The 83,740-nt window shown below is 68.0% G+C and carries 78 protein-coding genes and 1 tRNA gene; 44 read left to right on the top strand and 35 right to left on the bottom strand.

Annotation, left to right across the window (positions count from 1 at the left end):
* Positions 1-144: 144 nt before the first annotated feature.
* Positions 145-1,164, bottom strand: a complete 1,020-nt coding sequence (locus tag ACFVWR_RS10965) for a LacI family DNA-binding transcriptional regulator (protein ID WP_387211283.1) — start codon at positions 1,162-1,164, stop codon at positions 145-147.
* 166 nt (positions 1,165-1,330) lie between these two features.
* Here ACFVWR_RS10965 and ACFVWR_RS10960 point away from each other — a divergent pair, with 166 nt between their 5' ends.
* Positions 1,331-2,296 carry a siderophore-interacting protein gene (locus tag ACFVWR_RS10960; protein WP_387211268.1) on the top strand — a complete coding sequence of 322 codons (966 nt, stop codon included), beginning with the start codon at positions 1,331-1,333 and terminating at the stop codon, positions 2,294-2,296.
* Positions 2,297-2,314: 18 nt separating this feature from the next.
* Here the strand turns inward: ACFVWR_RS10960 and lepB are convergent, their stop codons facing one another.
* On the bottom strand, positions 2,315-3,046 hold the full coding sequence (lepB, locus tag ACFVWR_RS10955; RefSeq protein WP_387211265.1) for a signal peptidase I: 732 nt from the start codon (positions 3,044-3,046) through the stop codon (positions 2,315-2,317).
* Between the two features lie 129 nt (positions 3,047-3,175).
* On the opposite strand from lepB, the gene ACFVWR_RS10950 reads away from it, so the two are divergent.
* Both ACFVWR_RS10950 and ACFVWR_RS10945 read left to right on the top strand, forming a co-directional pair.
* Positions 3,176-4,618, top strand: coding sequence for a M23 family metallopeptidase (locus ACFVWR_RS10950; RefSeq protein WP_387211262.1), 1,443 nt, complete (start codon positions 3,176-3,178; stop codon positions 4,616-4,618).
* Between the two features lie 46 nt (positions 4,619-4,664).
* Positions 4,665-6,005 (top strand): hypothetical protein, encoded by a 1,341-nt coding sequence (locus ACFVWR_RS10945; RefSeq protein ID WP_387211259.1) that lies wholly within the window; start codon positions 4,665-4,667, stop codon positions 6,003-6,005.
* A 39-nt stretch (positions 6,006-6,044) separates the two neighbouring features.
* Here ACFVWR_RS10945 and ACFVWR_RS10940 read toward each other — a convergent pair whose 3' ends face one another.
* From ACFVWR_RS10940 to paaA, 7 genes are all read right to left on the bottom strand, one after another.
* Positions 6,045-7,433, bottom strand: a complete 1,389-nt coding sequence (locus ACFVWR_RS10940; RefSeq protein ID WP_387211256.1) for an LLM class flavin-dependent oxidoreductase — start codon at positions 7,431-7,433, stop codon at positions 6,045-6,047.
* A 162-nt stretch (positions 7,434-7,595) separates the two neighbouring features.
* On the bottom strand, positions 7,596-8,366 hold the full coding sequence (locus ACFVWR_RS10935) for an enoyl-CoA hydratase/isomerase family protein (protein ID WP_387211253.1): 771 nt from the start codon (positions 8,364-8,366) through the stop codon (positions 7,596-7,598).
* A 13-nt stretch (positions 8,367-8,379) separates the two neighbouring features.
* Positions 8,380-9,468, bottom strand: a complete 1,089-nt coding sequence (gene paaE, locus ACFVWR_RS10930; RefSeq protein ID WP_387211250.1) for a 1,2-phenylacetyl-CoA epoxidase subunit PaaE — start codon at positions 9,466-9,468, stop codon at positions 8,380-8,382.
* The gene (gene paaD, locus ACFVWR_RS10925; protein WP_387211280.1) at positions 9,468-9,911 is read right to left on the bottom strand and encodes a 1,2-phenylacetyl-CoA epoxidase subunit PaaD; all 444 of its coding nucleotides are present in this window, start codon (positions 9,909-9,911) and stop codon (positions 9,468-9,470) included. The genes paaE and paaD overlap by 1 nt, the downstream gene beginning before the upstream one ends.
* A 68-nt stretch (positions 9,912-9,979) precedes the next feature.
* Complete coding sequence (paaC, locus tag ACFVWR_RS10920; RefSeq protein ID WP_387211247.1) at positions 9,980-10,810, bottom strand: 1,2-phenylacetyl-CoA epoxidase subunit PaaC; 831 nt, start codon at positions 10,808-10,810, stop codon at positions 9,980-9,982.
* The gene (gene paaB / locus ACFVWR_RS10915) at positions 10,807-11,121 is read right to left on the bottom strand and encodes a 1,2-phenylacetyl-CoA epoxidase subunit PaaB (protein WP_387211244.1); all 315 of its coding nucleotides are present in this window, start codon (positions 11,119-11,121) and stop codon (positions 10,807-10,809) included. The genes paaC and paaB overlap by 4 nt, the downstream gene beginning before the upstream one ends.
* Positions 11,121-12,143 (bottom strand): 1,2-phenylacetyl-CoA epoxidase subunit PaaA, encoded by a 1,023-nt coding sequence (gene paaA, locus ACFVWR_RS10910; protein WP_387211241.1) that lies wholly within the window; start codon positions 12,141-12,143, stop codon positions 11,121-11,123. Before paaA ends, paaB begins: the two co-directional genes overlap by 1 nt.
* A gap of 103 nt (positions 12,144-12,246) precedes the next feature.
* On the opposite strand from paaA, the gene ACFVWR_RS10905 reads away from it, so the two are divergent.
* On the top strand, positions 12,247-12,858 hold the full coding sequence (locus ACFVWR_RS10905; RefSeq protein WP_387211238.1) for a TetR/AcrR family transcriptional regulator: 612 nt from the start codon (positions 12,247-12,249) through the stop codon (positions 12,856-12,858).
* Positions 12,859-12,895: 37 nt separating this feature from the next.
* Here the strand turns inward: ACFVWR_RS10905 and paaZ are convergent, their stop codons facing one another.
* Positions 12,896-14,956 carry a phenylacetic acid degradation bifunctional protein PaaZ gene (paaZ, locus tag ACFVWR_RS10900; RefSeq protein ID WP_387211235.1) on the bottom strand — a complete coding sequence of 687 codons (2,061 nt, stop codon included), beginning with the start codon at positions 14,954-14,956 and terminating at the stop codon, positions 12,896-12,898.
* A gap of 54 nt (positions 14,957-15,010) precedes the next feature.
* Between paaZ and ACFVWR_RS10895 the strand changes: the two genes are divergently transcribed.
* On the top strand, positions 15,011-15,412 hold the full coding sequence (locus tag ACFVWR_RS10895; protein WP_387211232.1) for a PaaI family thioesterase: 402 nt from the start codon (positions 15,011-15,013) through the stop codon (positions 15,410-15,412).
* Here the strand turns inward: ACFVWR_RS10895 and ACFVWR_RS10890 are convergent.
* From ACFVWR_RS10890 to ACFVWR_RS10875, 4 genes are all read right to left on the bottom strand, one after another.
* A complete protein-coding gene (locus ACFVWR_RS10890) occupies positions 15,390-16,301 on the bottom strand; it encodes a 3-hydroxyacyl-CoA dehydrogenase family protein (RefSeq protein WP_387211229.1) in 912 nt (303 codons plus the stop codon). The genes ACFVWR_RS10895 and ACFVWR_RS10890 overlap by 23 nt on opposite strands.
* Complete coding sequence (locus ACFVWR_RS10885) at positions 16,298-17,035, bottom strand: enoyl-CoA hydratase/isomerase family protein (RefSeq protein WP_387211277.1); 738 nt, start codon at positions 17,033-17,035, stop codon at positions 16,298-16,300. Before ACFVWR_RS10885 ends, ACFVWR_RS10890 begins: the two co-directional genes overlap by 4 nt.
* Positions 17,035-18,219 carry a thiolase family protein gene (locus ACFVWR_RS10880; protein ID WP_387211226.1) on the bottom strand — a complete coding sequence of 395 codons (1,185 nt, stop codon included), beginning with the start codon at positions 18,217-18,219 and terminating at the stop codon, positions 17,035-17,037. Before ACFVWR_RS10880 ends, ACFVWR_RS10885 begins: the two co-directional genes overlap by 1 nt.
* Before the next feature lie 187 nt (positions 18,220-18,406).
* Positions 18,407-18,835: an Lrp/AsnC family transcriptional regulator gene (locus ACFVWR_RS10875; RefSeq protein WP_387211274.1), complete on the bottom strand. Its 429-nt coding sequence runs from the start codon at positions 18,833-18,835 to the stop codon at positions 18,407-18,409.
* A 128-nt stretch (positions 18,836-18,963) separates the two neighbouring features.
* On the opposite strand from ACFVWR_RS10875, the gene pdhA reads away from it, so the two are divergent.
* From pdhA to ACFVWR_RS10850, 5 genes are read left to right on the top strand one after another with little or no spacing between them, the layout of a single operon-like run.
* Positions 18,964-20,070, top strand: a complete 1,107-nt coding sequence (pdhA, locus tag ACFVWR_RS10870; protein ID WP_387211223.1) for a pyruvate dehydrogenase (acetyl-transferring) E1 component subunit alpha — start codon at positions 18,964-18,966, stop codon at positions 20,068-20,070.
* Complete coding sequence (locus tag ACFVWR_RS10865; RefSeq protein ID WP_387211220.1) at positions 20,067-21,170, top strand: alpha-ketoacid dehydrogenase subunit beta; 1,104 nt, start codon at positions 20,067-20,069, stop codon at positions 21,168-21,170. Before pdhA ends, ACFVWR_RS10865 begins: the two co-directional genes overlap by 4 nt.
* Positions 21,167-22,474 (top strand): dihydrolipoamide acetyltransferase family protein, encoded by a 1,308-nt coding sequence (locus ACFVWR_RS10860; protein ID WP_387211217.1) that lies wholly within the window; start codon positions 21,167-21,169, stop codon positions 22,472-22,474. The genes ACFVWR_RS10865 and ACFVWR_RS10860 overlap by 4 nt, the downstream gene beginning before the upstream one ends.
* 16 nt (positions 22,475-22,490) lie before the next feature.
* Positions 22,491-22,616, top strand: coding sequence for a hypothetical protein (locus tag ACFVWR_RS10855; protein ID WP_387211214.1), 126 nt, complete (start codon positions 22,491-22,493; stop codon positions 22,614-22,616).
* A 37-nt stretch (positions 22,617-22,653) separates the two neighbouring features.
* Positions 22,654-23,625, top strand: a complete 972-nt coding sequence (locus ACFVWR_RS10850) for a DMT family transporter (RefSeq protein WP_387211211.1) — start codon at positions 22,654-22,656, stop codon at positions 23,623-23,625.
* A gap of 24 nt (positions 23,626-23,649) precedes the next feature.
* Here ACFVWR_RS10850 and ACFVWR_RS10845 read toward each other — a convergent pair whose 3' ends face one another.
* Both ACFVWR_RS10845 and msrB read right to left on the bottom strand, forming a co-directional pair.
* On the bottom strand, positions 23,650-24,201 hold the full coding sequence (locus ACFVWR_RS10845) for a nitroreductase family protein (RefSeq protein WP_387211208.1): 552 nt from the start codon (positions 24,199-24,201) through the stop codon (positions 23,650-23,652).
* Between the two features lies 1 nt (position 24,202).
* The gene (gene msrB, locus ACFVWR_RS10840) at positions 24,203-24,604 is read right to left on the bottom strand and encodes a peptide-methionine (R)-S-oxide reductase MsrB (RefSeq protein WP_387211205.1); all 402 of its coding nucleotides are present in this window, start codon (positions 24,602-24,604) and stop codon (positions 24,203-24,205) included.
* A gap of 181 nt (positions 24,605-24,785) precedes the next feature.
* Here msrB and ACFVWR_RS10835 point away from each other — a divergent pair, with 181 nt between their 5' ends.
* The 10 genes from ACFVWR_RS10835 to ACFVWR_RS10790 all read left to right on the top strand — a co-directional run bounded on the left by ACFVWR_RS10835 (position 24,786) and on the right by ACFVWR_RS10790 (position 32,082).
* Positions 24,786-25,079 (top strand): DUF3263 domain-containing protein, encoded by a 294-nt coding sequence (locus ACFVWR_RS10835; RefSeq protein WP_387211202.1) that lies wholly within the window; start codon positions 24,786-24,788, stop codon positions 25,077-25,079.
* Positions 25,080-25,095: 16 nt separating this feature from the next.
* A complete protein-coding gene (locus ACFVWR_RS10830) occupies positions 25,096-25,638 on the top strand; it encodes a LytR C-terminal domain-containing protein (protein ID WP_387211199.1) in 543 nt (180 codons plus the stop codon).
* A gap of 189 nt (positions 25,639-25,827) precedes the next feature.
* Positions 25,828-26,031, top strand: coding sequence for a cold-shock protein (locus tag ACFVWR_RS10825; protein ID WP_387211196.1), 204 nt, complete (start codon positions 25,828-25,830; stop codon positions 26,029-26,031).
* 199 nt (positions 26,032-26,230) lie between these two features.
* Complete coding sequence (gene groL, locus ACFVWR_RS10820; RefSeq protein WP_387211193.1) at positions 26,231-27,850, top strand: chaperonin GroEL; 1,620 nt, start codon at positions 26,231-26,233, stop codon at positions 27,848-27,850.
* A gap of 182 nt (positions 27,851-28,032) precedes the next feature.
* On the top strand, positions 28,033-28,326 hold the full coding sequence (locus ACFVWR_RS10815) for a WXG100 family type VII secretion target (RefSeq protein ID WP_387211190.1): 294 nt from the start codon (positions 28,033-28,035) through the stop codon (positions 28,324-28,326).
* Between the two features lie 95 nt (positions 28,327-28,421).
* Positions 28,422-28,877 (top strand): hypothetical protein, encoded by a 456-nt coding sequence (locus ACFVWR_RS10810; protein ID WP_387211188.1) that lies wholly within the window; start codon positions 28,422-28,424, stop codon positions 28,875-28,877.
* 290 nt (positions 28,878-29,167) lie between these two features.
* Positions 29,168-30,226, top strand: a complete 1,059-nt coding sequence (locus tag ACFVWR_RS10805; protein ID WP_387211185.1) for a putative T7SS-secreted protein — start codon at positions 29,168-29,170, stop codon at positions 30,224-30,226.
* Between the two features lie 103 nt (positions 30,227-30,329).
* On the top strand, positions 30,330-30,512 hold the full coding sequence (locus tag ACFVWR_RS10800; protein WP_387211182.1) for a hypothetical protein: 183 nt from the start codon (positions 30,330-30,332) through the stop codon (positions 30,510-30,512).
* Complete coding sequence (locus tag ACFVWR_RS10795) at positions 30,513-30,848, top strand: hypothetical protein (RefSeq protein ID WP_387211179.1); 336 nt, start codon at positions 30,513-30,515, stop codon at positions 30,846-30,848.
* Between the two features lie 637 nt (positions 30,849-31,485).
* Positions 31,486-32,082, top strand: a complete 597-nt coding sequence (locus ACFVWR_RS10790; RefSeq protein WP_387211176.1) for an alpha/beta hydrolase — start codon at positions 31,486-31,488, stop codon at positions 32,080-32,082.
* A gap of 187 nt (positions 32,083-32,269) precedes the next feature.
* On the opposite strand, the gene ACFVWR_RS10785 is transcribed toward ACFVWR_RS10790, so the two are convergent.
* Together ACFVWR_RS10785 and ACFVWR_RS10780 are read right to left on the bottom strand one after the other, a co-directional pair.
* Positions 32,270-33,988 (bottom strand): sensor histidine kinase, encoded by a 1,719-nt coding sequence (locus tag ACFVWR_RS10785; RefSeq protein ID WP_387211173.1) that lies wholly within the window; start codon positions 33,986-33,988, stop codon positions 32,270-32,272.
* A 43-nt stretch (positions 33,989-34,031) separates the two neighbouring features.
* Entirely contained in the window at positions 34,032-34,724 is a 693-nt protein-coding gene (locus ACFVWR_RS10780; protein WP_055895214.1) for a response regulator transcription factor, read from the bottom strand.
* Positions 34,725-34,867: 143 nt separating this feature from the next.
* On the opposite strand from ACFVWR_RS10780, the gene ACFVWR_RS10775 reads away from it, so the two are divergent.
* The 4 genes from ACFVWR_RS10775 to ACFVWR_RS10760 are packed head-to-tail and all read left to right on the top strand — an operon-like array spanning position 34,868 to position 38,688.
* The gene (locus ACFVWR_RS10775) at positions 34,868-36,103 is read left to right on the top strand and encodes an NAD(P)/FAD-dependent oxidoreductase (RefSeq protein WP_387211170.1); all 1,236 of its coding nucleotides are present in this window, start codon (positions 34,868-34,870) and stop codon (positions 36,101-36,103) included.
* 8 nt (positions 36,104-36,111) lie between these two features.
* On the top strand, positions 36,112-37,017 hold the full coding sequence (folP, locus tag ACFVWR_RS10770; RefSeq protein ID WP_387211167.1) for a dihydropteroate synthase: 906 nt from the start codon (positions 36,112-36,114) through the stop codon (positions 37,015-37,017).
* Positions 37,010-37,765 carry a pyrimidine reductase family protein gene (locus ACFVWR_RS10765; protein ID WP_387211164.1) on the top strand — a complete coding sequence of 252 codons (756 nt, stop codon included), beginning with the start codon at positions 37,010-37,012 and terminating at the stop codon, positions 37,763-37,765. Before folP ends, ACFVWR_RS10765 begins: the two co-directional genes overlap by 8 nt.
* Before the next feature lie 5 nt (positions 37,766-37,770).
* Positions 37,771-38,688 carry an aminoglycoside phosphotransferase family protein gene (locus ACFVWR_RS10760; RefSeq protein ID WP_387211161.1) on the top strand — a complete coding sequence of 306 codons (918 nt, stop codon included), beginning with the start codon at positions 37,771-37,773 and terminating at the stop codon, positions 38,686-38,688.
* 9 nt (positions 38,689-38,697) lie between these two features.
* On the opposite strand, the gene ACFVWR_RS10755 is transcribed toward ACFVWR_RS10760, so the two are convergent.
* From ACFVWR_RS10755 to ACFVWR_RS10745, 3 genes are all read right to left on the bottom strand, one after another.
* Entirely contained in the window at positions 38,698-40,341 is a 1,644-nt protein-coding gene (locus ACFVWR_RS10755; RefSeq protein WP_387211158.1) for a DNA repair helicase XPB, read from the bottom strand.
* 81 nt (positions 40,342-40,422) lie between these two features.
* Positions 40,423-42,321 (bottom strand): helicase-associated domain-containing protein, encoded by a 1,899-nt coding sequence (locus ACFVWR_RS10750; RefSeq protein ID WP_387211154.1) that lies wholly within the window; start codon positions 42,319-42,321, stop codon positions 40,423-40,425.
* 33 nt (positions 42,322-42,354) lie between these two features.
* Complete coding sequence (locus tag ACFVWR_RS10745; protein ID WP_387211151.1) at positions 42,355-42,660, bottom strand: hypothetical protein; 306 nt, start codon at positions 42,658-42,660, stop codon at positions 42,355-42,357.
* A 55-nt stretch (positions 42,661-42,715) separates the two neighbouring features.
* On the opposite strand from ACFVWR_RS10745, the gene ACFVWR_RS10740 reads away from it, so the two are divergent.
* The gene (locus tag ACFVWR_RS10740) at positions 42,716-43,096 is read left to right on the top strand and encodes a cold-shock protein (protein ID WP_387211148.1); all 381 of its coding nucleotides are present in this window, start codon (positions 42,716-42,718) and stop codon (positions 43,094-43,096) included.
* Entirely contained in the window at positions 43,089-44,072 is a 984-nt protein-coding gene (locus ACFVWR_RS10735; protein ID WP_387211145.1) for a DUF3027 domain-containing protein, read from the top strand. The genes ACFVWR_RS10740 and ACFVWR_RS10735 overlap by 8 nt, the downstream gene beginning before the upstream one ends.
* Here the strand turns inward: ACFVWR_RS10735 and ACFVWR_RS10730 are convergent.
* Complete coding sequence (locus ACFVWR_RS10730) at positions 44,028-44,261, bottom strand: DUF2530 domain-containing protein (RefSeq protein ID WP_387211142.1); 234 nt, start codon at positions 44,259-44,261, stop codon at positions 44,028-44,030. The genes ACFVWR_RS10735 and ACFVWR_RS10730 overlap by 45 nt on opposite strands.
* 11 nt (positions 44,262-44,272) lie before the next feature.
* Positions 44,273-45,388 (bottom strand): phosphoserine transaminase, encoded by a 1,116-nt coding sequence (serC, locus tag ACFVWR_RS10725; protein WP_387211138.1) that lies wholly within the window; start codon positions 45,386-45,388, stop codon positions 44,273-44,275.
* Between the two features lie 118 nt (positions 45,389-45,506).
* Between serC and ACFVWR_RS10720 the strand changes: the two genes are divergently transcribed.
* The 5 genes from ACFVWR_RS10720 to ACFVWR_RS10700 all read left to right on the top strand — a co-directional run bounded on the left by ACFVWR_RS10720 (position 45,507) and on the right by ACFVWR_RS10700 (position 51,149).
* Positions 45,507-46,199: a metal-dependent transcriptional regulator gene (locus ACFVWR_RS10720; protein WP_387211135.1), complete on the top strand. Its 693-nt coding sequence runs from the start codon at positions 45,507-45,509 to the stop codon at positions 46,197-46,199.
* 331 nt (positions 46,200-46,530) lie between these two features.
* Positions 46,531-47,322: a C40 family peptidase gene (locus ACFVWR_RS10715; protein WP_387211132.1), complete on the top strand. Its 792-nt coding sequence runs from the start codon at positions 46,531-46,533 to the stop codon at positions 47,320-47,322.
* A gap of 369 nt (positions 47,323-47,691) precedes the next feature.
* The gene (locus ACFVWR_RS10710; protein ID WP_387211129.1) at positions 47,692-48,189 is read left to right on the top strand and encodes an HNH endonuclease; all 498 of its coding nucleotides are present in this window, start codon (positions 47,692-47,694) and stop codon (positions 48,187-48,189) included.
* Positions 48,190-48,228: 39 nt separating this feature from the next.
* Positions 48,229-48,300, top strand: a tRNA-Arg gene (locus ACFVWR_RS10705).
* A 1,391-nt stretch (positions 48,301-49,691) separates the two neighbouring features.
* Complete coding sequence (locus tag ACFVWR_RS10700; RefSeq protein WP_387211126.1) at positions 49,692-51,149, top strand: ATP-binding protein; 1,458 nt, start codon at positions 49,692-49,694, stop codon at positions 51,147-51,149.
* A gap of 974 nt (positions 51,150-52,123) precedes the next feature.
* Here ACFVWR_RS10700 and ACFVWR_RS10695 read toward each other — a convergent pair.
* The 5 genes from ACFVWR_RS10695 to dinB all read right to left on the bottom strand — a co-directional run bounded on the left by ACFVWR_RS10695 (position 52,124) and on the right by dinB (position 58,223).
* Positions 52,124-53,563: a restriction endonuclease gene (locus ACFVWR_RS10695; protein WP_387211123.1), complete on the bottom strand. Its 1,440-nt coding sequence runs from the start codon at positions 53,561-53,563 to the stop codon at positions 52,124-52,126.
* Positions 53,564-54,643: a DNA cytosine methyltransferase gene (locus tag ACFVWR_RS10690; RefSeq protein WP_387211120.1), complete on the bottom strand. Its 1,080-nt coding sequence runs from the start codon at positions 54,641-54,643 to the stop codon at positions 53,564-53,566.
* Positions 54,643-55,764 carry a DNA cytosine methyltransferase gene (locus ACFVWR_RS10685; RefSeq protein ID WP_387211117.1) on the bottom strand — a complete coding sequence of 374 codons (1,122 nt, stop codon included), beginning with the start codon at positions 55,762-55,764 and terminating at the stop codon, positions 54,643-54,645. The genes ACFVWR_RS10690 and ACFVWR_RS10685 overlap by 1 nt, the downstream gene beginning before the upstream one ends.
* Positions 55,765-56,538: 774 nt before the next feature.
* A complete protein-coding gene (gene arfB / locus ACFVWR_RS10680; RefSeq protein WP_387211114.1) occupies positions 56,539-56,976 on the bottom strand; it encodes an alternative ribosome rescue aminoacyl-tRNA hydrolase ArfB in 438 nt (145 codons plus the stop codon).
* 50 nt (positions 56,977-57,026) lie between these two features.
* On the bottom strand, positions 57,027-58,223 hold the full coding sequence (gene dinB / locus ACFVWR_RS10675) for a DNA polymerase IV (RefSeq protein WP_387211271.1): 1,197 nt from the start codon (positions 58,221-58,223) through the stop codon (positions 57,027-57,029).
* 160 nt (positions 58,224-58,383) lie between these two features.
* On the opposite strand from dinB, the gene ACFVWR_RS10670 reads away from it, so the two are divergent.
* Both ACFVWR_RS10670 and ACFVWR_RS10665 read left to right on the top strand, forming a co-directional pair.
* Positions 58,384-58,986, top strand: coding sequence for a dihydrofolate reductase family protein (locus ACFVWR_RS10670; protein WP_387211112.1), 603 nt, complete (start codon positions 58,384-58,386; stop codon positions 58,984-58,986).
* Between the two features lie 13 nt (positions 58,987-58,999).
* Positions 59,000-59,461, top strand: a complete 462-nt coding sequence (locus ACFVWR_RS10665; protein WP_387211109.1) for a pyridoxamine 5'-phosphate oxidase family protein — start codon at positions 59,000-59,002, stop codon at positions 59,459-59,461.
* 62 nt (positions 59,462-59,523) lie between these two features.
* On the opposite strand, the gene ACFVWR_RS10660 is transcribed toward ACFVWR_RS10665, so the two are convergent.
* Positions 59,524-60,072: a DUF4352 domain-containing protein gene (locus ACFVWR_RS10660; RefSeq protein WP_387211106.1), complete on the bottom strand. Its 549-nt coding sequence runs from the start codon at positions 60,070-60,072 to the stop codon at positions 59,524-59,526.
* Positions 60,073-60,243: 171 nt separating this feature from the next.
* Here ACFVWR_RS10660 and ACFVWR_RS10655 point away from each other — a divergent pair, with 171 nt between their 5' ends.
* Positions 60,244-61,548 carry a sensor histidine kinase gene (locus tag ACFVWR_RS10655; protein ID WP_387211103.1) on the top strand — a complete coding sequence of 435 codons (1,305 nt, stop codon included), beginning with the start codon at positions 60,244-60,246 and terminating at the stop codon, positions 61,546-61,548.
* Positions 61,549-61,586: 38 nt separating this feature from the next.
* Entirely contained in the window at positions 61,587-62,240 is a 654-nt protein-coding gene (locus ACFVWR_RS10650) for a response regulator (protein ID WP_387211100.1), read from the top strand.
* Between the two features lie 24 nt (positions 62,241-62,264).
* Here the strand turns inward: ACFVWR_RS10650 and ACFVWR_RS10645 are convergent, their stop codons facing one another.
* The 4 genes from ACFVWR_RS10645 to ACFVWR_RS10630 all read right to left on the bottom strand — a co-directional run bounded on the left by ACFVWR_RS10645 (position 62,265) and on the right by ACFVWR_RS10630 (position 66,242).
* Positions 62,265-63,176, bottom strand: coding sequence for a DUF4352 domain-containing protein (locus ACFVWR_RS10645; RefSeq protein ID WP_387211097.1), 912 nt, complete (start codon positions 63,174-63,176; stop codon positions 62,265-62,267).
* Positions 63,177-63,238: 62 nt separating this feature from the next.
* Positions 63,239-63,898: a DUF4190 domain-containing protein gene (locus ACFVWR_RS10640; protein ID WP_387211093.1), complete on the bottom strand. Its 660-nt coding sequence runs from the start codon at positions 63,896-63,898 to the stop codon at positions 63,239-63,241.
* A gap of 130 nt (positions 63,899-64,028) precedes the next feature.
* Positions 64,029-65,078: an LCP family protein gene (locus tag ACFVWR_RS10635; RefSeq protein ID WP_387211090.1), complete on the bottom strand. Its 1,050-nt coding sequence runs from the start codon at positions 65,076-65,078 to the stop codon at positions 64,029-64,031.
* A 225-nt stretch (positions 65,079-65,303) separates the two neighbouring features.
* Entirely contained in the window at positions 65,304-66,242 is a 939-nt protein-coding gene (locus ACFVWR_RS10630; RefSeq protein WP_387211087.1) for an Lrp/AsnC family transcriptional regulator, read from the bottom strand.
* A 199-nt stretch (positions 66,243-66,441) separates the two neighbouring features.
* On the opposite strand from ACFVWR_RS10630, the gene ACFVWR_RS10625 reads away from it, so the two are divergent.
* From ACFVWR_RS10625 to ACFVWR_RS10600, 6 genes are read left to right on the top strand one after another with little or no spacing between them, the layout of a single operon-like run.
* A complete protein-coding gene (locus ACFVWR_RS10625; protein ID WP_387211084.1) occupies positions 66,442-67,788 on the top strand; it encodes an MFS transporter in 1,347 nt (448 codons plus the stop codon).
* Positions 67,789-67,791: 3 nt separating this feature from the next.
* A complete protein-coding gene (locus ACFVWR_RS10620) occupies positions 67,792-69,465 on the top strand; it encodes an amidohydrolase (protein WP_387211081.1) in 1,674 nt (557 codons plus the stop codon).
* Position 69,466: 1 nt separating this feature from the next.
* On the top strand, positions 69,467-71,107 hold the full coding sequence (locus ACFVWR_RS10615; protein ID WP_387211078.1) for a thiamine pyrophosphate-binding protein: 1,641 nt from the start codon (positions 69,467-69,469) through the stop codon (positions 71,105-71,107).
* Positions 71,104-72,093, top strand: a complete 990-nt coding sequence (gene speB, locus ACFVWR_RS10610) for an agmatinase (protein ID WP_387211075.1) — start codon at positions 71,104-71,106, stop codon at positions 72,091-72,093. The genes ACFVWR_RS10615 and speB overlap by 4 nt, the downstream gene beginning before the upstream one ends.
* Complete coding sequence (locus tag ACFVWR_RS10605) at positions 72,090-73,130, top strand: C-terminal binding protein (RefSeq protein ID WP_387211072.1); 1,041 nt, start codon at positions 72,090-72,092, stop codon at positions 73,128-73,130. Before speB ends, ACFVWR_RS10605 begins: the two co-directional genes overlap by 4 nt.
* 32 nt (positions 73,131-73,162) lie before the next feature.
* On the top strand, positions 73,163-74,527 hold the full coding sequence (locus tag ACFVWR_RS10600) for an NAD-dependent succinate-semialdehyde dehydrogenase (protein ID WP_387211069.1): 1,365 nt from the start codon (positions 73,163-73,165) through the stop codon (positions 74,525-74,527).
* A gap of 49 nt (positions 74,528-74,576) precedes the next feature.
* Here the strand turns inward: ACFVWR_RS10600 and ACFVWR_RS10595 are convergent, their stop codons facing one another.
* Positions 74,577-76,184, bottom strand: coding sequence for a hypothetical protein (locus ACFVWR_RS10595; RefSeq protein WP_387211066.1), 1,608 nt, complete (start codon positions 76,182-76,184; stop codon positions 74,577-74,579).
* Between the two features lie 16 nt (positions 76,185-76,200).
* Positions 76,201-78,933: a hypothetical protein gene (locus tag ACFVWR_RS10590; protein WP_387211063.1), complete on the bottom strand. Its 2,733-nt coding sequence runs from the start codon at positions 78,931-78,933 to the stop codon at positions 76,201-76,203.
* Between the two features lie 294 nt (positions 78,934-79,227).
* On the opposite strand from ACFVWR_RS10590, the gene ACFVWR_RS10585 reads away from it, so the two are divergent.
* From ACFVWR_RS10585 to ACFVWR_RS10575, 3 genes are all read left to right on the top strand, one after another.
* Positions 79,228-80,709 carry an FAD-dependent monooxygenase gene (locus ACFVWR_RS10585; RefSeq protein ID WP_387211060.1) on the top strand — a complete coding sequence of 494 codons (1,482 nt, stop codon included), beginning with the start codon at positions 79,228-79,230 and terminating at the stop codon, positions 80,707-80,709.
* Positions 80,706-81,047 carry a YciI family protein gene (locus ACFVWR_RS10580; RefSeq protein ID WP_387211057.1) on the top strand — a complete coding sequence of 114 codons (342 nt, stop codon included), beginning with the start codon at positions 80,706-80,708 and terminating at the stop codon, positions 81,045-81,047. The genes ACFVWR_RS10585 and ACFVWR_RS10580 overlap by 4 nt, the downstream gene beginning before the upstream one ends.
* Positions 81,048-81,169: 122 nt before the next feature.
* Positions 81,170-83,680, top strand: coding sequence for a lysozyme (locus ACFVWR_RS10575; RefSeq protein WP_387211054.1), 2,511 nt, complete (start codon positions 81,170-81,172; stop codon positions 83,678-83,680).
* Positions 83,681-83,740: the final 60 nt, after the last annotated feature.

The following is an 83,740-nucleotide window of genomic DNA, read 5'->3' as shown; positions in this document are numbered from 1 at the left end:
GCGGTCGAGTGTGCCTGGCGCACCGGCCACTCTCGACCGCAACGGCCACGCTCGGCGCGACGAGCAACAGTCGGGCGTGGCGGCGGCGGAAGCGCTTCTCCGACGGCCCGAGCCGCGTCGCGGCCGGACCGCGCGCGCCGCCCGTCAGTCCCTGCGGGCCGGCCCGCTCGACTCGCGCACGATCAGCCGAGGGCTGACCACGGCGCTCCGCCTCGCAGGAGACGGCGAATGCTCGATCGCGGCGAGCAGCCGGGCCACGCAGTTGCGTCCGAGCTCCGCGAAGTCCTGACGCACCGTCGTGAGGGGAGGGGCGAAGTATGCGGCCTCCGGGATGTCGTCGAAGCCCACGACGCTCACACTCTCGGGCGCTCCACGGCCGGCGAGCCGAAGGGTGTGCAGCACCCCGAGCGTCATCTGGTCGTTCGACGAGAACACGGCGGTGATCGCCGGGTCTGCGAGGAGCTCCGGGGCGATAGCGGCACCGGATGCGCTCGTCCAGTCGCCGGCCCGGGAGACGGTCGCGCGCATCCCGAGCGCGTCCGCTTCGGCGAGGAACCCGTCGCGTCGCGCGTTCGCCTCGGCCCAGTCCGCCGGGCCCGCCAGGTGCGCGACGACGCGATGGCCGAGCTCGGCGAGGTGCCGCACGGCCATCCGTGCCCCCTCCGCTTGGTCGACGAACACGCCATCGCCCTCGACCTCCGAGCCGTGCAGGGTCACCGAGGGCACCGCGAGCGCGACCTGACGCATCGCCTCGAGCGTGCGCTCCTGCGGGGCGACCACGACGATCCCTTCGACCGCCTGCGCCATCAGATGGTCGAGGGCGGCGTCGATCTCTCCGAGGCTCGGGGATGCGGTGCGCGCGATGGCTACGAAGTAGCCGGCGTCGCGCGCGGCGTTCTCGACGGCGTCGATGCTGCTCGCCGGCCCGTACAGCGCCGACGACGATGAGGATGCGAGGATGCCGATCGTGTGCGACCTGGCCGTCGATAGCATCCGGGCCGCACGGTTGGGCCGGAACTGCAGCTCGTCCATCGCGGCGAGCACGCGCTCCTTCGTGCTCTCCCGGATGCTCGGATGGCCGTTGACGACCCGGGACACCGTCTGCCGCGAGACGCCGGCCAGCGCAGCGACCTCTCGAACCCCGGGCGCTCGCTCCGGCCTCATGCTCTCCACCGTCTCACCCTAGAGCCCGTCGGGGCCGCCGGATGTTGCGACGAATTCTCGGAGCCGCCTCGAAGCAGGTCAGTGTAGCCTTACCTAAGTCGACCGGGCCCGCGTGGCCGTCCGGCCGGCCGTCACCTCGCCCGACACCCGCACGAAAGGTGCCCCCGTGAGCCTCCTCGCGTCGCCCATCGTCAAGACCGCCCGCCCGGCCTACCGCCCGTACCGGGCGCGGGTCTCCCGGCTCACGGCGCTGACGCCGCACTTCACGAGGGTCACGTTCGAGTCGCCCGACTTCCATGTGTTCGGCACCGACCGGCTCGACCAGCGCATCAAGATCCTGTTCCCCCTCGACGACGGAACGCTCCCCGCCCTCGGCGCGGAAGACGAAGCCTCGATCGACGCCGGTGACTGGTATCTGCAGTGGCGCGCGCTGCCCGACGACCAGCGGTGCCCGTTCCGCACCTACACCGTTCGGGCCGTCGACCCGGGCGCCCGGCAGGTCGACGTCGACTTCGTCTCGCACGGCGACGGCGGCCCCGCGGCGCGCTGGCTGCTCGGCGCCGGCGTCGGCGACGAGGTCATCATCGTCGGACCGGACGAGCGCAGCATCGACTCCGCGCAGGGCATCGACTGGCGCCCGGGCGCGGCCGGCGACCTGCTGCTGGTCGGTGACGAGACCGCGACGCCGGCCATCGCATCCATCCTCGAGTCGCTTCCCGTCGACCGCCGGGTGCACGCCTTCATCGAGGTGCCGAGCGACGGCGACAGGTTCGAGCTCGACGTTCCCGCGCACTTCGACATCACCTGGCTCGACCGCTCCAGCAGCGATCGTGGCGGCGACCACGGCTGCGAGCTCGTGCCGGCGATCGAACGCTGGATCGCCGAGCATCCGTCGATCGTCGAAGCGGCCGCGGCCGGTCGCACCCAGAGCCTCGACGACGTCGACATCGACCGGGAGATCCTGTGGGAGACGCCCGAGTTGACGTCGAGCGGTTTCTACGCCTGGATCGCGGGAGAATCGGCGACGGTGAAGACCATCCGTCGTCTGCTCGTCACGCACAACGGTGTCGACCGCGGTCGCGTCGCGTTCATGGGCTACTGGCGGCTCGGGCAGGCGGAGAAGCAGGCCTGACCGACGCCTCGGCGGCCGTCAGCCTTTGGCGGCGTCCACCCCGGCGAACGTCTCCGGATAGTCGCTCAGCCACGACCAGTGGGCGGCCGGCCAGCTCAGCACGAACGCCCGCCCGACGATGTCGTCGAGCGGCACGAACCCCTTGCCGGGATCGTCGGTGTGGTAGCGCGAATCGGCGGAGTTGTAGCGGTTGTCGCCCATCACCCACGCCTTGCCGGCGGGAACGGTCACCGAGAACTCCTTCTGCGACACCGCTTCGACCCCGGCGGGCAGCACCACGTACGGCTCTTTGAGCGGAACGCCGTTCACGCTCATCTGACCGAGGGCGTTGCAGCAGGTGACCTTGTCGCCGGGCAGGCCGATCAGGCGCTTCACGAGGTGCTGTTCGCTGTCGGAGGCGTTGAGGCCGACGAAGTCGAGCACGCTCCCCACCGCTGCCGAGGCCGGGTTCGTGGGCGTGTGCTGCAGCGGCGGCAGCCAGCCACCGGGATCTTTGAAGACGACGACGTCGCCGCGCTGCAGCGGGAAGACGTTGGGCTGAAGTTCGTTCACGATGATCCGGTCGTTGATCTGCAGCGTGTTCTCCATCGACCCGGACGGGATGTAGAACGACCGCGCGACGAACGTCTTGATGAGGAACGAGACCAGAATCGCGACCACCAGAATCACGAGAACATCGCGCAGCATCGTCTTCCAGGTGGATTTGCGCCGGGTGCGACGCGGCCTGGCGGTGTCAGCGGTCTCGGTCACAGAGGTTCACGGTACCGGTCGCAGGCTGTGAGCCGCATCCGACTCGGCCGTCTCGCGGGTGGTTTCTCTTGTTTCGCGAAGGGCTGAGTGGGAGCATCAGATCACGGGTCCCTCGGCGAGGGTCGGGGGATGCGCGAGATCATGCAGAGCGCGCTGGAACGCACGGGAGTGGATGCACGACGCGGAAAGCCGCGCCGCGCTCTTCACGGCCGTGTTCTTCACCTGTGCGCGGTCATCGCGGTGACGACGGGCTTCACTCTCGGAGGGCAGCAGGCGGCGTTCGCCGACCAGGGACAATCGACCTCGACGCCCACTCCCGACCCGCAGATGACGCAGGCTCCCCCCGGCAGCCCGTCGCCGACGCCCACGTCTCCGGCACCGGAGCCGACGGAGACCCCGACGCCGGAACCGACGGAGTCGCCGACGCCCACGCCCACTCCCACCCCCGATCCGACCGGCACCCCGACCCCGACTCCGACACCCACGCCATCCACGACTCCGACGCCCGAGCCCACCAAGACCCCGGTTCCTCCCGCCACGACTCCCACCGACCAGGTGCCGCTCGTTCCCGACCCCGTGCTGTCGAACGGCACGACGCTCGACCCCGGTCTCGCCGTCGAGGCCGCGCAGCTCGCGAGCCGTCTGGCGGAGGCGCAGCAGGCTCTCGTCACTGCGACGGAGGCGGCCCGCGGCGTGCAGCACGACAAGGAGCAGGCGCAGGCGGTGGCCGACCAACTCGCCGAGCAGGCGGCGGCCGCCAAAGCCAAGGCGGAGGCGTCGGCTGCGTTCGCGACCGCGCTGGTGCGCTCGCAGGGCTCCCGTTCGCTGACGGCCGGGCCGCTCGCATCCACGCTCTCCACTCCCGGCGACCTCCTGAGGAAGCTCTCAGCCGTCGACCGGTTCGAGCGCGCCACTGCATCCCGCAGCGCCGCGATGGCGCAGGCAGAGGCGGATGCCGGACGCGCGGTGAAGCTCGGCGATCGGGCGGGCACCGCGAGTGCTGCGGCGGAGTCGATCGACGTCGACGCCTCCGATCAGGCCGTCGCCGACGCCCGATCGCAGGTCGACGCGGCCTCGAGCGCGCTGGCCCAGGTGCCGACCCTGCAGGCGGCGAGCGGGGGATGGACGACCCTGCTGAGCACGCCGGCGACGGCATCCGGATGGGCGCTGCCCGTCGCAGGGACGCTCACCGACGTCTTCGGGCCCCGTCCGTCGCGACCGGCCGGCACCGCGCTGTTCCACCCCGGCGACGACATCGGCGCGAGCTGCGGCACCACCATCGACGCGGCCGGCGCGGGCACCGTCGTCGCGGCAGGGCCGAACGGCTCGTACGGCAACTTCGTGCTCATCGACCACGGCGGCGGCGTGCAGACGGCCTACGGGCACATCGTCGACGGGGGCATCGGTGTGACCGTCGGTCAGGTCGTCGCCGCGGGACAGCCGATCGCGCGCGTGGGGAGCACAGGCGCATCCACCGGCTGCCACCTGCACTTCGAGGTGCGCGTCGGCGGCCTCCAGATCGACCCGCAACCGTTCATGGCGGCCCGCGGTGTAGTACTCGGAACGCGTTGACGCAACGCCCCCGGAGATTTCCCAGGCAGAGGCGTACGGTGCAGACATGACCGAACTCACTGAGCTCGTCGGGTCATGGATGCGACTCCAGCGCTGGTACTCGACGAAGAGCGTCGAACCGCGCCTGCGCCAACTCGCCTCGTTCGAAGCCGAACAAGCCGCCGACGGAGCCCGAATCGTCACGCACTTCTTCGCCGACGACGCGCCGCGATCACCTCGGGTGTATCAGGTGCCCGTGGTCGCGCGTCAGCAGAAGGACGGCGACGCCACCGCGCTGATCGGCGAGGCCGGCGGCCGCTATCTGTACGACGGCCCGGCCGACGAGGCCTACGTGTCGTCCTTGCTCGCGATGGTGGCATCGGGGGAGCGACTCACCGGAGCCACGGTCGCCGCGCGAGGTCACCGCATCGGTGCACCACTCACGCTGCGGTCATCCCGGCGCCTCACTGGGGAGCAGTCGAACACGTCAATCGTCGGCGAGCTGGACGACGGCCGGCTCGTGCTCATCAAGGTGTTCCGCGTGGTGCAAGACGGCGCGAATCCGGATGTGTCGACGCTCGCCGCGCTGACCGAGGGCGGCTCCGAGCGCACCCCGGCCCTGCACGGCTGGATCTCCGCCTCGTGGCCCGCCGCCGACGGGCTGAGCACCGCCTCGGGCGAGCTGGCCCTCGTGCAGAACTTCCTGACTGGGGCCGAAGACGGCTGGGAGCTGGCGGTCAGTGCCGCCGAACGCGGCGAAGACTTCACCGAGCGCGCGTTCGCGCTCGGCTCGGGCACCGCCGAACTGCACGTGCAGCTCGCTCGCGTGCTGCCGACCAAGGTCGCGACGCGCGATGACGTGGCGCAGGCTCTCGACGGCATGTACCAGCGGTTGACGATTGCAAGCACGGAGGTGCCGATCATCGCCGAGTCGCGCGCGTCGATCGCGGCCGTGTACGAGGTGGCGGCCGAATCCGATCAGCCGCTGTTGCAGCGCATCCACGGCGACCTGCACCTGGGGCAGGTGCTGCACTCGGCCGAACGCGGCTGGCAGTTCATCGACTTCGAGGGCGAGCCGCTCAGGCCGCTCGCCGAACGCGCGATCCCCGACGCACCGCTGCGCGACGTCGCGGGCATGCTGCGGTCGTTCGACTACGTGGCCGGCTCGCTTGCCAGGCGTGACCCGGCGGTCGACGCCGCGCCGTGGGCCGAGCGTGCGCGGCAGGCATACCTCGACGGGTATACGTCGGTCGCCCGCTCTGTGTGCGCCGAACATGCCGCGCTGCTCGACGCGTTCGAGCTCGACAAGGCTGTGTACGAGGTCACCTACGAGTCACGGCATCGGCCCGCGTGGCTGCCGATCCCGCTGGCCGCCGTCGACCGGTTGCTCGCCGCCCACGTCTCCTGAGGCGGGTCGCCTCCGCCCGGCTTCAGCGGGTGGCGTGGTTCAGCGGGTGGCCGCCTCGGCTGCGCTGATCCGGTACCGGGCTCCGCGGTGGTCGGCCGGCAGGCGGTCGCCCGCGCCGTGCAGCTTGTGGCGCAGGCTGCCGGGCACGTACTCCTCCGGGTAGGCGCCGCGCTTGCGCAGCTCGGGGATGACGAACTCCACGATGTCTTCGAATGTGCCCGGGGTGATCGCGTAGGCGAGGTTGAACCCGTCGACGTCGGTCTCCTCGACCCACTCCTGCAGCTGGTCGGCGATCTCGGAACCCGAGCCGACGATGAACGGCCCGAGCCCGCCGATCGCGCCGAGCCGGCCGATGTCGCGCACCGTCCACTCGCTGCCGTCCTCGTTCGCGCGCTGGAAGTTCGCCACCGCCGACTGGATGGCGTTGCTCTTCACGTTGCCGATCGGCTCGTCGAGGTCGTACTTCGACAGGTCGACGCCCATCCAGCCCGACATGAACACGAGGGCGCCCTCGTCGCTGGTGTACTTCAGGTAGTCCTCGTACTTGGCCTGCGCCTTCTCCGGCGTCGCGTCGGTGATGACGGTCAGGAGCGTGTAGATCTTGGCGGCGTAACGGTCGCGTCCCGCGGCCTCGAGCCCGTCGCGGATCTTCGCCACGGTGGCCTTGAGGCCCGCCTTCGTCGAGGCGGCGACGAAGATCGCCTCCGCGTTCTCCGCGGCGAACGCGATGCCTCGGCTGGACGCGCCCGCCTGGTAGATCACCGGCGTGCGCTGCGTGCTCGGCTCGGCCAGGTGGATCCCCGGCACCGTGAAGTGCTTGCCCTGGTGACCGATCTCGTGCACCTTCGCGGGGTCGGTGAACACGCCGGATTCGACGTCGCGCACGACGGCGTCGTCTTCCCACGACCCCTCCCAGAGCTTGTAGAGCACCTCCAGGTATTCGTCGGCGTGGTCATAGCGGTCGTCGTGCTCCAGCTGGTCCTCATGACCCATGTTGCGGGCCGCCGACGGCAGGTAGCCGGTCACGACGTTCCAGCCGACGCGGCCGTTGGTCAGATGGTCGAGCGTGGACATGCGGCGGGCGAAAGGATACGGATGCTCGTACGCCGTGCCCGCGGTGACTCCGAACCCAAGGTGCTCGGTCACCAGCGCCATCGCCGAGATGAGCAGTACGGGGTCGTTCACCGGCACCTGGGCGCCGTGGCGGATGGCGGCCTCGTTGGAGCCGCCGTAGACGTCGTAGGTGCCGAGCACATCCGCGATGAAGATGCCGTCGAACGCGCCGCGCTCCAGCAGCTTCGCCAGCTCTGTCCAGTAGGTCAGGTCTTTGTAGCGCCACGACTGGTCGTCGGGGTGGCGCCACATGCCGGACGACTGGTGGGCGACGCAGTTCATGTCGAACGCGTTGAATCGGATCTGACGGGTCATGCGCCCCAGCCTGCTCGCTGCTCTCCCTCTCTCGCACCCGTCCCGCAACACGGCGTAACCGTCGAGGTGCCGGTAGGTGCAAGGTTTTCGGCCCGAAAGGTGCAACGAGTCGCACCTCGGCGCCCGGGAGGCGCCGGGGAGGGGCCGCGGGCGCGCAGGAGGTCAGGCGCCGGTGAAGTGGGGCGGGCGCTTCTGCTGGAAGGCGGCGAAGCCCTCGCGGTAGTCGGCCGTGTTGCGCAGGGCGGCCTGGGCGAGATTCTCGGCGGCGACCGCATCCCACAGCGAGAGCTGCTCGTCGCGGATGGCACGCACGAGCGCTTTCGAGGCGAGCAGCGCCTGGGTGGCCCCGGATGCGGCGCTCGCCGCCGCCGCGTCCACCGCGTCGCGCAGGTCTTCGGCGGGGTACGCGCGGCTGAACAGCCCTGCCGCGACAGCCTCCGCGCCCGACAGCAGGCGCCCGGTGTAGATCAGGTCGAGCGTCTTGTGGGTGCCCAGGCGGGAGACGAACAGGGAGTGCCCGCCCGAGTCGAGCAGGGCTCCGAGCGCGGCGAACGGCGAGCCGATCTTCGCGGTGTCGGCCACGTAGACCACGTCGGTCGCGATCAGCAGCCCCAGGCCGACGCCGAGGCACGCTCCCTGCGCCGCGGCGAAGGTCGGCGCCGGAAACGCGCTGATCCGGCGCAACAGCGGCGCGAGGAGGCCGTCGAGGTATCCGGTCACGTCGTCGGTGCGCGGGTCGACCCCCGAGATGTCGCGCCCGGCGCAGAACGCCCGGCCCTCGCCGGCGAGCACCAGGGCGCGCACTCCGGCGGTCTCGGCCGACGCGTAGGCCGCGTCGAGGTCGCGGAGCGCCGTCTCGTCGAGCGCGTTCAGCTTGTCGGGGGCGTTCAGTGTGACGCGGGCTATTCCGTCGGCGATGGCGAGGTCGATCATGGCTTCTCCAGCTCTACACGTCGTAGTCGATGACGACTCGGTCGGTCAGGGGATGCGATTGGCAGGTGAGCACGTAGCCGCGTTCCAGCTCGTCGGGTTCGAGCGCGTAGTTCTCGGTCATCCGAACATCGCCGGAGACCAGGCGTGCGCGGCAGGTGCCGCAGACTCCTCCCGCGCAGGCGAACGGCACATCCGGTCGCACCCGCAGAGCGGCGTTCAGCACCGACTCGTTCGCGTCGACCGGTGTGGTCACCGTCGATGTCTGACCGTCGAGCGAGAACTCGATCTCGACGGTCTTGTCGCCTGCACGCGCCAGCACCGGTCGGCCGCGGTCGCCGGTGATCTCGCCGGGCTCTCCGGTGGTGAACAGTTCGAAGTGGACGCGTTCGCGCGGCACCTCCTGCGACTCGAGCACGTCGCGGCACAGCTGCACGAGCTCGAACGGCCCGCAGAGGAACCACTCGTCGACGGTCGCGGGTGGGATGAGCACGTCGAGCATCCGCCGCAGCCGCTCCTCGTCGATGCGACCGGAGAGCAGGGGAGCCGACCGCTGTTCGCGCGACAGCACGTGGTGCAGTGCGAGCCGCGCCGGATACCGGTCTTTCAGGTCGGACAGCTCGTCGAGGAACATCACGTCGACCGCAGTGCGGTTCGTATAGACAAGCGTGAACCGGCTCGTGGCCGAGGAGTCGAGGATGCTGTGCGCGAGCGCCATCAGCGGGGTGATGCCCGATCCCGCGGCGATGCCGGCGACGTGCTTGCCGTCGAGCGCGCCCAGGTCGATGGTGAACGTTCCCTGAGGGCTCATCACGTCGATGCGGTCGCCCGCCCGAAGTTCGCTCGTCGCCCAGGTCGAGAACGCGCCGCCGAGGTCGCGTTTGATCGCGACACTGATGCTTCCCGGCGTCGGCGGGCGGCAGATCGAATAGCTGCGGCGCAGTTCGCGGTCTCCGACGGTGGCGCGCAGGGCGACATGCTGGCCGGGAAGGTACGCGTACTCGCCGCGGAGCGAGTCGGGCACCGCGAAGGTCACTTCGACGCTCGCCGCGGTGAGCGGCCGCACCTCCGCGACCGAGAGCGTGTGGAACCGGGCGCGCGGCACTAGAAGGGCTTCAGGTAGTCGAACGGCTCACCGCAGGCGCGGCACTCGTAGAGCGCCTTGCAGGCGGTCGAACCGAAATGGGACAGCTCCCGTGTGTCGAGCGACTGGCAGTGCGGGCATTTCACGGTGAGTGTCAGCGCGACCCGGCCGCCGCCCGCTCTCGACTCCCCGGAGGGCGGCGCGATCCCGAACCGTTCGAGCGCCTGCTTGCCGGCGTCGCTGATCCAGTCGGTCGTCCAGGCCGGGGTGAGCGTGAGCCGCACCCGCACCGCGGGGAAGCCGGCCTGCGCCAGAGCGCGCACCACATCCTCCTTGATCGTCCCCATCGCCGGGCAGCCGCTGTAGGTCGGCGTGACCACGACCTCCACCCCCTCGTCGGTGACCGTGACCTCACGCAGGATGCCCAGATCGTCGATGGTCAGCACCGGCACCTCCGGGTCCATCACCGCGGCGGCCGTCTGCCAGGCCAGAACCGCCTCCGATCCGTGCCGGCTCCACGCTCCCGGCGCGCTCACCAGGTCGCCCCCGGATGCTGGCGGGCGAGCACCTGCAGCTCGGCCAGAAGCGGGCCGAGGTATTCCGAGTGGCGGCCCCGCCGCCCGCCGCCGGCGGCGACGAAAGTCGCCGGCAGTTCGAGCTCGCACTCCGCGAGCACCGGATCTATGCTCGCGTCGAACGCCGCGCGCAGGGTCGACGGTCGGGGAGCGACGCCCTCGAGTCTGTCGTTCAGCGGCTCGTCGGCGAAGAGCTCCGCCACCGACGGCCACAGGTCGCTCAGCGCGGTGACCAGACGGCGACGTGATTCGTCGGTGCCGAGCGCGAGGCGCAGCATCCACTGGTCGGCGTGGTCGCGGTGGTAGTCGACCTCTTTGACGGCTTTCGCGGCGATGGCGCCGAGCACCGGATCGGCCGAGGCGCGCAGCCGGTCATAGAGCTCGAACAGGTAGTGGGCCGCCGCGAACTGGCGCACGATCGTGTGCGCGAAGTCGCCGTTCGGCTGCTCCATCAGGTGCGCCGAGCGAAAGTCGTGCTCGTCGCGCCAGTAGGCCAGGTCGTCTTCGCTGTGGCCGGATGCGCTTCCCGCGTACCGCAGCAGCGAGCGCGCGTGCCCCAGCAGGTCGAGCGCGATGTTCGCCAGTGCGACATCCTCCTCCAGCTCGGGTGCGCGGGAGATCCACTCGCCCAAACGCTGCGCGAGCACCAGCGAGTCGTCGCCCAGCCAGAGCGCGTACTCGGCGACGTCGTCGCTCGCGGTGCCGTCGGACGTGACGAACTCGTCGGCCAGCGTGACGGCGGTGAGTTCGACGTGGCCGTGGTCGAGTTCGTCGCCAACGCCGCTCACAGGTGCTTCACCCCTTCGCTCGCCGTGTAGTAGGTGGCGTGCCGGTAGTTCTTGCCCGCCGGCGACTCGAAGAACGAGCCTTTCGCATCAGGATCGCTCGCCGTGATCGCGTCGGAGGGCACAACCCAGATCGACACGCCCTCGCTGCGCCGCGTGTACAGGTCTCTGGCGTTGCGCACGGCCATCGTCTCGTCGGGGGCGTGCAGCGAGCCCACGTGCACGTGGCTGAGCCCGCGGCTCGAGCGCACGAACACCTCCCACAGCGGCCAGGTCTCGGGATGCGCGGTGTCGGGGGTTCCAGGAGCCGACATCACGCCGCCGTGCTCTCTGCCCGTGCGGCCTGCGCGGCCTGCTCGGCCCGCTCGGCCTGCTCGGCCCGCTTCGCCGCGTACGCCGCCGCCGCCTCGCGCACCCACCGGCCGTTCTCGTGCGCCTCGCGCCGGCGCTGCATTCGCTGGGCGTTGCACGGGCCGCGCCCGGCCAAGACCTCCTGAAACTCGGTCCAGTCGATCTCGCCCAGGTCGTACGCGCCGCGTTCCTCGTTCCAGCGCAGCTCGGGGTCGGGCAGCGTCACGCCCAGGGCCTCGGCCTGCGGAACGAGCATGCCCACGAAACGCTGCCTCAGGTCGTCGTTCGAGAAGCGCTTGATCTTCCACGCCATCGAGCGCGCCGAGTTGGGGGAGTCGTCGTCGGGCGGCCCGAACATCATCAGCGACGGCCAGTACCAGCGGTCCACCGCATCCTGAGCCATCCGCTGCTGTGCCGGCGTGCCCCGCATCAGCTGCAGCAGGATCTCGAAACCCTGCCGCTGGTGAAACGACTCCTCTTTGCAGATGCGCACCATCGCGCGGCCGTACGGCGCATACGACGCCCGGCAGAGCGGCACCTGGTTGCAGATCGCCGCGCCGTCGACCAGCCAGCCGATCGCCCCCATGTCGGCCCAGCTGAGGGTCGGATAGTTGAAGATCGACGAGTAGCGGGCGCGGCCGGCGATCAGCTGCTCGGTCATCTCGTCCCGCGTGATGCCCAGGGTCTGCGTGGCCGAGTAGAGGTAAAGGCCGTGTCCCGCCTCGTCCTGCACCTTCGCCATCAGGATGGCCTTGCGCTTCAGGCTCGGCGCCCGCGTGATCCAGTTGGCCTCCGGCTGCATCCCGATGATCTCCGAGTGCGCGTGCTGCGACATTTGGCGGATGAGCGTGCGCCGGTAGTCGTCGGGCATCCAGTCGCGGGGCTCAACGCGGGAGTCGCCGGCGATGAGGTCGTCGAAGCGCGCGCGGCCGTCGCGCTCGGCGTCGTCGTGCGCGGCGACGTTCTGCTCGGTGGCGGTGGTCATCGTCGACCCCTCTCGTGTGACCGATCGGTGCTGATTGATTTACTGACTGATCGTTCGTTCAGTATATCCCGACCGGATGCGCGCGTGCCACACTGGAGGCGACATGGCTGACATCGAGACCACCACATCGCTGCGCCGCGGACGACCGGGCTACGATCAGCGCGGCATCCTGGAGATCGCCGTCGCCGCGTTCAACGAGTCCGGCTACGACGCCACCTCCATCGGGATGCTCGCCGACCGGCTCGGGCTCTCCAAGTCGGCGATCTACCACCACGTCTCCTCCAAGGAGGAACTTCTCGCCCTCGCCCTCGACGAAGCGCTCGACGGGCTGGAGGGCGTTCTCCGCGAGCCCGCCGCCACCGAAGGCCCCGCCGCCGACAGGCTCGCTCACGTGCTGCGGGGAGCGGTGGATGTGCTCACCGCCCGCCTGCCCTACGTCACCCTTCTGCTGCGGGTGCGGGGCAACACCGACATCGAGCGGGCGGCGCTCGCCCGCCGGCGAACCTTCGACCGCGCCGTCGCCGACCTCGTCGTCGAGGCCAGGAACGAAGGCTCCCTCCGCGCCGATGTCGACCCGGCCATCGTCACGCGTCTTCTGTTCGGCATGATCAACTCGATCGTCGAGTGGTACCGGCCCGACGGCCCGGAGACCCCCGCCCAGCTCGCCGACGACATCCTCACCATCGCCCTCGACGGCCTGCGCGTCGCGCCCTAGCCCCGAAGACCCCTCGATGGCAGGGTGGCGCGCGGGGCTACTCTTTCGCGACGAGCGTGAGCACGTCGTAGCCGGCGACGACCGCGTCGTCCTGGTTCAGAATGACCGCATCCCAGCGCACCTCGCCGTAGTCGTCGGTCTCGCGCGGCGTGATCTGCTTGGCCGTCAGCGTCACCCGGATGCTGTCCTCCGGTGAGACGGGGGTCACGAACCGCAGGTTCTCGAGCCCGTAGTTGGCGAGCACGGGACCCACCGCCGGGTCGACGAACAGCCCAGCGGCGAACGACACCAGCAGGTAGCCGTGCGCGACCCGGCCGGGGAAGAAGGGGTTCGCCGCCGCCGCATCCTCGTCCATGTGCGCGTAGAACCTGTCGCCGGTGAACTCGGCGAAGTGCTCGATGTCGGCCAGCGTGACCTTCCGCGCTTCGGACCGCACCTGGTCGCCGATGCGCAGGGCCGACAGCGGCTTGCGAAACGGATGCCCGCCGCTGTCGTTCACCGCGGCCCCCGCGTGCCACACCCCGGTCACGGCGGTCAGCATCTCGGGCGAGCCCTGAATGGCCGTGCGCTGCATGTGATGGAGCACGGCGCGGATTCCGCCGAGCTCTTCGCCGCCGCCCGCGCGCCCCGGGCCGCCGTGCACGAGGTGCGGCACCGGCGAGCCGTGCCCGGTCGAGGTGCGCGCGTCGTCGCGGTCGAGCAGAAGCACCCGCCCGTTGTATGGCGCGAGGCCCGCGACGAGTTCGCGGGCCGTCGCCGGGTCGTGGGTCGCGACGCTCGTCACGAGCGAGCCGCCGCCGCGGGCGACGAGCCGCGCGGCCTGGGCGTTGGACGTGTATCCCAGGATGCTCGCCACCGGCCCGAACGCCTCGACCGTGTGCACGGCCTCGGCCTCCACATCCGCGAACCGCAGCACCATCGGCTCGACGAAAGCGCCGCCGACGGACACGCCGCGCGAGCCGTCCGCGTGCAGCACGGTCGGCTCGCCGAGACCGCCGACCACCAGCTCGCCGCCCGCCTCCATCAGCCGTCCCACCTGGCGGAGCACCTCGGTGCGCTGCGTCTGAGAGGCCAGCGGCCCCATCGTCACACCCTCGGCGCGCGGGTCTCCGAGAACGACGCGTTCGGCGATGCGGGCGCGCACGGCGCCGATCACATCGGACACGAGCGTCTGCGGAACGATCGCTCGCCGGATCGCCGTGCACTTCTGGCCGGCCTTGGAGGTGAGCTCGGTCACCAGCTGCTTCACATACGCGTCGAACTCGGGGGTGCCGGTCACCGCATCCTCGCCCAGCACCGACGCGTTGATCGAGTCGGTCTCGCTGGTGAAGCGCACGCCACCCGTCTGCACGGAGTCGTGGACGCGCAACTTCTCGGCCGTTGACGCCGAGCCCGTGAAGGCCACCAGGTCGCCCAGACGCAGGTGGTCGAACAGGTCCGGCACCGCACCGGAGATCAGCTGCAGAGTGCCGTCGGGCAGCAGCCCCGATTCGACCAGGATGCGCACCATCGCCTCGGTCATGTACCCCGTCGGCGTCGCGGGCTTCACCACGGTCGGCACTCCAGCGAGGAACGCCGGCGCGAACTTCTCCAGGGAACCCCAGACCGGGAAGTTGAACGCGTTGATCTGCACCGCGACTCCCGGCAGCCGGGTGAAGATGTGCTGACCGAGGAAAGAGCCGTCCTTCGACAGGTTCTCGGCCGGGCCGTCAACGTAGACCTGCGAGTTCGGCAGTTCGCGCCTGCCCTTCGACGAGTAGGTGAAGAGCACGCCGATGCCGCCGTCGATGTCGACCCACGAGTCCGCCTTGGTCGCCCCCGTGCGACTCGACAGCTCGTACAGCTCCGCCTTGCGCTCGGTGAGGGTCTGCGCCATCCGTTTCAGCAGCATCGCCCGCTGGTGGAAGGTGAGTTCGCCGAGCGAAGCCTGGCCTACCGTGCGGGCGTGATCGAGCGTTCCCGCGAGGTCGAGGCCGGCAGAGCTCACCAGCGCGACAGGCTCCCCGGTCGACGCGTCGCGCACCTCGACCGCTGCGGCATCGGCGTCCTCCGGCGCCCACCAAGCGCCCTTCACATAGCTGGGCAGCACGTGTGTCATCGGCGAACCTCCCTGGTTCCTGATCGTTCCCGGCCCGCTGGGTATGCTGTGCGCATGGCCGACGGGGAGTGGAGAATCGAGCTCGGCGAGCTCGACGAGAAAATGGGCGTGCGCATCCTGGAGCAGTCCGCCGAGCGTGTCGTCGCGACCATGCCGGTGGAGGGCAACCGCCAGTCGTTCGGCCTGCTGCACGGCGGCGCTTCCGTCGCTTTCGCCGAAGCGCTCGGCTCGTGGGCGGCCGTCATCCACGCGGGCCCGGGTCGCAGCGCGGTCGGCGTCGACATCAACGCGACGCACCACGCCTCGGCCCGCAGCGGCCTCGTGACGGGCGTGGCCACGGCCATCCGTCTCGGCCGAACGATCGCGTCGCACGAGATCGTGGTGACGGATGACGAGGGCCGCAGACTCTGCACCGCCCGCATCACCAACCTCATCATCGACGCCCCGGATCGCTAGGCGGGGCCGGCCACTCGTAGAAGCCGCGGCCCGATTTGCGGCCGAGATATCCGTTCGCCACCATCTCGCGCAACAGGACGGGCGGTTCGAAGCGCGGGCCGAGCCGGTCGTGCAGGTACTCGGCGATGCCGAGTCGCACATCCAGCCCCACCAGGTCGCCGAGCTTCAGCGGGCCCATCGGATGCCCGTACCCCAGCGTCATCGCCGCGTCGATGTCCTCCGGCGTCGCGACACCCTCCTCGACCATCCGGATCGCCTCCAGCCCCAGCAGCACCCCCAGCCGCGAGGATGCGAACCCGGGGGAGTCCCGCACCGTCACCGGCGCCTTGCCGAGCGCCACCACCCAGCCGAGCGCGCGCTCGGTCACCTCGGGCGAGGTCGCGTCTCCCGGCACCACTTCCACGAGCGCGGACGCCGGCACCGGGTTGAAGAAGTGCATCCCCAGAAACGAGCCCGGCCGCTCCAGCCCGGCCGCCAGGGAGCCGATGGCGATCGACGAGGTGTTCGTCGCCAGCACCCCGTGCTCGCCGAGGTACGCCTCCGCCCGGGCCAGAGCCTCCGTCTTCAGGATGCGGTCCTCCGGCACCGCCTCCACCACGAGCCCGCAGACCCCGAGGTCGGGCCAGTCGACCGTCACGACGAGGTCGCCCGCCGGGGCCGGGATGCCCCGGTCGACGCTCGCCGCCACCGAGCGCAGAACGCGCTGCCGGGCCGCCTCGGCCGCTTCGGAGTCGCGTTCGACGACGGTCACCGACGCTCCGGCCATCAGGAAGGCGTGCGCGATGCCGGCACCCATCCGTCCGCCGCCGATCACCCCCACGCGCTCGGGAACCCGCAGCTCGGCCGCGTCGCCCGTGCCCTCGGTGATGTCCGTCCCGCTCGCACTCATGGCCGGTTTCTCCTCGCCAGAAACTCGCCCATCCGCCGCATCTTCTCCGGCGACTCGAACAGCACCGCCTGCGCCTCCTGCTCGGCCCGGGGATGCTCGGCCCGCGGTGCGCGCAGCACCGCCTTCGTGTAGCGGGTCGCCAGCGGGTCGTTCGCCGCAATGCGGTCGGCCAGGGTGTTGGCGGCGGCGAGCAGGTCATCCGGCTCGTGCAGTTCCGTCACCAGGCGCACCGCCAGTGCCTCGGCGCCGCTGAGCACCCGCCCGGTCAGCACCATCTCGGCCGCCAGCGGCTCGCCCACCAGTTCGGGCAGCCGCCAGAGCGCTCCGGCCGCCGCGATGATGCCGAGGCCCGTTTCCGGGTTGCCGATCCTGAGTCGCGGTGTGCCGATGCGCAGGTCGGCCGCGTAGGCGAGCTCCGCCCCGCCGCCCAGCGCGTAGCCGTCGACAGCGGCGATCACCGGCATCGGCAGCGCCGCGATGCGCACGAAGAGTCCGACGTTGATGCCGAGTCGTGCATCCTCCGCCCGGCGCTCGCGCAGTTCGCCGATGTCGGCCCCCGAGGCGAACGTTCCGCCCGCGCCCGTGATGATCAGGATGCGCGGCTCGCGCTCGAGCAGCTCGCACACCTCGTGCAGTTCGTCGACTATCGCGCGGTCGATCGCGTTGCGGGTCTCCGGCCGGTCGAGCGTCACGACGATCCGGTCGGCGCCGTCTTCGACGCGCAGGGTCTGCATCACGCACGCTCCACGATCAGCGCCGAGCCCTGGCCGACCCCGACGCACATCGTCGCGAGCCCGTAGTGGGAGTCTTCGCGTTCCATCCGCCCGAGCAGGGTCACCAGCAGGCGCGAACCGCTCGACCCCAGCGCGTGGCCCAATGCGATCGCGCCGCCGTCGGCGTTCACCCGGCTCTCGTCGAGGCCCAGGCGACGAATGCACGCCAGCGCCTGGCTCGCGAACGCCTCGTTGAGCTCCACACTTCCGATGTCCGCCAGGTCGAGGCCGCTGCGATCGAGCGCCCGGTGCGTCGCGGGAACCGGGCCGAGGCCCATGATCTCCGGCGCGAGCCCGACACTCGCGCCCACCACCACGCGCGCCCGGGGAACGAGACCGTACCGTCGCATCGCCTCGCCGCTCGCCACCACGATGGCCGAGGCCCCGTCGTTGAGCGGGGACGAGTTGCCCGCGGTCACGACGGTGCCGCCCCGCACCACCGGTCGCAGTCCCGCCAACGCTTCGATGCTCGTGTCGCGACGGATGCCCTCGTCGAGCGTCACCGGCCCCCGGGCTGTGTCCACCGCGACGATCTCGTCGGCGAGACGCCCCGCATCCGTCGCCGCCGCCGCTCGCCGGTGACTCTCGAGCGCGAACGCGTCGGATGTCTCTCGGCTGATCCCGTCGAGCCGGGCGACCTCCTCCGCCGTCTCCGGCATCGAGAACGTCGCCTTGTCCCGTGCCTCGAGTCTCGGATTCGTGAACCGCCAGCCGATCGACGTGTCGAACTGCTGCCCCGGCTTCGCGTACGCCTTCTCGGGCTTGGCCTGCACCCAGGGCGCCCGCGTCATCGACTCCACGCCGCCGGCGACCACCACATCCGCGTCGCCCGCGCGCACGCTCTGCGCCGCGAGCGTGACCGCGGTCAGTCCCGAGGCGCACAGCCGGTTCACGGTCACACCGGGCACCGCATCCGGCAGCCCGGCGAGCAGAACGCTCATCCGTGCCACGTTGCGGTTGTCTTCGCCGGCCTGATTCGCCGCGCCGAGCATCACCTCGTCGATCGTCGCCGGGTCCACCCCGGCGCGACGCACGGCCTCGGCGACCACCAGGGCGGCCAGGTCGTCGGCGCGAACGCCCGCCAACGCACCGCCGTACCGCCCGACGGCGGTGCGCACCCCGCCCACCAGGTACGCCTCCGCCATGCCCGTCTCCCTCGACGCATCCCACAATTACCGAACGAACGTTCAGGAACTCATCCTCGCAGACGAGCCCCCTCCCCACAACCGCGCCGCGCGCCTGACCGCCGAGGGGCGCCTTGTTGCGAGCTCGCGCCCCTCCCTGCTCGCAAGAACTCGCCCCTCGCGGTCAGGCGCGGGATGCCGGGCGCGGCTACCGCGCGTCGTGGTCCTCGAAGATGAGGGAGGTCTTCGTGTCTCGCACCGAGGGGATGCCGGGAAGGGTCTCGAGCACCAGCCGCCGCAGGTCTTCGTTGTCGCGGGCGCGCACCAGCAGGATCACGTCGAAGTCCCCGCCGACGAGCGCGAAATGTTCCACTTCCGGGATGGCCGCGAGCCGGTCGCGCAGCTCGTGCCAGCTCGCCTGCTCCACGCGCATCGTCACGTAGGCCGACGACCCCCGGCCCGACAGGCGCGGATTCACTTTCGCCGTGAATCCCGTGATCACCCCGTCGTCGAGCAGGCGCGACAGGCGGGTGTATGCGTTGGCCCGGGAGACGTGCGCTGCCTCAGCCACCGCCGTGATCGAGGCCCGCCCGTCGGCGCGCAGGGCCTCGACGATCCGGGAGTCGATCTCGTCCATCATGGTGGACAGTTTGTCTCCCGCGGCCGCCTTCTGGCAAGCGTTCGTCTCGAAACCGCGCGGTCACTAGCATCACCGGTCCAGCGAAGTCATCCTGAGAGTGAGCGACGTCTTTCAAAGGAGAACGGATGCACGCCCAAGACATGCTGCCGCGCGACACCCCGGTGCGGCTCATCGATCAGACCGGCCTGTCCCACGAGGACGACCACTACGCACTGCCGTCCCCGGAGCGCCTGCGCGATGGCTACCGCCAGCTGGTGCGCGGCCGCAGGCTCAACGATCAGGCCAATGCGCTGGTGCGCCAGGGCAAGCTCGCGGTCTACCCGTCGTCGCACGGGCAGGAGGCCGCCGAGGTGGCCGCCGCGATGGCGCTCGCCGAGGGTGACTGGCTGTTCCCCACCTACCGCGATACGGTCTCCGTGATCACCCGCGGCGTCGATCCGTTCGAAGCGTTCGTGCTGCTGCGCGGCGACTGGCATTCCGGCTACGACCCGCGGGAGCACAACGTCGCGCCCCAGTCGACGCCTCTCGCCACCCAGTTGCTGCACGCGGTCGGGTTCGCCCACGCCGCGCGGCTGCGCGGTGAAGACACCGTGGTGCTCGCGATGTGCGGCGACGGCGCCACCAGCGAGGGCGACTTCCACGAGGCGCTCAACTTCGCCGCCGTGTTCGCTCTGCCTGTCGTCTTCTTCGTGCAGAACAACGGCTACGCGATCTCCGTTCCGCTCAGCCGGCAGACCGTCGCACCGTCGATCGCGCACAAGGGCATCGGGTACGGGATGCCCGGCCGCCGCGTCGACGGCAACGACCTCGCCGCTCTGCTCGCTGTGCTCGACGAGGCGGTGGGCAGCGCCCGCGACGGCGGCGGCCCGACCCTCGTCGAGGCGGTGACCTACCGCATCCAGTCGCACACCAACGCCGACGACGCCTCCCGGTATCGCACCGACGCCGAGGTCGCCCCGTGGCTGCAACGCGACCCGCTCGCGCGCGTGCGAACCTGGCTGCGGAGCGAGGGGATGCTCGCCGACGCCGACGAGACCTCGCTGCAGTCGGAGGCGGAACAGCTCGCCGCCGAGCTCCGTACGGCCATCAACGACGAGGCCGTTCCGCATCCCGAGGACCTCTTCCGGTTCGTCTACGCGACACCCACCCCCCAACTCGACGAGCAGTCGAGGATGCTCGCTGCCGAACTCGCCGCCGACCAGGCCGCGACCGAGCCGGAGGTGGCCCGATGACACTCACCCACGACGCGCCCACGGCGCCCAGCACGCCCGCCGCCGACCCCGCCGCGCCCGCCACCTCCACTGCCGCGGCGAGCGCGCCCGGCACTGCGGCCGGCACCGCGGCCGGCACCGCGACCGCGATGACCATGGCCCAAGCGCTGAACCGCGCCCTCGCCGACTCGCTCGAGGCCGAACCCTCCGTCGTCGTGTTCGGCGAAGACGTCGGTGTGCTCGGTGGGGTGTTCCGCATCACCGACGGACTCACGAAGAGGTTCGGCGAGCAGCGTTGTTTCGACACCCCGCTGGCCGAGGCCGGCATCGTCGGAACCGCGGTCGGCATGGCGATGAACGGGATGCGGCCGGTCGTCGAGATGCAGTTCGACGCCTTCGCGTTCCCGGCTTTCGAGCAGATCGTCGATCACGTGGCCAAGATGGGCAACCGCACCCGCGGTGGGGTGCGTCTGCCGCTGGTCATCCGCATCCCTTACGCCGGTGGCATCGGCGGGGTCGAGCATCACTCGGACTCGTCGGAGTCGTACTACGTGCACACCCCCGGCCTCACCGTCGTCTCTCCGGCCACCCCGCAAGACGCGTACGGCCTGTTGCGGGCGGCCATCGCCTTTCCTGACCCCGTCGTTTTTCTGGAGCCGAAGAAGCTCTACTGGGCGAAGGGCGAGGTCGACGTCACCGCCCCGCTGCCCGAGATCGGCCGCGCCCGCATAGCCCGACAGGGCACGGATGCGACGCTCATCGCCTACGGACCCTCCGTTCCCGTCGCCATCGCCGCCGCCGAGGCAGCCCAGGCCGAAGGCCGCAGCCTGCAGGTGATCGATCTGCGCAGTCTCGTGCCGTTCGACGACGAGACCGTGTGCGCGGCCGTGCGCTCGACCGGGCGGGCCGTCGTCGTCGCCGAATCACCCGGATTCGCGAGCCTGGCGTCAGAGATCGCCGCGCGAGTGTCGGAGCGGTGCTTCCACCACCTCCTCGCGCCCGTTCGCCGGGTCACCGGATTCGACACCCCGTTCGCGCCGCCCAAGCTCGAACGCTTCTACCTGCCCGGGGTGGATCGCATCCTCGACGCCGTCGACGACCTCCAGTGGGAGGAATCATGACTGCCCTGGTATTCGAGCTGCCCGACCTCGGCGAGGGTCTGACCGAGGCCGAACTCGTGCGCTGGCTCGTGGCGGTCGGCGACGAAGTGCGGGTGGACCAGCCGATCGCCGAGGTGGAGACCGCCAAGTCGGTGGTCGAGGTGCCGTCGCCGTTCGCCGGCGTCGTCGACAGGCTGCACGGCGAGGAGGGCGAGGCGCTCGCGGTCGGTGCGCCACTGATCGAGGTGCGCGCGGCGGACGAACAGGCACCGGATGCGGCGGAACCCGCGAACGGCGGCTCCGGCAGCGTGCTCGTCGGCTACGGAACCACCGAAACGGAGCTCTCGGGGCGTCGTCGTCGCGCCCGGGCCGCCGCCGCAACGCCGACGGTGACTCCACCGATGACGCCGACGCCGACACCCACGCCGACGCAGCCGGTCTCCCGGGTGATCCCCGTGATCTCGCCCGTCGTCCGCACCCTCGCCCGAACCCACGGCGTCGACCTGTCGACGATCACCCCGTCCGGGCAGGGCGGAACCGTCACCCGGCACGACGTCGAGGCCGCGTTCGCCACGCCCGCCACCCCGACCGTCGCCGCGGGGATCGTCGATCAGCGCACCGGGCTGACCCTCTCCGCGAACGCGCCTTTCAGCCTGTTCCGCCGCACGGTCGCGGCGAACATGACCCGCAGCCGCTCCGAGATCCCCGAGGCCACCGTCTGGGTCGACGTCGACGCGACCGATCTGTGGGATGCGCGCCGCCGCATCCGGCTCGGCGACCGCCATCCTTCCCTCCTGGCCTTCGTCGCCCGGTTCACCCTCGCCGCGCTCACCCGCTATCCCGCACTCGCCGGCCGGGTCGGTGACGACGGCGCATCCCTCGACCTGTTCGACGGGGTCAACCTCGGGTTCGCGGTCGACTCACCGCGCGGGCTCGTCGTTCCGGTGGTGCGTCGCGCCGACCGCATGAGCATCCGCGAACTCGACGCAGAGCTCGAACGTCTCACCCGCCTTGCCCGCGAAGGAGCACTCTCGCCTTCGGAGCTCACCGGCTCGACCTTCACCATCAACAACTACGGCAGCCTCGGGGTCGACGGCAGTGCTGCGATCATCAACCATCCCGAGGTCGCCATCCTCGGTGTCGGCCGGATGATCGAGAGGCCCTGGGTGGTCGACGGCGCGGTCGTTCCCCGGCGGATAGCCCAGCTGTCGCTCGTGTTCGACCACCGGGTCACCGACGGGGGAGTGGCGGCCGGGATGCTGCGCCAGGTCGCCGACGCCATCGAATCGCCGCTCGCGCTGCTCGCCGACGCCCCGCCGGCATGAGCGTACAGTGACGCGCATGACCGACAAGAAGCCCGCAGACGACGACCACGACCTGAGCGAAGAGAAGCTGGTCGCGCCCGAAGAGAACATCCCCTGGCTCCCGCAGCCCGAGCCGACCGACGGTGACGCCCCGGCACCCTGAGCGCGCTCGCCCGTTCGGTACCGCATAGGCTTGATCGGTGAGCGCACCATCGATCCCGGCCAAGAGAGTCCTTCTGCCCCTGTGGCTGGCGATCGTGTTCGCCATCGTCTGCGGCGCCGGTGTCGCCGTGCAATCCCGCATCAACGGTGAGCTCGGGCGACGGCTCGACGACGGATTCACGGCCGCGGTCATCTCGTTCGGCTCCGGGCTGATCATCCTCTCGATCGCCCTCGCGGTCGCGCCCGCGGGGCGCCGTGGGCTCGGCCGGGTTCGGAATGCCCTGCGCGCGCGGGAGCTTCGCTGGTGGTACGTCTGTGGCGGCGCGGCCGGTGCTTTCCTCGTGCTGTCGCAGGGACTCGTCGCTGCCGTGCTCGGTGTCGCGCTGTTCACCGTCGCGACCGTCGCGGGCCAGACGGTCAGCGGGCTCGTGCTCGACCGCATCGGCCTCGGCCCCGGAGGGCGCCGGCCGCTCACCCCCGCCCGCGTCACGGGAGCCGTGCTCGCGCTCATCGCCGTCGTCTGGGCCGTCTCCGCACAGCTCGGCGGCAGCGTTCCGGTCTGGATGCTGTTCCTCCCGCTCATCGCCGGCCTCGGCCTCGGCTGGCAGCAGGCGGTCAACGGTCAGGTGCGCGTCACCGCCGACAGCGCGCTCACCGCGACCTTCATCAACTTCGTCGTCGGAACGGCCGTGCTGCTCGTGCTGATGATCGTGCACACGGCCATCGTCGGCTGGCCGCAACCGCTTCCGGCCGAGCCGTGGCTCTACCTCGGCGGCGCCATCGGCTGCGTGTTCATCGCCGGCGCGGCGCTGCTCGTGCGGATCACCGGCGTGCTCGTGCTCGGGCTCGCGACGGTCGCCGGGCAGCTCGTCGCGGCGCTGCTTCTCGACGCGCTCGTGCCCGGTGCGCATCCGATCGCCTGGTCGACCGTCGCGGGCACGGCGCTGGCGCTGGTCGCGGTCGCCGTCGCGAGCATCCGCTGGGGCCGCAGGGCCGTCGCCGACGCCTAGCTCCGTTCGGAGCGGCGGCCTCGGCTAGTCCAGCGTCGTGAGATAGCGCTCCGGGTCGATGGTCTTGCGGTGGCCCTCCTTCGACCCTTCGGGGATGCCGCCGACGTACAGCCAGCCCAGCAGCCGCTCGTTCTTCGCCAGGCCGTGCATCTTGTGCACGGCCTTCGAGCGCGTGTGACGTCCGGTGCGCCAGATGACGCCCCAGCCCTCCTCGTGCAGCAGCAGGCTCAGGACGTGCGCGACGCCGGAGGCCACCGCATCCTGCTCCCAGCCGGGAACCTTCTCGCTTTTCGTGCGCACCGCGACGATCGCCAACAGCAGCGACGACCGCAGCGGTTTCGCCGCGAGCTTGTCGGCCCCGTGCCCGGACGCCCTCGCGTCAGTCACGAAAGCGTGACCCAGACGCACGCGCGCCGCGCCCCGCAGCTCGATGACTCGCCACGGATGCAGCGAGCTGTGATCGGCCACCCGGCCGGCCGCCGCGATGAGCGGCAGCAGCTGCTCGTGGGTCGGCGCCGCCTCGGTCACGCGCGAGTACGACCGGCGCGCTGCGACGGCCTCGGCGATGCGCCCCACGCTATTCGCCGGCGGTGAAGTTGAGCGCGATGGAGTTCATGCAGTAGCGGTCGCCCGTCGGCGTGCCGAAGCCGTCGTCGAAGACGTGGCCGAGGTGCGAGTCGCAGGTCGCGCAGCGCACCTCCGTGCGAACAACGCCCAGGCTGTCGTCCTCGAGCAGCTTCACTGCCTCCGGGCGCACCGACTCGTAGAAGCTGGGCCAGCCGCACCCCGAGTCGAACTTCGTTCCCGACTTGAACAGTTCGGCGCCGCACGCCGCACAGGTGTAGAGGCCGGCGCGGCTCTCGTCGAGGAGCTCACCCGTCCAGGGACGCTCGGTCGCGGCCTCGCGCAGAACAGCGAACTGCTCCGGGCTCAGTTCGTCGCGCCACTCGTCGTTGCTCTTGATGACGGTGTCGTTCATGGCGGGGATCCTTTCGTCAGACACAACCCTAAACGGCGAGGAGTGCGAGCCTGTTCCCTGTTTCACGGCGGATTTTCGTGGGCGACGGGCCGAGGGCTTGGGGCAACACACAGAATCCCGCAAATAGGATGAACCGCGAATGCGGGCCCGACGGGCTCGCCGGCCTTCCGGGAGGGGAGAGATGGAGAACGCGCCAGGCGATCGTGCTCCCGTCTCCCGGCCCGACGCGCTCGGCGAGCGGGATGCGGCGATCCTGGCGTTCGAGCGACAGTGGTGGCGTCACGCCGGCGCCAAGGAGCAGGCCATTCGCGAGGAGTTCGGTCTCTCGGCCGCGCGGTACTATCAGCTGCTCGGTGCGCTGATCGATTCGCCCGCCGCATTGCACCACGACCCCATGCTCGTCAAACGGCTGCAGCGCCTTCGCGACGCGCGGATGGCGGCCAGGAGCACCCGGACGCTTGCGTCCGACGACTGAGGATTCGACGAAAACGATGGCTGAGAAGTACCCCAAGGACCGGTTCGACACGATCCCCGACGATCTGCGGCGGGTCGGCGCCCACCGCACCCCGCGGCCCAAGGGCCGCGGCTGGATCGGCTTCGGCTGGGCGGCTCTCGCCACGGTCGTGCTCATCGGCGCCGGCGTCTTCGGACTCTCCCTGGTGAACGGGAGCATCTCCTTCACCGGCTCGACACCGTCGAAGAGTGCCGCCGCCACGCCCACTCCCACGCCCACCATCGTTCCCACCGTCGACCCGAATCTCAGCGTCTTCGTGCTGAACGGCACGACGACCGGCGGGCTCGCGAACCAGATCGCCGACAAGCTCGTCGCGGCGGGCTGGAAGGTCGACTCGCGCGCCAACGCCAGCGACACCGACCTGCAGAAGACGATCGTGTACTACTCCGACCCCAAGAACCAGGCGGCGGCGCTCGGTCTCGCGCAGTCGCTGCCCGGCGCCACCATCGCCGAGACGCAGGACTACGTCGCCACCGGCGCCGCGCTCACGGTGGTCATCGGCGCCGACCTCGCCGGCTGATCCATCGGCCTCCGCGCCGCATCCGAGAGCGCCGGATGTTACGCCCGTGTTTAACTTCCGACGAATTCGCGTCATTTGGCGCGTAAATGCCGAAATCACTGGTGATTACTTGCATTGAAAGCATTAGTATCTGGATTCAACGCGCTGGTGATGGACCGGAGCGAGGAAACACAGCAATGGGAGTAATGCATGGCGAACGGAACCGTGAAGTGGTTCAACGCTGAAAAGGGCTACGGATTCATCACCGTCGATGAAGGGGGACAGGACGTTTTCGTTCACTACTCTGCCATCGACATGAGCGGCTACAAGGTCCTCGAGGAGGGCCAGCAGGTCGTGTTCGAAGTCGGCACCGGCCAGAAGGGGCCGCAGGCCGAGTCGGTTCGTCCGGCGTAGCGCGCAGCAACCAACCAACAGAGAGCGCCGTCCCCTCAGGGGGCGGCGCTTCCTCTGTTAACAGGGGATGTTCGCGGCAGGCGTCCGGCTCGTCTTGCACTCGGCTGCCACGAGTGCCAGAATCGCTTTAGCACTCCAGCTGTTCGAGTGCTAACCATTCGCATCTTTCGCAGACGTCCGGGAGGGACGAGAAACAACCATGGCAAAGATCATTGCTTTCAACGAGGACGCGCGCCGCGGCCTCGAGCGTGGCCTGAACATCCTGGCCGACACCGTGAAGGTGACGCTTGGCCCGCGCGGCCGCAACGTCGTTCTCGAGAAGAAGTGGGGCGCCCCCACGATCACCAACGACGGCGTGTCCATCGCCAAGGAGATCGAGCTCGACGACCCGTACGAGAAGATCGGTGCCGAGCTCGTCAAAGAGGTCGCCAAGAAGACCGACGACGTCGCGGGTGACGGAACCACCACCGCGACCGTGCTCGCTCAGGCCCTCGTCAAGGAAGGCCTCCGCAACGTCGCCGCCGGCGCAGACCCCATCACGCTGAAGCGCGGCATCGAGAAGGCCGTCAAGGCCGTCACCGAAGAGCTCATCGCCGCCGCCAAGGAGGTCGAGACCAAGGAGGAGATCGCTGCCACCGCATCCATCTCCGCCGGCGACAGCACCATCGGCGAGATCATCGCCGAGGCGATCGACAAGGTCGGCAAGGAGGGCGTCGTCACCGTCGAGGAGTCGAACACCTTCGGCACCGAGCTCGAGCTGACCGAGGGCATGCGCTTCGACAAGGGCTACCTGTCGCAGTACTTCGTGACCGACCCCGAGCGCCAGGAAGCGGTCTTCGAAGACCCCTACGTGCTCATCGTCAACCAGAAAGTCTCGACGATCAAAGACCTGCTGCCGATCGTCGACAAGGTCATCCAGGCCAACAAGCAGCTGCTCATCATCGCTGAGGACGTCGACGGCGAGGCCTTGGCCACGCTGATCGTCAACAAGATCCGCGGCATCTTCAAGTCCGTCGCCGTCAAGGCTCCGGGCTTCGGCGACCGCCGCAAGGCTCAGCTGCAGGACATCGCCATCCTCACCGGTGGCCAGGTCATCTCCGAAGAGGTCGGCCTCAAGCTCGAGAACGTCACGCTCGACCTTCTCGGTACCGCTCGCAAGGTCGTCATCACCAAGGATGAGACCACCATCGTCGAGGGCGGCGGAGACCCCGAGCAGATCGCCGGCCGCGTGGCCCAGATCCGCAACGAGATCGAGAACACCGACAGCGACTACGACCGTGAGAAGCTGCAGGAGCGCCTGGCGAAGCTCGCCGGTGGCGTCGCCGTCATCAAGGCCGGCGCCGCGACCGAGGTCGAGCTCAAGGAGCGCAAGCACCGCATCGAAGACGCCGTTCGCAACGCGAAGGCCGCCGTCGAAGAGGGCATCGTCGCCGGTGGTGGCGTCGCCCTCATCCAGGCCGGCAAGCTCGCCTTCGAGAAGCTCGAGCTGGTCGGAGACGAGGCGACCGGCGCGAACATCGTCAAGGTCGCCATCGAGGCTCCGCTCAAGCAGATCGCCATCAACGCGGGCCTCGAGGCCGGCGTCGTGGTCGAGAAGGTCCGCAACCTCCCGGTGGGTCACGGCCTGAACGCCGCCACCGGCGAGTACGTCGACATGCTCGCCGCGGGCATCAACGACCCGGTGAAGGTCACCCGCTCCGCGCTGCAGAACGCAGCGTCGATCGCCGGCCTGTTCCTCACCACCGAGGCCGTCGTCGCCGACAAGCCGGAGAAGAACCCGGCCCCGGTCGGCGACCCGACCGGCGGCATGGACTTCTAAGCCTCTCGGCTCAAGCAAGCCCAGCACCACCAAGAGGGCGTCTCCCACCCGGGAGGCGCCCTTTTTCGCGTGCCCGTCGGCACATCGTGACTCTGAACATGAGTAAAATATGTCAGTTGTGGGAATCTGATCTATCACGCTATGGTCGAATTGTTATGAAGTCCGTTTTGAAGAGGCACTCTATGTCGAATATCAAGGTCAGTTACGGCGAGATCGAGACGGCTGCGTCGCAGTTGGGGGCGGGTCGTGAGGAGATCACGACGAAGTTGCAGAGTTTGCAGAACCAGATTCAGAATCTGGTGACGTCGGGGTTCGTCACTGATCAGGCGTCGGGGAAGTTCAATGACGCGTATACGAAGTACACGACCAGCGCGGACACGTTGATCGCGCAGCTCAATGAGATCCAGCAGTTCCTGATTGGTACCGCGAACGCGATGCGTGACCTCGACTTGCAGATCGCATCCAAGATCAGCTGATCGCCGGGAGGTTGTCGCCGAGCGGCGCGGTGCGGCCGGTTCCTGAGGGGGACGACCGGCATCCAAGGAGCGATGAGGGCAAGACGCCACTGCTGGTGGAGTTCGCGCGATTGTGGAGCCGAGGATTGGCTGGCCCAGACAAGCTTTGGCAGCTCTTCGACCTCAGTGAGCTGTACCTGCAGCCCCCCGGCTACTTCGGTGCACCGGTGTTCACTGTGAATCGGCGACTGGTGACTCCAATCTTCTCCAGTCAGGCGAATCTCGCCCGATTCATGGTGGACACCGGGCAGGTCGACGCGACCGACGCAAGTGACGGGTATGACTGGGTTCGCCTCACGGGACGGAAGCTGTTCGGCCTCCCCGTCCGCGCCAGGTATGCCGCCATCGATCCGAGCACCGAACACGGCGCGCTCGTCGACCTCCGTGCTCGTCAGTCGCACCCGCCGCTTGCGCACGGCGCCCCACCCGTCGCGATCAACCTCGAACTGCTGCCGGACGGCAGCATCGGGTGCGAACCCCCGGAGTCGGGTTTCGCACCCTGGGAGAACTAGATGAGTACATTCGAGTGCTCGCCAGAACAACTGCGAAATGCCGCCACAAACGCGTCCACGATAGGAAGTGCGATCACCACCCGCCCTGTTCATGCTCTCGCAGGCGGGGACATCGGACGCGCCGAGGTCGCTGCCGCGCTCGAGAGCTTTCGTTCGGCATGGTCCGGTGAGTTGCGTTTCCGCGGTGACGCCGCACAGCAAGCGGCCCGGCTGCTGAGCGGTGCGGCCACCGACACGCAGCGCGTGGACGCGCTCTTGGCCGACGCCATAACTGGTCTCGGAGTCGGTCGATGATCACGGGAAGTTCATCGGTCGCGTCGGTGCTGCCGGGGAATCCGTCCACGATTTCGAATGTGCTGGAGACGGTCGGCTCCGGAATCGGACCAGCGCGTGCGGTGGCCAACGCCCGGCAAACCATGTCGCTGCCTGCTTGGCGCGGACGAGCAGCATCCCGGTGGGAACCGTTCGTGCCTCGCGAGACCGCCCGAACCGGAAAAGCGCCGGTCGCGTTCAACCGCGCTGCGATCGCGATGCTGCGCTACCAGAACGCGTTCGCCTCCGCTCGCGCTGAGATCGAGGCAGCGATCCACGACGCGGCGGCAGCCGATCGCGCCACCGCAACCGCGGTGCAGACGCATGCTGATTCGATCCGTGTGGCGCAGGCCGCGCAAGCGGGCTCACCGGAATCGGTCCTGCCCGCGTTCACCGACCCCGGTGCGACGCGCCTTGCGGAAGCCCAGAGCCGCGCACAAACCGCGCTGACCCGGTTCACGCAGATCGGCGATGAGGTCGCCGCCGAACTTCGCGGCGCAGCCGGTGAGACGTCGGGCGAGAGATCCGGTATCGAATGGTGGGACCAAATCGCCCAGTTCCCGGGTCGATTCGTCGAGGGCGTGATCCGCCAAGGCGTGGACACGCTCGTCGGGGTTTGGGACATGCTCCCGATCACGTATGTGTTCGACGACTGGTTCGGGGAAGGCAAACCCTGGTGGGAAGCCTACTTCGTCGACCTCTGGGGCGACATCATCGGCGCGGTCGTCGAAGACCCGTGGGGCGCCGTCGAATCTATGTGGGGTGACTTCATCGCCGCAGACCACTGGGACGGATACGCAGGCGAAGGCACAGGCCGGGTCGCAGCCAACATCCTGATGCTCCTTCTCGGAGGCGCGGGCGCAGCGAGGCTCCTTAAGGGGCTCAAACGCTCGAAGGGTCCTGGAGCAGCGGACGCTGTTACTGGTCTCCGAGCGACGGAAGCCTTAGAGAATATTCCAGGCGTTTCCGTTGCGGACGGCAGGGTCCTGGTCGGGGGCATCCCCAAAATGTCAACCGACGAATGGGCGAGCACTTAAGCATCGAGCGTCCACAATGGAACGGCCCCCGAGTCGATGCTCGGGAATTACGTTGGGCAACTGGAGCGAGATCGCGAAGAAGTACGAATTGGACGATCAGCAAATGTTTGACCTCTTCAACAGGCCCTTTCTGGATGAGGCGGTCGCGCGAGGACAAACGATCCACTTCACCCATGACCCCGAATCTTGGGGTGGAGCTCCTTGGAAAGAACTCGAATATCTCGAGTCAGAGGGCTATATGTACGACCCCGAGACCATGACGGCGATTCTTTGGAGAGACAAGTAGATGTCAGGTCGACTCAATATCCGCGAAGTTGTCGCATTGATCAACAACTATTTCGGCCCCCGCGTTCGGGTGCGAGGTGTCACGCTCGCTTCAGGGGTTGTCGACATCATCTTGTATGATTCGTTTTGCTTTCGAATTACGGTGGATTCACAAACGGGTGGATTCGGCATGATTCTTCAACTACCCGCAGGGGCTGCCACCGCCAGGCTTCTCGGGCGTGAATTTTCGCTGAATAACAATCGAGAAACTATCGAAGAATCGTTGGCTCTCGCGGAGGAATACTGTCGGTTGCGCCTCACCGACAAGTTTCTACTCATTTATGACAACCTTGCCTGACGACGCTCCCGGACGGAGCTTTGCAACAAGTCATCAAGATGATGGCTTTCTGACCGCTCTTCCCGTCGTCGACCCCAGCGAACGTCCGCGGATCAATGTTCACTACGAGTGACGCAGTACCCGACATAGCTCGGCGGGAAGTACAGGACCGACGGCATTGACCGCCATAGAATCAGCCACTGCGAGGTACTGTGCGGGATCTTCGAGCGTGGAGCGACACAGTCGATGCGCTATTCAGTGCTGCTGAACCGGCCCGCAGCACCGCACCAGCCAACTTTCTCCAAGATGCTTTGAGTCGGCGAACGAGCGCGAGCTGAACTGCCCACCGAATGGATTCCTGCGTCTTATGATCCACGGCTTCGCTGGAAGGTCGGACTCTGGGTCGGATGCGATGTGGGTCAACTTCTTCACGCGGCCCCCTCGTCGCGTGCTCGACGATCCGATGGCTTTCAAAACGGTCGAACTCGGGTCGGGAACTCTCATTAGCACTCCGAGCGTCGCTGGCTCCCTCGACGTGAGGACTGCTGAACACTCATTCCCGCTTTCGCGCGGGTGTCCCAACACGCCGTCTTGCGCCTCCGTCAGACGGCGTGTTGGGACCCCTCGGTGAGACGCGAGCGGTGCCTAGGATGGGCGGGTGAGCAGCGCCGACGCCCCCGAGCACCTTGTGCTGCTGCTGCACGGGCGCGGGGGAGCGGCCGGCGACCTCGCCTGGCTGCGGAACGCGATTCCCCGGCACTGGCGGTCCCTCTGCCTGCAAGCTCCGCTGCCCCTGGGCGACGGATTCGAATGGTTCCGTGTGCCGCCCGATGCCGCCGCTGGCCCGCTGTCAGCGAATGTCGCGCCTGCTGCCGACCGGCTGATGCGATGGCTCGACGACTCCGCGCCCACCGCGCGCGTCGGCCTCGTCGGCTACTCGCAGGGAGGTGCGGTCGCGCTCCACGTGCTTCGCCGGCATCCGCACCGCTTCGAGTTCGTGGCTGCCTTCGCCGGGTTCACGACGATCGACGCCGAGCCGACGGATGCCGGACTCGCCGCCCGACCACGGCCGGTGTTCTGGGCGCGGGGCACGGCCGACGATGTCATCCCGCCCGGCGACATCGACCGGATGCACGAGTTCCTTCCGGACCACTCGCTCCTCGAAGAACGGATCTACCCCGGAGCCGGGCACGAGATCACCCCGCGGATGGCCGCCGACCTGACCGCCTTCATCGAGCGCAACACGCCCGCCTGAGCCCACATCCGCACCTCGCCCACGTCGCCCACCTCGCCCACGATCGAGGGGTCCCGACACGCCGTCTGGTGCGTCGCTCAGACGGCGTGTTGGGACCCCTCGATGGGTTGCGCTGTCGCCAGACGGCGTGTTGGGACCCCTCGATGGGGGCGAGACGCGAGGGCGCCAGGCGGGCGAGCGCGAGGCGTCAGTCGGGGAGGGTGGGGAGCGCAGGGAGCGCGGCACCGGTCGTGGCCTCGGCCAGCGGCAGCGTGATGCGGAACGTCGCGCCACCGCCGTCCGTCTCGACGACCTCGACCGTGCCGTTGTGCGCGGAGACGATCGACGACACGATCGCCAGGCCCAGTCCGCTGCCGCCCGTCTCGCGAGCGCGGGAGGTGTCGGCGCGCCAGAAGCGCTGGAAGATCTTGTCGCGGATCTGCGGCGGAATGCCTTCGCCGTGATCGCGCACCTCGAGCACCGCGCGCTCCGTCTGGTGGTTGACCTGCACCATGATCTCGATCGGGCTCTCGGTCGCGGTGAAGCGAAGCGCGTTGCCCATGAGGTTGGTGACGACCTGGCGGATCTTGTTCTCTTCCGCCATGACGATCGCGGGATCGGCGATGGGCGTCGCGGGAAGCATCACCTTCTCGTCGGTGAGCACCGGCATGGCCGCGGTTCCCCGGCGAGGGCGGCGACTGCGCAGGCGGGCGAACGTCGCACCGGCGAACGCGATCGGTCCGGTCGAGTTCGACGCCCGTCCCGGCTGGTCGGCGATCGTCATCGGCACCGTGTCCAGTCCCGGCTCTTCGGGCGCGACGCGGGGCTTCAGGATGGGGTCGGGCACGAGCACGGTCACGACCCGTCCCGGCGAACCCGCCATCGCATCCATCGCCGCGTCTCGGGCGATCGGCACGAGGTCGACCGGTCGCAGGTCGAGCGGTTTCGTCTCGTCGAGGCGCGCGAGTTCGAGGAGGTCTTCGACCAGGCCGCCCATGCGGATGGCCTCCTTCTCGATGCGGTCCATGGCCTGGGCGACGTCGTCCGGGGTCTGCAGCGCGCCCATCCGGTACAGCTCGGCGTAGCCGCGCACCGACACCAGCGGGGTGCGCAGTTCGTGGCTCGCGTCGCCGACGAAGCGGCGCATCTGCTCGATCGTCTTCGCTCTGTCTTTGAACGCGCGGTCGATCCTGTTGAGCATCGTGTTCAGGGAGCGGTTGAGGCGGCCGACCTCGGTGTTGGGCGTCGCTCCGCCCAAGCGCTGGCTGAAGTCGCCGTCGGCGATCGCCGCCGCGGTCTCCTCGACGCCGCGCAACGGCGCGAAAGTGGTGGTCACCAGCATCCGGGTGAGTCCAGCGCCCACGATCACGACGATGACGCCGAAGCCCAGGAAGATCGCGAGAAAGCTCGCCATCACCGTGTCGATCTGGCCCTTCGACGTCGCCACGATCGCGGTGCCGAGGGAGCCCTGCGGATTCGTGAGAGTGACCGTCTGCGCCAGCGCTCGGTACTGCGTGCGCTTGTCGACGCTGTAGAGGTCGTAAGCGGTCTGGCTCTGCGCTTTGCCGTCGACCAGGCTCAGGCTCTTCGGCACATCCGGGCGCCGCGAAGCCGGCATGTTGTCCCAGTTCGACCGGATGAGGTCACCCGACGAGTCGTAGAGCGCCGCGAAGTACGGCGACGTGCTGCCGTCCGACGCGATCTTGTCTTGGTCGGATGCCGACAGACCCAGGTAGGAGTTCAGGTTGTTCGGCTGGGATGCGGCGACCAGCTGCGCGTCGAGCTGGCTCAGCAGCACCGGCTTCAGCATGGTCATCGTGCCGATACCGGTTACGAGCAGGCCGAGCGTCAGCATCAGCACGGTCACCCCGGTGATCTTGGTGCGCAGGGAGATCGCGTTCCATCGATCGAGTAAGCGTGAGTGCATCAGGCCGCCAGTTTACGAAGGGAAGCTGGGCCGAGGATGTGACTCAGACCTTGGCGGCTTTGAGCATGTACCCGAAGCCGCGCTTGGTCTGGATGAGCGGCTCGCTCGAGTGCGCGTCCACCTTGCGACGCAGGTAGGAGATGTACGACTCCACGATTCCGGCGTCGCCGTTGAAGTCGTATTCCCACACGTGGTCGAGGATCTGAGCCTTGCTGAGCACGCGGTTCGGGTTCAGCATCAGGTAGCGCAGCAGCTTGAACTCGGTGGGGGAGAGCTCGATGGCCGTGTCGCCCACGAAGACCTCGTGGGTGTCCTGGTCCATCGTCAGCTCGCCCGCGCGGATGACCGCGTCTTCGTCGGCCTGCATCGTGCGGCGCAGGATGGCCTTGATGCGGGCGACGATCTCGTCGAGGCTGAACGGCTTGGTCACGTAGTCGTCGCCGCCGACCGTCAGGCCGGTGATCTTGTCTTCGGTGTCGTCTTTCGCCGTGAGGAACAGGATCGGCGCCGTGTAGCCCGCGCCGCGCAGACGCTTGGTCACGCCGAAGCCGTTCATGTCGGGGAGCATGACGTCGAGGATGATCAGGTCGGGCTCCTCTTCGAGGACCGCGGAGATGGCCTGGGCACCGTTGCCGACCGCGCGCACGGCGAACCCGGCGAAGCGAAGGCTGGTGGTGAGAAGGTCGCGGATGTTGGGCTCGTCGTCGACGATGAGAATGCGAGGTCCGGCGTTCATGGAAACATTATCTGCGCGTCAGCTGAGTCCTGTCTGTGAGTGAACGGTGTGCAGTTGGTGTGAGTCGGTGGCGGCGCCCGTGCGAAACGTGGATGCTGAGAGTGCGCACGTGAGCCGCGCATCCGCTGAGCCAGGAGGACCCCATGCCCAAGCCAACTGTCGTCATCGCCGGGGCGGGGCTGGCCGGTGCGACCACCGCCGAGCAGCTGCGCGAGCGAGGGTTCGGCGGGCGCATCCTCCTGCTCGGCGCTGAGGCGAACGCTCCGTACATCCGGCCGCCGCTGTCGAAGGAGTATCTGACAGGTCAGGCCGAGCGCTCGGCCGCTTTCGTGCATCCCGAGGGCTGGTATCGCGACAACGACGTCGAGTTCCTGCCGGAGAGCGTCGCCGGTTCGTTCGACGGTGCCGCGCACGAGCTGTTCCTAGCCGGCGGCGCCCGCATCACCTTCGACAATCTCGTGCTCGCCACCGGCGCCAGCGCCCGCAAGCTCACCGTGCCGGGCGCTGGGCACGGCGCCGTCTTCACCCTGCGCACCATCGAAGACAGCGACTGGCTGCGGGCCGCCCTCGCCGTCGGCGGCCGCCGCGTCGCGGTGATCGGCTCCGGCTGGATCGGGCTCGAGGTCGCTGCCGCCGCCCGCGGGTACGGCAACGACGTCACCGTGCTCGGCAGCTCGGCCGTTCCGCTCTCGAAAGCGATCGGCGCGGAGCTCGGGTCCGTGTTCGAGAAGCTGCACCGCGACAACGGCGTGGAGTTCTTCAACCGGGCCTCCGTCGTGGCGATCGACGGCGACGACGACGGGCCGCGCGTCGTCGTGACCCGCGACGGCGACCGCATCCCCGCCGACATCGTCGTCGTGGGAGTCGGAGCGACGCCCAACACCGCGGTCGGCGAGAGGAGCGGGCTGAGCGTCGAGAACGGCATCCTCGTCGACGCCGCCATGCGAACCGCTGTCGAAGACGTGCTCGCCGTCGGCGACGTCACCAACCCCTACCTCCCCGCCATCGAGCGGCACCTGCGCAACGAGCACTGGGCGAACGCCATCGCCGGCGGCACGGTCGCCGCCCGCGCGATCGTCGGAGAACACGCAAGCTACGACGAGATCCCTTACTTCTACTCCGACCAATACGATCTGGGGATGGAGTATTCGGGCTACGCGCCACTCGCCGCCGACGCCGAGGTCGTCTACCGAGGCGACGTGGATGCGCGCGAATTCGTCGCGTTCTGGCTGCGCGGCGACCGCGTCGTCGCGGGGATGAACGTGAACGTCTGGGACGTGAACGACCAGGTGCAGCGTCTCATCCGCTCCGGCGCGCCGGTCGACCGCGCGCGGCTGGCCGACCCGGGCGTCGACCTCGGCGACCTCGTCACCGGTTGAGCACCCGGATGCGACTGCCCTACCTCCCGCCCCTGCGCATCCCCGTGCGCACCATCGGCACGCGTACGTTCGACTTCTCACGCCGGGTCGCCGTCATGGCCGTCATCAACCGCACGCCCGATTCGTTCTACGACCGCGGCCGCACCTTCGCGCTCGACCGCGCCGTCGCAGCCGCGTACGAGGCCGTCGCGCTCGGTGCCGACTGGGTCGACATCGGCGGCGCGCCCTTCGCGCCCGGTGAGCCCATCCCGGTCGAAGAAGAGGCAAGCAGGGTGGTTCCCGTGATCGCCGAGCTGCGCAGCGGCAGTGACGTCGTCATCTCCGTGGACACGTTCCACTCCGCCGTCGCGCGGCTCGCCATCGACGCCGGCGCCACCGTCGTCAACGACACCACCGGGCTCAGCGACCCCGGGCTGCTGGAGGTGGTCGCCGACAGCCAGGCCACTCTGGTCATCACCCACAGCCTGGCCGCGCCCCGAACCCCGTACCCGCGGCCCCAGTACGACGACGTCGCCGCCGAGGTCGCGGCCTTCCTCTCTGAGCGCGTCGAGAGGGCCGTCGCCGCCGGCATCCCCGAAGAGCGCATCGTGATCGATCCCGGTCACGACCTCAACAAGAACACCCTGCACTCGCTCGAACTGACTCGCCGCCTCAGCGTCATCGCCGACCTCGGGCTGCCAACGCTCGCCGCCGTCTCGAACAAGGACTTCATCGGCGAGACGCTCGACGCCGACCGGGCCGACCGGCTCGAAGGCTCGATCGCCGCGGCCGTCGTCTCGATCGTCAACGGCGCCCGCATCATCCGGATGCACAACGTCGCCGCCTCCGTCGCCGCGACCAGGATGACCGAGGCCATCCTCGGCCTGCGCGAACCCGCCTACCTCCGCCACAACATGGGAGACCTGAATGACTGACGCCACCATCGCCCGCATCTTCCCCCTCCCCAGCGAAGAAGGGCTCGGTGATGACGGCATCGCCTCGCTCTACTCCGACGGCACGGAAGGCCTGCCCTGGGTCAGGGTGAACTTCGTCTCGAGCATCGACGGCGCGGCCACCCAGCAGGGACTCTCCGCCGGGCTCTCCGACGCCGCCGATCGTCGCGTCTTCGCCATCCTCCGGCGGCTCTGCGATGTCGTGCTCGTCGGCGCCGGAACCGTGCGCGCCGAGGGCTACAGCGCCATGCGCGTCGACGACGCCTCGGAACGCGCCCGCGTCGCGGCCGGCCTCACCCCGCATCCCGTGTTCGCCATCGTCTCGGCCAGCCTCGACCTCGACCCCGCCAGCCCCATCTTCCAGCAGGCGCCCGAACGCCCCATCGTCTTCACCACCTCGCTGTCGAGGCCCGACACCCGCGAAGCGCTGGCCGAGGTCGCGGATGTCGAAATCTGCGGGCGCGACAGGGTCGAAGCCGGCGCGATGGTCAAGATCCTCGCCGAGCGCGGGCTCGGCCGCATCCACTGTGAAGGCGGACCGCACCTCTTCGGCGACCTCATCGCATCCGGAGAACTCGACGAGCTCTGCCTGACCGTCTCCCCGCGCCTCGAAGCCGGCGTCGCCTCCCGCATCTCCACCGGCGCGTCGCCCATCGCTCCCGTCGGGATGCGCCTCGCCCACACCCTCGTCTCCGGCAGCACCCTGCTGCTGCGGTACGTGAAGGCCTGACCACGGTGACCGACAGCGGCGTGGCGGGCCGGGATGCGCTCGACCGGGATGCGATCGACATCGGTCTCGCGCGGCGGCTGGTCGATGCCCAGTTTCCTCAGTGGCGGAGCCTGGCGCTCACGCCCGTCGAACTCAGCGGCTGGGACAACCGCACCTTCCGGCTCGGCGATTCTCTGAGCGTGCGCCTGCCGACCGGGCCTTGGTATGCGCAGCAGGTCGAGAAGGAGCAGCGCTGGCTGCCCGCACTCGCGCCGCAGCTGCCGCTGCCCATCCCCGAACCCGTCGCCGCCGGCGAACCCGACGCGGAGTATCCGTATCCCTGGTCGGTCTATCGGTGGCTCGACGGGCGGCCCGCTGCAACCGCAGGCACCGGCGACCCCGTTCGGTTCGCGGTCGACGTCGCCGAGTTTCTGGTCGCTTTGCGGGCCGCTGACGCCCACGACGGGCCCGCCCCCGGCCAGCACAACTTCTTTCGCGGTGACCCACCAGCCGTCTACGCCGAGGAGACGTATCGCGCCATCGAGACGCTCGACGGCCGGATCGACGCCGCCCTCGCCCGTCGAATCTGGGCCCAGGCCGAAGAGTCCCGGTGGGCGGAGGCGCCCGTCTGGTTCCACGGCGACATCGCCACCGGCAACCTGCTCGTGCAGAACGACCGGCTCTCCGCCGTCATCGACTTCGGCACCTCAGGAGTCGGCGACCCCGCCTGCGACCTCGTGCTCGCCTGGACTCTCTTCGACGGCGAAGCGCGTGAGCGGTTCCGACACGAACTCGCGCTCGACGAAGACACCTGGGCTCGCGCTCGCGGCTGGGCGCTCTGGAAGGCCCTCATCACGGTCGCGGACAGCAGCTACCCCGTCAGCGGAGCCGCGGCCGGGGCACAACTCACGCTCGACCGGCTCTTCGCGGAAGCCGCGCACTGACAAGCGGCGTCAGGCCGCCGCGAGCGAGTGCGCGTCCAGAATCGTGTAGCTGTACCCCTGCTCGGCGAGAAAGCGTTGCCGGTTCTGCGCGAAATCCTGGTCGACCGTATCCCGCGAGACCAGGGTGTAGAAGTTCGCGGACAGGCCCGACTCTTTCGGACGCAGCAGCCGTCCCAGCCGCTGTGCCTCCTCCTGCCGGGAACCGTATGATCCGGAGACCTGGATGGCCACCGTCGCCTCAGGAAGGTCGACCGAGAAGTTCGCCACCTTGCTGACCACCAGCACCGGCGTTCTCCCCTCGCGGAACTCCTGGTAGAGGCGCTCGCGTTCGTCCACGGGCGTCGCACCGGTCAGCGACGGCGCTCCCAGGGTTTCGGCGAGTTCGTCGATCTGGTCGAGGTACTGGCCGATCACCAGGATGCGCTCGCCGTGGTGGCGGGCGACGAGCTGCCGCACCACATCCAGCTTGGCGGGCGCCGTCGCCGCGAGGCGGTAGCGTTCGTCGTCGGCCGCGGCCGCGTAGGTGAGCCTCTCCGACTGGGGCAGGTCGATGCGCACCTCGTAGCAGGACGCGGGCGAGATGAAGCCTTGAGCCTCGATCTCCTTCCAGGGTGCGTCGAAGCGTTTCGGGCCGATGAGGCTGAACACATCCCCTTCTCGGCCGTCCTCACGCACGAGCGTCGCCGTGAGCCCCAGGCGTCGTCGGGCCTGCAGTTCGGCGGTGAGCTTGAAAACCGGCGCCGGCAGCAGGTGCACCTCGTCGTACACGACCAGGCCCCAGTCCATCGCGTCGAGCAGGGCCAGGTGGGCGTATTCGCCTTTCCGCTTGGCCGTCAGAATCTGGTAGGTCGCGATGGTGATCGGCCGCACTTCTTTCACTTGGCCGGAGTATTCGCCGATCTCCTCCGCGGTGAGGGAGGTGCGCTTCAAGAGCTCGTCGCGCCACTGCCGGGCTGACACCGTGTTGGTCACGAGGATGAGCGTGGTGGTCTTGGCCGTGGCCATCGCGCCCGCCCCGACCAGCGTCTTTCCCGCGCCGCAGGGCAGCACGACGACGCCCGACCCGCCCTCGAAGAAGTTGTCGACGGCTTTGTGCTGGTAGTCGCGCAGCTTCCACGACGTCTCGTCCAGCTCGATGGGGTGAGGGGTTCCCGGCGTGTACCCGGCGAGGTCTTCTGCGGGCCAGCCGAGCTTCACCAGCTCCTGCTTGAGCTGGCCTCGCGCCCACGCCTGCACTTCGAACGTGCGCTCGTCGCGCCGGGCGAGCAGCAGCGGCGAGATGCGCTTGGCGCCGGCCACCTCGGTCAGCACGGCGAGATCCGTCGAGCGGAGCACGAGCGTGCCTTCGTCGTCACGCTCGATGACGAGCCGGCCGTAGCGGGCCACCGTCTCGGCCATGTCGACGGACACGGTCTGCGGAATCGGGAACTTGGAGTACCGCTCCAACGTCGCGAGCATGTCCTCCGACGTGTGACCGGCAGCGCGCGCGTTCCAGAGCCCGAGCCGGGTGATGCGATAGGTGTGGATGTGTTCCGGTGCTCGCTCGAGTTCGGCGAAGACGGCGAGGTCGTGACGTGCATCCTCTGCCGCCGGATGCGCGACCTCGAGGAGCACGGTGCGGTCGCTCTGAACGATCAGGGGGCCATCTGACATAACCGCTGAGTCTACGCCCCGCGGCTGCGAGCTCCGTGCTGCGGGCGCCGCCTGTGGAGTACGAGCAGCCCCACCGTCACCTCACTCGTCGCTGGGACGCAACCCCACCACGCTCGACAACGGAAGCGTGCGCTCGATGTCTGCAGCACGATCGCGCCCGCGCAGCCGCCCGCCGCCGACGCCGGTCGGTTCGAGCAGGTACTCGACGGTGCGGCCGTCGGGCATCGCGACCTGCACGACGACCGTCTGCTTGCCGCGGATGGCCAGGTCGAGTTGGCGCGCCAGCCACTGCTCCTGGGTGCTCGCGTCTTCGGAGACCTCCGTCTCGCGCAAGCGCGCGATCAGGTCGGCGGCCGGATCGGCCTTGCGCGTCGGCTGGGGGCGCGCGACCCGGTGCCGCCGCAGGCTGACCACCTCTCCAGCCGCATCCTCCGCCGCGACCGGGTAGCGAGCGTCGCTGAGCGCCCAGAACACGACATCGCGGGCGTAGCGGCTCTCCAGGCGCTCCGGCGACACCCGCGCGAGCGAGAGCGAGTTCAGGGACTGGTCGACCTCGATTGTGCGCAGCAGCTGCGGGTCGGCCGAGACGACGGCCGAGCGTGTGAGGCTGTCGGTCTGGGTGATCTCGCACACCCGCACGCGTCCGTAACGCTCGGTGGCGTCGGTGATCAGGTAGTCGAGCGGCTGGGGGAGGCCGGTGAGCGAGATGGACGCGAGGAACTCACGGATGCTCTCCGCCGTCTCGCCCGCGGCGATCGCGCGGTTGATCGAGGCCGCCGAGACCCGGAACGTGGAGGCGAGAGCGCGCCCCTCGACATCCGCCATGACACGCAGCCGAGCGTCGATCCCCGGTTCGAGCGGGCCGGGGGAGACCACGGTGAGATCGTGCTGGAGGTACACCTTGTCCACCTCGGCGGGGAAAAGTTCGCGGATGACCTGGGCCGCCGCATCCGGACCCTGCTCCACCAGCGCGGTGCCGGCCGAGCTCGGAGCTTGGCGGGCGGTGATGCCGAGCCATTCCGCATCCCGCGTGTAGGCGACGACGCGCTTCTGGGCGATCTCGCGGCCGGCGGGGTAGAGCCAGGCGACGTGTTCGCGCAGACTTTCGCCCCACTCGGCGCGTGCCCGCCCGGTGAGGAGGGCGCGCAGGTCGTCGGGAAGGGCGTTCTGCCACGCGGCGACGAGCGCCTTCCAGCGGTCGGCGGTGGGGGAGTGCGACCATCCTGCCGACTCTTCCGTCGGCAGCCACAGCGCGTCGTCGAGGGCGACGAGCCCAGCGCGGGATGCGACGGAGACCACGGTGGGCACGACTGACACGTCGACGGCCAGCGCGCCGGCGATTCGTTTGCTGGCGGGGAGGGCCAGGCCCCCCTTCTGCAGTTCGCGCGCACCTTCTCGGTCGAGCTCGGCGAGCAGTTCGGACACCGCGGCGACCGACTCGAAGGCCCGCTCGGAGGCGAGCCGATCGGTGAAGCGACGCTCGGTATCGGGAACGGGCGCGAGCGCGGGCGGCGAGGGAGCGTCGACGATCGACGTGGGCGACGGGAGCCCGAGCGACGGCCAGGTCGCGAGCTGAGCGGTGACCGACTCGTAGACGGCGGCGGCGGTCACCCCGGCATCGGACGCATCCGTCGACGCCGGCTCGGGATGCACCAGCAGCGCGCGAGCCAGCGTCTGCAGGGCCGCCGCGGCATCCTCAGTTGTGCACCCGTCGGTGGCGGGCGCGTCGACGAGCTTCGAAGCGATCGCTTCGGCGTTCAGGGCTCCGGATGCGGCCCCGAGGGTGACGAGAACCGCGAGCGTCGGCCTGTCCAAGGCAGACAGGGCCTTCTGCACCGAGTCCCCGTCGAGGAGCGCATCGGCGAGGTCGAAGAAGTCGGTGATGCCGGCGCGGCGGTAGGAACGCTCGGCCAGCGCGGCGCCGAGCGCGTCGTCGGTCAGCTCGCGCAGACGCTCGGCCAGCGCGAGGGTGTTGGTCATGTCGCCGTCACCGGCCTCAGCCCGACTCGGCTCCTAGCGCTTGCCTTTGGCGGGCGGAATGACAGCCGCTTGCGCGGCTTTCGCCGCCTTGCTGCGCGAGCGGGCGGTCAGAACGAACAGGATGATCATCAGCACGAAGGCGATCGGCAGCGCGAGAAGCGGCAGCACGAACACCGCCGGCCACAGACCTTGACCCGAACCCTGCTGCGCGAAACCGCCCACGGCGGTGCCGATGAGGATGGCGACGATGCACAGCAAAGACACCACGACGAGCGCGGCGATGATGAAAGAAAGGATGCGCTGGGGGCGGCTTGTCGCCGATGGGGTCTGTTGGCTCACGAAATCAAGGATAATTGAGGTTGGTCACACGATCCCCCATGTGAAAGAGGTTCCCATGCCAACCGGCAAGGTCAAGTTCTACGACGACGAGAAAGGCTTCGGCTTCATCAGCTCCGATGACGGCCAGGAAGTCTTTCTCCACGCCTCGGCACTTCCCGCCGGATCCGTGGTGAAATCGGGCACACGCCTGGAGTTCGGCATCGCCGACGGCAAGCGCGGAGCCCAAGCGCTGTCGGTGCGGGTGCTGGATGCGCCGCCCAGCCTGGCGAAGATGAGCCGCAAATCCGCCGACGACATGGCGGTGATCGTCGAAGATCTCGTGAAGCTCCTCGACGGCATCGGCACCAATCTGAAGCGCGGAAAATACCCGGACAAGGCGCACGGCGCCAAGATCGCCGCTGTACTGCGCCGGGTCGCGGACGATCTGGATGCGTGACGGCGAGCTCTTCTCGTTCGGCGGCGTCGAGCACGACGCGCCCGAGGTTGTCGACGGCGTCGATGATGCGGCCGAGAACGGCGCTGCTGACGCCGACGTGGTCGCGGTCGCGGATGCGGCTGACGCTGTAGCCGAGGCCGAGGCCGACGCCGCGCCGGAGGCCGCCGCCGCATCCGTCGCGCCCCCGATCCCCACCGTGCCTGACGACGTGCTGCTCGCATCCGCCGAGCTGGGCCGCGAAGCGCTGCTCGAGATCACGCCGGCATCGACGATCGGTAAGCCGGCCGGCTACCTCATCGAGGCCGAGCACGTGCTGTCGCTGCGGTTCGAGTGCACCATGCCGGGGTATCCCGGCTGGAACTGGACGGTCACGCTGTCGCGCATCGACGGCGACTCCGCTCCGACGGTGCTGGAGACCGAGCTCATGCCCGGCGACGGAGCCCTGCTGGCACCCGACTGGCTGCCCTGGTCGGAGCGTCTCGCCGAGTACCAGGCCTCGCAAGAGGCGCTGCACGCGACCGAGGGCGCCGACGACGAGTCCGATGACGATGACGACGACGAGTCCGACGATGACGACGACGAGCTCGACGGCGACGACGAGCTCGACGGCGACGACGAGTCTGACGACGACGACGATGATGACGACGACGACGACGATGATGATGACGACGATGACGCCGGCGTCGAGGTGCACAACCTCCACGCGGGCGACATCGACGGTGTCGACATCGACAGCGTCGACGCGTCTTACGACGAGGCGACCGACGACGACGCCGACCTCGACCTCCCGGCCGAGGAGGCCGCGGCGCTCGATGACACGACGGACGATGACGACTCGGACGATGACGACTCGGACGACGACGACTCGGACGACGACGACGCAACCGACGCCCGTCACGATTCGTCCGTCAGGGACGAGTCGGCCGGGGCTTCAGCGCCGCTTCACCGTGAGATAAGCGAGACCGACGAGGCCTAGCGCGAGCCCGACGACCACCGTCCACAGCCACCAGCCGTCCCCCGCGTCGGCCAGTGGGCGCAGGAAGAGGAGCACCAGCACGAAGCCGACGGCCCAGAGGCCGAGCCCGACGAGCACGGCCTTGCGGTCGTCGGTCTCGGCCGGAACCGGGTCGGGTCGTCGCTCGCTGTCGCGCAGCCAGAGTCGCATGGTGGCTCCGGTCAGCCCAGTCGCTCGACCACGTACTCGATGCATCCGATCAGCGCGCGCACGTCGTCCGGTTCGATCGCGGTGAACGTGGCGACGCGCAGCTGGTTGCGGCCGAGCTTGCGGTACGGCTCGGTGTCGACGATGCCGTTGGCGCGCAGTGCTTTCGCAACGGCCGCCGCATCCACGCTCTCGTCGAAGTCGATGGTCGCGACGACCTGTGAGCGGTGCTCCGGGTTTGCGACGAACGGCGTCGCGTAGTCGACACTCTCCGCCCATTCGTAGAGAGCGTTCGACGACTCCTTCGTGCGCGCGGATGCCCAGGCCAGGCCGCCGTTGGCGTTCATCCACTCCAGCTGGTTCTCCAGCAGCACCAGCGTCGAGATCGCCGGGGTGTTGAGCGTCTGATTGAGCCGCGAGTTGTCGATGGCGTTCTTCACGCTGAGGAATTCGGGGATGTAGCGACCGCTCGCCGCGATGCGTTCCACCCGCGCGATGGCGGCGGGGGAGAAGAGCGCGAACCAGAGCCCGCCGTCGGAGGCGAAGTTCTTCTGGGGCGCGAAGTAGTAGATGTCGGATTCGCTCGCGTCGAAGTCCGCGCCACCGGCCGCGCTGGTCGCGTCGATCACGGTCAGAGCGCCCTCGTCGCCGTGTACCCGGCGCACCGGGGCCATGACGCCGGTCGACGTCTCGTTGTGCGGCCAGGCGTAGACGTCGACGCCCTCCATCGCCTCGGGTTCGCTGCGCGACCCGACCGGAGCGTCGATCACGTGCGGCGCCTCGAGCCACGGGGCTTTCGCCGCGGCAGCGAACTTGCTGCTGAACTCACCGAACACCAGGTTCTGGCTGCGCTTCTCGATGACCGAGAAGGCCGCGGCATCCCAGAACGCCGTCGATCCGCCGTTGCCGATGACGACCTCGTAGCCGTCGGGCAGGCGGAACAGGTCGCCCAGACCCTCGCGCACGCGGCCGACCAGGTTCTTGACCGGAGCCTGGCGGTGGGATGTGCCGAGCAGCTCCGCACCGGGGCCCGCGAGGTAGGCGAGCTGCTCGGGGCGAACCTTGGAGGGGCCGCATCCGAATCGTCCGTCAGCGGGCAGCAAGTCAGTGGGAATGGTCACATCCGGCATATCCAGAGTCTATGGGCTGTTACACCTGCGCATGGCCCTCACCGCGGGCCTGTGACGCGGCGTCGGCCTCACCAAGTAGGCTCTACCAACGTACGCGGCCAAGTAAGTGGAGGGGTCAATGACCGATCTGATCGACACGACGGAGATGTACCTTCGCACCATCCTCGAGTTGGAGGAGGACAACATCGTCCCCCTGCGTGCGCGCATCTCCGAGCGCCTCGGTCACTCCGGTCCCACTGTCTCTCAGACGGTCGGCCGGATGGAGCGCGACGGCCTCGTCGTCGTCTCCGGCGACAGGCACCTCGAGCTGACCGACGACGGTCGGCGCAAAGCCGTTCACGTGATGCGCAAGCACCGTCTCGCAGAGCGTCTGCTCAGCGACGTGATCGAGCTCGAATGGGAGTACGTGCACGAGGAGGCCTGCCGCTGGGAGCACGTGATGAGCGAGCAGGTGGAGCGCAAACTGCTCACGATGCTCGGGCACCCCACGGTCTCCCCGTACGGCAACCCCATCCCCGGGCTGGCCGAATTGGGCGAGGTTGACGCGACACCCTCCACCGAGGGCCTCGTGAACCTTGTAGAAGTGGTTGAAGGTCGCGATTCCGGGGTGACTGCCAGCATCCGTCGTCTCGGCGAACCTGCGCAGGTCGATCCCGAGCTGCTCCTTCAGCTCAAGCAGGCGGGCGTTTTTCCCGGCTCGACCGGCACTTTCTCTTCCGCTGGATCGTATGTGATCGTGCAGATCGACGGCTTCGAGAACGGCCTCGAACTGCCCAACGAGTTGGCCGCCCACATCTTCGTCGCCGCCTGAGCTCCGTTACCAATTTGTTAAAAACGCCGAAAAAGGATGTGACAAACGGGAGGGTGTCCCGTAGTCTCTAACGAGTCCGACGGGCCAGAAGCCGGCCCACAGGACCCGGATCAAGACGCTCCACCCCCCACTACCCGTCTCTTGATCCGCGAAGCCGAAGCTATAAGCAACCGGGACGGGGCAGCTACCTAGTGCTGTCGGAGCGCAGGAGGTTCAAACCTTGGCCCCATTAGGTATTTCCGGCTCTGAAGAGCCCTTGAACAACCCGAAGACCCCAAGCTCCACTGAACCAACCGACATCGTCTCCCGTCGCTCCCTCCGCGCTGCGCGCGTGGCCGAATCGGTGAAGGCCCCCAAGACCGTCAAGGTCGCGTCGACTGCGGGCAGTGCCGCCGGCAGCGGTGCCGCCAAGGCTGCGAGCAAGAAGAAGGTCAAGGGCGGCGTGATCAACGTCGCTGTCATGACTCTCGCCGCCGGTCTCATCGCCACCATGGCCATCCCCGCCTACGCCTTCAACCCGCAGGGCGCAGACGCAGCGCAGTTCAAGGCGTCGGCGATCGACGGCATGAAGAAGGCGCAGTCGCAGAGCGTCGAGGTGCCCGAGACCGTCGCCGCTTCCGCTGTCGCCCGCGACGCCGCCTCGGCCACCACGGAGGAGCAGCTCGCAGCGGCCAAGGCTGCCGAGGCCGCCCGCCAGCGCGCCGCCGTGTCGCTCGCCAGCTACGCCAGCAGCTACTCCGGCCCTTCGGTGTCCGACTTCCTCGCGAACCCGCCGTATCCGAACTTCAGCCTCGACCAGGTGTTCTCGGTGGCGCAGCAGTACATCGGCACCCCTTACGTCTTCGGCGGATCGACCCCGGCCGGCTTCGACTGCTCGGGCTACATCATGTTCGTCTACGCCCAGTTCGGCATCTCCTTGCCGCACTCGGTGTCGGGCCAGGCGGCTCTGGGCAAGCGCATCTCGATCGAGGATGCGGTTCCCGGTGACGTCGTCATCATGCCCGGCCACGACGGTTTCTACGCCGGCAACGGCAACATCATGGATGCGCCCGACACGGGCCGCAGCATCAGCATCCGCCCGATCTGGACAAGCAACTACTACATCGTTCGTCTCGGAATCTGATCGGCGCCCTTCGGGGCTTTCGGTTCGGATTTTCGGCGAACGGAGCGTGAACTCTTCTCGCCCACTACAGCAAGCGGCGCGCCACGAATATGTGGCGCGCCGTTTCTGGGTTACTCTGATGCCCTGACACCGTGAGAGATCCGGGAGAGCCGATGGGCCAGCAGCGCAGCGTCACCACACCGGTCGCGAGGGCGACCAGGTTGACCGAGCGCGGCCATTTCGCTCCCCACCACCACGCCTTCCTGGCCTGCCGCCACCATTTCGTGGCCTGCCGCCACCATGCCACCGCCTCGCAGGGCGCTGTCCACACGGACAGTGCCCTTTTTCTTTACCCTGAACCGTTCGCCAGCCAGGCGAGAAAGGTCTGAGATGAGAACACTGGTCCTCAACGCCGGCTACGAGCCGCTCGCCGTGGTCTCCTTCAAGCGAGCCATCGTGCTGGTGATGAATCAGAAGGCCACGGTCGTCGCCATCGACCCCGAGCATCCCGTGTGGGGTATCTCGGAGAGCTTCGAGCGACCATCGGTGATCCTCCTCACCCGCTACGTGCGCCTACCCCGAGGACGCACCGTGCCGGTCAGCCGCCGCGGCGTCCTCCGCCGCGACCTGCACCGCTGCGGCTACTGCGGAAAATCGGCCACCACCATCGACCACGTGCAGCCTCGCTCCCGCGGCGGCGCCGACAGCTGGGAGAACCTCGTCGCCTGCTGCCTCCGCTGTAACAACGTCAAAGGCGACCGCACCCCGGCCGAAATGGGCTGGTCGCTGCGCCTAACGCCGCGCGTGCCCCACGACGCCTCGTGGGTCGTTCGCGGCGTGGAGACGGCGCAGCCGGAATGGCACGACTTCCTGGAGCCCGCGGCGTGACGGTGTGGCGGATGTTGTTTCGCTAGACTCGTCAGGCCAGCCTCTGTAGCTCAATGGAAGAGCAGTTCCGTCCTAAGGAAACGGTTGGGGGTTCGAGTCCCTCCAGGGGCACTTCTTTAGTGCAGCTAGAGTGCCGGTCAGGTCCGATTTCCGTGGGAGGTCGATTTCTGGATTTGCCCACAATTCGCCCACAGATCCTTAGAACTTGAGGAAATTCAAGCTTCGCCGACGACTCCAATTTGGCGATGAGCCCGTCCGAGCGGGCAGGGTGGCGTCGCAAGAAGATGCTGCGTCAGATCTTCCACGACTTCGGTCCGTACGAACAGTGCACCGCACTCTGCTCCACCAAAGAGTTGCCGCGCAGGCACTTCGCGTCGCCACGACAGTTTTCGGCAGGGGTGTCGCGTGCGGTCTGGTCTGCCGCCTTCGTGGCAGCTGCCTCACCACTTCTTGTCACCCAAACGGGTGCGTTGCTCGAGTAATGGCCCGCCGCTATGGTTTCAGATGCTGCACATTGCAGAGAAGTACGTTCACTCACTACCAGGGAATCGGAAACCATTTGGAAGCACATCGACCGGAAGGAGCACCACGTTATGACTATCAAGACGTCCGCCATTCAGCACCCCAAGGACTTCGAGCCACAAGCTCGGGAGTCCTTTTTTGTTGCCGTCTGCGATTGCGACAAGTCCTCTTTTGTTTATGACTTCGGATGCAGCCATCCATATCACGTGGCGCCACTTTCGGCGTTGAACGCTGATGCCGAGCATGGGAGTGCTCACTCGTGACGACGGGTCCGATTCGCCCTTGGGTAAGAGTGGTCGTTCTGGTGGCCTCGATCGGTTGCCTCGGGTTCATCGCGTGGGCTTGTACCGGTGAGTTCATTCCTAGCGACCCTGCGGATGCGCTCCTCCTGCAGAGCAGCATCCTTCTCGTTGTCCTCGGATCAGTGATTCTCGAAAAGTACTTCACGGCCCCGGGTGATGCGCTCGTTAATTCGTTCACGGCACTTATCACGATGCTTCCGCTTCTGCCGCTTCTCGCGTCGACGTCATTGACTGTGTGGATAGCCGTGGCCGTCTACCTCGGTCTCGTGATGGCGGCGTCAGCCGCGTGTCTGACACTCCAATCTCAGTCAAATCGGACGAGAGGGCGTCGAACGATGGCGATTGCTTACCTGGTCGCTTCGAGGTTCGGTCGGGCGCGTGTGGTGTTCTCTGTCGTGTTCTTGGCTTCCCTCTTCTTTTTCGCCGCGAGTCGCTCAAGTCTTGCCTTGGCTCTGTTGATCTTTTGGGGTCTGTATCTCGCGATCTGGCCTCTCGGGCTGCCGCAACTCCTCAGCCGGCTGCGGTTCGGACAAGAGGTTCGAGACCGATTGGTCGGCCACCTCGACCGCGTGGATAGTCCCAATTTGGCTCGAGTCGCTCTCGTAGGTAGTGACTCATGGCCGCGAGCGCGAGTCAGTAGTCCTGGCGCACCTTCCTGATGGATCGAGTCGGTGGTGCGTGCCTCTGTTTAGCGAGAATCGCAGCGATGGAGTCTGGGGAACTTTTGCAATTTCGGACCACGCGGCCACGAAGTCCGGTCGTGTCGGGACGCTGGTAGTTCCGCATGGAGAGAGCGGCCCAAACCGGACAACGCTGGTCCGCGAACTCGCCGGCGGCATGGCCCGAGAGATCGTCGGGATAGTCCGCGAGTCATCAACGCTCACCCACCTGAGGGTCGAAATTCTTCCTGACCAACGCATCGCGTCGGGTCAGGTACTGGTCATTCCTTTCGCTGGAGAACTTGTCTATTTTCAGGTCACTGGGATCGAGACTTCTGAGGAGCCATTCGGTGGCTTGCACTACGGTTCGCAGATTGCCACGGCGGTGCAGATCGGCGTGCTCCGAGACGACCATTTTCGGCGATTTGACTATCTGCCGCCTATGAACGCATTGGCGTATCTCGCGGAGTCGCCCTCCATTGAACAAAAGACGCAAGGCCTCTTCCCGCTCGGCGGCGTGCCCGGCACAGGTGTAACTCTCTACGGCAGCTTCCTTGATCAGCTCGAATCTCACACCGCGCTCCTCGGAGCGACTGGGACTGGTAAGACCGAATTTGCTTTCGATCTGATTCGATATGCCGTCAAGAACGGCGTCAAGGTCATCTGCATCGATTTGACTTCGCAGTATGCTCCGCGACTGGCAGATATGTCGCCGACAGCGCTTTCGATATCAGAGAAGAAGGCGTCCGATCTCGGGGCCAGGCTCTTCGATGTGGAGACCGGGTCCTACGGAGCGGGCGCCGAAAAGAAGGTGTTGTCGGAATTCGCCAAGACCCTGCGCACGGAGGCCAGAGCGGCTCTCGAGGCCTTCTACGCTATGGATGGCGGAGCACTCGGCTTGATCGAGTTGACTGAGATCTCGAACACCAAGGCGACGCTTTGGATCACGGAGATCTACCTGAGTACGCTGCTTGAACTCGCCAAGGAGGGCGCGACGAGCAAGCAAAAGACTCTGGTTGTCGTCGAGGAAGCGCACACCGTGATGCCCGAGGCTGCATTTGCGGGTCTGGGTGACTTCGACTCCAAGGGAACCATCGCCAAGATCACGCAGATTGCACTTCAAGGGCGCAAGTATGGGGTCGGACTGCTCGTCCTGGCTCAGCGAACTGCAACGGTTAGCAAGTCGGTTCTAACCCAATGCAATACCGTTATCTCCTTCTCGTGCATTGACGACACCAGCATAAACTTCTTGAAGAACGTGTTCGGGTCGGCAGTTGCAGACGGCCTACCCTCCTTGCCTCGGCTTCGCGCCGTCGCCGACGGTTCTTGGATACAGGCGGAGCTACCTGTCGCCTTCGATGTTCCTTTCGATCAAGAGAAGGCCGATCGGAAGGGCTGGGCATCTCAACTCGGGGCTGGCCAGGTAAGTCACGCCAGCGAGGATCTGGACCAGGCCGACGCTACGCCGCCCTTCTGAGACACCTGGCTGTGCGAGGTGCGTTCTCCCTGAGTGTGAGGCTAAGTCGATGTGGTCCCGGTTTGTAGTCGCGTGTCACGGCGACCAGAACCCGCCGCAACTCTCCAAGAGAACGCGATCGTTGAGCCGATCAGCGACCGACCCTGGATCGTCCTCGAAAGATCGACGTAGGTGTCCAGCGTTATCGCGGCCGGCACGTGCTCAAGCGTGGGCTGCAGCACCTTGACGTTCGCGTCAGCGCTGACAGCCAGGCTGGTCGCGGTGTGCTTAAGGTCGTGCAGGGTTATGTGGTCGAGTTGGGCATCGCGAAGCGCGGTTAGCTACCGGGATTGGCGTACCGATCCCCCGAACGGAAGACAAGAGGCCATCACTTCTTGCGAATCGATCAAGCCAACCTCTCGATGACAGACGGGTTCGTACGGCGGCCGGGACCTTCGCAGGCAGGGACTACGACGTTCCAATTCGTTACGCGGATGCAGAGCGCACATCATTTCGAGTGGAGGATGATGAATCGGGTATTCGGCGCGGCGTTGTTGTGTATGGCCGCGACTTCTATCCTGGAACATGACAGAAGTGATCCCAACAGCGCCCCCGGGACGCGAGCCGCAGCCGCTCACAGATCAGTCATTTCTATCGCTGGCGGAATGGCGGAGTCGCCGCAATCGCTTACGAGCATCTTGACGAGGAGTTGACACGCTGGACGCTGCTATTCGATTCTCTCAGTTGGCGCTCCACGAAGTGCCCACCTTATCCTGGACGCGGCCCAGCCGACCCAACTCCACTACCAGGCCGAGTGACGAGCCCGAGCAGGAAACAGCGCCCTCCCGCCCTCAGACATATCAGAGTGGACTTGGTACCCCCGCATCGGAAGGGGCTTCTTGCTCGATTGAGACCGCGATTCGGGACTAGCTAACTCACTATCGTTCAGCACGGCCTGTGCACGTCGCCCCAGTGACATTCCATAGCTCAAGTTCCTACTCGATGGGCACCTCGTCTAACTGCGGCCGTTTCAATGTCAGCACCTCGACTGCGCGGCTATGCAACTCTTCGCGAAGTGCGGACGGTCCCTCTTGGGCGTATTTCTCGAGAATCACCTTGTCGATGAGCACGACCTGGATCGCTGTTGTTTCAGCGGCTTGGCGTGCAAAATCGCGGACCGACTTTGCGAAGGCGGCCGTCGTGACAATCACTACGACCTGTGCGCGAAGCAGAGTCGCCATGCCGAGCTCTTTTGCCAACACGCCGAGATCGACCGTGGCTATCTGGTTCTTGCATTGAAAGAGCCAGCGCGAGAAATGAAGATGCGCGCCTTCGGCGACGAGATCGACCTCTGCCCCGCCGGTCGCTACGCCACGAACACGGAGATCAACCGGCATCAGCCCACAATCCGCGGCAAGTCTCAGAGCCAACAGTTCGAGGGCCAGGCCCTTGGTATGTGTGTCAGTCGACCTAAGATCCTTGAGAACGTCCGGGAGCGGGCGTCCGAGGTGCTCCTGCAATTCTGCGGGCAGATCCCCTAGGGCAAGCCCATCGATCAGATCGACGTCCAACTCAAGTGTCTTCTCGGTCGGCGCAATCGCTCCGCCCTTGGCTCCGCGTCCCCCGGTCGCACCGGTCTGCGTTATCCATCCCTGATCAACTAGAGGCTTGTAGATGTCGCGCTTGACCTGCCCGCCATTGAACTCGGCGCCCCGCTGGCGCAGAAGTTCGAGTAGATCCGGCGACGCGATCGGCGACTCGTTCCCCTCTGATCGCATCCGGAGGATCTCGAGCGTTATCCGCTGGAGTGGTGTCAGTTTCCGCCAGTCGGTGATTTCGGACGATTTCACACCCGCAAGGTCTGCGAAGAGGTCTTCGTCGATGACCCAGTGATCGTCAACCACCCCCGCGGTCCCGAGCCACTGGCGCAGCTTGCCAGAATTACTGCTATTCGTCGGCACGGCGTATCCGCGTAAAAGAAGTTCGCTATCGACCGCTGCCTTCGTGACCCGTCCGACACGTCGTCGGACGGCCCGCGCAGCCTCAAGCAACTCGATGCCGCGACGTTCGCGCAGGAGAAAGGTCGCGAATTTCCTAGCGGCGAGATCGGGAGTTGACTTAAGCAAGAGTATCTCGTCGCCGAAGCTGCTAAGGGCAGGCTTGCTCTGGTTCTCTGCAAGTAGACCGAGAGCTCGCATTCCCGAAACGACATTACCCGCGCGTTTGAGTTGTTGGATCAGTCGTTTGTCGAGGTCCAAGTAGTTGAGCGCCGAGTTTGCAAACCAAATCGCGCGAATCGCCTCAACGATTTTCGCGCGATCTCCGGAGTCGCTCTTGACGATTTCGAGCACAAGGAAAATACTCTCGAAGCCCCCGAGTTGTTCGGGAGTGAACTCCACAATCGGAGGGAGCCTCGGCGCGCTGTCTTCAGTCATCTATGCAGCGACCCGCTCACGCGACTGTGTGCGCAAGAGTTCCGCTAGCTGGATCCCGAGCGCCTTCGCGAGCATCGGCGGAACAGCATTTCCGACCTGTCTCCACTGTTGATCGACATTGCCTTCAAGGTACCAATCGTCGGGGAAAGTTTGGAGCCGCTTGACCTCTTCTAGCCGAAGGATGCGATTACGCCAATGCAGGGGACCCATGTTGTTCGATCGGCGAGCCTGGATAGTCCACGATGGCATGTCAGGACTCAACTTCAGCAAGAACGACCAGTAGCGCTTGCGCCACTCGAACTGCGGGTCAGGATGACCCCGCTTTGCGGTTAAGAACAGGTAGTTGTCGCCCGGTGGAATCTGCTTGAGTAATTCACGGTGCTTCCCTCCGGCTACGTGGCCAACATCGTTCGCGTTCTCTTCGGTGTCGAGGTCGCTGATCACCTCCCCCGCAGTCCTCCACGGAGGAAGAGCAGGATTCGAGTGATCCTCTGGGTCTCGGTTCGTCGGCTCGGGCCATTCGAACTCGCCGGCGAGAGTGCCGACGACGAAAAATCGCTGACGAATTTGGGGCACCCCATAGTCGGCAGCATTGAGCACTCGAGTCGATGTTGTGTATCCGAGCGCTCTCGCAGATTCGAGAATGAAGTCGAGGGTCTCACGGTGGACTTTAAAGTTCATTCCCGCGACGTTCTCAAGAAGAAACGCTTTTGGCTTGAGCCACCTGAGGGTGTCTATGTAGCCATTGATTGTCACTTCGCCCACAGGGTCGCTCATCGCTCGCGGCTTATCCGTGCGGTAGAACCGGCTCTTGGAGAAAGGCGGGCAAGGTGGCCCGCCGATCAGGAGGTCGACCTCGTCCAGCGCTTCTTCCCCGACAAGCGCGACCGCCGCGTGACGAGTGAAGTCTTGGATGCTGCCCTCGAAGAAGCCCGACGCAGGGAAGTTTCGAGCGTGGCTGCGCGCGGAGAAGGGGTCGGTGTCCACTCCGGCGATGATCGAGAACCCGGCCTCCCGGATGCCCAGGTCCAGGCCGCCGCAGCCCGAGAAGAGGCTAAGCGCCTTGAGTTTCTGCGCCATTACGCGGCAGCTCGGAGCGCATTGACGGAATCCAGGACGGAGCCGACCATCGCGGCCGCCATGACCGAGGGAACTGCGTTACCGATCTGGCGAACCTGCTCGCGGCGCGGCCCCGAGAATTTGTAGCCGTCCGGGAAACACTGAAGGGCGGCAAGCTCGGTGATCCGGAGCCGACGTCCGCTCCAGTGGAAAGGGCCGGTCCACGGCCCCGGGCTCGCGGGAATTGTCCACGACGGGCGGTCGGGATCGAGCTTGAGCAGGAAATTCCAGTAGCGAGTCTCAGTTTCGAAAGTCGGCGAAGGATGCCCAGCCCAGGCGGTGTGGAATTTGTAGTTCATCCCGGGCGGAATGTCGCGAAGGTGATTGGCCCAGCGGCCTGTGATGGTTTCGTCCGCCTCGGCAAACTCCGGGCCCTCAAAGCGGGCGAGCGCGTCGCCGGCGGTCATCCAGGGCAGCATTCCGTCGGCAGCCGCCTCGGAGTGAGTCAGAGCGGGGGCCACTGGTGCCTCGTTCAAGGACCCCAATAGGAACACACGCTGGCGGGTTTGAGGTGCGCCGTAGTTGGTGGCTGTCGCTACGACCGTGGTCGTCTTGTAACCGGCGGCCTCGGCGTCTTCGCGAAGAGCGGCAAAGATGTGCTTGTTACGGGGGTGCAAAATGCTCGGAACGTTCTCGAATACAAAGCCCGTCGCGTCCGACTCTCGAACCAAGCGCCAAAACTCGTGCACGAGCGTCCGGCGGCTATCGGGACGTGCGACTAGCGGCTCCTGAGGCCTCTGGGCGGTTTCGCCACGAGCCCGAGCCCGTCGATACGCTGCTTCCTGTCCAGGATCAGTCCAGTAGGCAGCCTTGCTGAAAGGTTGGCACGGCGCGCCACCGACGACCACGACATCGTCAGTCTTTCCCAGGCCGGCGGATTGCCGTAGTTCAGCGCCAGTCGAGTTGGTCACATCGCCGACCTCAGCCTTGCCGCCATGGAGTGTGGTATTGGACTGCATCGTCTCGACTGAATGTCTGTCGTTGTCAATCGACAGCCGAAGGTCGCCGCCCGCTTGCTGGGCTCCGAGGCCTAGACCACCGGCACCAGAAAATAGGTCGATTACGGGCATCTGGTTTGGCACAGGCATTCCCTTTTCCGCGAGTTGGTAACGCGCCCACGCTACGGCGGGCCACTGACACTGGCGCGCCTGCTCGGCATCGAATCAAGGCTAAGCGTTTGATGCTGCGGAAAAGGTCAGGCGCTCCGCTGACGTGCGCACGAGCAGGCCAGCAGAAAATGTGCCCTCGTACGGTCGGGCGGCTCAACTAGATAGTTGTGGCGCGGCCCTTCGACGGCGGCGAGGCGACACGGTTTCGGATTCCGTATCCTTACCGTAAGCAACGATGTCCTGTACCTGAACCGTCACCGACGCTTTGATACATCACATGCCCTGAGCATCGCCGAATGCTCCAATTTACCCACAATCGGGTGAAATCGCATGCGATCGTAGTCATCTCGAGGAGTCGCAAAGGCGAATAGTTCCGCGGATTTTCGGCACTCGGAGACGGTGTCTAAAGGATAGTCGCAGTTTTCGAGTCCCCAGGACACTTTTGGGGCGACGGCGCATCACGGCGCAGCGAATGAGCCTTCGAGGTCGTTGGCGGCGATCGGCCGGCACCAGGCGAGGCGTGGCTTCTGAACTGTGACCCGGGGCGAAGTCGGATGTTGGCAGCTCCACGTCCGGATTGCCCCAACCGATGCGACGGACGTGTGGCTTCCGTCAGCCATTTCGGGCCGAGCGACTACGCCGAATTCGGTCCCGTCGAGTTCGACCGTGCACAATACAACGCCGCACTGCGAGCGGCGCTCCTGGCCCTCGAAGCTGAATCTCGAGCATCCTGCCAGACCGCCACGGTCAGTCGTGAGGAGGGCGACGCAGTCGCTTGACGTCGGTGCGCCGCTTCTTCGCATCCAGACGCCGTTGCTTGGCGCCGCGACTCGGCTTCGTCGGCCTTCGCGGTGGTGCTGGCGGGCGGAGGGCGCCGGCCACGAGCTCGGTCAAGCGAGCGCGCGCGGCATCCCTGTTGCGCAATTGGGCGCGGTGCTCGGATGCGGCGATCGTCAGCGTTCCGTCGACCATGCGACCGGACAGTCGGTCGAGAAGAAGCTCCCGTTGGAACTCTGAGAGAACAAAGGAGCCCGCCACATCCCACACGAGTTCGGCTCGCGAGTCCGCGGTGTTCACCCCTTGCCCACCGGGGCCGGATGAGCGCGAGAACCGCCACGAGAGCTCGGACTCCGGGATCGTGAGTCCGGGGCCGACCCGAAGGCCAGGGCGGTGGGTAGCGGGCATGGGTCCATCATCCTCTTGCACTGCTGATGCGTCAGGCGGAGCCCGCCGAACTACTCGTGTTCCGGCAGGAGCGGGGTCGACCAGCCCGGGTCACGACCGAGTTGCGCGGCGCGAGCGACCGAGGTCGCACCGAAGCGGTCGCGGACGGCGTCGAGCACAGTGTCGAGCCCGGCGCCGTCGTCCCAGTCGATCGGCAGTTCGGGCTGGAACGAATCCGCCCGGCCCAAATGCGAGAGCGAGATGCCGATGAGGGTGATGCCGCGCTCTGCGATCTCGGGGAGTGCGGCCGCGAGGAGGCCTCGGGCGATGGTCAGCAGCACCGACGTGCGGTCTGACGGGAAGCCGACGGTGCGCGAACGGGTGGCTTTGGTGAAGTCGCCGAAGCGGAGACGCAGCACGATGGTGCGGCAGGTGCGGTCGCCATCGCGGAGGCGGCGGGCGAGCCGGTCGACGATCTGGGTGAGGATGAGGTCCAGTTCCTCGGGCGTGCGCGGGCGGCTACCAAGAGCGCGCTGGGAGCCGATCGACCCGCGGCGCTTGGTCGCGTCGACGGGGCGCGGATCCCGCAGCCGGGCGAGGGCGTGCAGGTGTGCGCCGGTCGCGTTGCCGAGCAGCTTCTCGGCCGTGGCCTCTTCGAGCTCGGCGAGCTGACCGACGGTGCGGATGCCGAGCCGGTGGAGCTTCTCCGCGGTGACGGCGCCGACACCCCAGAGGCGTTCGACGGGGAGGGGGAGCAGGAACTCCTGTTCCCGGTCGGGTTCGACCACGAGCAGGCCGTCGGGTTTGCTGACGGCGCTGGCGACCTTGGCGAGAAACTTGGTGCGCGCGATCCCGACCGAGATGGCGAGACCGACGTCGGCGCGAACCCGCTCGCGCAAGCGAAGCGCGACCTGCTCGGGCGTGCCGGCGATGCGCCGGAGACCGCCGACCTCGAGAAACGCCTCGTCGATCGAGAGACCCTCGACGAGCGGCGTCGTGTCGCGGAAGATCGCGAACACGTCTTTGCTGGCGGCGGAGTAGGCATCCATCCGTGGCGGGACGACCACCGCATCCGGGCACAGGTCGCGCGCTTGCCGCCCGCCCATCGCGGTGCGGATGCCGCGCGCCTTCGCCTCGTAGCTCGCCGCCAGCACAACGCCGCCGCCGACGATGACAGGCCGGCCGCGCAATTCGGGGGCGTCGCGCTGCTCGACCGAGGCGTAGAACGCGTCGAGGTCCGCGTGCAGCACGGTCGCCTCGCCCCGCATCCCGGCCTCCGATCGATCACGTGTCGAGAGCATGGTCGCACGGACCGCGGACACCGGGCTGCGTCCACAGCTCGGTGAACCCCGGTGGAGTTGACCCTCCCGGTCACTGCGAGCCCGGCGGTACTGTATCTGTCACGAATCGACGGGTAGGAGAGACACCATGAGCAGAGTGATCGCCGACATCTCGATGTCGATCGACGGCTACGTCACCGGCCCGGGCGCCGACCCTGCACACGGGCTCGGGATCGGCGGAGAGGGCATCCACGCCTGGGTGCTCGAAGAGCCGCGCACGTCGGTCGACGAGGGCGTTCTCGCAGGCGCTTTCGACGAGACGGGAGCGGTCGTGATGGGGCGCCGGCTCTTCGATGTCGTCGACGGCCCGGACGGCTGGAGCGACGACATCGGATACGGATACGACCAAGACCAATCGGTCGCGCCGCCCTGTTTCGTCGTCACGCACGACGTGCCGGAGCGAGTGCGCCTGGCCTCGCGCTTCCGGTTCGTGACCAGCGGCGTCGCCGACGCGGTGAGGGCGGCAAGCGAGGCGGCGGGGGAGAAGAGCGTCGTCGTCATGGGCGGCGCGAACGTCGTCGATCAGTGCCTCGCGGCCGATCTCGTCGACGAGCTCCGCATCCACCTCTCCCCGCTTCTGATGGGCTCCGGCACCCGCTTGTTCGAGCTCACGGGGCGCAAAGACTTCGTTCAACGGGATGTGGTGGTCTCGTCGCGGGCCACGCACCTGACGTACGACGTGGTCCGCTGACGGAGTAGCAGCCATGCCGAACAGGTCGGACATCGAGCGTGTGATCGCCGCCAACCTCTACCTCGTCGTCGCGACCACGGATGACGACGGGAGACCGTGGGTGAGCCCCGTGTTCTTCGCGCCGCTTGGCGAAGAGAGCCTGTGCTGGGTCTCGTCGCCCGACAGCCGGCATTCCCGCAACATCGCACAGCGGCCGGACGTCGCGATCACGGTTTTCGACTCTGGCGTCGCGGTCGGGCGGGCAGAGGCGGCGTATTTCGAGGCGACGGCATCCCGCGCTTCAGCGGATGACCTGCCCGAAGCGCTATCCGCGCTGAACGGCCGGCTGCCCGTCGGCAAGCAGGTCGCCGAGAGCGACCTCGAGCCCGAAGGCCCGATGGTGCTCTACCGGGCCGACATCGACCGACGGTTCGTTCTCGTGCGGGGAGGCGACCCCGAGCGCAAGAACGCACTCGACATGACCCTCGAGGTCTGACGCGAGCGGATGCACGCATGCCCGGCGGCGGACGGTCCGGGTCCGTCCGCCGCGCGTCGCGATCACTTGAGAGCGATCGTCTCGCCCCCGGAGAACATGGTGTCGCTGACCTGGATGCTCGCGGGCTGCGTGCCGGCGGGAACATCGAAGAAGATGGGGCCCTGGATGGCGTTGCCCGGGTTGATCGCCGCGACCCAGGCGCTCTGGTCGGGGTTGGCGTACAGGGTCGCGGTCGGGTCGGCGTCGTAGGTCTTGCCGGCGGCGTCGACGAGCTTCACGTAGTTGACGATGAACGTCGCGGCGCTGTTGCCGGTGTTCGCGATCTTGATATCGACCTGCACGAAGGTGCCCTGCGCGTTCTGCGACAGGGGCGACGTGCCGACGGTCGTTCCCGCATCCTTGACGCCCAGCGCGGTGAATTCGAACGTGCCCTTCTTCACGGGTGTGTTCAATCCTGGGGCGGAGGGAGCGGCGGCCGCGGATGTCGAAGGGCTGGCTGCCGGAGCCGCGCCGCCCGTTCCCGCTGCGGTCGTTCCGGTGCTGCAGCCGGTGAGGGCGAGACCGGCTGCGATGGCGGTAGCGGTGGTGACGAGTGTGATGCGACGGAACATGGATGCCTCCTGGTGGATTCGTGCGCCGGGCTGCCCGGCTCACACCAGCACACCGCCTGGCGCTGGTCGCGCGGCACCTCGTTTCGATCCGAACCGACCGCACGAAAGGAGGGATGCTCTTGCTCCGAAAGGCGGTACGAGCGCGGCCGCGTGCGCCCCTACGATCGGAGCATGACCGTCACGCCACCCACGCCGCAGGCCTGGACGCCGGCCGGCCCGACGTCGACCTCGCCGTCGCCGTCGCCGTCGCGCCGAGCGTGGGCGCTGGTGGGGTCGATCGCGCTGGCCGTTCTGTGCGCGCTCCTCGCGCTGTCGGCCGGCGGGATCCACGGAACGGGCGGGTCGACGTTCCCGGCACCGATCAAGCTGCTGGCGACCATCGGCTCGTTCGCGATGGTCGCCGTTTCCGTCCTGCTCGTGTGGCGGCACAAGTATCCCGTTCTGGTCGCGCTTCTGGCGATCGGCGGCACGCTCGTGTTTCCGACCTCTCCGCTCGCCGTGCTCGTCAGCCTTGCCGCGGCGACGGCCGCGACGTCGGGCCGACGCCGGTGGATGCTCGTCTGCGGCGCTTTCGCCGCGGTGGTCGTCGCTTTCTGCTGGGACGTCGCGACCCATGGCTCGCTCCTTGCCGGCTTCGTCGGTGACCCCGCCGAGGGCACGCCCGCGCGGTTGGCGTTGCTGTGGACGGTGCCGATCCTGGCGGCCGTGGCGGTCGTGCCATTCGCCGCGTACGGGTTCACCCGCCGGCTGCGCGCGGAAAGGGATGCGGCGACGCGCGGAACGGCCGCGGCGAACCGCAACGTCGCCGCCCTGCACCAGGAGGTCGAACGCGAGCGCGAGCGGCAGGAGCTCGCGAGAGAACTCCACGACACACTCGCGGCACAACTGAGCTCTCTGTCGCTGCACGCTGGAGCGCTCGAACTCACGGTGGGCGCAGCCGATGAGAAGGTAGCCGCTGCGGCGCGCGCGGTGCGGGAGACGGCCCAGAACTCCCTCGACGAGCTCCGCAACGTGGTGCACGAGCTTCGACATCCTACGAACGCGAACACAAACGCGACCGGGACAGCGACGGGCGGCACGGGGCTCGCCGACATCGAAGGGCTGGTCGATGCCGCCCTTCGCGACGGCGTCGACGTGCGAGCCCAACTGCTCGTCAGCGACCCCGCATCCTGTGACCCCCAGGTCGCTCACGCCTGCTACAGGATCGTGCAGGAGTCGCTGTCCAATGCGCGCCGGCACGCGCCGGGAGCGGCGATCCGGCTGGATGTGCGCGGCGGGAGCGCGACGGGCATCTCTGTCTCTGCGACGAACTGGATCGTGCCGGGAACGGTCCCGACATCGGTCGGCGGCGGCCACGGGCTGAGCGGGATGAGCGAGAGAGTGGCGCTCGTCGGCGGCTCGTTCCAGGCGGGTGTGTCAGCAGACGGAGCGTTCTCCATCGTCGCCTGGCTGCCGTGGTCGCCCTCGGGGCGGTGAGGTTCGGGGCCACCGAGCGCCGGCGATAGACTCCGTTCGTGACCGACCCTCGCATCCGTGTGCTCGTCGTCGATGACGACCCGATGGCGGCGGCCGGAGTCACAGCGGTGCTCGGCGCAGCGCCCGACATCGAGGTGGTGGGCCGGTGCGCCGACGGTGACGAGGTCGCGGCCGCTGTCAGCTTGCACCGCCCGGATGTCGTGCTCTGCGACATCCGGATGCCCCGGATGGACGGCGTGGCCGTGGTTCAGTCGTTCGACGGGAGCGTTCCGCGCTTTCTGATGATGACGGCGTTCGACGAAGACGGTCGCGTTCTCGACGCGGTCAGCGCCGGTGCGTTCGGGTTCATGCTCAAAGACGACGATCCGCAGCGGATCATCGACGCGGTGCGGCAGGTCGCGGCCGGGGATGCGGCCTTCTCGCCGCGCGCGGCGCGTCAGCTCTCGCTGTGGGTGCGCGATTCGCGTGCGTCGGACGCTCGGCGGGAGGCCTCGGTCAAAATGGGTCAGCTCACGCCGCGTGAGCGCGAGTTCGCCCTCGCGTTGACCAACGGAGCGTCGGATGCGGAACTCGCGCAGCAGTTCTTCGTCGCGGAGACCACGGTCAAGTCCACGCTCGCGGCGATTCGCCAGAAGTGGGGCGTGCGGACCCGCACCGAGCTCGCCGTGATCGTCGCGCGCTCCGGCGCCTGACCGACCGCGACGCCGACCGCGACCTCAGCGCAGCGTGACGGTCGCCCCGTCCCCGCCCCACCAGCTCGTGATCAGCTTGACACGATCGAGCGAGGCTCCGGGCGGCACATCGAAATAGACCGTGCAGTTGACTGTAAGGCCTGGGTTGACGGTGGTGAGAAAGGAGTCATCGCCGAATCGTCCCAGGGTGTTGTCGGGTTTGTACCGCGCGTTTTCGATGTATCCGAAGATGTCGGAGGCGGACACATCCTGTGGTTGCGCGCTCCCGTTGGCGACCACGAAGTCGACCTTGCAGAACTGACCCTTCGGCGCGACCTCCCCGAACACGTCCTCCTGAGCGCCGAGCCCGCACTGCATGCCTGACACCGAGAACGCGACGCCCGCCCGGCTCGTGACGGGCTGTCCGACACCGGCCGCGGCCGCCGGCGGCGCAGTCGTCGGTGGCGCGGTCGGGGTGGCCGGAGGTGCGCTCGTGGGCGGAGCGACGCTCGACGACGCGGATGGCACGGCAGCAGCGCCGGTCTGCGAGTCCGATCCACCGGCGAGCACGCCGATCGAGACGACGCCCATGAACAGGGAGAGCAGCCAGCCGACACCCACGATGACGATCGCCCACGTCGCTTGGCCCCTTCCGGGCCGTCGTGCCATGAGCACACGAATGGCGAGGATGAGCGCGGGAACGAACGGCAGCCAGGCGAACCAGGCCGCGAACGGCAGTACGCCGAGAACGAAGCCGAGGATGGCGAGCACGAGGGCGAGCACCGCCAGGGTGGAGTCGCCGGTGCGGCCAGTCGATCGACCGTCGCCTGAGGCGACCGTGGTCGCGGTCGTGTCGTGTCGAGGCGCTCGGTTCACGGTCCACGAAGAGCCGTCCCAATACCTCTGCTGCCCATCGAACTCGGGGTCGGGGTACCAGCCTGCGGGTGTGTTCGTCATTGTTCGTCGAGAGAACAGTGCGGGTCCCGGCCGGTGCGCACACCGGGACCCGCACCCGTGTTCTACTCGCTGTCGGTGCCGGTCGCGTTGCAGGTGACGAAGGCGAACTCACCGGATGCGGTCTGCTCGGAGACGACCTTGCCGCCGACCGTGATCTTGCACGCGACGTCGCCGCCGTCCTGACCTGCGGTGGCGGTCACGCTGAAGCTGCTGAAGTCGAACGTGCCGCCCTTCTTGACGGTGATCGACTTGGTCCACGGCAGGGGCTGGTTCGAAGCGGTCTCAGAGCCCGATCCGCCGTTCGTGTAGGTCGAGTAGGTGATCGACGTGTCGGTGCTCGTGCCCGTCACGTCGTAGACGACCTCGACCGGCTGCGAGGCCTGAGCATCCTGCTTCTTGATTTCGTCGTTGACCGCAGAGGCGAATGCGGCGGTATATGCGATGGCAAGGACGATGGAGAGGATGATCGCAACGCCGGAGATGATCGTGCCGGTGAGGGCGACGCTCTTCTTCTTGTTCTTCTGCACGAGGCCGATGATTCCGAGCACGAGGCCGATCAGGCCGAGGAACCAGGCGCCGTAGTTCAGGAACGGGATGAAGGCTCCGATGAACGCGAGGATGCCGATGACCAGCGCTGCGATGCCGAGACCGTTGCTCGACTGGGCGGGGGCGGGGGCGGCGTACTGCTGTTCGGGTGCGGGCGGCGGAGGGAGGGTGCTCATTCTCAAGGGTCCTTTGCTGTGTGGAAATTCGCACTGGGCAGCGATGGCCCCAGAGCCTTCCAACACTCTCAGAATTGAGACTTTCTCGTCCAACCCCCGAACAGGGGGGCCGGTATCATTTCTGATGAGGTCATTGAGCAGGCACGACGGTTCCGAGCTGGTCGTTCGCGTATGCCGTCCGCAGTGCGGGAAGCGAGGCCTGATCGGTGTTGACGATCGACTGTCCGTCCGCCGAGGTTCCGGTTCCCCCGGTCGGCATTGTGAAGGTGTGGATGCTGGATGCACCCTCGAGCTGCATGCTGGCGGCGAGCCCGATGATGGTCGGCAGGTCGAACTTCTCGTCGACACTCAGGTACTTGCCCATCGCTCCCACGAAGGCCGTCGTGGCGGCGGGGTCGGTGAGCGTCGACCGGCTGAGCACCTTGGTGACGACCGCCCGGATCAGCGCCTGCTGGTCGGCCACCCGCTGGTAGTCGGCCGTGGGGAAGGCGTAGCGCTCCCGGGCGAAGGCGAGCGCCTGAGCGCCGTTGACGTGGTTGATGCCTTTCACGAACGTGTAGTGCGGCTTCAGCACCGTGGTGAATCCGACCGGGCTGTCGACGTCGACGCCGCCGAGCGCATCCGTCATCCCGGCCAGGCCCTGGAAGTCGATGATCGCCACGTGATCGATGCGGGTGCCGAGCAGCTGCTCGACCGTCTGCACCACCAGCGGCGTGCCGCCCCAGGCGAGCGCCGCGTTGATCTTCGCCGTTCCGTTGCCGGGAATCGGAACCCACAGGTCGCGCATGATCGACATGACATAAACGTTCCGGCGATCGGCGTCGACGTGCACGAGCATCAGGGTGTCGGAACGCTGGTTGGATGTGCTTGTCTCACCGATCTTGGTCGGGTCGCCCCGCGAGTCGGAACCGATGAGCAGGATGTTCATCGCCCCGGTCGAGACGGCGACCGGCCTCGTCGCCGCGGGCGGGAACGCGCGCGGGATGTGCGAGACGGTCGAGTTGAAGGTCGAGGCGACGCTGCCGGCGTACAGGAACCCGCCGCCGACGAGCGCGCCGCCCGCGACGGCGAGGACACTGAGGAAAGCAACCAGCGCGATGTAGAGCGCCGATCGGCGGTGCTTCGGGTGCGCGACGCGACCGTGCCAGTGGGGCTCAGGGTGTCCAGCATGCGTGCTCATGATGACCGTCTCCGGCACTCCGAGAGGAGCGTCTCATGCATCCACCCGAACAACGGGCGAGATGAGGAATTCTCATCTACGTTCGACGCTACGCTTGTTTCAGGCCCATGTCCTCATTAATGCGGACAGAATATGTACCCCGGTACCCCCAATTCGCGGGTGAAAGTATCCACAGACCGCTCTGTATATGGTTTCTGTCTCGATTCACGCGAAGCGATAAGGCCTCTACCGCGGCACGATCCGCCCGAGTGTGCGCGTGTAGTCCTCTTTGATGATGTCGAGGTGCGCCCACGTCTCGAGCGACCCGACCTGGGGCAGCGCCCGCAGTTGCTCGATCACGGCGAGCACGTTCGCGGACGAGGTGCCGACGATCGTGGCGATCAGGTCGTAGGCGCCGTGGGCATCCGCTGCGAGGTCGACGGCCGGGGTGGCGACGAGATACCGGCGCACGTCGTCGGCTGCGCCGCGGAGGGCGATGCCGACGCCGACGGCCAGGCGGTTGCGGGAGAGTCCGCCCGCGTCGATGGCGGCGATGCGAATGACACCGGCGTCGAGGAGGCGGCGCACCCGGGCCCGGGCCGAGGAAGGGGAGAGGCGCACCGCATCCGCGAGCGTGCGATAGCTGGCCCGGCCGTCGTCTTGCAGAATCGCGATGAGGTCGTGGTCGAGGCTGTCGAGTCGTACGTCGGTGACCGAGCCGGCGGTGATGAACTCTTTGAGCAGGGCATCGTAGGTGCTGACGCGCACCTGGCGAACGCCGGCAATGGATCTTATGGCGTCGAGCGTGGCGTGCAGTTCTTCGGTGTCGCCGTGACGGGATTCGAACACCACGGGAAAGGCGCCGGCGACGAGGGAGACGAACACAGTGTCGGGGAGGTCGGCGATCTTCTCGGCGACGGGCCTGGCCGGCCCGTCGATGCTGACGGCGGCGTGGATGAGCACGTTCAGCCCGGCGAATCCCGGGTCGAGGGCGGCGACGACGCGGAGGCCGTCGCGGCCGATCAGTGTTCCGAGGCGCCGCGAGACCAGGTCGCGGGAGACGCCGAGCGTGCGGGCGAGATCGTGGATGCTGGCCCGGCCGTCCGCTTGCAGGGCACGCACGAGACTGCTGTCGAGAGAGTCGGCATCGTGCTCGGGAGAGCCGGTGTCGCGGCGGCTGGGCATATCGGCAGAATACCCGGATTCGCTCGGTCGCGGCAGCACATCGGCGGCAGAATCCGCGGCGAACTCACGAAGCGCGCCGCTTATGATCGTCAGAGCGCGCGATTCAACGGAATCGGGCATCCGGAGACGCGGATGTGCCCTTGGACATTCCGGCCGACAGGGGCGAGACTTCACGTCATTACAAGCAAAGGAGCTTCGTGTGTCTGATTCCCCAACGCAATCTGCTGGGCACGCCCGCGCGTTGAAGGCCGGCCTGGCTTCGGTGGTCGGAACGACCATCGAGTGGTACGACTTCTATGTCTACGCGACGGCCGCGGCCCTCGTGTTCCCCCAGGTCTTCTTTCCGGAGATCGACCACGCGCTCGGCACGCTGGCGTCGTTCGGCACGTACGCCGTCGCGTACTTCATGCGGCCTCTCGGCGGCATCATCTTCGGTCACATCGGCGACAAGCTCGGGCGCAAGCGCGCGCTGACCCTCACCCTGTTCCTGATGGGCATCGCGACGGTGCTGGTGGGCTGCCTGCCCGGCTACGCGTCCATCGGCATCGTGGCGCCCATCCTGCTCATCGTGCTGCGCATCGCGCAGGGTCTCGCGGTCGGCGGCGAGTGGGGCGGCGCGAGCCTGATGTCGGTGGAGAGCGCTCCGCCGAAGTTCAAGACGTTCTACGGCGGATTCACGCAGCTCGGCAACCCGCTCGGCGCCCTGCTCGCATCCGGCGCGTTCTGGATTCTCGCCGGGATGGGCGATGAGGTGCTGCTGACCTGGGGCTGGCGCGTCCCGTTCCTGTTCAGCATCGTGCTGATCGGCGTGGGCATCTGGGTTCGTTACCGTGTTGAGGAGACACCCGTCTTCGAGGAGAAGATCGAGGGTCAGACGCAGTCGACGCCGATCGTGTTCGCCCTCAGAAACAACTGGCTGCCGATTCTTCTGGGGTTCTGCATCATCGCGATGTCGTCGGGCGGCTACGTGATCGCCACGACGTTCGTGCAGAACTTCGCCACGAGTCCGGAGGTCGGGCTGCCTGCGGGCATCATTCTCGGCGCCATGACGGTCGCGTCGTTCATCGAGGCGCTGGTCACTCTGCCGCTGGCGATTCTCGGCGACAAGTGGGGCGGAAGACGGGTGATCATGCTCGGCACGGTGCTCTCGTTCCTGGCTGTGATCCCGCTCGTGCTCGTGATCCAGAACCACCAGGTGACGCTCATCTACGTGTTCGTCAGCGTGATCCGCATCACTCTGAGCGGTGCGTGGGCGCCGCTGTCGACCGTGATGACGCAGATGTTCCGTCCGCAGGCCCGCTACACGTCGATGTCGCTGTCGTACGGTATCGGCGCCGCCGTTTGGGGCGGACTGTCGCCCGCGATCGCGACCGGGCTCATCGTGGCCACGGGAACGTTCTGGGCGGCCGTCGGCTTCTTCGGCGTGCTCGCCCTGGTGGCACTCATCGGAACCTGGTTCGCGCCGCAGCACTCCGACTCGGCGCCGGTCACGGGATCGTTCAACCCGCGACTCGACACCACGGCCATCAAGACGACGAGGAGCTGACGGGTGCGACACCTGGCGACCTACGACGCGCGCGATTCGGCACCGACGATCGTGACCGCGGATGCGATCCTCACCGTCGACGAGACCGCGCCCCGAGCCGAGGCCATGCTCACGGCGGGCGGCAGAATCCTCGCGGTCGGCACGCTCGCCGAGGTCGAGGAGGCGGCCGACGCCGCCCACTTGACGGCCGAGCGCGCCGACTATCCGGGCGCGACGATCGTGCCGGGCTTCATCGACGCGCACGCGCATCCGCTGATGTTCGGGCAGTTGCTCACCTGGGTGGATGTCAGCCCGGCGCGCGCCGGCACCATCCCCGAGATCGTGGAGGCGATGCGCGAGGGCGCGAAGCGGCTGCCCGCGGGCGTTCCGTTGCGCGGCTACGGCTACGAGCAGCGCAACCTGGCCGAGCGTCGCCACCCGACGAAGGAGGAGCTGGACGAGATCGCAACCGACCGCGAGGTGTACATCATGAACGCCTCCGGTCACGGCGGTGTGGTGAACAGCTTCACGCTCGCGCAGTACGGCATCACCCGCGACACCCCGAACCCGGAGGGCGGCGAGTTCTTCCGCAACGCGGAGGGTGAGCTCACCGGCGAGCTCTCCGACGCAGCCTGCAACGTGCTCACGGGGCTGCACGGGGTGAAGATCGGTCATCACGGCCCGAACTTCCACCTCGGGGATGAGCCGGCCGAGCACCAGCGGCAACTCGACATCGCGCAGCGCGAGTTTCTGTCGGCGGGCGTGACCGCTCTCGGCGACGCCCAGGTGTCGCAGCGCGAGTTCGCCGCCTACCTGGCGATGGCCGATCGGGGCGAGCTGTCGGTGCGCGTCTCGATGTACTTCCTCTCCCACCTGCTCGACCAGGTGGTCGATCTCGGGCTCACGGGCGCCTTCGGCAACGCTTTCCTCTCGGTGGCGGGCATCAAGCTGTATGCCGACGGCACGCTCGGTGGCTGGACGGCCTACTTCCCCGAGGGTTACGTGGGCGACCCGTGCCGCACCGGCCAGCTCTACCACGAGCCCGCGGAGTATGCGGGACTGGTGGCCAAGGCGCACGGCGCCGGGCTGCAGACTGCCACGCACGCTCAGTCGCCGACCGCCATTGCGATGGTCGTGGATGCGCTCGAAGAGGCCCTGGCCGAGCATCCGGATGCCGACGCCCGCCACCGCATCGAGCACTGCGGCCTGCCCGACCCGGTCGAGATCGAGCGGATGGCGCGGCTCGGCATCCGCCCGGTGAACCAGACGCAGCACTACTACAACTGGGGCGAGGGCGTGGAGCAGGCCATCGGCACCCCGGGTGAGCGCTTCAACCCGCTCGGAGAATTTCTCGAGGCGGGCGTGCCCGTGACGATCTCCTCGGATGCTCCGGTCGCCGAACCGCGCCCGCTGGAGGCCATCCAGGCCGCCGTGACCCGCGTCACGCGCCGGGGCCACAAGCTCGGGCCTGACTCCCTGCGGATCAGCGCGGAGGCCGCGTTGAGGGGCCACACGCTGGAGGGCGCGATCACGCTCGGCCGCGAGAACGAGCTCGGGTCACTCACGCCCGGCAAGCGTGCCGACTTCGTCGTGCTGGGTGCGAATCCGCTGACGGTCGCGGCGGAGGACATCGCGGCGGTGCCGGTGATCGAGACGTGGGTCGACGGCATCCCGAGATACCGGGCCGAGGGCGAGTGACATGACGACGCAAGCGAAGCGCACGACAGGCTGGGTCGTCATCGAGACTCTGCGCAACTACGGCATCGACACGGTGTTCGGCATCCCGGGCACCCACAATCTGGAGTTCTACCGTCCGCTGAGCGCGCTCGGCGTGCATCCGGTCACCACACGGCACGAGCAGGGCGCGGGCTACGCGGCCGACGGCTGGTCGCTGCAGACCGGCAAACCGGGCGTCGTGATCACCACGAGCGGCCCCGGCCTGCTGAACGCGCTCTCGGCCGCTGCGACCGCGTACTGCGAGTCGCGGCCGATGATCATCCTGTCGCCGGGGCCGGCGCGCGGGCACGAGTTCGCCGACGTCGGCACGTTGCACGAGACGAAGGATCAGCTGGCGGCGGCGTCGGCGATCGTCGAGTGGGGGCGCCGCGTCCAGTCCGCCGACGAGGCGGTTCAGGCCGTTCACGACGCGTTCGAGCTGTTCGCCACCGGGCGGCCTCGGCCGGTCTACCTGGAGGTTCCGCTCGATCTGCTCGACGAGAAGACCGACCTGCCGGCCGAGTCGCTGACAGCCAGAGAGTCTCCGGCGATCGCGGCGCCGGACGCGGTGGCTGTCGCCGAGGCGGCGCGGCTGCTCGACGCGGCGACCGACCCGGTCATCCTGGCCGGCGGAGGATCCCGCGCTGCGACAACGGAGCTGCGCGCGCTCGCCGAGCGCTTGGGCGCGCCCGTGGTCACGACACTGAACGCGAAGGGCGTGCTCGACGAGCGCCACCCGTTGTCGCTCGGCTCCAATCTGCGCCTGGCGGCCGCGAGAAACCGCGCCCGCGACGCCGACGTGCTGCTGGTGGTCGGCTCCAAGCTGGGCGAGGCCGAGCTCTGGGTCGACAAGCTCGAAGCCCGCGGTCATGTCATCCGGGTCGACCGGGTGGAATCCCAGCTGCACAAGAACCAGCCGGCCGAGGTCGGGATCGTCGCCGATGCGCCCGCTGCCCTTGCGGCGATCACGGATGCGCTGGGCGCGCAGGAGCCCCGTGTCGACGCCCGGGTGCCCGAGACCCTCGAAGCGGTCGCTGCCGAGTGCACGCAGCTGTCCGCGGTCAACACAGAACTCGCCGACGTCATCGTGGCGGCTCTGCCCGACGACGCGATCGTGGCCACCGACTCCTCGCAGATCGCCTACTGGGGGCTGCTGAACCGGATGCGCGTCGCCACGCCCGACTCGACCCCGTACATGCCCACCTACGCCACGCTCGGCTACGGCCTGCCCGCGGCGATCGGCGCCCGGCTCGCGGCCCCGCATCGGCCCGTGTTCGCTGTGGTCGGCGACGGCGCCCTGATGTTCTCGCTCCAGGAGTTCATCACCGTCGTGGAGCAGCGGCTCGACGTGACGGTGATCGTGGTCGACAACGGCGGCTACGCCGAGATCAAGCAGAACGAGGCGGATGCGGGCATCGCGCCCATCGCCGTCGACCTGGTGCAGCCCGACTGGGTCGCCGTCGCCGACGCGTTCGGCGGCACGGGGCATCGCGTCGCGTCCGGCGACGACCTGGCGCGGGCTGTCGCCACCGCCGGGGAGGCCGGAGGTCTGCACGTCATCCACCTGCCGCAGTCCGGCTTCACGACACAGCAGGCGCCCCCTGCAGAGAGGCAAGAACGATGAGCACCACACCGATCGGCCCCGCCGACGCGTCGAAGACGCCCCGCTACGCCGGCCTCTCCACGTTCGCCCGGCTGCCGCGTCTCGAAGATGTTCCGTCGGTCGACCTGGCCGTCGTCGGCATCCCCTTCGACACCGGCGTGAGCTTCAGACCCGGCGCCCGCTTCGGGCCGGAGCACGTGCGGGCCTCCAGCCGGCTGTTGCGCCCCTACAACCCGGCGCAGGACTTCTCCGGATGGGAGGCCGTGCAGGTCGCCGACGCGGGCGACATCGCCGTGAACCCGTTCCACATCGACGAGGCCGTGCGGCAGATCGCGGAGGCCGCGAGCGACCTCGGCGGCCGGGTGCAGCGCATCCTCACCCTCGGCGGCGACCACACCATCGCGTATCCGCTGCTCAAGGCGGTCAGTGAGAAGCACGGCCCGGTCGCGGTACTGCATTTCGACGCCCACCTCGACACCTGGGACACCTACTTCGACGAGCCCATCACGCACGGCACCCCGTTCCGGCGCGCGTCGGAGGAGGGCTATCTCGACCGCACGGCGTCGATGCACGTCGGCACCCGCGGTCCGCTGTACAGCAAGCACGACCTGGAAGACGACGAGCGCCTCGGGTTCTCGATCGTCTCGAGCGAGTACATCGAGGAGCACGGCATCCCGGCCGCGCTGAACCGCATCCGTCAGCGCATCGGCGACAAGCCGCTGTACATCTCGGTCGACATCGACGTGCTCGACCCGGCGCACGCCCCCGGCACCGGCACTCCGGAGGCGGGCGGTCTCACCAGTCGCGAGCTGCTGCGGCTGCTGCGAGGGCTCACCGATCTGAACATCGTCGGTGCCGACGTCGTCGAGGTGGCCCCTGCCTACGATCACGCCCAGCTGACCGGCATCGCCGCGAGCCATGTCGCTTACGAACTGATGACGGCGATGGCGCAGGTGATCGTGCGTGAAGGCACTACCGCACATCCAGACCAGGCGGGCCGGGGATGAGCGAGGGCGCAGTGCGGCGGCCGCTCGCGGTGTACACCGACGTCGACGACACCGATCCCGCCCCGGGCATCGCGTTGCTCGAGTCGCACGGGTTCGAGGTGCGCGTGCTCGGCACGCGTGACCCTCGGGCGATCATCGAGGGCGCTCGGGATGCGGATGCGCTGCTGCCCGGATACGCCGCCATCACCCGCGAAGTGATCGAGGCCCTTCCGCGGCTCAAGGTCATCGCGCTCATGTCGATGGGCTTCGACTACGTCGACATCGAGGCGGCCACTGAGCGCGGGGTGTGGGTGACGAACGTGCCGGGCGCCGCCACGGAAGAGGTGGCGACGCACGCCCTCGCCCTTCTTTTGGCGAGCATGCGGCAGCTCCCCTTCTACACGGCATCGGCCACACCAGAGCGGTGGAACGAGCGCGCACCGAAGGCACCGCCTCGGCTCAGCGAGCAGACGCTCGGCATCATCGGGCTCGGCAAGATCGGTCGCGAGTTCGCCCGGCTGGCGGGCCCGCTCTTCGGCCGGGTGCTGGGATACGACCCGATGCTGCCCGACACGGCGAGCGTCCGATCAGACCTCGAGAGGCTCGGCATCGAGCGGATGAGCCTCGACGACGTGCGGAGCGGCTCTGACGCCCTCTCCCTGCACCTGCCGCTCACTGCAGAGACAACCGCGATGGTGGATGCGGAGTTCCTGGCCCGCATGCCCGCCGGGTCGACCCTCGTCAACGTCTCGCGCGGTGGGCTCATCGACAACGCGGCACTCGTGGCGGCACTGGATGCGGGGTGCCTCTCCGGCGCCGCGCTCGACGTTCTCGACGAAGAGCCGCCGCCGGCCGCGCATCCGCTGCCCGACCGCGACGACGTCGTGCTGACCCCGCACATCGCCTACTTCTCCCGGCGCACCGAGATCGAGTACGTTCGGGTTCAGGCGCAGAACGCGGTGGCCGCGGTCACGACCGGCAAACCGGAGGCCGCGGTCAACAGCCCCAGCGCCCGGAACAACTCCGGCAGCCACCCGGCTGAAGCGCATAGTCTCTGAGTGCACGCCCTTTCATCGGAGAAGAGGAAGAAATGAACTACGCCGTGACCAACCCCGCGACGGGCGAGACCGAGCAGACGTTCGAGACACTCGACGACGCCGGCCTCGAGCGAGCGATCTCCTCGGCCGACCACGCGTACCGCGAGTGGCGCCGGTCGAGCAGCGTCGAGGAGCGCGCCGGCCTGGTTCGCCGCATCGGCGAACTGCACGCCGAGCGTCGACAGGAGTTGGCCGAGATCATCGTGCGCGAGATGGGCAAGCCGATCGAGCAGGCGCTCGCCGAGGTCGACTTCGCCGCCGCGATCTACGAGTACTACGCCGACCACGCCAGCGAGTTCCTCAAAGACGAGCCCATCACGCTGCTCGACGGTGAGGGCTCCGCGCTGATCCGGCGCTCGGCGCTGGGTGTGCTGCTGGGCATCATGCCGTGGAACTTCCCGTACTACCAGGTGGCCCGGTTCGCCGGCCCGAACCTCATCATCGGCAACACCATCCTGCTGAAGCACGCGGAGCAGTGCCCGGAGTCGGCTGCTGCGATCGAGCGCATCTGCCTCGACGCAGGCCTCCCCGAGGGTGCATACGTGAACATCTACGCCTCGCACGAGCAGATCGAGAAGGTCATCGCCGACCCGCGCGTGCAGGGCGTCTCGCTCACCGGCTCCGAGCGGGCGGGCGCCGCGGTCGGCGAGCTCGCCGGTCGCTACCTCAAGAAGGTCGTGCTCGAACTCGGCGGCTCCGACCCGTTCATCCTGCTCTCCACCGACGACCTGGATGCGGCCGTGCAGAACGCCGTCGACGCCCGCCTCGACAACAGCGGGCAGTCGTGCAACGCCGCCAAGCGTTTCGTGGTGGCCGACGACCTCTACGACGGGTTCGTGGAGCGGTTCACCGCGAAACTGGCCGAGGTCGAGGCGACCGACCCGACGGCCGAAGACTCGCAGCTCGGCCCGCTCTCGTCGCTGCGTGCGGCCGAGAACCTCGAAGACCAGGTCAAGCGCGCTGTCGAGAACGGCGCCACCCTGGTGCGCGGCGGCGGCCGCACGGGAGCGTTCTTCGAGACGACGGTGCTGACCGACGTGAGCTCTGAGAACCCCGCCTCGAAGGAGGAGTTCTTCGGACCGGTGGCCCAGATCTTCCGTGCGACAGACGAGGCCGACGCCGTGCGTATCGCGAACGACACGCCCTACGGGCTGGGCTCCTACCTCTACACCACCGACGAAGACCAGGCCCTGCGCGTGGCCGACCAGATCGAGGCCGGCATGGTGTTCGTGAATGTGGTGCTCGCCGACGGGGCCGAACTGCCCTTCGGCGGTATCAAGCGCTCCGGCTCCGGGCGCGAACTGGGCCGTTTCGGCGCCGACGAGTTCGTCAACAAGAAGCTGATCCGCATCGGCTGACGCAGCAGCAGCAGCAGCAGGCGCACGCGCCGCCCGATTCGCCCGAGCCTCAGCGCGCGGCGAACCGGGCGGCGTGGCCGAAAGCGAGCGCCGGCACCATGTGGTGCGCGTCGTAGTAGCCGTAGCTGGGGCGCACCGCGGCGTCCGGGTCCTTGGTTCCCGGCGCGAGTGGCGTCGCGTGGATGTAGCCGTTCGAGAAGTGCACCCAGGTCGTGTTCCCGTCTTTGCTGGTGCCCTCCTCGACAAATCCCGCCGAGCCCGACTTGCGCACGATCAGCGCGGCATCGATCAGCGTGTTGCCCTTCGCTGAGTTGTAGGTGTCTTGGGAGTGATAGCTGCGCAGAACCCGCGACCCTCTGCGCCAGCCCGTGAACGCGGACGACAGGTGCGCCCATCCGGAACTGTCCACACCGTCGATGTCCCAGATCTCGGTCCAGGCACTGGCGAAGACGCTGGGATTCGAGGCGAAGACCGCGGCGGGATACTTCTTCGCATCCAGCGCCGCCGATGAGCACAGGGCGACCACCGCGTTGATGCCCGCGCTGAAACCGGATGCGGTCACCGCGAACCTGCGCGGAACGTGGTCGGGGACGACGTGTCCGGAGGGCGGAAACGTCGTCGCCATGGCGCCCGACAGCGACAGCTTGGCTGACGGCGTGGTGCGCGAGTTCACCAGCTGCCGCGCGTAGAGGAAGCGGACGATGTCGGCCGTCGCCCTGCCCATCCCGCTGACGCTGGAGAACGGCCCCCAGTCCGCGCTCGCCTGGATGGGCATCACCACGATCGGATTCCGGCCGGCGGCGAGAATCTGGTAGACGATCTTGTAGCCGACGTCGAGGTAGTTGGTGGCGAGATCGGCATACGGTTGCAGCGTCGCGTCCCCGTCGACCGCCTGTTTGGGCGGCTTCGGCTTGCCATTCCGCATCAGGAAGGCGTAGGGATAGTTGCCGAGAAACGGATACTTGTCGGCGGGATAGCTGGGCGCCGTCGTGGTCGGCGAGTAGAAGATCACCACACGGGGGATGTCGCCGAGCGGTTCGCGAGGCACCCAGACCAGCAGCAGAAAGCGGGGGAGCCGCTCGGCGGGGCTGCGGGCCGGGCCGTGTTCGAGGAACACGAACGATCCGCGCTTGGACAGATCGATCGGGGGTGGGTCGTCGTGTGCGAGCCGTGCCCAGCCGGCGCCGTTCGGGTCGCCGAACACCGGCTCCTTCAGGATGCGCATCGACTCCGTGCCGAGCCACCCGCCGCGGTAGATCCAGGTGCCGCCGCCGGCATCCTGCACGTACAGCGCCTGCGGGTTGTCCGTGACCTTGAGGCCGGCGGATTTGACGATCGGGGCGAAGTCGACGGAGCCGATGACGACCGCGAGCGAGATCGCATCCGTCGCACCAGACACGGTGACCGCGGGATCGTCGGTCAGCCATGCTCCGCCGACGAGGGATGCGGTGAACGTCTCGGTGCGCAGCAGCGGCGGCCTCACGGAGACGAAGAGCACTGTCGCCGCAAGGTCCACCTCCAGCACGGCGCCGGCTGCCAGCGGGAACGACCGCTCGTTCACCTGGAGCCCCGGCCCCTTGACTGCGCAGTTGATCGAGATCGCGGCATCCGGTTGGGGCGTGCCGTTCGTGTCGGCCACAGTGACGGTGATCTTCACAGGGATCGCCCCCGCACTACAGCAGCCGCCCTGACTTGGGGTCGTACTCCACCTGCACCGCCACGATCTGATCGGTGGGCAGAACCTCCGTCCACTGATCGAAGACCTCGTAGGGCTCGGCCGGTTTGAATCCCGTCTGCAGGGGGTCGAATCCGGTCTCGAACACCTTCTCGGTGGCCAGAGTGTTGGTGATGTCGGTGTTGGAGGCCTGCAGCTCGGCGGCCAGCAGGTGCAGCACCTCGCTGAGGGTCTTGCCCGCGTATTCGGGCGGGTCGCCCGGTTGTACCGGATACGGCTTGCCCAGTCCGGTCTCGCCTTCGACGCCCGCCTGCTCGAGCCAGTCGAGTGCTTCGAGCTCGTGCCCGACCCGGATCGGCAGCACCGCCTTGACCCACGCGGCGTTGAGGAACTCGTTGCGTCTCTCGTCCGCGTCGATCTGCACCAGCCAGCCCAGCGAGCTGCCGAACGGTGCCGGCGAGGACTCCTCGGTGACGGCGTAGTTCTTGCGCCACTCCGGATGCGCGGCACCGGACGGATCGACCGCGTTGTCGTCGTCGGTCAGCGAATACCAGCTCGCCACGGTCGAACCGTCGAGCGCGTCGGCCGGGGCCGCCGACGGCATGTCCGGCACCGGATACTTGCCCTCCGACGCGGCCGACGTCTCGGGAACCGTGACCGGGGATGCCCGCCAATAGTCGGGCGCCGCGAAGTACAGCATCTCGTCGACGTCGAAGATCTGGCGGATCAGCTCGGAGTCGACATGCGGATCGTCGAACAGTCGAAGGTCACGCACCAGACGCCCGTACACCGTGTACCGCTCCTCTTCGCGGAGGTCTTCCGACGGCCGCCGCTCCATGGAGCTCACCAGGTTCATCCGTTCGCGGATCGCCGTGACGTACGCCCGCCGTTCCGCATCCGCGACCTGGGCCTGATAGTCGACGAGCTCCTGCTGGTAGGCGAGCTGGGCGGGGTCGACCGACGGCGGCTTCCAGGTGATCGCGACGGTGAAGTCGATGATCCGGCCGCCGCCGAAGTTCAGGAACTGGGCCTTGAGCGTGAACGCGCCGGTCGACCCGGTCAGCCAGTCGTAGTGCGCGAGGAACTGCGCGTCACCGCCCTGGGTGCGCGCGGAGACGGCGCGGATGGCGGAGATGGTGTACCCGTCGGCGGGCGGTGGAGCGACGTAGTCCTGGTCTCCGTTGATGTGGTCGGCGTTGTCGTCGCTGTGCATCCCGGTGATGCCGCCCGGGGGAGCCTCGGCGCTGCGGGTGTAGTTGGCGTCCTGATGCGGATCGTTCTTCGTTGTGCCGTAGCGCTTCAGCACGAACGACGACGAGTACTCCACCTCCTTCGGCTGCAGGGGAGTGGGTGCCTCCGGCTTCCGGATGGCGTCGAGATCGGGCGGCGTCACGACGTGCACCAGATCGCCGAGGCCGAGATCGCGGCCGGGAGCGTCGAGGAAGACCTGCCAGCTCAGCCGGGTTCCGATGTGCTGAACCTGCACGCCGACCTTGCGCATCTTGCGGCGGAGTTCGTAGTTGACGAGTGTGTTCGTGGTGTTCTGCACGACGTAGCGTCGGCTGGTCACATCCGTCGACTCGGAGACCGTCGTGAACGTCGTCTTGAAGTTGCGCTGGATCTCGCTGCTGACCCGCGCGCTCTGGGTGCGCGTGTGCTTGTGGGTCACCTCAGAGCTCTTCTTCGTGCTCGTGTCGTTGCTGAAGCTCGCGCTCGCGTCGGCCTGATAGATGCCGGCGAACTTGGCGCCGGCACTCGCGCTCGCGCCGAGCTTGGTGTCGTTGGCGTTGTCCTCCTTGACGGCGTCGGCCACGTCGTCCTGGGTGGTGAGCGTCTCCTCGCTCTTCTGCGTGACGCTCTCGCTCTGCTCGGTGGTGCGCTGCACTAGGGTGCGACGCGTGCTCACCTCCATCACCTCGACCGTGCCGCCGGGGCTGATCCAGAGATGACCGGAGGGCGCCCCGAGAAAGTTGTCGAACTCGAAGAAGTACTCGCGGTACAGCGACACCAGGCCGACGGGCGACAGCACCGCCAGGTTCGCATCCCCGACCTGTCCGATCAGGCCTTTGATGGCCGGATCGAGCACCAGCCGGGCGTTCTCGCCGACGAAGCGGGTGAGCAGGCTGTCGGAATGACTTCTCGTGCGCACCACGTCCTGCCGCAGAGGCGTCGAGGCAGGGTCTTGGTTCGCGGGCAGCAGGGGAGCGACAGACCGTTTGCCCAGCCAGCCGGCCAGCGGCTGATAGACCCCGAAGATCTCGGATGCGTACGGCAGCGTTCCCGTGAAATCAGTCGGAGAGGACGGCGCCGGTTTCGCCTTCACCGGTGCCGGAGCAGGCAGCAGGTGGCTGAGCGCCTGCCCCTCTGCGCCGGAGGAGAACACCGCGGCCGACCAGGCGGCGGCATCCGGTGCGATCGCGAGCAGCACCTCGGCGGGCGCGCCCGACGCGTCGCTGAGAAAGCTGACGATGACGGGGGCGTTGGAGACGATCTTCTTGGCGACGTACTGCCGGGCACCCGACACATCCTTCTGCAGGGTGACCCCTGCCACCGCGGGCAGCCCGGGAGTCGAGGCGGGGTCGCGGATGGGTGCGCCGGCCGGAAAGACCAGCGCGACGGAGCTGCCGGGTGCGCCGCCCGACTCGATCCTGTACGACCACAGCCACAGCTCGTCCGCGGGAGGCACGCCTTCGGCGACGGTGAGTCCGAGAAACGTCACAGTGTTCGGCATAACGACCTCTGATCGGTCGGGAGCTGCGCTCGATTCGCGCAGTCGACCGCCTGCCGGCTTGACGCTTGCGTCGAGGCTACTGCGCCTGGGGCGCAGCGTACAGAGCGGACCGGACTGGCCGAGCGGGACGAGCTCTCGCTCTCACGTGCCCGGGCCGGTGCGCATTTCCAGGATACCGCCCGGGCCGGGGCTTGCCGCAAGGCCGGAGTCATCGGCCAGAATGGCTGGTCGCGACCGTAAACCTGCGCGCAGCCGCGCGCAGACGCACCCGGTCGGAAGGTGAGTGTGCGAACGGTGTCCGACGAATTCGACGTGATCATCAGCGGGGGCGGCCCGACCGGGATGATGCTGGCGGCCGAGCTGCGGCTGCACGGGGTCTCCGTGCTCGTGCTGGAACGGGATGCGGAGCCGAGCCGCCTCGTGCGGTCGCTCGGTCTGCAGCCTCGCAGCATCGAGATCCTCGACCAGCGCGGCATCCTCGACCGCTTTCTCGCGCTGGGAACGCAGTACCCGGGCGGAGCGGGCAGTTTCGCCGGCATCCCGAGCCCGCATCCGGTGCACCTCGACACGGCGCACGGGTATCTGCTCGGCATCCCGCAGCCGCAGACCGACCGGCTGCTCGCCGAGCGAGCCGTCGAACTCGGAGCGCAGGTGCGGCGTGGCAGCGAGCTGGCGGGGTTCGAGCAGGACACGACCGGCGTCACCGTCGAGCTCGCGGACGGCACGCGGCTGCGCTCGCGCTGGCTGGTCGGCTGCGACGGTGGACGAAGCCGGGTGCGACGGATGCTGGGTGTCGCGTTCGCCGGGGAGGCCGCGACGACCGAATGGCTGCTCGGTGAGATGTCGGTGACTGCCCCCGCCGAGGAGATCGCCCGGATCAGCGAGGAGGTTCGCAAGACGCAGCGCGGCTTCGGCATCGGCCCGACGGCGGACGGGCTGTTCCGCGCCGTCGTGCCGGCCGCCGACGTGTCCGAAGACCGCACGGTGGCGCCGACGCTCGACGAGTTCCGCGCCCAGCTCCGCGCTCACGCCGGGACGGACTTCGGCGCCCACTCGCCGCAGGCGCTGTCCCGGTTCACCGACGCCACACGGCTGGCCGAGCGCTATCGAGTGGGTCGTGTGCTGCTCGCCGGCGACGCCGCCCACGTGCACCCGCCGCTCGGCGGGCAGGGGCTGAACCTCGGCATCCAAGACGCGTTCAATCTGGGCTGGAAGCTCGCTGCGGAGGTCGACGGATGGGCGCCGCCGGCCCTGCTCGACAGCTATGAGACCGAGCGCCGACCGGTGGCGGATGACGTGCTCACCATCACGCGCGCCCAAAGCGTGCTGATCTCGGCGGAGCCCGGCCCCCAGGCGGTGCGACGCCTGCTGACCGAGCTGATGGGGGTGGGGGGCGTCGGGCAGCTGCTGGCCGAGAAGGTCACCGGCCTCGGCATCCGGTACGACTTCGGCGACGGCACAGACCTGGTGGGGCGACAGATGCGCGACCTTCCGCTCGCCCAGGGCCGGCTGTACGAGCAGGTGCACGCCGGCCGCGGTGTGCTGCTCGATGGCACAGGTGAGCTGTCGGTCGGCGGGTGGGAAGACCGGGTGGACCGATTGGTCGACCGCGTGGACCACCGCGCAGACGAGCCCGTCCACCTAGCCGCTCCTGCCGTGTTGCTGCGCCCGGACGGGCACGTCGCCTGGCTGGGTGGCGCGGACGATCAGCCCGGCCTGGAGCTGCACCTGGAGAGGTGGTTCGGCGAGCGCGAGACGGGTAGCCTCCTCGCATGACCCAGTACATGATCTCGTTCCCCAGCGCGGCGATGCAGGTCAGCGACGACGAGTTCGCCGCGGTGGCCGAGGCAGCGCACGCGGTCGTCGATGAGGCGAAGGCCGCCGGCGTGCTCGTGTACGCCGGCGGCCTCTCCGAGGAGGTCGCCCCGGTGCGCGTCTCCGCCGAGCGCACCGTGACGAACGACACGTATCCGCAGACGATAGACGTCGACGGAGGCATCACGATCGTCGACGTGCCCACGCGCGAGGCGGCGATCGAGTGGGCCGCGAAGGTCGCGGCGGCGTGCCGATGCGCGCAGGAGCTGCGCGAGTTCGCTGAGGACACGATCCACTGATCCTGCTCCGCCCGGCTCCGATTTCCCGGAGCCGGGTGTGGCCGTGCGGGCGATTCGGCGCCCCGTAATGCATGTAGACGTATTAGTCTGCTGAGCAAACGGCTACTAAAGGGGATTAGTCCATGCCTTCCTTGACCCGGCTGGCCGTTGCCAGCGCGAGCGGTCTCGTCGTGATCGCCGCCGCACTGACGGCGACCGCTCCGGCGACCGCGGAGACCTCGCCTCCCGTCTCCGGCGCCGGTACCGCCGCGACCGCCACTCCCACTCCGACTCCGACGTCGACACCGACCGCTGCGCCGACCGCGACGCCCACGCCCGGTCCGCAGGCTCCCACGAGTCAGGCTCCCGCCGCATCCCCGACCTCCGGCCTCACCGAAGACCCGCCGCTGGCCGAGATGAACAAGGAACGCAACCACAGCATGGGGTCGACGATCGCGGCGAATGAGCCGGGCGCCGTGACGCCGCCCGGCGCACTGAGCACGAAGGCCGCTGGGCGCCCGCCAGGAGTGCCCGGGCTCGACGTCAGCGGCTGGCAGGTGATGAACGCCGGCACGTGGGCGAACGTCTGGGCCAACGGAGGCCGGTTCGCGTATGTGAAGGCCACCGAGGCCACCGACTACGTGAGCAGCCAGTTCTCGGAGCAGTACAACGACTCGTTCAACGCCGGCCTGCTGCACGGCGCCTACCATTTCGCGACGCCGAACACGTCGAGCGGAGCAGCTCAGGCCAACTGGTTCCTGAACCACGGCGGGCAGGGCACGGCCGACGGGCGCACGATGCCTCCGCTGCTCGACATCGAATACAACCCGTACGGCGCCACCTGTTACGGGATGAGCCAGGGCGCGATGGTCTCCTGGATCCAGGACTTCTCCAACACCATCCAGGCCCGCACCGGTAAGTTGCCGGCGATCTACTCGACGACCAACTGGTGGATCCAGTGCACCGGAAACTCCTCGGCGTTCGCCAGCCACCCGCTGTTCATCGCGCGCTACCCCAACAACATCGCCGACGGAGCCGGAACGCTTCCCGCCGGATGGTCGGCATACACGCTGTGGCAGTTCTCCAGCTCCGGCGTCTTCCCGGGTGACCAGGATGTGTTCAACGGCAGCCTCAGCGACCTCCAGACCTACGGTCTGGGAACGAGTCTGGCGCGCACCGTGGCCAACGCGACCGTGTATCTGATCTCGGGGTCGAACAAGTATCCGATCACGAACGGCACCACGCTGGCCGCCCTCGCGCCGCTCGGCCAGGTCGCGTATGTGAGCCAGAGCTATCTCAACAGTTTCTCGACACAGCAGGTGGTGGGCCGCATCATCCGCTCGCCCGAGGGAACCATCTCGTTCTTCGACTCGGGCATCAAACTGCCGTTCAACTCCTGCGGCCTCGTCACCGACTACGGCGGCTCGTGCGACGCGAGCGGATACGTGCAGCTGTCGAGTCCGCAGGCCGCCCGGTTCGTCACGGGGCCTGCCATGACGCCCTTCCTGAACTCGCGCGGTGGTCCGCTCTATTACGTGCAAGGCGGTCAGCGTCACGAGATCCTGGATGCGACCTCCCAGCAGCAGGCCGGCCTCACCGGGTCGTTCAACACGCTCTCCGCATCCGCACTCGTGCATCTCTCGGCCGGTAAGCCGGTCGTGCGAGACAACGTGTACGCGAAGCGCACCGGCACCTCGGCCGGGATTCTCATCACGGGCGGCAAGGTCTCGACCTTCGACGACAACGCCGCGACCACCATCGGCCTCGCGGCCAAGGCGGTCGGCACCCTGCAACCGGAGAGCATCGCGCAGTTGCCGACGGGCACGCCCTTCACAGGTTCGTTCCAGGCATCCGGCACGTCGACCGTGCAGGTCGCGGCCTCCGACGGATTGCACACCTGGGCATCCGGTGTGGGCGGCGCCTCGTTCAAGCCGGTGACCGTACCTTCGGCCATGCTGAGCGGGTGGGCATCGAAGCCCGCCGTGCAGGTCGGCTCTGCGGTGATGTCGACGGCGAGCGGTACCGTCTATCTGGTGATGCCGAGCAACATCCGGCCGATCAGCTCGTGGGATTCGCTCGTCGCGCTGGCCGGCGGCAAGACGCCGACCATCACCGTGGTTCCGCAGGCGCTGATCGCCACCCTTCCCAAGGGGCCGGTCGCGCTGAACTCGGGAACGCTGGTGCGCAACGCGTCCAATGCGACGGTCTACCTGGTGAACGGCGTCACCAACAAGATCCCGTTCTCCACCTTCGGGCCGCCGAACGAGGCCGGCTTCACCCAGTTCACGTACACCACCGACGACCGGCTGGCGGGCTACCCGACGTCGACGACGCTGCTCGGGTTCGGCGTGATCTGCGGAACGCAGAAGTATGTGAGCGCGGGCGGGAGCATCCACGCGGTGAGCTCCTCGCTGCTCGCCCAGTATCCGTTCACCTACGTGCAGCTCGACAGCTTCACCTGCGGGCTGGTGAAGAAGGGCATCGACGCGACCGCGTTCATCCGCACGCCCGACGGCTCGATCTACTACCTGAGCGGCGGGCAGAAACACCCGATCAACTCGATGGCACGCTTCGAACAGCTATCGGCCGGCAAGCCGTACCTGAACGTCGTGGCGGCCCTCGCAGCCACGATGAAGACGGGGCCGGCGGCCTAGAGCCGGTGCTCGGGCACATCCCTTAACGCACAGCGACCGCGAGAGTCTCCTCTCGCGGTC

The organism is Leifsonia sp. NPDC058292 (genome assembly GCF_042880955.1).
Lineage (GTDB): Bacteria > Actinomycetota > Actinomycetes > Actinomycetales > Microbacteriaceae > Leifsonia.
Note: the sequence above shows the minus strand (reverse complement) of the source record. Positions and strands in the feature narration are given on the sequence as shown.

Coding starts and splice junctions, on each gene's coding strand:
- ACFVWR_RS10965 (WP_387211283.1), bottom strand. CDS start 1,164: ATGAGGCCGGAGCGAGCGCCCGGGGTTCGAGAGGTCGCTGCGCTGGCC.
- ACFVWR_RS10950 (WP_387211262.1), top strand. CDS start 3,176: ATGCGCGAGATCATGCAGAGCGCGCTGGAACGCACGGGAGTGGATGCA.
- ACFVWR_RS10945 (WP_387211259.1), top strand. CDS start 4,665: ATGACCGAACTCACTGAGCTCGTCGGGTCATGGATGCGACTCCAGCGC.
- ACFVWR_RS10940 (WP_387211256.1), bottom strand. CDS start 7,433: ATGACCCGTCAGATCCGATTCAACGCGTTCGACATGAACTGCGTCGCC.
- ACFVWR_RS10935 (WP_387211253.1), bottom strand. CDS start 8,366: ATGATCGACCTCGCCATCGCCGACGGAATAGCCCGCGTCACACTGAAC.
- paaD (WP_387211280.1), bottom strand. CDS start 9,911: ATGGACCCGGAGGTGCCGGTGCTGACCATCGACGATCTGGGCATCCTG.
- paaB (WP_387211244.1), bottom strand. CDS start 11,121: ATGTCGGCTCCTGGAACCCCCGACACCGCGCATCCCGAGACCTGGCCG.
- paaA (WP_387211241.1), bottom strand. CDS start 12,143: ATGACCACCGCCACCGAGCAGAACGTCGCCGCGCACGACGACGCCGAG.
- ACFVWR_RS10905 (WP_387211238.1), top strand. CDS start 12,247: ATGGCTGACATCGAGACCACCACATCGCTGCGCCGCGGACGACCGGGC.
- paaZ (WP_387211235.1), bottom strand. CDS start 14,956: ATGACACACGTGCTGCCCAGCTATGTGAAGGGCGCTTGGTGGGCGCCG.
- ACFVWR_RS10895 (WP_387211232.1), top strand. CDS start 15,011: ATGGCCGACGGGGAGTGGAGAATCGAGCTCGGCGAGCTCGACGAGAAA.
- ACFVWR_RS10890 (WP_387211229.1), bottom strand. CDS start 16,301: ATGAGTGCGAGCGGGACGGACATCACCGAGGGCACGGGCGACGCGGCC.
- ACFVWR_RS10885 (WP_387211277.1), bottom strand. CDS start 17,035: ATGCAGACCCTGCGCGTCGAAGACGGCGCCGACCGGATCGTCGTGACG.
- ACFVWR_RS10880 (WP_387211226.1), bottom strand. CDS start 18,219: ATGGCGGAGGCGTACCTGGTGGGCGGGGTGCGCACCGCCGTCGGGCGG.
- ACFVWR_RS10875 (WP_387211274.1), bottom strand. CDS start 18,835: ATGGACGAGATCGACTCCCGGATCGTCGAGGCCCTGCGCGCCGACGGG.
- pdhA (WP_387211223.1), top strand. CDS start 18,964: ATGCACGCCCAAGACATGCTGCCGCGCGACACCCCGGTGCGGCTCATC.
- ACFVWR_RS10865 (WP_387211220.1), top strand. CDS start 20,067: ATGACACTCACCCACGACGCGCCCACGGCGCCCAGCACGCCCGCCGCC.
- ACFVWR_RS10860 (WP_387211217.1), top strand. CDS start 21,167: ATGACTGCCCTGGTATTCGAGCTGCCCGACCTCGGCGAGGGTCTGACC.
- ACFVWR_RS10855 (WP_387211214.1), top strand. CDS start 22,491: ATGACCGACAAGAAGCCCGCAGACGACGACCACGACCTGAGCGAAGAG.
- msrB (WP_387211205.1), bottom strand. CDS start 24,604: ATGAACGACACCGTCATCAAGAGCAACGACGAGTGGCGCGACGAACTG.
- ACFVWR_RS10835 (WP_387211202.1), top strand. CDS start 24,786: ATGGAGAACGCGCCAGGCGATCGTGCTCCCGTCTCCCGGCCCGACGCG.
- ACFVWR_RS10830 (WP_387211199.1), top strand. CDS start 25,096: ATGGCTGAGAAGTACCCCAAGGACCGGTTCGACACGATCCCCGACGAT.
- ACFVWR_RS10825 (WP_387211196.1), top strand. CDS start 25,828: ATGGCGAACGGAACCGTGAAGTGGTTCAACGCTGAAAAGGGCTACGGA.
- groL (WP_387211193.1), top strand. CDS start 26,231: ATGGCAAAGATCATTGCTTTCAACGAGGACGCGCGCCGCGGCCTCGAG.
- ACFVWR_RS10815 (WP_387211190.1), top strand. CDS start 28,033: ATGTCGAATATCAAGGTCAGTTACGGCGAGATCGAGACGGCTGCGTCG.
- ACFVWR_RS10805 (WP_387211185.1), top strand. CDS start 29,168: ATGATCACGGGAAGTTCATCGGTCGCGTCGGTGCTGCCGGGGAATCCG.
- ACFVWR_RS10800 (WP_387211182.1), top strand. CDS start 30,330: ATGTTTGACCTCTTCAACAGGCCCTTTCTGGATGAGGCGGTCGCGCGA.
- ACFVWR_RS10795 (WP_387211179.1), top strand. CDS start 30,513: ATGTCAGGTCGACTCAATATCCGCGAAGTTGTCGCATTGATCAACAAC.
- ACFVWR_RS10785 (WP_387211173.1), bottom strand. CDS start 33,988: ATGCACTCACGCTTACTCGATCGATGGAACGCGATCTCCCTGCGCACC.
- ACFVWR_RS10780 (WP_055895214.1), bottom strand. CDS start 34,724: ATGAACGCCGGACCTCGCATTCTCATCGTCGACGACGAGCCCAACATC.
- ACFVWR_RS10775 (WP_387211170.1), top strand. CDS start 34,868: ATGCCCAAGCCAACTGTCGTCATCGCCGGGGCGGGGCTGGCCGGTGCG.
- folP (WP_387211167.1), top strand. CDS start 36,112: ATGCGACTGCCCTACCTCCCGCCCCTGCGCATCCCCGTGCGCACCATC.
- ACFVWR_RS10765 (WP_387211164.1), top strand. CDS start 37,010: ATGACTGACGCCACCATCGCCCGCATCTTCCCCCTCCCCAGCGAAGAA.
- ACFVWR_RS10755 (WP_387211158.1), bottom strand. CDS start 40,341: ATGTCAGATGGCCCCCTGATCGTTCAGAGCGACCGCACCGTGCTCCTC.
- ACFVWR_RS10750 (WP_387211154.1), bottom strand. CDS start 42,321: ATGACCAACACCCTCGCGCTGGCCGAGCGTCTGCGCGAGCTGACCGAC.
- ACFVWR_RS10740 (WP_387211148.1), top strand. CDS start 42,716: ATGCCAACCGGCAAGGTCAAGTTCTACGACGACGAGAAAGGCTTCGGC.
- ACFVWR_RS10735 (WP_387211145.1), top strand. CDS start 43,089: ATGCGTGACGGCGAGCTCTTCTCGTTCGGCGGCGTCGAGCACGACGCG.
- ACFVWR_RS10730 (WP_387211142.1), bottom strand. CDS start 44,261: ATGCGACTCTGGCTGCGCGACAGCGAGCGACGACCCGACCCGGTTCCG.
- serC (WP_387211138.1), bottom strand. CDS start 45,388: ATGCCGGATGTGACCATTCCCACTGACTTGCTGCCCGCTGACGGACGA.
- ACFVWR_RS10720 (WP_387211135.1), top strand. CDS start 45,507: ATGACCGATCTGATCGACACGACGGAGATGTACCTTCGCACCATCCTC.
- ACFVWR_RS10710 (WP_387211129.1), top strand. CDS start 47,692: ATGAGAACACTGGTCCTCAACGCCGGCTACGAGCCGCTCGCCGTGGTC.
- ACFVWR_RS10695 (WP_387211123.1), bottom strand. CDS start 53,563: ATGACTGAAGACAGCGCGCCGAGGCTCCCTCCGATTGTGGAGTTCACT.
- ACFVWR_RS10690 (WP_387211120.1), bottom strand. CDS start 54,643: ATGGCGCAGAAACTCAAGGCGCTTAGCCTCTTCTCGGGCTGCGGCGGC.
- arfB (WP_387211114.1), bottom strand. CDS start 56,976: ATGCCCGCTACCCACCGCCCTGGCCTTCGGGTCGGCCCCGGACTCACG.
- dinB (WP_387211271.1), bottom strand. CDS start 58,223: ATGCGGGGCGAGGCGACCGTGCTGCACGCGGACCTCGACGCGTTCTAC.
- ACFVWR_RS10670 (WP_387211112.1), top strand. CDS start 58,384: ATGAGCAGAGTGATCGCCGACATCTCGATGTCGATCGACGGCTACGTC.
- ACFVWR_RS10665 (WP_387211109.1), top strand. CDS start 59,000: ATGCCGAACAGGTCGGACATCGAGCGTGTGATCGCCGCCAACCTCTAC.
- ACFVWR_RS10660 (WP_387211106.1), bottom strand. CDS start 60,072: ATGTTCCGTCGCATCACACTCGTCACCACCGCTACCGCCATCGCAGCC.
- ACFVWR_RS10655 (WP_387211103.1), top strand. CDS start 60,244: ATGACCGTCACGCCACCCACGCCGCAGGCCTGGACGCCGGCCGGCCCG.
- ACFVWR_RS10645 (WP_387211097.1), bottom strand. CDS start 63,176: ATGACGAACACACCCGCAGGCTGGTACCCCGACCCCGAGTTCGATGGG.
- ACFVWR_RS10640 (WP_387211093.1), bottom strand. CDS start 63,898: ATGAGCACCCTCCCTCCGCCGCCCGCACCCGAACAGCAGTACGCCGCC.
- ACFVWR_RS10635 (WP_387211090.1), bottom strand. CDS start 65,078: ATGAGCACGCATGCTGGACACCCTGAGCCCCACTGGCACGGTCGCGTC.
- ACFVWR_RS10630 (WP_387211087.1), bottom strand. CDS start 66,242: ATGCCCAGCCGCCGCGACACCGGCTCTCCCGAGCACGATGCCGACTCT.
- ACFVWR_RS10615 (WP_387211078.1), top strand. CDS start 69,467: ATGACGACGCAAGCGAAGCGCACGACAGGCTGGGTCGTCATCGAGACT.
- speB (WP_387211075.1), top strand. CDS start 71,104: ATGAGCACCACACCGATCGGCCCCGCCGACGCGTCGAAGACGCCCCGC.
- ACFVWR_RS10605 (WP_387211072.1), top strand. CDS start 72,090: ATGAGCGAGGGCGCAGTGCGGCGGCCGCTCGCGGTGTACACCGACGTC.
- ACFVWR_RS10600 (WP_387211069.1), top strand. CDS start 73,163: ATGAACTACGCCGTGACCAACCCCGCGACGGGCGAGACCGAGCAGACG.
- ACFVWR_RS10590 (WP_387211063.1), bottom strand. CDS start 78,933: ATGCCGAACACTGTGACGTTTCTCGGACTCACCGTCGCCGAAGGCGTG.
- ACFVWR_RS10580 (WP_387211057.1), top strand. CDS start 80,706: ATGACCCAGTACATGATCTCGTTCCCCAGCGCGGCGATGCAGGTCAGC.
- ACFVWR_RS10575 (WP_387211054.1), top strand. CDS start 81,170: ATGCCTTCCTTGACCCGGCTGGCCGTTGCCAGCGCGAGCGGTCTCGTC.